The sequence below is a fragment of the Streptomyces sp. NPDC008086 genome, from assembly GCF_042957325.1.
Taxonomy (GTDB): Bacteria; Actinomycetota; Actinomycetes; order Streptomycetales; family Streptomycetaceae; genus Streptomyces.
Map to the genome: position 1 here is coordinate 55,881 of NZ_JBIBIA010000005.1, position 112,947 is coordinate 168,827.

Genomic DNA, 112,947 nt, shown 5'->3' on the forward strand with positions numbered 1-112,947 from the left:
TCCGGCCGCCAGCCGCCGTACTTCTTCCCCAGCGCGCAGACATCGCCCTGCCCCGGGTTCCCTGTGCTCCCCGGGTTGCCCTGGACGCCCTTGCGGACGGACTCCGACACGTCCGGGATCTCGACGTGCGGCCGTTCGGGGCGGTCGGGCCCCGGGCGATGGGGCTCCCGGTGCTCGGGACGGGGGTGCGGATGGGGGTGCGAGCGTGTGGCCGGCGGTGTGTGGGCCGGCGCGGTCGGGGACAGGGGCCGTGCGGCGGACCTCGTCGGGGCCGGACGGGGGGACGTCTCGATGAGCGTCAGGGCCTCGCGGGCCGGCGCCTGCACGACCTCGGGATCCATGGATCCGCTCGGTCGCGGCGCCGGAGGCTGGGACGGTACCGCCGGCCCACCGGACGGCGGCGGGTACTCGACCGTCGTACAGCCCGCGAGGGCCGATACGGCCATGGTGACCAGGAGCGTTGCGGTGGTCGTCGTTCGATGCACGCGCGCAACTCTGCTGGTTCCGAAGGCCGTTGGGGCAGAGGAGAAGGTGACGTTGCTCCGTACGGGTGATCTCTGACCCCGTACGGACGGTGTGCCCCTGCCGCCGCTGACGTCAGTCGCCGGTGGCGCCGTCGACGCGTTCGCGGATCAGGTCGGCGTGGCCGTTGTGACGGGCGTACTCCTCGATCATGTGGGTGAGGAGCCAGCGCAGGTTGAACTGCTCGCCGCTGCGTCGGTGCCGGCCCTTGGAGAGGTCGTCCAGACCGAAGTCGGCCGCGTTGCGTCGGGCGATGTCGATCTCGGCCTGCCAGGTGGCGTACGCCTCCTCCCAGGTGTCCGCCTCGGTGAGGTGGAACTCGCCGTCCGGGTCCTCCTCGGAGAAGTAGATCGGTCCCGGGTCCATGTCCATGAGTACCTGGCGGAACCAGCCGCGCTCCACCTCCGCCATATGCCGTACCAACCCCATCAGTGTCAGCTTCGACGGTGCCACGGAGGCGGTCCTGAGCTGGGCGTCGGTCAGGCCTTCGCACTTCAGGGCGAGGGTCTGCCGGTGGTAGTCCAGCCAGCCCTCCAGCATCGTGCGCTCGTCGGCGGTGGTGGAGGGCTCATGGCGTTCGACAGTCATGGACCGCATCCTCGCGCACCGTGGGCCGGTTCACCAGGGGTTTTACGGTCGGCCGGTGCCGGGCGCGGCCTGGCCGAGCATCCCGTCGAGCAGTTCGCGCAGGCCCGCCCGTACCGCCGCCAGGCTCGGCACCTCCGAGTTGAACGACCCGGCGACACAGCTGAACATCAGCCCGTCCGCCCAGGCGACCAGGGACAGCACATGCCGGGACGGGTCCGTGGAGCCCGCCGCCGTCAGCAGGGCGGTGAGCTGGTCGCGGAAGCGGGCGCCCGTCGCGTCGAAGTAGGCGCGCAGCTCGGGGCGGCGCGTGGCCTCCAGGGCCAGCTCGTAGCGGGCGAGCGTCAGCTCGCGGTTGCGGGTCAGGGCGCGGTGCGTCGCCAGGGCCAGTCCGTCGGCCAGGGAGCCGGGACCGCCCCGCGGATCGGGCATCTCCTCCAGCGCCAGCACCCGCGCCTCACGCTCCGCGAGCCGGCGCACCGCAAGCTCCAGCAGCGCCTGCCGGGTGCGCGCCACATTGGACGTCGACCCCTGCGCCAGCCCGGCCGCCTCGTCGACCGCCCGGTGCGTGAGCCCCCGCATCCCGCGTTCGGCGAGCAGTGCGAGCGCGGTGTCGGCGACGAGGTCGGCGCGCGAGGCCGCGCTCGGGATGCGTACGGACATGGGGATCAACCTACCCGGGGCACTACGTCTGTAGTACGGTCGAGGCAGCGGGTAACTACATCTGTAGTCCCGGGAGCCGTCAGGGCGCGAGTCGCAAGGAGGAGCCATGGCACAGTCGAGGCGGGCCGTCGTGATCGGCGGCGGCATCGGAGGCCTGACCGCGGCCGCCGCACTGCACCGGAGCGGCTGGGACGTCACCGTCCTGGAGCGGGCCCCGTCCCTGGAGCCGGTCGGCGCGGCCATCTCCCTCGCGCCCAACTCCCTGCGCGCGCTGGACGTCATAGGGCTCGGCGACGAGATCCGCGACCTGGCCGCCTGGCAGGGCGACGGAGGACTGCGCACCCCCTCCGGACGCTGGCTCACCCGCATGGACGCCGCCGCCGTGGCCGCCCGCTTCGGCGGCCCGCTCGTCCTCCTCCACCGGGCCACCCTTGTCAACAGCCTCGCCGCACTGCTCCCGACCGGGGCGGTCCGCACCGGGGTCGCCGCCACCGTCGCCGACCCGGGAGACGCCGACCGCCCGGCGCGCGTCAGCACACCGGACGGCGAGCTGGCGGCCGACCTCGTGGTGGCCGCCGACGGCATCCGGTCCGCCGTACGCCGGGTGCTCTTCCCGGACCACCCCGGCGCCGTCTACTCCGGGTTCACCACCTGGCGGGTCGTGATCCCGGTGCCCGGCGCGCGGTTCGCCTCGCACGAGACCTGGGGGCCGGGCCGCATCTGGGGCTCCCACCCGCTCAAGGACGGCCGCGTCTACGCCTACGCCGCGGCGATCACGCCCGCCGCGCGGCACGCACCCGACGACGAGAAGGCCGAACTGCTGCGCCGCTACGGCGACTGGCACGACCCGATCCCCGCGATCCTCGCCGCCGCCCGCCCCGAGGACGTACTGCGCCACGACGTCCACCACATCGCCGAGCCGCTGCCCGCCCACCACCGCGGCCGGGTCGCCCTGGTCGGAGACGCCGCGCACGCCATGCCGCCCACGCTGGGTCAGGGCGGCAACCAGGCCATCGAGGACGCGGTGGTCCTCGCCCACCACTGCGACGACCTCGCCGCCTACACGGCGGCCCGCCTGCCGCGCACGACCGCCGTCGGCCGCCAGGCCGTCCAGGTCGCCCGCCTCAACCTGATGACCAACCGCGCCGGGATCGCCGTACGGAACACGACGCTCGCCGCCCTGTCCAAGCTCGCGCCCGCGCTGTTCCTACGCGGCTTCGAGGGCATCGCCGACTGGGGGCCGCCGCAGCGGCCGTATGCTTCCAGGCAGACCCCGGCAGGCAACCACCAGAGGAGATCACCCCGTGAAGGTCGGCTGCATCGGACTCGGTGACATCGCGCAGAAGGCCTACCTTCCGGTGCTCGGCGTCCAGCCCGGGGTCGAACTGCATCTGCAGACCCGTACGCCCGCCACGCTCGCCCGGGTCGCCGACACCCTCCACCTGCCGGCCGAACAGCGGCACACCGACCTCGACTCGCTCCTCGCCCAGGGCCTCGACGCCGCCTTCGTGCACGCCCCCACCGTCGCCCACCCGGAGATCGTGACCCGGCTGCTGGAGGCGGGCGTGCCGACGTACGTCGACAAGCCGCTCGCCTACCAACTCGCCGAGTCCGAGCGGCTGGTGGCGCTCGCCGAGCGGCGGAACGTGAGCCTCGCCGTCGGCTTCAACCGGCGCTACGCGCCCGGATACGCGCAGTGCGCGGACCATCCGCGCGAGCTGATCCTCATGCAGAAGAACCGGATCGGGCTGCCGGAAGAGCCGCGCTCGATGATCCTGGACGACTTCATCCATGTCGTCGACACGCTGCGCTTCCTCGTGCCCGGGCCGGTCGTCGACGTGACCGTGCGCGCCCGGGTCGAGGGCGGGCTGCTGCACCATGTCGTGCTCCAGCTCGCCGGGGACGGCTTCACCGCCCTCGGCGTGATGAACCGGCTCAGCGGCTCGGCCGAGGAGATCCTGGAGGTGTCCGGGCAGGACACCAAGCGCCAGGTCCTCAATCTCGCCGAGGTCATCGACCACAAGGGCCAGCCGACCGCCCGTCGGCGCGGGGACTGGGTGCCGGTGGCCCGGCAGCGCGGTATCGAGCAGGTGGTGCTGGCCTTCCTCGACGCCGTGCGCGCGGGCAAGGTGCTCGGCGCCCGGGACGCGCTGGCGACGCACGAGTTGTGCGAGCGGGTCGTCCGGGCGGTCGAGGACCTGGCTGCCTGAGCCAAGGCCCCGGTCCGGGGTCAGTGACCGGGGCGGGCCGGCGAGCCGTGGGTGGTGTGAGCGGGGTGTTCGCGCGGTTCCGGAGCGGGCTGCCGCCTCAGCCGTAGGCGCTGTGTCCGTACGCCCTCGGACGCGCCCCAGACGGCCATGATCAGCAGTGCCGCGTACACCGGCCACTCGCCGAAGCGGACGTACGGCGTGACACCGTCGGCCAACGGCACCTCGAAGACCGCGCTTGTGCTCGCGTCCGTGCCGAGCCAGGAACCGACGCGCTGCCCGCTCGGGCCGTACACGGCGGAGACGCCGGTCAGGGTCGCGTGCACCATCGGCCGGCCGGTCTCGGCGGCGCGCAGTGCGGCGAGCGAGGCGTGCTGCTCGGGGGCCCAGCTCTGCTGGAACGTGGACGTCGCCGACTGGGCGATCAGGATCTGGGCGCCGTGGTCGACGAGGTTGCGGCTCATGTCGGAGAACGCGGACTCGAAGCAGACCATCGGGCCGATCCGCAGCCCGTGCCCGGCGTTCATCACGACCTGTTCCGTGCCGCGCCTGCGGTCCTCGGCCGCCGCCTTGCCCACGGAGGTGGCCCAGCCCAGCAGTGAGCGCGCCGGTATGTACTCCCCGAACGGGACCAGCCGCATCTTGTCGTAGCGGGCGCCGGTGGGACCGTCCGGGCCGACGAGGATCGAGCTCTTGTAGATGCCGGGCTTGTCGGAGCGGCGCGCGTCCACGTTGACCAGGATGTTCGCCCCCGTCTCCCGGGACAGCGCCGCGAGGCGCCGGGCGAAGTCGGGCCGGTCGTCGAGGTCGTAGCCGACGCTGCTCTCACCCCAGACGATCAGGTCGGCGCCCTGGCCGGCCAGCTCGCGGGTGAGCTGCGCCTCCCGGTCGAATCGCCGCTCGGGCGCGCTCGCGCCCCCCACGACGCCCGGCTGCACCACGGCTATCCGGACCCGGTCCGTGACATCCGGGCGCGGGGACCACACCCAGGCGGCCGAGGCGACCACGGCGGTGGCCACGAGGCCGGCCACCGCGGCGACCCGGCACCGGCGCACCGCCACCAGCACGGCGACGGCCACATTGACGGCCACCACCAGGAAGCTGATCAGCCACACCCCGCCCACCGAGGCGAGCCGCAGCGCGGGCTCCACCTCCCACTGGCTGGAACCCAGTACGCCCCACGGCCCGCCCAGCCCCTGCCAGGAGCGGACGAGCTCGATCAGCAGCCAGCCGGACGGCAGCACCACGAGGGCCGCCGCCACGCGCCCCGGGGACGGCCGCGCGGGCAGGAAGCGGCGCACCAGCCAGCCCCAGGGCGCCCACAGGGCACCGAGCAGCGCGGCGATGACGAACGTGAACACATGGAGGTTCGGCAGCAGCCAGTGGTGCATCGCCAGCATGAAGCCGAACCCGCCCCACCAGCCGTCGTACAGCGCCCGCTTCCCGGTCGGCGCGGAGCGCAGCAGGGCCATCCAGGGGACCAGGGCGACGTACGCGAACCACCACCACGACGGCTCGGGGAAGGCGAGCACGGGCAGCGCCCCGGCCGAGGCGGCGGCGACCGAGCGGCGCCACGGGGAGGTGAGCCACTGACTGATCGTCTTCATGCAACACCTCCTACCCCGTGGTGCTTCCAGTGTGCTCACAGGCACTGACAACGGGACAGCGGGGGCGGGGGTCCGGCCGCCGCTCAGTCGATCATCGCCGGGGTGGTCCGTTCGGGCAGCCGGCGCCATTTCTCCTGGACGACCACCTCGCGCAGTCGCCATCCGGTGTCCGTGCGCAGCAAGGCGAAGGCGTAGCGGCCGCCGCACACGAAGTCGGGGGCGGAGGAGCCTTCGGAGGAGTCCTCGCCGTTCTGGGCGAACCGCATCGGGTTGATGTAGTCGGCCTGGACCCGGGCCGTGTCGCCGGTGTCCTGCTCCAGGACCCCGAAGCGCACCCTGCGGTTGACGATGAGGTGCTGCCGCATCGAGAACAGCCCCATGCTCTCGGCCAGCCAGTCGGCGACGCTGCCGGCGTCCCCCTCGATGCCGCCGGCCGAGCGGTAGTCCGCGCGTCCGTCGGGGGCGAACAGGCTCCGGTACGACTCCCAGTCGCCGTCGTCCACGGCCACCGCGTAGTCGGTGATCAGTCCGTCGACCGCCAGCCGGTCCCTCAGGGTGGCGAGCTCCACACGCTGCGTCATCGGCTCAGTGTTGGGCATGTGGTGCACGGAGCCAAGAGGGCGTGCGCTGATATTCGACGCGTTCGTTGTCAGTGGCCCCTCCTACGCTGTCGACCATGAGCAGATGGATGGGGAACAGGCAGGTCCTGGCAGAACAGGCCGCCCAGTACCGGCTGCTCGCCGAACGCGGCGATCTGCCGCAGCTGTCACGCGCCGTGCTGCGGGCGGCCTGCCACAACGGCTCCATGACCGGCGTGGGTTCGGAGAACATGGAGCTGCTGCGGGCCCTGCCCGACCGGGACCGGCTGGAGCTCGCCGGTATATGGGCGCGTTGGTACGCCGATGCGGAAGACGTCTGGTCGGCCGAGGAGTTCAGGCGAGACCAGGGATACTTCCGCACCGAACTGCTCATGGTGGCCTCCGGAGTCGCCCGTGGCCTCGACGGGGACCTGTTGGCGGGCGAACGGCAGGAGCAGCTCGCCGGATTGCGGGACCAGTACCTCGTCTGGTCGACCCACCGGATCTGGGAACTGGCCGACGCGGAACTCGCCGCCGGTCGTACCCCCGACCCGACCGTCCTGGCCGCCTTCCGGCGCACCGCCGCGGCCGCGAACCTGCCGGGCCACCGCCGCACACAGGCGGCGGCGAACGCCGCGGAACCCGGCATGCGGGACGTGCTCGCCCGGTTCCCCGGCCCGGTGCTCAACCCCGGTGAACCCTGGGCCGACGCGGCCCTCAAGGAAGCCGCGGCCGAAGGAGAGCCGTGGCTGCGACTGCTGGAGCATCCGGCCCCGGCGACGGCGGACGCACCGTCGGCGAAGTGGAGACGGACCGGGTCGGAGCTGCTGGACGCCGTCGGCCCGGCAGAGGTGCGACGAGCGGTGCTCAGGTGGTTCGAGCTCGTCCCCCTGGACCGGACCCTGCCGCTGGTCGGCCATCCGCACGTCCACTACGACGTGAACGTCTGTCTCGACCCCTTCAACTCCCATGTCCTGCGCGGACTCGCCTGGACGCTAGCGCTCCTGCCGCCTCGACCGGACACCACCGACGCCCTCGTCGCCCTCGTCGAGACCGCCCTGGACCAGCGGTCCGGGGACGCTCCCCGCTCACCCCAGGTGGCCGAGGCGGGCATCGCCGCGCTGGCTCTGATCGGCGACCGGGCGGCACGGGCGGAGCTGGAGACCCTGAGCCGCTGGGTCACGCACCAGGGCACGTCGCGGCGCCTGGACAAGGCGCTCGCGTCGCTCTGACCGGACCTGACTACAGCGACTGTCGCTCGACCCCGGCACGCAGTCGTTCAAAGGCGGTAGGCGTGGGGCGGCGGTTCAGGAAGTCCTTGATGCGGCGGGCGCATTCCTGAGGTGTGGTGTCGGTGGTGTCGCAGTCCACGTCGTAGACGCCGTGGGCGTGCACCTGTGCCAACTGGGCGGCGGCGAGACCGGCAGGCCGGTCGCCCCGGCCGCGCTCCCGGCGCTCCAGTTCCTCCGGGGCGCAGTGCACCTTGACCAGGACGACGTCCTGCGGAACGAAGAGTGAGAGACAGTCCCTGAGCCGCCACTCGGCGCTCAACACATGGTCGACGACGACGTTGTTGCCGGCCGCGGCCATCCCGGCGACCGCTCGGTGGAAGCCCTGCCAGGTGCGGTGGAGGACGGTCGGCAGCTGGTCCGGCGGGACCGGGGTGCGGGAGCGCATCGCGTGGAAGGCGTCGACGGGCAGATGGAAGTACGGCTCGTCGAGGATCCGCAGCAGCTCGGTGGCGATGCTCGACTTGCCCGAACTGGACGTGCCGTTCAGGAAGATGACGAGGCCGCGGCGAGCGGGGACGTGATCCAGATGCTCCATGGAGTGGATCTTAGGCGCAGGGCCCGCGGGCCTGACTCAGGCCGCCTCGATGACCTCACCGCGGATGGCGGCCGCCCACTCGACCACCAACAGCTCGTACTCCGCGCGCTCCTGAGCGGACAGCGAGCCGCCCGCGCGCAGCCACAGTGCGCGTATCTCCTCGTTCACCTCGGCAGCAGACCGCACGGAACCAGGGCCTAAGGAATGGGGGGACATGCGGACAAGCCTAGGGGCAAGGACTGACAGTCCGCTACCGGACGGCTACGCACAACGTATGTGATTGGTCACGGACTTGGGGCGGACCCGCCTGTACTGACCTGCGGGTCAGGAAGCGGGGCTCGGCCGGAGGTGCCCCGGAGGTGCGTCAGCTCGCCGACTCCGCCGCGTGCGGGCTCAGGACACCCGCTGCCACCAGCGCGATGATGACGATCCCGAGCGCGATGCGGTACCAGACGAACGGCATGAAGCTCTTCGTGGAGATGAACTTCATGAACCATGCGATGACCGCGTAACCGGACGCGAAGGCGATCACTGTCGCGAAGATCGTCGGACCCCACGACACGTGGTCGCTCTCCATCGCGTCCTTCAGTTCGAAGAGCCCGGAGGCGAGGACGGCCGGGATCGCGAGGAGGAAGGAGTAGCGCGCCGCGGCCTCGCGGTTGTAGCCCATGAACAGGCCGCCGCTGATGGTCGCGCCGGAGCGGGAGACGCCGGGGATGAGGGCCGCGGACTGGCACAGACCGAAGATCAGGCCGTCCTTCACGTTCAGGTCCTCGAGCCCCTTGCGCTGCTTGGGCGCGCGGTGCCGGCCACCCGACTCGTCACGGGCCGCCATCCGGTCGGCGATGCCGATGACGATGCCGACGACGATCAGCATGGTCGCCGTGATCCGCAGATCGCGGAACGGACCCTCGATCTGGTCCTTCAGCGTCAGGCCGAGCACACCGATCGGGATCGAGCCGACGATCACCAGCCAGCCCATCTGGGCGTCGTGGTCGCGCCGCATCTCCTTGTTCGTCAGCGACTTCAGCCACGCCGCGATGATCCGCCCGATGTCCTTGCGGAAGTAGATCAGCACGGCGGTCTCCGTGCCGATCTGCGTGATCGCCGTGAAGGCCGCGCCCGGGTCCTCCCATCCCGAGAACGCCGCGGTCAGCCGCAGATGCGCGCTGGAGGACACGGGGAGGAACTCGGTCAGCCCCTGGACGAGTCCGAGGATGAGGGATTCAAACCAAGACATGAAGTTACGGAGTCCAAGTGCTGATGGTGACAAGGGATGACGGCGACGGAGGACACCGCGTCGGCGGCACAGTGATCGCGCGTGTCGAGGGGCAGCGTAGCGCCCTCCGATGACGGCTCCGGCACAGGGGGCTCGGCAGCCGATCGCCGCCTCCGGTCGGACCGGTGTTGACCTGCGGTGGGGACGCCGCTTACGTTGCTGCGGACCGAAAGCGCTTGCTATCGCGTCGCGCATGAACTCGTCGTTGGCGCTCCGGAGGAGTCACACGTCCATGGCCGCATCCGAGATCGCCCCGCTCACCGGCCGCCCCGTCAGGGTCGCCGTGATCGGTACCGGCGCCATCGCACGCGACTCCCACCTGCCCGCGCTCGCCAGGCTCGCCGAGGAGGGCGAGACGGAACTCGTCGCCGCCGTCGACATCGACGCGGCCTCGGCCGGGTCCTTCTGCGTCGAGGCGGGCCCGGCCACGGCCGGAACCGAGGCACCCCACCCCTACACCGACCTGGACCGGATGCTCCGGGAGCAGCGGCCCGACCTGGTCGTCATCTGCACCCCGCCGACGCTGCACCGCGACCAGACCGTCGCCGCGCTGCGGGCCGGCGCCTGGGTGTGGTGCGAGAAGCCGCCGGTGCCGAGCCTCGCGGACTTCGACGCCGTGGAGGCGGAGGAGGGCAAGGACGGCGGCCCGTACGCCTCGATCGTCTTCCAGCACCGCTTCGGCTCGGGTTCCCGGCACGTTCGCCGCCTGCTCGCCGAGCGGGCCATGGGCCGGCCGCTCGTCGCGCACTGCCAGACCACCTGGTACCGGGACACCGCCTACTACGCCGTGCCCTGGCGCGGCCGCTGGGCGACCGAGGGCGGCGGCCCCGCGATGGGGCACGGGATCCACCAGATGGATCTGCTGCTCGACCTGCTCGGACCGTGGAGCGAGGTGCGTGCCATGGCCGGTCGGCTGGTGCACGACGTCGAGACCGAGGACGTGTCGACGGCCCTCGTCCGCTTCGCGAGCGGTGCGATGGCGACCGTCGTGAACAGCGTGCTGAGCCCCGACGAGGTCAGCCGCATCCGGATCGACTGCGAGCGCGCGACCGTGGAACTGACCCATCTGTACGGGCACCGCAACGACAACTGGCGCATCACGCCGGCCCGGGACGTCCCGGACGCCGAAGCCGAGGCCTGGCAGGACTTCGGCGCGGACCTGCCCAGTTCGCATCTGGAGCAGCTGCGGGAACTGGTCACGAGCATGCGCGCGGGGGAGCGGCCGCGCAGCAGCGGAGCGGACGGGCGTACGAGCCTGGAGCTGATCGCCGCGCTGTACAAGTCGGCGTTCACGGACGCCACGGTCAGGGCGGGGGAGATCGGCCCCGGTGATCCGTTCTACGCGGCGATGCACGGCGGCGCGCCCGGCTGGGCGCCTGTCATGGCCGAGCGGGCGGCGCCGGGCAAGGTAGCCGTCGTATGACCGGGCTGCGTATCGTCCACGCGCACGGCGACCGTGTCACGGTGACCGAGTCGGCCACCGGCGTGGAGCTCCTCTCCTACGTCTACCGGGCGGAGGCCGCCTGGGAGGCCCCGAAGCCGTACGTCCATCCGCTGCGGACACTCGCCGGTGACGTCGTCACCGACTACCGGCCCAACGACCACCGCTGGCACAAGGGGCTGTCGCTGACGGCCTCGCACCTGTCGGGGGCCAATCTGTGGGGCGGCAACAGCTACGTCCACGGGCAGGGGTATCTGGAGCTTCCCGAGCGCGTCGGGTCGATGCGGCACGTCGCGTTCGACGAGGTCTCCTCGGACGGTGACCGGGTCGTCATCGCCGAGCGGCTGACCTGGCATCCGCACGACGGGGACCTGTGGGCCGAGGAGCGGCGCACGGTCGAGGTGCACGACGTCGAGCCGGAGTCCGGCTCATGGGCGCTGACCTGGACGAGCGCCGTGACGAACCGGCGCGCCGAGCCGCTGCGGTTCGGCAGCCCCACCACCGCGGGGCGCGGCATGGCCGGATACACGGGCCTGTTCTGGCGCGGCCCACGTGCCTTCCAGGGCGGCCGGATCATCGCGCCGGACGCCGAGGGCCCGGGCCTGATGGGCGAACAGGCGCCCTGGCTCGCCTACTCCGGTGAGCACGACGGCACCGACGGCCACGCGACCCTCGTCTTCGCGCACGCCCCCGAGAACGACCACGCCGGTGACGAGGGTGCACACCCCGCCCACTGGTTCGTACGCAACGAGCCCTTCGCGGGCGTCGCCCCGTCCTGGGCGTTCCACGACGAGCTGGAACTGGCGCCCGGCGACACGCTCACCCGCCGCTACCGGGTCGTCGTGGCCGACGGTGCGTGGGAGCGGGAAGAGATCGGCAAGTACCTGGACGCCCATCCCTGGCTCTGATCGCGGACGACGGACGTCGCGGCCGATCTCACGCGGCCGACGGCCCCGTCACCGTCCATCCGGGCGCCTGCGGGTGGGCCGACAGGTCCTCGTGGCGCACCGGGTCGCCGCAGGCCCGGCAGGTGACGACCGGGACCAGTTCGTTGCGGCAGATGTGCTCGATCACCATGGGGCGGTCGTCGTCCGTGCGGAGGTGGCGGTCGCCCCACGCCATGAGGGTCATCAGGACCGGCTCCAGTTCCAGCCCCGCCTGCGTCGGCCGGTACTCGAACCGCTGCGGGCGCTCGCTGTAGGCGCGCTTGGTGAGGATGCCGGCGTCGACTAGGCGGCGCAGCCGGGTGGCCAGGATGTCGCGCGGGGCGCCGATGTTGCGCACGAGCTGGTCGAAGCGGCCGTTGCCGAGGCACACCTCGCGCAGAACGAGCAGCGAGTACTTCTCGCCGACGAGCGCCAGGGCGTCGGCGATGGAACAGGGGCGCGGGTCTTTGGTGGCGGCCATGCCGCTCAGTCTAGAGGGCGGGTTCGACTTTCCAACCGTATGGGTTTGTTTTTCCAACCCTCGGGGTTATGGTGAGTTCGGATTTCCTACTCACTGGTAATCGGGAGGCCGCACCATGCGTGACGCAGTCATCGTCGAAGCCGTACGCACTCCCATCGGGAAGGGCAAGCCGAACGGCTCCCTGGCGCACGTCCACCCCGTCGAGCTCCTCGCCCACACCCTGCGCACCCTCGTCGAACGCTCCGGGGTCGACCCGGCACTGATCGACGACGTCATCGGCGGCACCGTCGACCAGGTCGGCGAGCAGGCCATGAACACCACCCGCTACGCCGCCCTGTCCGCGGGCTTCCCCGAGAGCGTCCCGGCGACCACCGTGGACCGCCAGTGCGGCTCCTCCCAGCAGGCCGTGCACTTCGCCGCCCAGGGCGTCATCTCGGGCGCGTACGACCTGGTCGTCGCCTGCGGCGTCGAGTCGATGAGCCGGGTGCCGATGTGGTCGAACGTGCCGCCCGGCAAGGACCCCTTCGGCCCCGGTGTCGCCGAGCGCTATCCGGAGGGGCTCGTCCCGCAGGGAATCAGCGCCGAGCTCATCGCCGCCAAGTGGTCGATCACGCGCGAGCAGATGGACGAGTTCGCCGTCTCCTCGCACCGGAAGGCGGCGGCCGCCTGGGAGCAGGGCCTGTTCGACGCCGAGGTGGCGCCCCTGGACGGCGTCTCCCGCGACGAGTGCGTCCGGCCGGGCAGCACCACCGAGATCCTCGCCGGGCTCAGGCCCGCCTACCACGACCCGGTTTTCGCCGAACGCTTCCCGCAGATCGAGTGGAACGTCACCGCGGGCAACGCCAGCCCCGTCAACGACGGCGCCTCCGCCGTCCTCGTCACCTCCAGTGAGACCGCCGCCCGCCTCGGCCTGCGCCCCCTCGCCCGGCTGCACAGCTTCGCCGTGACCGGCTCCGACCCGATCCTCATGCTCACCGGTGTGATCCCGGCGACGGAGAAGGTGCTGCGCCGGGCGGGCCTGTCCCTCGGCGAGATTGACCTCTTCGAGGTCAACGAGGCCTTCTCCAGCGTGGTCCTGGCCTGGCGACAGGAGACCGGAGCCGACCTCGCCAAGGTCAACGTGCACGGCGGCGCGATAGCGATCGGCCACCCGCTCGGCGCCAGCGGTACCCGCCTGACCACGACCCTGGTGCACGCGATGCGCGAGCGCGGCGCCCGCTACGCACTGCAGACCATGTGCGAGGCGGGCGGCCTCGCCAACGCGATGATCCTGGAGACGGTGTAGCCGGACCGGCGGCCGCGTGGGCGGCGGAACGGTTCAGCGGCCGCGCAGATGGTGCCGCTTCCGCCACGCCACCACCACGCCCGCCAGCGCCGGTACGGCGATGCAGGCCAGCGCGATCAGGAAGGCCGGCGACGTCGGCGCGGAGGCACGGGCGCCGGCGACGACGTACGCGGCGGTGTTCGGGATCGACCCGAGCGCTGTCGCCAGCAGGAACGGGAAGTAGCCCATCCGGGAGACGGCGGCGGCGTAGTTCGCGGCCCAGAACGGCACACCGGGGAACAGCCGCACCGCCAGCATCGAGCGGAAACCGTGCCTGCTGAACTGGCCGTCCGCCGCCTTCAGCCACCGGCCGCGCAGCAGCGGACGCAGCGCCTCCTGGCCCAGCAGCCGGCCCAGCGCGAACGCGATCCCGGCACCCAGCACCGTGCCGGCGAGGGCCGCGCCGATGCCCCACTCGGATCCGAAGAGGGCGCCCGCCGCGAGGTTCAGCAGCGGCCGCGGCACGAAGGCCACCGTGACCAGGCCGTACGCCACCGCGAACAGCACCACCGCGGCCGAGCCCTCGACGTGGGGCGGCCAGCCGTTCGCCAGGAACTTCTGCGGCTCGAAGAGCAGCACGGACGACGCGGCCGCCGCCAGCAGGATGACGAGCAGGGACAGCCGCGCCCACGGCGACAGCAGCGTTCTCGTGCAGCGCGCGGCGAAACCCGCGGGCACGGGAACAGGGACGGGTACGGGGACTGCGAGCTCCGTGGCGGCGGCCCGGGGAGGGGCCGTGGCGGTGCCCCCAGAGCGGGTGGTGGCATCGTCGAGCATTCGGCGACAGTAACCGAGGAAGATGTGTGATCGCCGTATGGTTCGTCTCATGAGCGTCACAGGTGCGGGAACATCAGAAGTTCCGCGCAGTGTTCTGGCCGACACGGTCCTGGAGCGGCTCACCGCCACATACTCCGCCGCCGCGGACCCGGAACGGGCCGCCGCCGCGCAGGCGTACATGAAGGACGTCGCCCCCTTCCTCGGCATCCCCACACCCGAGCGCCGCGCCCTCTCCCGCGCCGTCCTCCAGGGCACCCCGCGCCCCGACGAGACCGACTGCGCCGCCGTCGCCCTGCGCTGCTGGCGGCTGCCCGAGCGCGAGTACCACTACTTCGCCGTCGACTATCTGCGCCGGCACGTCGGGCGCTGCTCGTCCGGCTTCCTCCCGGTGACCCGGCAGCTGATCACCACCGTCTCCTGGTGGGACACCGTCGACCTGCTCGCCGCCCATGTCGTCGGCGGACTCGTCACCGCCGACCCGGAGCTCACCGCGGACATGGACGCCTGGATCGTCGACGACGACCTGTGGGTCGCCCGCACCGCCCTGCTCCACCAGCTGCGTTACAAGGAACACACCGACTCCGGGCGCCTCTTCGCCTACTGCCTGCGCCAGTCCGGGCACACCGACTTCTTCATCCGCAAGGCCATCGGCTGGGCGCTGCGCGAGTACGCCAAGACCGACCCGGACGCCGTACGGGACTTCCTGGCGCGGGAGCGGGGACGGTTCGCGCCGCTGTCGGTGCGGGAGGCGCTGCGGAACGTCGGCGCCTGAAGTCCCGTACCGCGAAAAACCATTCGACGTCGGGCAAGGAGTCGACGATGATCGACGTCATGTTCCGGCACGCCTTCCTCCTCGCAGCATCCGCAGTCGCGGATGCGCCGAAGGCTGCCGTTCTCGTCTTCCTGACCGCTGTCGACGGCGCCCGAAGCTGACCCTCCCCGGACACTCCGGCGGACCCCCGAGGGGGAGGGTCGGCAGGTCCTCGGGGTCCCCATCTCCCGCGCGGAGATCCTCTACCCAGAGACTTCGAGGTACAGCCATGTCCAAGACGGCATACGTGCGCACCAAACCACATCTGAACATCGGCACCATGGGTCATGTCGACCACGGCAAGACCACGTTGACCGCCGCCATCACCAAGGTCCTCGCCGAGCGCGGCTCCGGCACCTTCGTGCCGTTCGACCGGATCGACCGGGCGCCGGAGGAGGCCGCGCGCGGCATCACCATCAACATCGCGCACGTCGAGTACGAGACCGACACCCGGCACTACGCGCATGTCGACATGCCCGGCCACGCCGACTACGTCAAGAACATGGTCACCGGGGCCGCGCAGCTCGACGGGGCGATCCTCGTCGTCTCCGCGCTCGACGGGATCATGCCGCAGACCGCCGAACACGTGCTGCTCGCCCGGCAGGTGGGCGTCGACCACATCGTCGTCGCCCTCAACAAGGCCGACGCGGGCGACGAGGAGCTCATCGACCTCGTCGAGCTGGAGGTCCGCGACCTGCTCACCGAGCACGGCTACGGCGGCGACGCCGCGCCCGTCGTACGGGTGTCGGGGCTGAAGGCACTGGAGGGCGACCCGAAGTGGACGGCGTCGATCGAGGCGCTGCTGGACGCGGTCGACACCTACGTGCCGATGCCGGAGCGGTATGTGGACGCGCCGTTCCTGCTGCCCGTCGAGAACGTGCTCACCATCACCGGCCGGGGGACCGTCGTCACCGGGGCCGTGGAGCGCGGCACCGTGAAGGTGGGCGACCGGGTCGAGGTGCTCGGGGCCGGGCTGGAGAGCGTGGTCACCGGCCTGGAGACGTTCGGCAAGCCGATGGACGAGGCGCAGGCCGGGGACAACGTGGCGTTGCTGCTGCGCGGGGTTCCGCGGGACGCCGTCCGGCGGGGACACGTCGTGGTCGCGCCGGGCAGCGTGGTGCCCGGCCGTCGGTTCTCGGCGCAGGTGTATGTGCTCTCGGCTCGTGAAGGCGGGCGCACGACGCCGGTCGGCACGGGGTATCGGCCGCAGTTCTACATCCGTACGGCGGATGTGGTCGGGGACATCGACCTCGGTGAGGCGGGGGTCGCGCGGCCCGGGGAGACGGTCACCATGACTGTCGAGCTGGGGCGTGAGGTGCCTTTGGAGCCGGGGCTCGGGTTCGCCATCCGTGAGGGTGGCAGGACCGTCGGCGCGGGGACCGTGACCGCCGTCGTGTGAGGGTGGTGCGGTTCGTGGGGGACTGCGGGGCCGGTTGTGGCTGGTCGCGCAGTCCCCCGCGTCCCTTTGGGGCGCGCCTCCGCGAGGGCGGGTCACGAATTCCACCGGCACAATGGGACGGTGAGTGAGCCCATACCCGTCACCCGGTCCGTCGACTACGGCACCGCCAAGCTGATGCCCGATGTCGATCGGAAGCGAGCCTGGCTGCTCACGGTCGACGGGGCGCCTCAGTCGTACGTCGACCTCGACGAACCGGAGCACCTGGAGTTCGAGTACGCGCGCCGTCTCGGGCATGTCCTGGACACCGTCGCGGAGCCGGGGCGGGCGCTGGACGTGCTGCATCTCGGAGGTGGGGCGCTCACGCTGCCCCGCTATCTGGCGGCCACCCGGCCCGGCTCGCGGCAGGACGTCGTCGAGGCCGACCGGGGGCTGCTGGAGCTGGTCGTGGAGCATCTGCCGGTTCCCGGCGGGGCCGGCATCCGGCTGCACGCCGGGGACGCGCGCGCCTGGCTGGAGTCGGCCCCGGACGACTCGGCCGACGTGCTCGTCGCCGACGTCTTCGGCGGTTCCCGGGTGCCCGCGCATCTGACGTCGGTGGGGTACGCCCGACAGGCCGAGCGGGTGCTGCGGCGCAGCGGCGTCTACCTGGCGAACCTCGCCGACGCCGCGCCCTTCGCCTTCCTGCGCTCCCAACTCGCCACCTACGCCACGCTGTTCGCGGAACTGGCACTGATCGCCGAACCGGGCGTACTGCGCGGCCGCCGCTTCGGCAACGCCGTCCTCGTCGCCGCCCACCACCCCCTCGACACAGCCTCCCTGTCCCGCCTCACCGCCTCCGACGCCTTCCCGGCCCGCGTCGAACAGGGTCTCGCCCTGCAGCAGTTCATCGGCAACGCGCGGCCGGTCCGGGACGAGGACGCCGTGCCTTCACCGGAGCCTCCCGACGGGGCGTTCAGCATCGGTTGAGCCGGGTCGGGTTCCGGTGGCAGCCGGTTCGGTGAGGTGAGGTGGCGTAGCTCCCGTGTGCGGTGTGCCGTCAGCCGACCCCGCCGACGGCACTCTCGGCTTCGGTCGCGTGTCGGGTACCGGCCGCCACCGGTTTCGTACGGCGCCGTAGGTTCCGCACGTCCGGTACGCACAGGACCGCCGCCGTGACGATGACGACGACGGCGGCGCAGCCCCAGAGGGCGGGGGTGCGACCGAAGGCCGTCTCGGCGGGGCCGGCCAGGGCCGTTGCGAGGGGGACCAGGGCGACGGAGCCGAACCAGTCGTACGCGGCCACCCGGGAGAGTTTCTCCTCCGGTATCTCCTGGTGGAGCGCGGTCATCCAGGAGACGCCGAAGACCTCCAGGGTCACGCCGGTCAGGAACATGACCGTGCACAGGACGGTGACCGGTACCGGTACGGCCAGGGCGGCGGAGGGAAGGGCCAGAGGGAAGACGCACAGGGTGCCGGCCAGGAGGAGGCGGCGTGGCTTCCAGCGGGTCATGAGCAGCGCGCCGGCGACGGTACCCGCTCCGAAGAAGCCCAGGGCCAGGCCCCAGGGGCCCGCGCCGCCCAGGTGGTCCCGGGCGACGAGAGGGCCGTAGACCGCGTCGGCCGCCGCGACGACCGCGTTGGCGATCGAGAACTGGACGACCACGCCCCACAGCCACGGCCGTCCCGCGAACTCCCGCCAGCCGTCCCGCAGATCGGCGAGCATGCCGCCGCCCGGCGCGCGCGCCGGAATGTGGCTCACGTCGAGGAACGCCCGCAGCGAACCGGCGACCGCGAAAGCCGCCGCGTCCGCCGCCAGCACCCAGCCGGGCCCGATCGCGGCCACCATGGCACCGCCCAGCGCGGCGCCGCCGACCGCCGCTCCCTGCATCGCCATCCGGAACACGGCGAAGGCCCGGCTCGCCTGCTCCCCCTGGACCGACGACAGCAGCATCCCCTCCGCCGCCGGACTGAAGAACGCCTGCCCGGCTCCGCCGAGGGCCGTCAGCAGCATCATCTGCCACAGCCGGGCCTCCCCGGTCAGGACGAGCACGGCGAAGGCGGCCTGCGAGACGCAGTTGAGGGCGTTGGCCGCGACCATCACCCGGTGCCGTGGGAGGCGGTCCGCGACGGCGCCGCCGATCAGCAGGAAGAGCACCAGGGGCAGCGTGCGGGACGCGGCCACGAGCCCCACGTCACCGCCGTCACCGCCCGCCTCCAGCACCGCGAACGCCGCGGCGATCAGCGCGCCGTGACTGCCGAGGTTCGTGACGAACGCCGAGGCGGTCAGGAGGCTGTAGTTGCGGCCCGCCCAGGAGGGGCGGCGGGAAGGACGCAGGAGGTCGGAGGCGGCAGTCACCGGCCGACTATCGCCGCCCGGCTCTCGATTTGCCAAGTCAATTGCAGGTCACCGGGTCGATGACGCCTTCCGGACGAGGTGATACGACGCTCGTCACACGGCCCTGTTCCTCACTCCTACTCGTGGGTAACATGACCGCCATGAGCGCAGACCAGATGTCCATAGGCGAGATGCTCGCCGCCACCGTGCCGATGGCCCGGACCCTCAACCTCCAGTTCCTGGAGACCACGCCGGACAAGGCCGTGGTGGCCCTGCCGGACCAGAGCGAGTACCACAACCACGTGGGCGGGCCGCACGCCGGCGCGATGTTCACGCTCGGCGAGTCCGCCAGCGGCGCGATCGTGCTGGCCGCGTTCGGCGACCAGCTCTCGCGCGCCGTGCCGCTCGCCGTCAGCGCCGAGATCTCCTACAAGAAGCTCGCCATGGGCGCCGTCACGGCCACCGCCACGCTGGGCCGCCCGGCCGCCGAGGTCGTCGCCCAGCTGGACGCGGGGGAGCGGCCCGAGTTCCCGGTGGCCATCGAGATCCAGCGCGGGGACGGGGCCGTCACCGGTGAGATGACCGTCGTCTGGACGCTGCGGCCGAACGGCTGACCCGGCGTAAGGCGGAAGGCGGTACGGCAGGGGGTCGTACGGCAGAAGGTCGTGCGGCAGGAGGTCGTACGGAGGTGTGCAGGGGCCCATGCAGGGGCCCCTGCACCTTTTGCTCCCCTGCACCTTTTGCTCCCCTGCACCTTTTGCTCCCCTGTACGTTTTGCTTCCCTGTACCTTTTGCTCCTCTGTGCGTTTGCTCGCCTGTGTCGTCTCGCGCCGCGACCGTGCTCAGGCGGCGAGCCGCCGCTCCCGGCCCTCCCCGCCGTTCTCCAGCTCTGCCACGAACTCCCGCAGCCAGGCCACGAACTCCGGCCCCAGGTCCGCCCGGTCGCACGCCAGCCGCACCACGGTGCGCAGGTAGTCCGCCTTGTCCCCGGTGTCGTACCGCAGGCCCTCGAACACGACCCCGTGGACGGTTCCGCCCGCCGCGAGTTCCTGAAGGGCGTCGGTCAGCTGGATCTCGCCGCCGCGCCCGGGCGGGGTGCGCTCCAGGATGCCGAAGACGGCCGGGTCGAGGACATAGCGGCCGATGACCGCGTAGTGGCTCGGCGCGTCCTCGGGCGACGGCTTCTCCACGAGGCCGGTGACGCGCACGACGCCGTCCTCGCCCGAGTCCTCTACGGCCGCGCAGCCGTAGAGGTGGATCTGCTCCGGTGGGACCTCCATCAGGGCGACCACGCTGCCCTCGTGGCGGTCGCGGACCTCCAGCATCCGGCTGAGCAGGGTCTCGCGAGGATCGATGAGGTCGTCGCCCAGGAGGACGGCGAACGGCTGGTCGCCGACGTGATGGCGGGCGCACAGCACCGCGTGGCCGAGACCGAGCGGGTCGCCCTGGCGGATGTGGTGGATGTCGGCGAGCCGGGCCGGGTCCCGCACCGCGTCCAGCCGCACGGAGTCACCCTTGGCCGCCAGCGCCTGCTCCAGCTCGAAGGCCTGGTCGAAGTGGTCCTCGATGGCCCGCTTGTGCCGGCCGGTGATCATCAGGACGTCGTCGAGACCGGCCGCCGCGGCCTCCTCCACGACGTACTGGATGGCCGGCTTGTCGACGACCGGCAGCATCTCCTTGGGCGTGGCCTTCGTCGCGGGCAGGAACCGGGTGCCGAGCCCCGCGGCGGGGACGACCGCCTTGCGGACCGTGCGGGCCGTGCGGGCCGGTTCGGGGGCGGAGTCCGACGGGGGCGTGGTGTGGGGGACGATCATGCGGCTCATGGTGGAGCACCGGGATGAGAGGACGCCGAGAGAAACCTCGGAGCCTGCTGTGCGACATGCGGAGTTGAAGATTCCGTGGACCAACCGTCTTTGCCCGCACACAACTTGGCGCTCGGCTCGACGGCTCTTTCGAATGCCGGTGCGGATACCGCCGGTAACTTTTCTGAATTCCTCGCTTTTTGAACGTCGGTCACTCGCACTTCTTGTTTCCTGTGCGTCGCTTGTGCGAAAGTGAGCGGCCCGATAGCCGGTCCCCATTCGACGCGGCCTAGGTATGCACCAATCAAGCACCCTGCTTTCCGGAGGACGGGCATTGCCCCTGCCGTCCTCCGGCCGGGAAGGAAATGGTTCAGTGCAATCCCCTTACCCCCCACGACCGCCGTACCCGCCACGGCCCGGGGTGAGCCCCGGAGAGTCCGACCGCGATCTCGTCGCGAGCCTGGGCAAAGCCGACGCGAACGCCCGTGCCGTCGCCCTGCTGATGGCCCGCCACTGGCGTGCCACCTCCGACTATGCGGCCATCTGTCTGGTCTCCACGGAGAGCTCGGCCGCCATGGTGGCCGCCGCGGCGTTCCACCGCGTGCTCGGCCGACCGGCCGCTGGCGCGCTGCGCCCCCAACTCCTCGCCGCCGTACGGGACCTGGTGAAGGAGTGGGCGGCCGACGAAGGTATTTCCGCCCTGCTGCCGGAACTCGGCAAACCGACCGGAGGGCGCGGGCTGCGGGCCGCGCGGCCCGTCACGCCCGAAAGGCGGCAAATCGCCGAGCGCGCATTCCGGGCGCTGCCAGGAGCCTCGCAATGCCTCCTGTGGCACACCGAGGCCGAAGCCGAACCGATAACCATACCCGCTGGTCTGCTGGGGGTGGATGCGGCCACCGCGTCGGCGGCGCTGGAAGGTGTGCGCGAGCAATTTCGCACGGGTTGCGTCCGCGCCCACCGCGAACTCGCGCCCACCCGGGAATGCCGCTACTACAACCGCCTCCTCGACGTCCCCATTCGACGGGGCGGCGCCCTGCTCCCCGATGTCCAGCAGCATCTGACGTCATGCCGCTACTGCCGTCACGCCGCCGAGCAGCTCAGCCATTTCGAGGGCGGCCTGGAAGTGCTGCTCGCCGAAACCGTGCTCGGCTGGGGCGCCCGGCGCTATCTCGACTCCCGGCCCGGCCGGGGCGGCTCGGGCTCGACGGCGTGCGACCGTCCGCGACGCGGCGGACGGCACCGCCCCGAGCGGCTCGACCTGCCGCGCGGACGCGCCAGGGCCGTCGCGATCGGGGTCGGCGTGACCGTCGCCCTGCTCGTCACCGTCCTCACCGCCAAGGGCTGGACCGAGGAGAACGGCGTCCCCGGCCCGCACGCCACCTGGGGCGCGCCCAGCGGCAGGACCGTCCACCCGGGCACCGTGTTCCCGCCCTCCTCCGGCGGATCACCCTCGGCCGCCTCGGCCGAGGAACCCGTCGAGATCGCCCAGGGCAGACTCCGCAACCTCGACCGCGGCCTGTGCCTCGACCTCCGTGACGGCGAGATCCGCGCGGGCGCCCGGGCCGAGCTGGCGCAGTGCTCGTCCACCGCGTCCCAGCAGTGGTCGTACCGGGACAACGGCCTGCTGCGCAGCGCCGCCGACCCGACTCTCTGCCTTCACTCCGACGCCGACGAACGCACCGTCGTCCTGGCGAACTGCCTCGCGCACGCCGGTGAGGTGCGCTACGACCTCACCGTCCACGGCGAACTCCTCCCGCGCGGGTCGGAGAGCCTCGCGGTCGCGTCCGGCAAGGACGCGAGCGTGGTGCTCGACGAGCGCGATGGATCCGAGGCGCAGCGCTGGATGCTCGACGGCGGGCTCGCGGACATACCCGAGGTGAGCCCTGAGAAGAAGCTCCAGGAGGAGGCGCCGCGGGGGGAGAAGCCGCACGAGGACAAGGGCGACGTGCCCGTTGCACCCGAGCGCGGCACACCGGACGACGACCCCGAACCCTCGCAGGTCGACCCGGCCGTGCCACAGGAGGACCCGCAACCGCAGTACGAGACGCGGTACGTCCAGGACGACCCCGGCTCTGACTCCGGCGCAGGCTCCGGCTCCGATGTCGGCTCAGGCGCCGAAGCCGAGCCGGCCACCCCCGCCGATGCCGTGGTGGTGGCCCTCCCGGCGGAGGTGCCGGTCACCGCGTCCAAGAGCGTCGCGGGCACCGCCGAGACGATGCTCGACGCCGCCCTCCGTTAGCCAGGCGGGGCGCCCGGTCGGAACACCTGCCGCGGCGCCCCCTGACTCCTGCCCTCTGCCCCCTCGCCTCTGACTCCTGCCCTCTGCCCTCTGCCCTCTGCCCCCTGGCCTCTGACTCCTGACCCCCTCACCCCTTCAACTCCTTCCACCCCTTCGACCTCCGACGGCATTCAGCCGTTTCCGTTCACATCATTGACACGAGTCACCGGCGTCCATAGTTTTCCCGCCGCGCCACTGGTGTCCCATGCTCACGAACGCGGAGGTGGACCCGTGAAACGTCGTACGTCCGTCGCACTGCTGGCCCTGGCGGCCGCGCTCCTCATTCCCGACGTCCCCGCGCAGGCGGCCGACGACCCGGTCGTCCGCACCACCGCGGGCTGGGTACGAGGTGAGACCACCGCCGAGGGACGCCAGTTCCTCGGCATCCCCTACGCCGAGCCACCCGTCGGCAGGCTCCGCTGGCAGGAGCCGCGCCCCGTCCGGCCCTGGCAAGGAGTCCGCGAGGCAGAGGACTTCGGCAACAAGTGTGTGCAGGGGGCGAGTTGGGACCCCGGCTATGAGCGGCCCAGCCACACCGAGGACTGTCTCGACCTCAACGTGTACGCCCCCGAGGGCGCCGCCCGGCGTGCGGTCCTGGTCTGGCTGCACGGCGGAGGGCTCACCGCCGGTGCCGGGCAGGACATCGTCCCCGACACGTTCGCGAGGCGGACCGGGACCGTTGTCGTGACCGTCAACTACCGCCTCGGCGCGATGGGCTTCCTCGCCACGGCCGGGCTGGACGGAGAGGCACGTGACGGAGTCTCCGGAAACTTCGGCATGCTCGACCAGCAGGCCGCCCTGCGCTGGGTGCGGGCCAACATCGGCCGCTTCGGCGGTGACCCGGGCCGCGTGACCATCGCGGGCGAGTCCGCGGGCGGCCGCTCGGTCTGCACCCAGCTGGCCTCGCCGACGGCGAAGGGACTGCTGCGGGCCGGGATCATCCAGAGCGGGGCGTACGGCGACTGCGGTGCCCGTCCGCACGAGACGGCCGTGTCCCAGGGCGCCGCCTTCGCGGAGAAGCTCGGCTGCGCCGACCTGGCCTGTCTGCGCGCCAAGCCGGCCGCCGAGATCCTGGCCGCGCAGGACGGCTTCGACTGGGCGCCCGTCGCCGGTGGCGTCTTCCTTCCCCGGCAGCCGAAGGACGCGTTCGAGCGCGGGGCAGCGGCCGGGGTGCCGGTCATGAACGGGGCCAACCAGGACGAGGGCCGAATGTTCGCCTTCGCGCGGTTCGACCTGAACGGCACACCGCTCACCGCCGACCAGTACCCCACGGTCATGCGGACCGACTTCGGCGACGAGGCGCTCGCACGCTATCCCCTCCCGTCCTACCCGTCCCCGACCATCGCATACGCCACCGCCCAGGGCGACCAGCTCTTCGCCTGCCCGGCCCTCCGCCTCGACGGCACGCTCGCCGGACGCGGCAAGGTCTACGCGTACGAGTTCGCCGACCGCACCTCCCCGCCCTTCGCCTCCCTGCGCGAGCTGGGCACGGACTTCGACTTCGGCGCGACCCACGTCAACGAGCTCCAGTACCTCTTCAAGCACTTCGGCCTGGAGTCACCCCTGAACGCCGAGCAGCGGACGCTGGCCCGGCAGATGGTCCAGTACTGGGGCTCCTTCGTCCGGGACGGGGTGCCACGCGCCGCCGGACAGCCGGCGATGCCCGCCCGGCCGGGGACGGTGCTGACCCTGCGCACCGCGTCCGCCGACGGAAATGTGCTGAGCGCCACCGCACATCGCGAGCACCGGTGCAACCTGTGGGACGCCGAGACCGTCACACAGAACGGGTAGGCTTCCCCGGCGCGCGCTCGATGTCGAGCGTGCGCCGGGAACACAGGGTGCAGGACAGCGAGAGGAAGCGGCGTTGCACGTCCAGGAATGGCTCGAAACGGTGCCCCCGCTCGCCATCTATCTGCTGGTCGGCGTGGTCATCGGGCTGGAAAGCCTGGGCATCCCGCTGCCTGGCGAGATCATCCTGGTCTCCTCGGCGCTGCTCGCCTCACAGCACGGTGACATCAACCCCTTCGTGCTCGGCGCCTGCGCCAGCGCGGGAGCGATCATCGGCGACTCGATCGGCTACGCCATCGGCCGCAAGGGTGGTCGCCCCCTGCTGGCCTGGCTGGGCAAGAAGTTCCCCAAGCACTTCAGCGAAGGGCATGTCGCCACCGCCGAGCGGTCCTTCCAGAAGTGGGGCATGTGGGCCGTCTTCTTCGGCCGCTTCGTCGCCCTCCTGCGCATCTTCGCCGGCCCCCTCGCGGGCGTCCTGCGGATGCCGTACTGGAAGTTCCTGATCGCCAACGTCTTCGGCGGCATCCTCTGGGCGGGTGGCACGACGGCGGTCATCTACTACGTCGGTGTCGTCGCCGAGTCCTGGCTGAAGCGCTTCTCGTGGCTGGGCCTGGTCGCAGCGGTCCTGATCGGCCTGACCTCGATGCTGATCATCAAGCGCAAGGCGAAGAAGGCCCAGACGGCACATCCGGAGCCGGAACCGGTAGTGGTCGGCGACTAGGGCGCCCTGTTTCTGAGGGGCGCGGGGAACTGCGCGATCAACCCCCACTCACCCGCAGACCGTGCACCACCCTCAGGCCCCGTGCTCTTCCCGGTGAGCCTTCGCCAACTCCGCGTACAAGGTGCCGTTGAGCGTCACCCCCTGCCGCTCTTCCTCACTCAACGCCCGCTTCACCTTCGCCGGCACCCCCGCCACCAGCGATCCCGGCGGCACCTGCATCCCCTGGGGCACCAAGGCCTGCGCGGCAACCAAGGACCCCGCCCCGATCACTGCACCGTTCAGTACGGTCGCCCCCATCCCGATGAGACAGTCGTCCCCGACGGTCGCCCCATGCACCACCGCGTTGTGCCCCACCGACACCCGCTCCCCGATGCTCACCGGAAACCCGGGGTCCGCATGCAGCGTGCAATTGTCCTGGATGTTCGACTGCGCCCCGACCGAGATCCGCTCGACGTCCCCCCGCACCACCGCCCCGTACCAGACACTCGCCCCCGCCTGCAGCGTCACGTCCCCGATCACCACGGACGTGGGCGCCACGAAAGCCTCTCCGTCGATCTTCGGCTCCCTCCCGCCGATGCCCTTGATCAGAGGCTTGTGCGTCATCACCGTCTCCTGTCGTCCGAGGTACACCGGAACGCTACCGGCACCCGGTAGGGCGAAGATCACAGCCCCTCGACCTCATGAGGACGCCGCACGCTCAGTACGGTGACCCCGTGCCCAAGCGCAAGAACACGTTCTCATCCTGGCGACGCCGACTGGCGCAGCGCGCCGTCCACGCGGGCTGGGCCTGGGTGCAGCGCACGGGTTCGGTGACGGCCGACAGCCCCGGCCGCTTCCGTTTCGGCTCGATCGGCGAAGCCACCCGGCTGGCCTTCCCGCTCGGCACGGTGTTCGGCGAACCCTGGATCCATCTCGGCTCGCACTGCATCGTCGGCGAGCAGGTGACGCTGACGGCCGGACTGATGCCCGACCTCGACCTCGGCCCGGAGCCGATCCTGCGCATAGGGGACGGGGTCGTGCTGGGACGCGGCAGCCATGTCATCGCGGACACGACGGTCACCATCGGCAGCGACTGCTACTTCGGGCCGTACGTCTATGTGACGTCCACGAACCACTCGTACGACGACCCGCACGAGCCCATCGGCAGGCAGTGGCCGCGGATGGAACCGGTCGAGATCGGCCCGGGGTGCTGGATCGGCACCGGGGCCGTGATCCTGCCGGGCGCGCGGATCGGGCGGAACGTCGTGGTGGCGGCCGGCGCGGTGGTCCGGGGCACGGTGCCCGACCACGCGGTCGTGGCGGGGGCGCCCGCCCGGGTCGTACGGCGCTGGACGGCCGACGAGGGCTGGCAGCCGCCGCTCAGGACGCCCGCGCCGGTGCCGATACCCGACGGGATCACCCCGGGCCAGCTCCAGGCGCTGGCCGAGTTGGACGAGGAGACGGTGGCGAAGCTCGCGGAGCTGGACGAGAAGGCGGCCGCCGACCTCGCCGAACTGGACGTGGAGTCCTGAGTCAGCCGGTCGCCAGCAGCAGCGTGCCCACCAGCGCGAGCCCCGCGCCCGCCGCCTGCACCGCCTGCAGCCGTTCCCGCAGGAAGCCCCGCGCGGCCAGGGCGGTCACCACCGGGTAGAGCGACGCGAGTACGGCCGCCACGGTGACCGGGCCGTGCTGGGCGGCGACCACATAGCTGCCGTTCGCCGCGACGTCCGCCAGCCCGACGAAGGCGAGCGCGGGCAGCGAGCGCCAGGGGAAGGTGCCGTCCGGGAGGGCGGTGCCACCGCGCCGCACCGAGGCGTACAGCGCGAGACCGCCGGCCAGCACGTTGACCACGCGCTGCACGAACAGTGCCAGGAACAGGCCGGTGAGGGTGGACGACGCCTCCGCGATCAGCGCGAAGACCGTGCCGAAGCCGAAGGCCGCGACCAGGGTCAGCAGGATGGCCTGCCGCTGCACGGGCGCGCCCCGCAGCTGTGGCCCGCCCGCGAGGACGACACCCAGCACGGCGACGGCGATCCCCGCGACCTGCACCAGTCCGGGCCGCTCGCCCAGGAAGAGGCCCACGCCGACCGGGACGGCGACGCCCACGGTGCCCAGCGGGGAGACCACGCCCATGGGGCCCAGCGCGAGCGCCTTGTAGAAGCAGAGCAGGGCGACCGGGCCGACGGCGCCGGCCGCGACCGCGAACCACAGCTGCGGGCCGGCCTCGCTCCAGCCGCCCGTGGCCACCACGATCGCGCCCAGCACGGTCGCCGCGATGGCCTGCGAGACGACGACCACCGTGAGCGCCGGGGTGCGTCGGGTCAGCAGTCCGCCGCCGAAGTCGGCCAGCCCCCACAGCAGGCTGGTGGCCAGGGCGAAGAGTGCTGTCACGGGGTGCCTCGCAGTACAGTTCGGTGCACGATGGGGTTCACCTCACAGTAGTGCAGTCAGGTAAACTCTGTCATCCACAATATTGGACTCCGCAAGGACGGAATGTGTCGGACCTCGACCTGCTGACCCAGTCCCTGGCGCGCAACGTCAAGCGCTGGCGCACCGAGCGCGGCTTCACCCTGGACGCACTCGCCGCGCGTGCCGGGGTCAGCCGCGGCATGCTCATCCAGATCGAACAGGCCCGCACCAACCCGAGCCTCGGCACCGTCGTCAAGATCGGCGACGCGCTCGGCGTCAGCATCACGACCCTCCTCGACTACGAGCAGGGCCCCAAGGTGCGCGTCGTCCCGCCCGAGCAGGTGGTCCGGCTGTGGCACAGCGAGGCGGGCGGCTACAGCAGGCTCCTCGCCGGCACCGAGGCGCCCGGCCCGCTGGAGATGTGGGGCTGGAGGCTGATGCCGGGCGAGAACAGCGGCTCCGACCCGCACCCCGTCGGCACCGTCGAGATCGCCCACGTGACGGCCGGTGAACTGACCCTGACCGTCGAGGGCGTGGAGTACCGCGTCCCGGCCGGCTCCAGCGTCACCTTCGAGGCCAACGCCCCGCACACCTACGCCAACCAGGGCGACGTCCCGATGGAGATGACCCTGACGGTGTCGGTGCCGCTCGTGCACTGAGACGCCCGGGTGGCGGCCCCGGCCGCCCTGTTAGCGTGCGCCCATGGACGCACCCATCGGACGCTTCGACGACGCCACCCCCGCCCCGGACCGCCTCGACGAACTCACCCGCCCGGTCGCCGAGGCCGTACGCGGCTGGCGCGGCAGCGTCCCCGCCGAGCAGATCGTCTACGTCGAGACCGACCCTCGGTGGGCCGACACCGCGGTCTTCGTCGAGCACTACGGACAGGAACTGCTCGAACGGTCCGCGAACTGCGTGGTCGTCGCCGGCCGGCGCGGCGGCGAGACCACCCTGGCCGCATGCGTCGTGCTCTCCACCACCCGGGTCGACGTGAACGGCGTCGTACGTCGCCAACTCGGCGCCCGCAAGGCGTCGTTCGCCTCGACGGACACCGCGACCGGCGAGACCGGCATGGAGTACGGCGGCATCACCCCGATCGGCCTGCCCGACGGCTGGCCGGTGCTGGTGGACTCGGCTGTCGTCGACCTGCCGTACGTGCTGGTCGGCAGCGGACGCCGGCGCGGCAAGCTGCTGGTGCCGGGTAAGGCGTTCGCGGAGCTGCCCGGGGCCGTCGTGCTGGAGGGGCTCGGCGTCGCCTGAGCGCTCGGGTTCAGGCCGCGGAGTGGTGGGCGAGGGCGAGATGCGGATCCGCCTCGCCCGGTGCCGGTGCCGGATCGGCGTGCACCAGGGCCGCGGTGAGCCGGGGGACCGCGTGCAGCAGGGCGTGTTCGGCGTCGACGGCGATGGCGTGCGCCTGCCGTACCGTGGCCTCCCCGTCCACCACGACCGCCACCTCGGCGCGCAGCCGGTGCCCGATCCACCGCATCCGCAGCTCGCCCACCTCACGCACCCCCGCGACTTCCCGGAGCGCCCGCTCGGCCCGGTCCACGAGCGCCGGGTCCACGGCGTCCATCACCCGCCGGAACACCTCGCGCGCCGCGTCCCGCAGCACCAGCGCGATGGCCGCCGTGATCGCCAACCCCACGACCGGGTCCGCCAGTTGCCACCCGAGCGCCGCCCCGCCGGCGCTCACCAGCACGGCCAGGGACGTGAACCCGTCCGTACGGGCGTGCAGGCCGTCCGCGACGAGTGCGGCCGAGCCGATCGCACGGCCGACCCTGATCCGGTACCGGGCCACCCACTCGTTGCCCGCGAACCCGACCAGCGCCGCCACCGCCACGGCCGGGATCTGCTGCACGGGACGCGGGTCCAGGAGCCGGTCGACGGCCGTCCAGGCCGCGAAGGCCGCGGACGCGGCGATCGTCAGCACGATGACGATGCCGGCCAGGTCCTCGGCCCGTCCGTAGCCATAGGTGAAGCGCCGCGTCGCCGCGCGCCTGCCCAGTACGAAGGCGATCCCCAGCGGTACGGCGGTCAGCGCGTCCGCGGTGTTGTGCACCGTGTCGCCGAGCAGCGCCACCGACCCGGAGACGACGACCACGAGCGCCTGCGCGAGCGCCGTGATTCCGAGCACGGCCAGGGAGACCCACAGGGCGCGCATGCCACGGGCCGAGGACTCCAGGGCGGAGTCGAGCTTGTCGGCGGTTTCGTGGGAGTGGGGTTTGAGGAGATGGGAGAGGCGGTGGCGCAGGCCGGCGGGGGAGTGGGGGTGCGGATGCCCGTGCGGACGGACATCGGGGTGGGGGTGGTCGTGGGCGTGACGGTGGCCGTGCCCGTGGTGGTGCGCGTGCTCGTGCCGGTCGCTCACGGTGGTCCCCTTCCGGTGCGCGGGAGTGGACGCGTGCCGCCCACGACGCCATTATGTGCGTATGAGCGCACGCATGCACCTATCACCTGCGAACGATGGGCACCCGCGCACCCCGGGCGAGGAGCAGTTCGCGCTCGCCGCCGAGGTTCTCGCCCTGCTCGGCGACCGCACCCGGCTCACGCTGCTGCACGCTCTCACGGCCGGGGAGGCCGACGTCACGACGCTCACGGAGGCATGCGGTGCGGCCCGCCCCGCCGTCAGCCAGCATCTGGCACGACTGCGTCTCGCGGGCCTGGTGACCACCCGGAAGGAAGGCCGCAGGGTGGTCTACTCCCTGCGCGACGGCCATCTGCGCCGCCTCGTCGACGAGGCGCTCAACGTCGCCGACCACCGGCTCAGCGACCGGCCCCTGCACGACTGACGCGGTCAGTACTCGGCGTTCTTGCCCAGGTACTGCTCCGCGAACGCCAGCGCGGCCGTCGGCGAGCCGAAGACACGGCGGAGGCGGGCGAGGGTGGTGCCCGCGCGGTACGGGTCGCCCGAGGACGTGCCGTGGTAGACCTCGGAGAGCCAGTGGGAGAACTCCTGGTAGTCCCACACCCGGCGCAGACAGGCCGCCGAGTAGCCGGCCAACCCGGTGTCGTCCCCCTTCGTGAGCTGGGCGACCAGTCCGTCGCCGAGCTGGAAGGCGTCGTGCAGGGCGAGGTTCATGCCCTTGGCGGCGATGGGGGCGGTGAGGTGGGCGGCGTCACCGGCCAGGAAGAGACGGCCGAACACCACGGGCTCGACGACGTAGTTGTGCATGTCGAGGACGCGCTTCTCGATCAGCCGGCCCTCCGTCAGCGGTGGCGCGCCGTTCGCCCCGAGCCGCTGCTGCAGCTCCGCCCAGACCCTGCCCTCGGACCAGTTCTCCGGGTCGTCGCCGGGCGGGCACTCCAGGTAGTAGCGGGTCACGTCGGCGCTGCGCGGCATGTGTCCGGCGAACCCGTTCGGATGCATGCCGAACAGCACGCAGTCGGCGGACGGCGGCGCCTCGGCGAGCAGCGCCAGCCAGCCGATGCCGTAGTCACTGCGGGAGATGTGGGCACGGTCGGCGGGCAGCGCGGTCCGGGTCACCCCGCGCGCCCCGTCGCAGCCGGCGACGAAGTCGCAGTGCACGACCTCCCGTCGGCCCGTCTCCGGGCAGGTGTACGACACAGCGGGACGCTCGGTGTCGAGGTCCTGCAGCTCCACGTCGCGCACGCCGAAACGTATGGTCCCGCCGCGCACGTCCGCGTACTCCCGCACCAGGTCCGTCACCAGCAACTGCTGCGGGTAGACCCAGTGATGCACGCCCGTGAGCCGTGTGTACTCGAACCGGTAGCGCTCACCGGCGAACCGGAACTCGCACTCCGTGTGCCGCTGCGCCCGCTCCAGCAAGGTGTCCGCCAGGCCCCGCCGCTGAAGCCCGCGTACGGCCCACTCCTCCAGCACCCCGGCCCGCGGCCGCTGCTCGATGAACTGCCGGGTCCCGGTCTCCAGGACCAGACAGTCGACGGAGGCCGCCCGCAGGATGTTGCCGACGGTGAGCCCGGCCGGGCCGGCGCCCACGACGACGACCGGAAAGCGTTGCGAGGGGCCGGAGTTGGGGTGGGGGGAGGTGGGGGTGGGGTTCACCCGAGCATTATGGGGTGGCCGGTGCGGGGAGGGGAGGGCTCCGGCTCGGGGCCGCCCTAGCCGAGACGCGGTATCTCGATCGCCGGGCAGCGGTCCATGACCATCTCCAGGCCCGCCGCGCGGGCACGGTCGTACGCCGCCTCGTCGATGACGCCCAGCTGGAACCAGACCGCCTTGGCGCCCTTGGCGACCGCCTCGTCGACGACCGGGCCCGCGAGGTCGCTGTTCACGAAGACGTCGACCACGTCCACGTCGAAGGGGATGTCCGCCAGGGAGGCGTAGCCCTGCTCGCCGTGGACCGTCTCCGCCTTCGGGTGGACCGGCACGACGCGCTTGCCGTAGCGCTGGAGGACCTGGGCGACTCCGTACGCCGCCCGCCGCTGGTTCGACGACAGGCCCACGACGGCCCAGGTGTCGCCCAGTTCGGTGAGGATCCTGCGGACCGCTGCCTCGTCGCCGTACATCCTCGGCCTCCCCGTGCTCGCCCGGGCCCGCTGCCGTCCAGCCGCCCTCACCCCCCCACAACGGCCGACGACCCCCGAGGATTCCCGCACGGAGTCCCGCCGGGCGCGGAAGATCCGCGGACTCCCGGCAGTCCCGGCTCCCGCCACGCTGACCGGAATGCGGGCCGGATGGCTGCGGAAGACCGCGTGTCCGCCTACGCTCGCTCCGTGCTGCGCATCATCGACGCCCGAACCGGCGAACCCGTCGACGCCGCGCCCGCCCGCCGGGGCCTGACCCGCGTCGAGGCCCATACCGAGGGCTTCGACGTCACCGCCCTGCGGGTGCTGCTCGTCGCCGACCTCCTGGTCCGCGCGCTCGAGCTCGGCGGTACGCCGGTCTGGGCGCTCCTCGACGAGGAGCGGCAGCGGGCGGAGCTCAGGGCCGGTGCCGCCGCGCTCGGCATCCGGCCCTTCGAGGAGGGCCGGGACGCCGCGGCGGGGCTCGGCGAGGCACAGGTCCTCCACGTCGTGCGCGAGGGCGGCGCGGAACCCGACGGCGTCCGGGTCGCCGTGGCGCCCGTCCACTCGGAGGCGCCCCCGGAGGAGGCCGACCCCGCCGCCCTGCGCCTCGCACTGCTCGCCGGACGCAGGCGCGTGCCCGTACGGCTCGACGTGACCGCGCTCGCCGAAGCCCACGACACCCTCGCCCGCTGGCGCCGGGCCGTCGCCCGCTGGGCGCAGCAGCCGTCACGGCCCATCCCCGACGAGGTGCGGACGGAACTCCGTACCGCCTGGGAGGACGACCTCGACGTGCCCGGGGTCCTCGGCGTGCTGCGCTGGGTGGAGAGCGCGCCGGAGCTGCCGGACGGCGCCCGCTTCGAGACATACGCCTACACCGACCGGCTGCTCGGCCTCGACCTCGCCCGCGACCTGGGAAACCCGGCATGACCGCGCGCCTGGGAGCGGGCCCGCTGCGCCGCCTGGTCGTCCTGCGGCACGCCAAGTCCGCCTGGCCGGACGGCGTCGCCGACCACCAGCGCCCGCTCGCCCCGCGCGGCCACCGGGACGCCCCGGTCGCGGGCCGGCTCCTCGCCGAGAACGACTGCCTGCCGGACCTCGCCCTGTGCTCGACCGCCGTACGCGCGCGTGAGACCTGGGAACTGGCCGCCGCCCAGTGGGGCACACCGCCGCCCGTACGCCTTGAGCCCCGCCTGTACGCGGCCGACGTGCCCGAGCTGCTGGCGGTCGTGCACGAGATGCCCGCCGCCGTCCGGACGCTGCTCCTGGTCGGGCACAACCCCGGCCTGGAGGACCTCGTGCTCGAACTCGCCGGGGACGGCCTCGACGACGCCCTGGACGAGGTCCGTACGAAGTTCCCGACCTCGGCGATCGCCGTACTGGCCTGGCACGGCACCTCCTGGCAGGCCCTCGCCCCCGGCACGGCGCTGCTGACGGGCGTGATGGTGGCCCGGGGCCGGAAGAAGTGAGCGGACCGGCGTCAACGGCGCGTCGGCATAGGCTGGCCCGATGCAGGACGAGTACCGCACCGTCGCCCACGCCGGCGTGCACGAGACCGAGGTCAACCGCTCACGCTTCCTCTGCGCGCTCGCCCCGGCGGCCACCGAACAGGAGGCCCAGGACTTCGTCGCCGCGGTCCGCAAGGAGCACGCGGACGCCACCCACAACTGCTGGGCCTACGTCATCGGCGCCGACGCCGCCGTCCAGAAAGCCAGCGACGACGGCGAACCGGGCGGCACGGCAGGCGTCCCCATGCTCCAGATGCTGCTGCGCCGCGACATGCGTTACGTCGTCGCCGTCGTCACCCGCTACTACGGCGGGGTCAAGCTGGGCGCGGGCGGGCTCATCCGGGCCTACGGCGGCGCGGTCGGCGAGGCACTGGACACCCTCGGCACCCTCACCCGCCGCCGCTTCCGCCTGGCCACGGTGACCGTCGACCACCAGCGCGCCGGCAAGGTGGAGAACGACCTGCGCTCCACCGGACGCGAGGTGCGCGACGTGCGGTACGGCGAGGCGGTCACCATCGAGATCGGCCTGCCGGACGCCGACGTGGAGCCGTTCCGCGCGTGGCTCGCGGACGTGACGGCCGGGTCGGCGGGGTTCGAGCTCGGGGGAGAGGCGTACGGGGACGCGTGACGGTCACGCCGTTCCAAGGTCGCCGCCACCATCGGGCCGACTGACTGACACTTCCTCAACTTCTGTCACTTCAGGCAGGTTTGACGTGTGAGTACTCCTCACGGCTCACCGGACTCGGATATCGTGACAAGGTGCTGGTAAGCCTGACTGTGGTGGGGGCGGCCCGCCAGTCGTTCACCAAGACGTTGGCCGTGACGGGTGCGGATGCCGAGGCGGTGGTGGCCTCCGCATGGCCGCCGGCGGCACCGCCGGGCCTCATGGCCAGTGTGGAAGCGGATCCCCGTCACCCGGGGCTCGTCAGGGTGACCCAGGAGGGACTCTGGCTCGGCAGCCCCGTCGCGCGGGACGAGGCCTTCGGGTATCTGCTGGCCCGGTTACGGTCGCTCGCCGACGCCGCCCAGCGGCTCGGCGGAGTCCTGCACGCGCCCGGCGTCTCGCTCGGCCCCTCCTCGCCGCCCGCCGCGGGCGATACGCACACCCTTTACGTCACCGACGCGGCGGAGCAGGAGGTGCTGGTCAATCTCCTGCGCCGGTACAGTCCCGCGCTCATCGCGCTCTGCGGCCGTGGCACGGTCGGGCCGCAGCCGGACCGGGTGGGGTCCCGCTGGCTCACCGACTCCCGTGAGCACCTCACCACGCGCTACCTCGCCTCGGCCGACCCCCGGCACCTGGAACACGTACGAGCCGACATCCGGCGCCGCGACGGAATCGCCGACCTGACACGGATGGACGTCGCCCCCGTGCCGGAGACCGACGACAGGCCCGCCGGGGTCCTCGTCCGGTGCATCGACGCACAGCTGTCGGTGACCGACCTGCGCGCCCAGGCGCTGCTGCTGGCGGCCCTCGCCCTGTACGCACGTCGCAAGGTGCGCGCGGGCAACCGCGAGGGCAACATCCCGCAGGCGGTCCTGGAGAAGAACCGGGCCCGTGCCGTCACCCAGGGCCTGCGCGCCCGGTTCCTGCCGGAGGGCGACCGCGCCGCCAGAGCGGCGGACACCGTCCCGGCCCGGGAGAGCGTCCGGCGGCTCCTGGACGAACTCCTGCTTCCGCTCGGCCGGTTGGAGGCGGTCCCCGAGGAACTCGTCCCGCTGCTCGTGCCCGTCGAGGGGCCCGACACCGGCCTTCCGCCGACCCGCAGCCAGGACGTCCTGACCGCCGCCGCCCGCCGTGGCCCGAACGAACTCGCCGCGCAGGCCGAGCTGTTGCTCTTCGACGCCCGCCCGGGAGGCCTGCTGCTGGAGTCCCTCCGGCGGGACGCTCCGGGCCGGGTCGAACTGCTGCTCGGCTCCTGGGCCCGCCGTCTGGCGCGGGCCGAGGACACCAGGCGTTCCGGCTCCGGTGGCGGCCGCCGCAAGGGTGGCGACACGCGGGGAGACAAACGCGGTGACAAGCGCGGAGAGAAGGCGGCCCGCGGCGGATCCGACCGCGCCGGGGCCTCCGGCAACCACGGCAGGCGCTCGGGCAGGCCGGACCGAACCGGGCAGGACCAGCGGGGAAACCCCCGTCGCAACCGGGGCGACCAGGACCGCGGACGCGACCGCAGGGGCGGCCAGCGCACCCGCGGCGGCTCCGGAGACGCCGGCACCACCGCCCGCGACAGCCGGCGCGGACGTGAACCAGGCGGCCCGGCCGGACCGGAACCCGGCACGCCCCGCGGCGGAATGAGTGATACGTGACCACAGCACCGACCACCGTTCCCGACAGCCAGGTGGACGTCGTACTCGACCTGCGTCACTGGCCCGCCCCCACGGACGGTCAGGAGGCCCTCGTCGGGCTCTGGCAGCAGCTGGAGCCCGCGCTGCACGCCAAGCCGCTCGCGGCCGGCAGCGTGCACGTGTGGGAGTCCGAGAGCGGACGTATCACGGTGGAGATCGTGCGCGTCGACGCCCACCTGGAACGGGCGAGCGCGGACACGCACTTCGCCATCGCGGCCGTACGACAGCGCTCGGCCCTGGTCTACCGGTGCGCCGAGTGCGAGCGCGGCAACCGCTCCGGGTACGGCTCGTTCCGCTGCCGCGGCTGCGCCGACGCGGGCCGCCCCGACCGGATCTGCGTCGACCACGCGGTGGTCCTCGACGGGGCGCTGCTGCCGTCCTGCGCCGACCACCGGCCCTCGTGCCGCGGCTGCGCCCGCACCGCGGTGTTCTGGTGCTCCGGCCGTGACTGCCGGACCACGGTGGCCTGGTGCGAAGAGCACCGCCGGCGGCACCCGCAGGACCCCGACACCGACTACTGCCCGGACTGCTACCGCCACGCCTTCCCCGTGTGCGAGCGACCCGGATGCCAGGCGGTGGGCACCGCGCGGTGCGACTGGCTCGACCCCGCCGGACACGCCTGCGGCCGCTCGGCCTGCACCCGGCACGCCCGCCGCTGGCAGGTCTTCGGGTACGAACGCGTAGGCATCGGCCTGTGCCAGGAGCACGACCGGGTGCGCTCCCTGACCGCCGACGAGATCCTCTGGCAGATCTGCGGAACCGCCGGCCGCCGCCGCGGGCAGCGCATGCCGTCCCTCGCCGCCTTCGGGCACAACCTGCGCACCGTCCAGCACGTCGAACTCGCCGTCGACTACCGCTCGATCCGAGCCCGCCTCGCCATGCTGCAGACCCGGCTGCGCGCCATGGCGCCGTCGCCCGCACTGCGCGCCGTGGAGCGGGCCGCACCCGACTGGGACCGCCAGCTGGAGGAGCTGATGGGCACCGCCCGGCAGGGCGAGGTGCTCGTCGAACGGCTCCGTGCGCTCGTACGGGAACACGACCACCGCTTCGGAGCCGAGATCGCGGCCGGGCTGACCCTCGCCGAGTACAAACCCCCACGTCCGCCGGAGTTCGGCGGCGGCCTGTGGGTCCGGGTGCCCGAGCATCTGATCGGAAAGTTCATCGGACCGCAGGGTTCCCGTATCAAGGACTACACCGCGCGCCTCGGCCTCAAGGTCGACCTGCACGGCCGCAGGAGGACGTCACGATGAGTGTGCCGATGCCCGGCGCCGACCGCCACCGGCTCCACCTCGTACCCGCCGAGGGGCCGCTGACCGGACAGCGGATCGGCGTCCCCGCGGGGAACCTGTCCGCGCACCCCGGGCACGACGGCCTGCCCGCCCTGCTCACGCTGAACGCCACCGTCGACCCGGTCTCCGCCGCCGTACGGCTCGTTCCGCTCGCCGCGGTGCCCGACGGTGTTGTCGCGGTCAACGAGGACCTGGCCGCGAGGCTCGGATTCGAGGAGGGCTCCGAGGTCCGGGACTGGCGGCTGGACGCCGTACCCGTGGAGCCGGTGAAGTCGCTGACGCTGGAATCCTCCCTGGAGGCGCCGTTCGACGTCCTGGCCCGCGAGATCGGCGAAGCGGGACTGCCGGGAACCCTGTTGTGGATCCCGCCGCAGGAGGACGCCGAACTCTGGGTCGACGTCCCGGGCTCCGCCTCCTTCCGGGTGCGGGGCCTGGAGGCGGGCGGCCGGCGCGGCGTCCTCGTCGAGATCGGCGAGCGCACCGACGTGGAACTGTTCGTCTCCAGCGCCCGCAACGGCGTCGACATCGTCATCCTCGCCGACTGCTCCGGCTCGATGAGCGTCCCCGACATCCCGGAGTACAGCGAGGGCAGCGCCTACGGCGGGTACTCGGCCCGTGGCCGCCCTCGTATGGACGTGCTGCGCAGCGCCCTGAACGACCTGTTGGAGATGCGGCTGCGGATCAGCGGGCGTGTCTCGCGGCTGGCGATGCTGAAGTTCACCCACGTCACCGAGCACGTCTTCCCCCGCGACGGCGGCATGGCCGAACTCGACGCCGGCTCCACCGGGCCCGCCGTGGAGGAGTTCCGCAACGCCGTGGCGGTCCTGCGCCCCGAGGACGCCGGCACGGACATCGGCAACGCCCTCCACGAGGCGGCCAACCTGCTGTACCTGCACGGGAAGCCCGGCAACGAGCGGCTCATCGTGCTGGTCAGCGACGGCGCCCACTGGTCGCGGCGCGGCAACGACGGGGTCGGCGAGGTGGTGTACGCCGACCGGGAGCCCGTGAGCCTCATGGAGTACCTCCACGTCAACACCAAGGTGCGGCTGCACGCGGTGGGCGTCAGCACCATGGCGATGTACCGGCGCTGGATCGCCGCGGGGAACCGGGGCGGAGAGGTCTTCGAGCCCAACCACGAACTGCTGCAACAGCTCGTCAGGGTCGGCGGCGGCGACGACGCGGCGATCGGCGGGTTCGACGTGCTGGCCCGCTACTTCTCCGGACTCGGCGCGGGCATGACCCGCCGCGTCTCCCTCGGCCGGAGCCGGCGCCCCCGCCCGGACGGCACCCTGCCGCCGCGCCTGGACCAGGCGCTGCGCCTCCTCGCCGAGCAGCACCGCGCGAACGCGTCGGCCGGGTCCGCCCACCAGGCCACGCACGACGCACGAACCCTCGGGCAGCGGCTGCTGGAGTCCACCGGCGTCGCCATCGGCGAGTCCCGACGCGCCCTGGGCAGGCCCCTGTTCCGCGACGAGCCGGTGCGGATGGCGGTGAACAGGGCCGTCGTCACCCTGCAGACCCGACCGCACCCCACCTTCGAGCGAGACCTGGCCTCCGCGTTCAGCCCCGCTCGCCTCGCCGCCGTCCCCGCCGAACTCGCCGATCCCCTGGACACCCTCGGCATGCTGCTGGAACAGCTGCGCGCGGCACGGCAGAACGGGGCCTGGGACACCGGGCGCCGGATCGCGTGGGTCGACGAGCTGGCCACGGCGATGGACGCACTGGTGGCGGCGCTGAAGTCCCTGCCGGACGCGCAGCGCCCGCCGGCCGACTCCGCGGGCGCCGCCGGGCCCGGCCGGGACGAACACGCCCGGGAGCCGTCGCCGGGTCCCCAGGGCGCGCGCCCGGCCCCCGTCCCGCAGCGGGACGGCCACGACAGCGCCGGGACAGGCTCCCAGGCACCCGCTGCGGCCACCCCCGGGGCCCCCACGCCGGCCGCCCGGGAAGCCGACCAGCCGACCCCGACCACCATGCCCCTGTTCCGCTACCGGGGTGAGGAGTGAACCGGGTACCCCGCTGGGCACCGGACTGGCAGTGCGGGCCTCCCGAGAAGCCCGAGGAGTACACCCTCGTCAGCCATCTGCACACCGGAGGTGAGGGCGAGGTCTGGCGTGCCTCCCGCAGGCTCCGGGACGGCGGCGAGAGCCACTGCGCGCTGAAGATCCTCACGTCCGAGGAGGGGGACGTCACGCCGGAGCAGCGCGCCGCCTGGCGGGAGCGCTGGGCCGACAGCGTGCACCGACGGTTCGGCCTCGACATCCCCGGCCTGGCCACCCCCTACCAGTACTTCGTCGGCCCGGTGCCGCGGCCGGCGCGGCAGCCCCCCTCGGGTGCACAGATCCTCTACCTCGTCTCGCCGTGGTACGACGGTACGCCCGCCGACCTGTGGGCCGAGTCCTCGACGGCCGACGCGGTGGCCCGGGCCGAGGTGCTGCGCGCGCTGTGCGTGATCGTGGACCGGCTCCACGACCTCGGCCATGTGCACCAGGACATCTCCGGCGGCAACGTCCTGGTCACCGCCGACGGTCAGGTCCAGCTGATCGACATCACCTTCCTCGCCCCGCTGGAGCGGGAACTGACGCTGATCCCGTACACACCGGGCTACGCCCCCGAGGGCCAGGAAGAGGGAGAGGGCGAGCAACGCGACGGACGCCCGGACCCCGCCCGGGACCGGTTCTCCGTCGGCGCCGTGGCCCGTGCCCTGCTGCTGCCCGACCTGGGCCCGCTGGGCGACTACGACGCGGCGCGGATGACGCACCGTCAGCTCGTGTCGTACGGCTACTCGGTTCAGGTCGCCGACTGCCTGGTGCGCGCTCTCGACCCGGAACCCGCCCGGCGCCCCGCCCCGTTGACGGACTGGGCCGAGGAGCTGCGGGACCTGCTGATCGCAGACCGGGACGCCCCGCACACCTGCGTCGACGTCCTGCCGGCGGGGATCGGTCATCCCCTGGTGGTGACCGGCGGACCCTCCGGACTGCGCTGGTACGGCCTACCGGGGCGGCCATCGCATCGCCCGTCGTCCGCCGTGGGCACTCCCCGCGGAGTACGGGACGTGGCCTGCCTCTCCGGCCCGCACGGCGGTTGCGGTGTCGCCGCGGTCGACGCGCGCGGCGCGCTCTGGCTCGGCACCGCCGACCGGTGGCGTGAGCTGGCCGGGGACGTGCGGAGCATCGTCGCTCTGAACACCCACGGCATGCCCGCGCTGCTCTGGGCGGGGCACGGCTCCGGCGTTCACCTGTACCGATGGCTTCCAGGCGACGAGGCCGACCCCCGGCCGGCACCGAGCCGGCTGTCGGCGTCGACCGGCGCACCGGCCGAGGTGCTGGCCGCCTCCCGTGACCGCGACGGCCGCCCCTGTGTCCTGGTCGGACTCCCGGACCTGGTGGAACTGTGGGCCTGGCCCGAATCGTCGGGCGGACCGCCCCACCGCCGCCCCGTCAGCGACGCTCCGGCCACCCGCGCCGCCCTCGCCCTCAACGTGTGGGGTGAGCTGGAGGCCGCCCTGCTGCGACCGGACGGCAACCGGGAAATCTGGTGCGACCACTTCGCCGACGGCTGGCTGTGCATGGAGGAGTCACGGCCCACCGGAGCCGCCACGACCGACGTCGCCCTGCTCGGGGACCGCCGCCTGAACGCCCGCGCCGACGCCGCCCCCGACGGGCTCACCGTGTCCGTGACCACGCCCGACGACTCCAGCACCTGGCACATCACGGACCCCGCCCACCAGGTCCGCCTCACCCGGACCGGAGACGGCCGTCTGCTCGCCGTCTACCTCGCCGAGGACGGGCCCCGGTCCGTGTGGGAGGAGTGGACCGGAACGCAGGGGCCCGTGCAAAGGCTCCAGATCGTCGGCGCGGACTGAGCGGGGGTCGCCCTCGGCGCCCACGATGGAGTTCGCATCGCCGTCGAACTCTGTGGATATCTATGGAAATACAGGGATATTCGGTGGCGGATGTCGAGGACGGTCCGAAGCCCGTGATGGTCCAGGTGCCGAGAGGCGTTAGCGTGGTCGGTGCGGAAGGCGAGGACCGTGCCGGTTCGGTGCCGGGTCCAGGTGAGGTAGGGGGAAGCGTGCGGGGCGGAGCGGTGTCTTGAGAATTCTGCACACGTCCGACTGGCATCTGGGCCGGGCCTTCCACCGGGTGAACATGCTCGGCGCCCAGACCGGGTTCATCGGTCACCTGGTCACCACCGTGCGGGAGCGCGGCGTGGACGCCGTGGTCGTGTCGGGGGACGTGTACGACCGGGCGGTGCCGCCGCTCGCCGCCGTCGAGCTGTTCGACGACGCGCTGCACCGGCTAGCCGACCTCGGGGTGCCGACGGTGATGATCTCCGGGAACCACGACTCGGCGCGCCGGCTCGGCGTCGGGGCCGGGCTGATCGGCCGTGCGGGCATCCATCTGCGGACCGAGGCAGCGGCGTGCGGTACGCCGATCGTGCTGCGGGACGACTTCGGCGACGTGGCCTTCTACGGGCTGCCGTATCTGGAACCCGCCCTGGTGAAGGACGAGTTCGGGGTCGACAAGGCCGGGCACGAGGCCGTGCTCGCCGCGGCCATGGAGCGGGTGCGGGCCGACCTCGCCGCACGCCCGCGTGGCACGCGGGCGGTCGTTCTCGCGCACGCCTTCGTCACCGGAGGCGAGGCCAGCGAAAGCGAGCGCGACATCACCGTCGGCGGCGTGGCCGCGGTGCCCGCCGGGGTCTTCGACGGCGTCGACTACGCGGCGCTGGGCCATCTGCACGGCTGCCAGACCATCACCGAGCGCGTCCGCTACTCCGGCTCGCCGCTGCCGTACTCGTTCTCGGAGGCCGACCACCGCAAGACCATGTGGCTCGTCGACCTGGACGCCGACGGCGCCGTCACCGCCGAGCGCGTCGACTGCCCGGTGCCGCGCGCGCTGGCCCGGATCCGCGGGACGCTGGAGGAGCTGCTCGCCGACCCCGGGCTCGCCCGGCACGAGGAGGCGTGGGTGGAGGCCACGCTCACGGACACGGTGCGACCGGCCGACCCGATGGCCCGTCTCGCCGAGCGCTTCCCGCACACGCTGAGCCTCGTCTTCGACCCCGAGCGGGCGCCCGACGACCCCGACGTGTCCTATGCGCGGCGGCTCGCCGGCCGAAGCGACCAGGAGATCGCGGAGGACTTCGTGGCGCATGTGCGCGGCGCCGGACCCGACGAGGACGAACAGGGCGTCCTGCGGGACGCGTTCGACGCGGTGCGGGCCGACGAGACCGTCCGGGAGGTGGCGCGGTGAGGCTGCACCGTCTCGACATGACGGCCTTCGGGCCCTTCGGCGGCTCGCAGAGCGTCGACTTCGACACGCTGTCCCTGGCCGGCCTCTTCCTGCTGCACGGACCGACCGGCGCCGGAAAGACCTCCGTCCTGGACGCGGTCTGCTACGCGCTCTACGGCTCGGTGCCGGGCGCCCGCCAGAGCGGCCAGGGCACGACCCTGCGCAGCGACCACGCCGCGGCCGGCACCCGCACCGAGGTCCGCCTCGAACTCACCGTCGCCGGACGCCGGTTGGAGATCACCCGGCAGCCGCCCTGGGAGCGCCCGAAGAAGCGCGGCACCGGCACGACGCTCGACAAGGCCCAGAGCTGGCTGCGCGAGTACGACCCGCGGGCCGGGGCGTGGAAGGACCTCAGCCGCTCGCACCAGGAGATCGGCGAGGAGATCACCCAGCTGCTCGGCATGAGCCGGGAGCAGTTCTGCCAGGTCGTGCTGCTGCCCCAGGGCGACTTCGCCCGCTTCCTGCGCGCCGACGCCGAGGCCCGTGGCCGGCTGCTGGGCCGCCTCTTCGACACCCACCGCTTCGCCGACGTCGAAAAGCGCCTCGCCGAGCGCCGGCGCGCCGCCGAGGCCCAGGTGCGGGACGGCGACGCCGCGCTGCTCGCCGACGCGCACCGGATGCAGCAGGCGGCGGGCGACGCCATGGCACTGCCCGACCTCGCACCGGGCGAGCCGGGCCTGGCGGACGCCGTCCTCGGCGCCGCGGCGGTCGCCCGCAGCACCGCCCGCGAGCAGCTCACCATCGCCCACTGCCGCCTCCTCGCCGCCGAATCCGCCCAGGCCGCCGCCGACCGTGCCCTGGGCGACGTACGCGAAGTCGCCAGACTCCAGCGGCGGTTCGCCGACGCGCGGGAGCGGGCCCGGCTGCTCGAGGAGCGGGCCGACGGCTACCGGCAGGCGCAGGTCAGGATGGAGCGGGCCCGCAAGGCCGAGGCCGTGGCACCCGCGCTGGAGCTGCGCGAGGCAGCCGAGTCGGAGCACCAAAGGGCGTCCGCCGCCGAGACACGGGCCCGTGCGCTGCTGCCGGAGACCTTCGCCGAAGCCGGCGCCGCCGGACTCGCCGCCGCCGCGCGCCGGGCCGCCGAGGAACTGGGCGGGCTGGAGTCCGCCCGCCGCGCCGAGCAGCGGCTGGCCGACCTCGTCGGCGAGCGCGACGAGCTGGATCGGCAGGAGCGGGCCGACGAGGGCCTGCTCCAGGACGCCGAGGACTGGCTCGCCGGGTGGGAGGAGAACCGCGCCGCGATCCAGACCCGTATCGACACCGCCCAGCAGGCCGCGACCCGCGCCGAGCAGCTCGCCGTACAGCGCGACCCCGCCCGGCAGCGGCTCGGCGCCGCACGGCTGCGCGACCAGCTGGCCGACGACACGGACACCGCCGCCGACCAGGCCCGACTCGCCCACCAGCGGGTCCTGGAGGCCAAGGCGCACTGGCTCGACGTCAAGGAGCGGCGGCTGAACGGCATCGCCGCCGAACTGGCCGCCCAGCTGGAGGCCGGCGCGCCCTGCGCGGTCTGCGGCGCCACCGACCACCCCGCACCCGCCCGCAAGGACGCCGGACACGTGGACCGGGAGGCGGAGGAGCACGCGCTGACCGCCTACCAGCAGGCGGAGGAGCGGCACACCGAGAAGGAACGGCAACTGGGCGTCGTACGCGAGGCGCTGGCCGCCGCGACAGCCGAGGCCGCAGACACCCCGACCGATCAACTCGCCGCGCACTGCGAGGAGTTGGAGCGCCTCTACGCGCAGGCCCGCCGGGACGCGTCCGCTCTGCACCCGGCTCACGAGGAGCTGCGCCGGGCCGAGGCCGAGTACGAGCGGCGGACCGTCGACCGGCAGCAGGCGGCGGTCAGGGTGGCCGCCCGGGTGGGGCACCGTGAGCGGCTGGACCGCGAACGGGCCGCTCTGGAGGCGGAGTTGACCCAGGCCCGGGGCGCCGCGGACAGCGTGGCCGCGCGCGCCGCCCAACTGGAGCGGCAGGCCCAGCTGCTCACCGACGCCGCCGACACGGCGCGCGCCGCCGAGGACGCCGCCCAGCGGCTCAAGGACGCCGACGCCCGCCTCGCCGACGCCGCCTTCCGCGCCGGGTTCGACACCCCGCAGGCCGCGGCCGCCGCACTCCTCGACGACGCCGCGCACCGCGAACTCAGGCGGCGGCTGGACGCCTGGCAGTCGGAGGAGGCCGCCGTACGGGCCGTCCTCGCCGAAGCCGACACCGCGGCCGCCGCCGAGCAGCCGCCCGCCGACGTCCAGACCGCCGAGCGGGCCGCTTCCGCGGCGGTCCAGCGGACCCGCGACGCCGCCTCCGCACGCGACGCCGCCGCCCGGCGCCGCACCGAACTCGACCGGCTGTCCGCGCACGCCACCGCCGCCGTACGCCAACTCGCCCCGCTGCGCGAGGAGTACGACCGTGTCGCCCGCCTCGCCGCCCTCACCGCGGGCACCTCGGCGGACAACGAACGCAAGATGCGCCTCGAGTCGTACGTGCTGGCGGCCCGCCTGGAACAGGTCGCCGCCGCCGCGACCGTACGCCTCCAGCGCATGTCGTCCGGCCGCTACACCCTCGTCCACTCCGACGACCGGGCCGGCCGGGGCCGCAGCGGCCTCGGACTGCACGTAGTCGACGCCTGGACCGGCCGCGAGCGCGACACGGCGACCCTCTCCGGCGGCGAGACCTTCTTCGCCTCCCTCGCCCTCGCCCTCGGCCTCGCGGACGTCGTCACCGACGAGGCCGGCGGGGTCCGCCTCGACACCCTCTTCATCGACGAGGGCTTCGGCAGCTTGGACGACCAGACCCTCGACGAGGTGCTCGACGTACTCGACTCGCTGCGTGAGCGCGACCGCAGTGTCGGCATCGTCAGCCATGTCGCCGATCTGCGGCGGCGGATCCATGCGCAGCTGGAGGTCGTCAAGGGGCGGTCGGGGTCGGTGCTGCGGCAGCGGGGGCACTGACCGAGGGGGCGGCTGACGGCGCGTGATCCTTCGTGTGCCGCTCTCAGCTCGCGATCTCGGGGCCCAGACACCCACTGAGAGCCGTCATGTCGTGCGTTCGACGAGTGATCACTGAGTGGGGCGAGAGGGCTCGGCACCTTCCGCAGACGGACCGGGAAGGGACTCAAGGGAAGGGACTCAAAGGGGCGTTCGCATGCGTCACTGGAGTACCTCGGTGCTTCGGCGGGCCGCGATCACGGTGCGGAGCGGGGCCGCGATGAGCAGTGCGACAGCGACCAGGAAGCCGCTCGACCACAGCGGCCCGAGGTTCCCGGCCGGGGTGCTGAGGGTGGTTGCGGCGATGAGGGGGCCGACAGCGGCGCCAACGTTGAGTGCCATGGTCGCGTATGAGCCGGCCATGGTCGGGGCTCCCGCGGCCTCGTAAAGGACCCGCGTGATCAGGGTACTGCCCAGTGCGAACGACAGGGCACCCTGGACGAACACTAGGGCGAGCAGGGTGACCGGCTGGTCGGCCAGCACGGCCATGGCCGACCAGCCCACGAGCAGCAGCGGGCCGCCGACCGCGATGACCGGGCCGGAGTGCTGGTCGGACAGCCGACCGGCGACCGTGACCCCGGCGAAGGAACCGATACCGAAGAGCACCAGGGCCACAGAGATCCACAGTTCACCGAGCCCGGCGGTGCCGGTCACGACGGGGGCGAGGAAAGTGAAGCCGGCGAAGGTGGCCGCGTTCACCAGCGCGCCGAGCAGCATCACCAGGAGCAGACTCCGCCGCGCCAGCTGGGCGAGTTCCGCTCGCAGGGCCGGCCCGCCAGGGGTCTGTTCCTTCGCCCGTCCTGCTGGAATCCCCTTCAGGATGCCGAGAGCCGCGGGCAGGCAGAGAGCGGCGACAGCCCAGAATGTGGCCCGCCAGCCGAGCAGCGTGCCGAGCACCGAGCCACCGGGGACACCGGCAATCGTGGCGGTCGTCGTGCCCGACAGAAGCACGGCCAGCGCACGTCCCTTCTTCTCGGGCGAGACCAGAGTGGTGGCAGCCGCCAACGCGATGGCGAGGAACCCTGCGTTCGCGAGCGCGGCGACGACCCGGGTGGCGAACAGGACCGGGAAGCTGGTGGTGACGGCGCCCACGGCGTGGGCCGCCGCGAAGGCGAGGATGAACCCGAGCAGGCTGGAGCGCCTGGACCAGTTGCGGGCGAGTGCGGCCGCAAGGGGGGCACCGACGATCATGCCGATGGCGAAGGCTGAGGTGAGCACCCCTGCCGTCCCGACGGTGACGTTGAGATCGGAGGCGATGTCCGGCAAGAGGCCGGCGAGCATGAACTCCGAGGTTCCCATGGCGAAGACGGCCACGGCAAGCAGATACAGCGGAAGAGGCATCGAGTGGCTCCGGAGCGAGGAGAAGCACGACAAGGTCATCTCGTCACCGCGGCCAGCCCTCAAGGGCACCCTCGTCGCACCGCAGAACGCGGCATGACGGCAGGCCTAGGAGCTCAGTGGTTCAGGGGGCTGACGGCGTGACCGAAAGCCCCCACCGTGTCTGACTCAGGACTCGACATGGCCCGCACGCTACCCGACCACTGTCCGTCGGGGCACCTTGGTTTCACCAGCGTCGGCCTGTGTCACCAACGTCATGTCCCGCAACAGACGGATGACATTGGCCCACGCTCAGCGTGGGCAACCTGGGCGTCGAAGTGCCGTCACCGGTGGTTCTGTCGAGGTGCTTGCGCTGCTTCGTGCACCTGGCCCATGGGGGGCTGTGCTGGCCGCACCGCTCTCTACCGCTCCCCCCAGTCCTTCAATTCAAGGCGCCCAGGGAGGAGAAGCCGTCGACAACATTGGCTGACATCACCTCCAGTACGGCGGGGCGGCAAGGGGAACAGAAAAGAGAGGGTCGGGGACTGACGTATGCAGAGGGAGGGCATCACTCCGGCCCGCTCGCCGCATGCCGCCCGACTCCCACCCCTCGCGCCGGCTTAAGGAGCTGCCGTGGACCGCCCTGTGCCCCTAGTTCTCGACCCGACCGGTCGCGCCCGCCAGGCCGAGGAGACCGCTCTGCACTCCGCCGGGCCCGCCGCCCTCGTGGACATCCTCGGCGTCACGGCCTGGTCGGTCAGCGACCCGGCCGTCCTCAAGGGCCTGTTGAACGATCCGCGGGTGTCCAAGGACGCCGGTCGGCACTGGCCTGCGTACATCAGCGGTGAGGTCACGGAGAAGTGGCCGCTGGCTCTGTGGGTCGGGGTGGACAACATGTTCACCGCCTACGGCGACGACCACCGGCGGCTGCGGCGCCTGGTCAGCAAGGCGTTCAGCGGCCGACGTACGACTGAGATGGCGCCGCGCATCGAACAGCTCACCACGCACCTCATCGACCGGATGGCCCGGAAACCGCCCGGCGAGGTCGTCGATCTGCGGGAGGTGCTGGCCTTCCCGCTGCCCATCCAGGTCATCGGCGACCTCATGGGCCTGCCCGAGGACGCCTGGCCCAGGTTCCGCGTCCTCGTCGACGGCGTCTTCGACACCACGCTGGACAGGCAGGAGGCCGCGGACAACACCATGGCCCTGTACGCCATCCTCACCGAGCTGGTCGCGGCGAAGCGGAACGCGCCCGGCGCGGACCTGACGTCGGCGCTCATCCATGCCCGTGACGACGAGGGCGACGGCTCCGTCCTCGACGAGAAGGAACTCCTGGACACACTGCTCCTCGTCATCAGCGCCGGCTATGAGACGACCGTCAACCTGCTCGACCAGGCCGCGACCGCCCTGCTCTCCGACCCCGCCCAGCTCGCCTACGTCCGTGCCGGGCAGGCGTCGTGGGACGACGTGATCGAGGAGACCCTGCGCTACGCCGCACCCATCAGCCACCTGCCCCTGCGGTACGCCGTCGAGGACATCCGTCTGCCGCACGGGATCGAGATCCGCCGAGGCGAGGCCATCCTCGCCTCGTACGGGGCCGCCGGCCGCCATCCGGATCTGCACGGCGCGACCGCGGGAGAGTTCGACGTCATGCGGCCCGACAAGCAGCACCTGACCTTCGGGCACGGCGCGCACTTCTGCCTCGGGGCACCCCTGGCGCGCGCCGAAGCCCGGGCCGCCCTCCCCACGCTGTTCAACCGCTTCCCGGACATGGCCCTGGCGGTACGCCCCGAGGAGCTCGAACCGGTGGCGAGCCTCCTCGTCAACGGCCACCGCACAGTGCCCGTCCGACTGCGGCCCGAGCCGTAGGCCCAGTCGGCCCCTGGCCTGCGCCGAGCGCGACTCAGTGGTCGTAGTCGATGGCCTTCGTTGGGGAGCCCTCGAACCAGGCCTGCCGCAGTGGGCGCTTGAAGCGTCCGGAGCATAGATTGTCGGAGGAACTACCGGCCAACTCGGGGAGCCCCCATGCCACTTGAACCCTCGCTCATCAACAGCAACGTGCCGCATTCGGCCCGTATCTGGAACTACTGGCTGGGTGGCAAGGACTGCTATGAGATCGACCGGCACGTCGGTGATCAGATAGTCGCCGCCAACCCCCACATCCTCGACATCGCCCGGGCTCAGCGGGCGTTTCTGGTCCGCGCCGTGGAATACCTGGTCAGCGAGGCCGGTATCCGTCAGTTCCTGGACATCGGCACGGGGCTGCCCACCGCCGGCAACACCCACGAGATCGCTCAGCGGGCGGCCCCCGAGTCGCGCATCGTCTACGTCGACCACGACCCGGTCGTGCTGGTCCATGCCGAAGCGCTGCTGACCAGCACGCCCAGTGGCAGAACGGCCTACATCGACGCCGACCTGCGCGATCCCGACGGCATCCTGGAAGGTGCGGCCAAGACGCTGGATCTCACCCAGCCCACGGCGCTGATGCTGCTGGGCATCGCCGCGCACATCACCGACGACGCCGTGTACGACATCGTGCGCCGCCTGGTCGACGCCCTGCCACCGGGCAGCTACCTCGTGTTCTGTGACAGCACCGAGGTCGTTCACCCCGATCAGCAGCGCGCGATGATCAAGCAGTGGAACGAAGCGAGCGACAACCCGCGCGTCAACCGCAGCCCTGAGGAACTCACGCGGTTCTTCGACGGCCTGGAGCTGCTGGACCCAGGATTGGTCTCGGTCTCACGCTGGCGCCCCGAGTCGGCCGCCTCCGAACCGCCGGCACAGGTCGACAGCTTCGGCGGCGTGGCGCGTAAGTCGTAGCCCTCAGGCCCGATCCGGGCGTTGGGGTGGCGCGAGGGCACCGTCAACTCACTGACCGAGCGGGCGTCTCGGCAGCGGTGACGAGTAGACCACGCTCGTCGTCACCGAGCCCAGCGTGCCGATCTTCCCGGACACCTCCTCCAGGTGCCGCATCGAGCGGGCCGCGACCTTGATGACGAAGCAGTCGTCGCCCGTGACGTGGTGGGCCTCCAGGATCTCGGGCGTCGCGGATACCAGGTCGTGGAAGGGCTTGTAGTTGCCGTTCGGATACCGAAGGCGTACGAAGGCCAGGATCGGCAGCCCCAGCCGCTCTGGGTCGACCACGGCGGCGTACCCCTGGATGACGCCGGCCTCCTCCAGGCGGCGCACCCGCTCGGTGACCGCGCTCGCGGACATGGAGACGGCTCGGGCGAGCTCGGCGAAGCTGGCCCGGCCCTCCCGTTGGAGGACGTCGAGGATGCGCCAGTCGGTGGCGTCCGGGGAAAACGTGGTCATGGGGGAGAAGTAGCAGGGGAATCCCCGGCGGATCAAGAGGGGTGCCGGGGATTGCGCCTTCTGGAAGTGGATCACCGGCCATAGGTTGTGGGCATGACGAACGCTGCCCCCGCCCCCGCCACTGCCCCGGCCCCCACCCTCTCCAATGCCACCGCCAACCCCGTCCTGCGTGTCCCTCCCGCCGCCCCCGCCGAGGCTGCCGCCTACTTCCGCGCGAGCCTCGTCTTCCACGCCGACGTCTCCGATGTCGCCGCCGCGCTCGCGGCCGACGGCGACCCCGGTTTCGTCGTCCTGGACTCCCGTTCCACCGAGTCCTGGGACCAGGGCCACATCCCGGGCGCGATCCACCTCCCCACCGCCCTGATCCCCGAGCAGGCCGAGCAACTCCTCGACAGGTCCGTGCCCGTCGTGACGTACTGCTGGGGCCCCGGCTGCAACGGAGCGACCCGTGCCGCCCTCGCCCTCGCCGAACTCGGCTACCAGGTCAAGGAGATGCTCGGCGGCTTCGAGTACTGGGCCCGCGAGGGCTTCGCGTACGAGACCTGGGAGGGCCGTGAGCGGCGTGCAGCCGACCCGCTGACGGCGCCGGTGGACGCGGAGAACTGCGGCTGCTGATCCACGAGTTGGGCACGGTGACCGGTGAGCCCGCTGTGCGTGTAGGTTCTGCTGCCATGGTGCGATACGCGGAACCGGGCGCGGTGGAGTGGGTGGAGTCGGGCGGCGGCCCCCTGATCGCGATACCAGAGACGGTGCTGCCGTTCTGGGCGGGCGCCGACGGCGACGAGACGGCCTCGGACTACGACCGGGCCTGCGAGGTCGACGGGTCCGTCGGCCTGCTGCCCGTGGGCGACAGCGCGGCCCTGGTGCTGGGCGACGAGCCCGCCTCCACCGCCTATCTGCCCGACCACGGCGTCTTCGTACGCTGGTGCGCGGCCGACTCCGAGGCGGAACTGCTGGCCCGGGTCCCGGCCGCCCTCGCCGGCGCCGTCTGGGAACACGAGGTGCGCTGGAAGGTCCCGGGCACGGTGGTCCTCTTCGACTCCGCCTGGCCGGGACCCGAGACCGAGCGGACCGAGCATCTGCGGGTGGCCCTGGAGCCGGGGGCGTACGCCGTGCGCGCCGCGCAGGTGCAGCCCGGACCGGAGACATGGCTGGGGCTGGTCCAGCTGGAGCGGCTGCCGCACTCCGAGTAGGCGGAGTTGCGCCCCGGCAATCAGGCGCCGCGCCTCGGGCAAGCAGATGCCGCGCCTCGGGCAAGCAGATGCCGCGCGGATCGGTCCCCGGCCGGGCCGCCGCGGACAACGTGGCGCGGGGCTCCGAACACTCAGGCGTCGCGCCTCGGCCAACCAGATGCCGCGTGGATCGGTGCCCGGCGGGCCACTCCGGACAATCGGGCGCCGGACTCCGACAATCAGGCGCCGCGCCCCGACAATCAGGCGCCGCACCTCGGCCAAGCAGATACCGCACCTCGAATAACCAGGTGCGCCGGACCCTCCCGTTCCCCATGATGGTCTGTCATGCCCCGCTTCCCCCACCCCGCCCCCGAAGACCTGCGCCGCGACCTCCTGCCCCTGCGCGGCCGCACCGCTCTGGTCACGGGGGCCAGCAGACGTGCCGGCATCGGACACGCCGTGGCCCGGCGGCTCGCCGCGTACGGGGCGAGCGTCTATCTGCACCACCATGTGCCGCACGACGCCGCCATGCCGTGGGGAGCCGACCGGCCCGAGGAGGTCGTCGCCTCCGTCCGCGAGGCGCTCGGTGATCCCGATGGCCGGGTCCTCGCCGGACCGGGCGACCTGTCCGACCCGGCCGCGCCCGCCGAACTGATCGCCACGGCCGCCGGGGCGTTGGGCGGACGGCTCGACATCCTGATCGCCAACCACGCCGTCAGCGGCTCCGACGGCACCCTCGACGAGATCGACGCCACGATGCTCGACACGCACTGGGCCGTGGACACACGTGCCGTACTGCTCCTCGTCCAGGCGCACGCCCGACTCAGGCCGGCCGGCCCCGGCGGACGCGTCGTGATGATGACCTCCGGCCAGGACATCGCGGGCGGCATGCCCGGCGAGATCGCCTACGCCCTCCAGAAGGGCGCCCTCGCCTCGATCACCCGCTCCCTGTCGACCACGCTCGCCGGACAGGGGATCACGGTGAACACCGTCAACCCCGGGCCCGTCGACACGGACTACCTGACCGGCGAGGCGTACGAGGCGGTGGCGGCCGCCTTCCCCGCGGGCCGGTGGGGCATGCCGGACGACCCGGCCCGCCTCATCGCCTGGCTGGCCACGGACGAGGCGGGCTGGATCACCGGTCAGGTCATCAACTCCGAGGGCGGCTTCCGGCGCTGATCAGAGCGCGGACAGCTCGTCGACCAGGTCGTCCAGGCCCAGCGAGCCCTGGGACAGGGCCGCCATGTGCCACGCCTTGAGGTCGAAGGCGTCACCGTGCCGCTCGCGGGCCTTCTCCCGGCCCAGCAGCCACGCCCGCTCGCCGAGCTTGTAGCCGATGGCCTGGCCCGGAATCGTCAGATACCGGGTCAGCTCGCTCTCCACGAAGTCCGCCGGACGGCTGCTGTGCGAACCGAAGAACTCCTGCGCCAGCTCCGGAGTCCAGCGCTCACCCGGGTGGAACGGCGAGTCGGCCGGGATCTCCAGCTCCAGGTGCATGCCGATGTCGACGATGACACGCGCCGCCCGCATCATCTGCGCGTCGAGGTAGCCGAGCCGGTGCTCCGGGTCCGTGAGGAAGCCGAGTTCGTCCATCAGCCGCTCCGCGTACAGCGCCCAGCCCTCGGCGTTGGCGCTGACCATGCCGATCGTGGCCTGGTAGCGGGAGAGGTTCCGGGCGACATGCGTCCACTGCGCGAGCTGGAGGTGGTGGCCCGGTACGCCCTCGTGGTACCAGGTCGAGACGAGGTCGTAGACCGGGAAACGGGTCAGCCCCATCGTCGGCAGCCAGGTGCGGCCCGGACGCGAGAAGTCCTCGGTCGGGGGCGTGTAGTACGGGGCCGCCGCACCGCCGGGCGGGGCGATGCGCGACTCCACCTTCCGTACCCGCTCGGCGAGTTCGAAGTGCGTGCCGTCCAGCTTCTCGATCGCCTCGTCCATCAGGCCCTGCAGCCAGTCACGGACCTCGTCGACGCCCTCGATGTGCTTGCCGTGCTCGTCGAGGTGCGCCAGCGCCACCCACGGCGTCGCGGCGCCCGGAAGGATCCGCTCAGCCTCCTTCCTCATCTCGCCGAGCAGACGGTGGTACTCGGCCCAGCCGTACGCGTACGCCTCGTCGAGGTCGAGGTCCGTGCCGTTGAAGTAGCGCGCCCAGCGGGCGTACCGCTCACGGCCCGCCGTGTTCGGCGCGCCCTCGATCGCCGGTACGTAGACGTCGCGCATCCAGTCCCGCAGTTCCACCACCGCGGCCGTCGCACCGCGGGCCGCCTCGTCCAGCTCCGCGCGCAGTGCCTGCGGTCCGGCCGATACGAAGTCCTCGAACCAGCCGCGGCCCTCGCCCGTGTCGGACCACTCGGTGAGCTGCTCGACGAACGTGGCGGTCGGCCGCGGAGCCGCGTACAGCTTGCGCTCCAGACCCAGTGCGAGGGACTCGCGGTACCCCGCGTACGCGGCCGGCACCGCGCGGAGCCGTTCGGCGATGGCGGCCCACTCCTCGTCGGTCCCGTTCGGTGTGACGGTGAAGACCTCACGGACCGAGTGGGCGGGCGTCGCCATGTTGCCGACCGAGCGCAGACCCTCGTCGGCGTCGTGCACGGCGAGTTCCGCGGTGAGCCGCTCGCGCAGCAGGCGCCCGCACCGGCGCTCGCTGTCACTGTCCGCGCCGGGCGTGCGCTCTGCCTCGTCGAGCCGTGCGAGGGTGGCCCGCTGGAGCTCCGCGACCGCCATCTGGCCCGCGGGCGAGAGGTCGGGGAGCCGGCTCGAACTCTCCTTCACACCGAGATACGTACCGGTGATCGGATCGAGGGCGATGAGCTCGTCGACGTAGGCGTCGGCGACCTCACGGGGCAGCGGGCTGTGAGTATCAGACATACGGGCCATCCTCGTACGGCGACCGCCGCCGCGTCAGCCCGGTTCCGCCGGTGCCCGCCCGCGTCAGCCGGATTTCGCTGAGGGCTTGTTCTCCGGCGCGCCGGGTGGCAGCAGCGGCCCGCAGTCCCACTGCTGGAAGATCAACCGCGTCTCCACCCGCGCCACTTCGCGCTGGGAGGTGAACTCGTCGAGCACCAGCCGCTGGAGATCCGCCATGTCCGCGACCGCGACATGCACGAGATAGTCGTCGGGGCCGGTCAGATGGAACACGGTCAGCGACTCCGGCAGCGCCCGGATCCGCTCCACGAACGGCCCCACCAACTCCCGCCGATGCGGTCTGACCTGCACGGACAGCAGTGCCTGGAGCCCGCGGCCCAGCTTGGCCGGGTCCAGTCTGAGCTGATGGCCGAGAATCACCCCCGATCGGCGCAGCCGGGTCACCCGGTCCAGACACGTCGACGGCGCCACCCCGACCTGCACGGCGAGGTCGCGATACGTGGTCCGGGCGTCGTTCTGCAGGAGCCGCAGCAGATGCAGATCGACCGGATCCAGTACGACAGATTCGGCCATGTGCCGAACGTAACACGGGGCCCTCTCCGTCAGCCCCGCCCGTTGTTCAGTCTTCCGCTCCATGGACCCAGCGAGCAGGGAGGCATACGCCGGTATGCACGGGTACGACGACGTACGCACCGCATCGAGAGCACTCGCCACCGAGGCCGTCCACGCCGGCCGCGACGACCTCGCCCGGCAGGGACTGCACGCCCCGCCGATCGACCTGTCCACCACCTACCCCTCCTACGACAGCCGCGGTGAGGCCGCCCGCATCGACGCCTTCGCGGCCACCGGCGCCGAGCCGGACGGCCCGCCCGTCTACGGCCGCCTCGGCAACCCGACCGTCGCCCGCTTCGAGACCGCCCTCGCCCGCCTGGAGGGCACCGAGGCGGCGGTCGCCTTCGCCAGCGGGATGGCGGCACTGACCGCGGTCCTGCTCGTACGGGCCTCGATGGGCCTGCGCCATGTCGTCGCCGTACGCCCGCTGTACGGCTGCAGCGACCATCTGCTCACCGCCGGACTGCTGGGCTCGGAGGTGACCTGGACCGACCCGGCCGGTATCGCGGAAGCGCTGCGTCCGGACACCGGCCTGGTGATGGTCGAGTCCCCGGCCAACCCCACCCTCGCCGAGGTCGACCTGCGTGCCGTGGCCCACGCCTGCGGATCGGTGCCGCTGCTCGCCGACAACACCTTCGCCACGCCCGTGCTCCAGCGCCCCGCCGAACAGGGCGCACGGCTGGTGCTGCACAGCGCCACCAAGTACCTCGGCGGACACGGGGACGTGATGGCGGGCGTGGTGGCCTGCGACGAGGAGTTCGCCGGACAGCTCCGGCAGATACGGTTCGCCACGGGCGGCGTCCTGCACCCGCTGGCCGGCTACCTCCTGCTGCGCGGCCTCTCCACCCTCCCCGTACGCGTCCGGGCCGCCTCCGGAACCGCCGCCGAACTCGCCCGCCGCCTCACCGCCGACCCGCGCGTCACCCGCGTTCACTACCCGCGCATCGGCGGCGCCATGATCGCGTTCGAGGTCGACGGCGACCCGCACGAGGTCATTGCCGGCGTCCGCCTGATCACCCCGGCCGTGAGCCTCGGCAGCGTCGACACCCTCATCCAGCACCCGGCGTCCATCAGCCACCGCATCGTCGACGCGGACGACCGCCGCGGCGCCGGCGTCAGCGACCGCTTGCTGCGGCTGTCGGTGGGCCTGGAGGACGTGGAGGACCTGTGGGCGGATCTGGATGAGGCGCTGGGAGCGCGGACGCGCCCCGGAAGGGGCGCGGGGAACCGCGCGACCAGCCACAACGCACCCGCGGCCGCCGCCCGGGCTTAACCCCTACGGTGCTCATGCGATGAGGCCCCGCCCGGCTCACCCGCACCGGACACGCGCCCCACGACCCCCAGGGCCCCCTCCGGCGCAACCGGCGGAGCCACCCGCGCGGTGATGACCAGGGTCCCCTCCTCGACCTGATAGTCGAGGGGGAGCCCCAACCCCCGCATCGCCGCGACCATCCCGGTGTTGGACGACTGCGTCACGGCGTACACGCTCTCGCATCCCGCCTCCACCGCCATCCCCACCAGCCTGCGCAACAACTCGGCGCCGATGCCCCGCCGTTGCCACGCGTCCTCGACGAGCAGCGCGACCTCCGTCTCGTCCCCGTCCCACAGCAGATGACCGAGCCCCACGATGCGCCCCGACGCCGTCTGCACCGCGATCGTCCGCCCGAACCTCGGACTGAGCAGATGGTTCAGATAGCGCTCGGCGTCCCCGACCGGCCCGTGGTACCGCATCCCGAGCGTCCGCGTGGAGCACCGTCCGTGCATCTCCTTCGCCGCCCGGAGGTCACCGGTGTCCACCCGGCGCACGGTGATGTCGTTGCCCTCGGGCAGCGTCAGGACGTCCTCGCTGCTCGGCACGCGTGGCCCGAGCCGGGCGTCGAGCTCCACCAGCGCCCGCGCCCGCGCGAACTCGGTCGGCGTGAACGGCAAATAAGGCCGCTCCACGGTGATCACTCCACCTTCCGGCGCCCGCAGCCGCATCACGGTCTCCTCGAGCGCCCCCTCCACCGGCACCGTCTTCGGCCCCCGGCCGCCCCCGGCCGGCACCGCGGGCAGTGAACGGATGGTGCACCGCCCCAGCAACTGCCGCAACGCCAGCGGGAGTTCCGCCGCGTCCAGGGCGGTACGGGTGGCGAGGCCCAGCACCCGGGTCGGCGCGTCCACCAGGTCATGGGCGTCGGCCCGCTCGATCCAGGTCCCGGTACCGCCGGCCACCGCCACCGCCTCCGTGATCTCGGCCGCCGCGAGCCCACCCGGCGTACGGATAAGGAACTCGTCCACCGTGCCCTCCGCCAACGGATGGGTCTGGAGGCTGAGGATGTCCACCCGCAGCCCGGCGAGCGCCGTGCACAGTGCCGCGAGCGACCCCGGCGCGTCCTTCACCGTCGTCCGCATCCGCCACAGCGCGTTCTCCTCGGCCACCGGCGCGGACGTCTCCCGCGCCTGCTCCGACGGCCCGGCCTGCTCCACCGAGGGCGGCCGGGCGCCGGTATCGCTCGTCGGCGGTGCGTGACCGTGGCGTCGTGACCACCAGGAGTGGAACCCCGCCGCCGCGGCCAGCGCCGTCGCCGGGACCAGCAGCAGCGCCGGTCCGTCGGGCCCGTTCCCGATCAGGCGCGTCACCCCGTCGACCGCGGCCACGGCCGTGAGGAGGGCGGCCAGGTGGATGGCGTTGCGTCGCCAGTGGTGCACGGGGCGTCCGTGCTTCGCCCGCGTCACATCAGATATGTCTCGACTCATGCAGCCACTGTGAAGGAAGGGTGTTGCGTGATCACGAACGCATTGTGACCGGGCGGTAAAGAAGGCTTATGCCGGTTTTGTCGTCTATTCAATTATGTTGCGCGGCGAGCGGAGGCAGACGCAGCGCGAGTGGAGAGGCCGGAGGGGCTGGAGGGGCCGGAGAGGCCGGGGTGCGGCAGGTGGTCGACGGATGCCGGTGGTCGACCGACGCCGGTGGTCGGGCGGGGCCGGTGGCGGGTCCCGTCAGGCGGCCACCCCCTGCGCCAGTGTGCCGCGCAGGCGCCGGGCCTGGGTCACCAGCCGGGACGAGCCACGACGGTCCGCCGTCCGCGCCAGGTGCGGTATCTCCTCGCGGGCTCCCGTGCGTTCCGCGCACTCCGCGGCGACGGCCAGGAGATCCGCGAGCCCCCGCGCCGGTGCGGCCGAACCTTCGCTCGCGAGGTCCGCGAGCAGGGCGGGCAGGGTGTGCCGGAGCATCCCCCATATGGTGGCGTTCGCCCCCGTGGCCACCGCTGTCCGCATCGACTCCACGAGGCGCGACGGCTTCACGGCCCCGAGTCGCGCCAACTGTCCCAGGTCCGCGCCGATCCGCGCCGTGTCGAGCTGACCACGCGCCGCCAGCACCAGCAGGGCGTCCACAGCGGCGAGCCGGTCCTCCGGATGCCGGGCACCGAGCCCGTACGCCACGGCCAGATGGACCGCCTCACCGGCCTCGCCGCCCGACTCGGCCAGCAGGGGCAGAACCGCCGCGTCCCCTCGGCTGTCGTTGACGGCGACCGAGGAGAAGTCGCGCAGCATCCTGACCGCCACGACCTCACGCTGCTCGGGGAGCAGGGCCAGCCAGTGCTGCCGCATACCGTCGCTCCAGTGGTAGCAGTGCCAGCGATCCCGGTAGACGCTCGCGGGCCGCCCCAACGGCCGGAAGCCGGACGGGAAGTCTCCCTGCAGCTCCGGCACTTCCGCCGATTCGACGAGTATCCGGTCCTGAGCCGTCCGCCGCCGGAACGCCGGCACGGCGGGAGCTCCGGACACCAGCCACGCGGAGAGCCGCGTCCCCTCCGGGGTGCCGAGCTCCGCCGCCCGCCGAGCTGCCGCCTCGGCCACCGCACGGTCGCCGCGCCGGACCCGCAGCAGCGCCTGCGCGAAGTCGGCGTCCGACACCCGAGCGCCGAGGTACCGGTACTCGTCCAGCCGTGCCACCAGCTCGTCCGGCTCCAGCAGGCCCGTGCCCCAGGTGGGCGTGGACAGCAGGAACGGCAGCGGCTCGGTGCGGATGCGGTACGCGACCTCCCAGATACGGGTCTCGAAGGCACGGGCGAGCGGGCTGTGGCCGCAGTCGGTGGTGACGGTCCAACGCCGGCGGGCCTTGTCGAGTGTGGTGGTCAGCAGGTTCCCTCGCAGTGTCGCGAGCAGGAGCTCAAGGCCGTGCGCCGCGTTGAACAGACCGTGGTTCCCGGTGAAGTGGTCGTCGGCGCCGAACCCGTGTCGAGGATCCCGCTGGTTCCACCAGCGCCCCGCGACGACCGGTTCCAGGGCCTCCATCAGCATGTCCCGGTCGCGGTACGCATGCCGCACGAGTCCGTCCAGGGCCCGCTCGAAGGTCGCCACGTCCCCTTCGGTGGCGAGCAACGCCCCTATCTCTTCGGCGAGTTCCGTGGCCGAATCGGGTGCGGGTGCGAGACGAACCGGCTGCGGTGCGGGTGGCAGGACCTCCTCGTACGTCACCGGCTCCGCCGCGACGGGGGACGCGCCGAGGCTCTGGGCGGCCCGCGCCCGCAGGGTGGGAATCAACTGGCCTGCCGCCGTGGCGAGTTCCTCCCGTACCTCGGCGGTGCCGGCCTTGCGGACATGCCGTTCCACCAGCTTCAGTGCCCGCTCCTGCACGTCCGAGTCCTCGTGACCGAAGGCCTGGGCCACCGCGGGCAGCAACTCGTCGGCTGTGGAGGCGTCCCGGGCGATCACCTTGCCCAACAGGACCAGCTGGGCCCGCACCAGCTTCTTCTCGGTGCGGAAGAGGACGGCGCCCGACAGCTCGGCCAGTTGACGTGCGGTCAGTTCACCATCCAGGGCCAGCGACGCCAGCACCGACTGGGCGTGTGCCGCCACGACGGACGCGGCCTCGGAGGCCAGGGCCAGCCAGTCGGCCAGGTGCTCCCGCTCCTCCTCGCGGGTGAGGGCGAAGGACTTGAGCATGCGCAGGAACACCCGGTGGTCGGCGGCCGGGCCGCCCCGCAGCAGCCGTGCCAGGCACGCGTCGACCGTCGCCCTCCGGTCCAGGACGCCTTCGACGGTGAGCCGCGCGAGCGCCTCCGTCCAGCTGTCCGGACCTTCGGTTGCCGTCCAGGCCAGCCGGCCGCCGATGTCGTTCGTCTGGAAGAGCGCCGCCGCGAGCCGCCCGAGGTGCGGGTCCTTGCGCAACCGGTCCAGGACCGTGTCGCCGTGCTGCCAGACGTGGCCGATGTGCTCCACCCACCCGTGGACATAGGCCTCCGTCGTCGGCACCGGGCAGCCGGAGAGCCTCACCAGGCCCGCCATCAACTCGTACGGCACCCGGGAGCTGACCGGACGCTCGGCCAGTCGGTGCACCACGTCGCCGAGCCAGCCGGGAGCCCGGTCGCCCAGGAGGTCGATCAGCACGCCCGGGGACGCGGGCCACCAGCGCATGTCGGAGGCCGCCAGCCAGCTCGCCACACCGGCCGCGCCGGTCTGGCACGCAGCCCCCGCCGCATGCAGGGTGGGATAGGCGCGGCGGGCCTGCGCCGTCCACTGGTCCGCCCTCAGTTCCTTGCGCAGTGCCTTCAACTCGGGGAAGCACGCCCGCCGTTCGGCGTCCGTCATCCCGTCCAGCAGGCTCACCGCCTCGGCCGTCCGCCCGGCCCGTACCTCGTCCACCAGTGAACTCATCGCGCACCCCCGTCGACTCGTGCCATGTCCAGCTCCGCCGCGGCGATGCCGCGCCGCACCATCCGTACCGCCAGGGCGTGCTTGCACGGGCCGCGCCCGCCCCGGTACTTCGCCCACCACAGGCAACTGCAACTGAGCACGCCCGCATGGTCGCGCACCCGGTGCACATGTCCGTCCTCCGCCGTCACCGTCCCGACGGCGCCGTCCAGCGTCACCGCGCCCGCCGCCACCAGCGCCCGGGCCGCACGCAGCCGCGGGTTGTGCCGCTCCACGCGTTCGGCGTCGTACGGCAGCTCCCGGTGGAAGTACGCCGCCTCCGCCGTGTCGTATCCGACCCGCCCCGACGTGCCCAGACGGACCAGGGCCGCCCGCACGCGCTCGGGTGTGAGGCCCGAGGCGGCCGCCAGGTCGGCCACGTCGACACGGGGCTCCCACGCGAGGAGCACCGCGATCAGCTCCGCGTCCCCGGCGGCCTCGTCGGTCGTGAGCGCGTCGAGGACGCCGCCCTCGCCGGAGAAGCCACGCGAGGCGTCGGGCGACAGGGTCAGCGTCAGCCGCATGCCCGGCAGGACCACCTCCCACGCACTGGCCGTGGCCGCCCCGCCGCCGGTGACCGCGGGGCCGTACACCCGCAGGGCCGTGGCATGCCGCAGCACCCGCTGCAGCGCGACCAGCCGCTCCGGGCCGGGCAGACACACCGCACCGGGCACCGCACGCGTGGTCGGCCGCAGCCCGCCGCTCCCCGACGGCACCACCCATCGTGCACCCACCGAGGCGCCCCGCGCCCCACCGCGCGGCAGCGCCCGCAGGAAACGCACGGCCTCGGCGGCCGGCAGCTCGGCCCGCAGATCGAAGCCCGCCGCTATGACCTGCGCCTCCGCGAAGCCCCGCAGCCAGCGGTCCGGGAGCGGCACCTTCTTCTCCACCACCGGACCGTCCAGCGTGGTCACCGCCAGCTCCTCCGGACCCACGCGCAGATGCAGCGGATCGTCCGCGCCCATCCTGGACAGGGCCTCGCGCAGCGGGTTGTTGACGTCGACGTTCGTCGTGCCGTGCCCCACCTCGCCGCCGTCCAGGCCCGACTCCAGCACGTCCAGGCGGGCGTACACCCCGCAGCAGCCGGAGAAGGACTCGAAGCGCAGCCGATCGCCGTTGCCGGTCACGACCGGGTCGAGGGAGGCGCCCAGCTGCCGCTGGTAGTACCGGGCGGCCGCGACGTCGGCGACCGCGAGCAACCCGGCGGAGGCCACCTGAGGAGACGTCAGGAAGCCCGCGAAGAACCGCGGATGGTCCTCGGCGCCCGAGGGCGTCGCACCCCGGGAGGTCTCGAGCCCCAGGCGCTGTCCGTCCGCCGCGGACTCCAGCACGGAGGGTCGGCAATAGGCCACGGCCTGCAAAGATCGCGTCATGGAAAAACCGTAGAGGCGACCACTGACAATCGGCTCTGACCTGCGAGAACATCGGCGAGAAAGCCAACTCTCAGGCCGAGTTCGCCCGGGCGGGCCCTCCGTCGGGGCAGGCGGACACGACCGTGCCGCGCACCGGGGGATGACACCGGTGCGCGGCACGAGGTCCAGGCTACGGGAGTTACTGACCGACCCGGCCCGGCTGCAGTACCTGGGTGAACAGCACGGTGCCGTCGGACTCGCGCAGCCGGACCGTCAGCTCGCCGCTGTCGCCGTCGATGTCGACCTCGCCGAAGAACTGGTAACCGCCGGCCGGCGAGACGTTCGCGGTCGTCGGCGCCTTGATGAACACCCGGTCCGGACCGAAGGTGTTGTCCAGCGTGTTCGCCGGGAATGCACCCGCGTTGAGCGGGCCGGAGACGAACTCCCAGAACGGCTCGAAGTCGGTGAAGGCCGCCCGGGACGGCTGGTAGTGCTGGGCCGAGGTGTAGTGCACGTCGGCGGTCAGCCACACCGTGCCGGTGATCCCGCGGTGCTTGATGAACCGCAGCAGTTCCGCGATCTGCAGTTCCCGGCCCAGCGGCGCCCCCGGGTCGCCCTGCGCGACGGCCTCGACGTTCGGCTTGCCGTCGCCGGTGTCCGGCACCACCAGGCCGATCGGCATGTCCGAGGCGATCACCTTCCACACCGCCCGGGAGCGGGTCAGCTCGCGCTTGAGCCACCGCAACTGCTCGGCGCCGAGGATGCCCTGCGCGTCCGTGGCCTGGTCGTCCGTGGAGTTGGCGTTGCGGTAGGTGCGCATGTCCAGCACGAACACGTCCAGCAGCGGGCCGTGGTTGACCACGCGGTAGACCCGGCCGTCGGGGCGGCGCAGCGTCGAGATGGGGAAGTACTCCGAGAATGCCTGCCGCGCGCGGGAGGCCAGTACGTCGACGTTCTTCTCGGTGTAGCGGGCGTCGGCCAGGATCTCGCCGGGGTACCAGTTGTTGGTCACCTCGTGGTCGTCCCACTGGATGATGGACGGGACCTGGGCGTTGAACCGCTTGAGGTTGTCGTCGAGCAGGTTGTACCGGAAGTTGCCGCGGAACTCCGCCAGGGTCTCGGCGACCTTGGACTTCTCCTCGGTGGTGATGTTCCGCCAGGTGCTGCCGTCGGGCAGCGCGACCGAGGCCGAGATCGGGCCGTCGGCGTAGATGTTGTCACCGCTGCACAGGAAGAAGTCCGGGTCCAGCGCGGCCATCGCGTCGTAGATCCGGTAGCCGCCGAAGTCCGGGTTGATGCCCCAGCCCTGACCGGCGAGGTCGCCCGACCACACGAACCGGACCCCGTCGCGCCGACGCGCCGAGGCCGTACGGAAGGTGCCGGTGACCGGTTGGCCGGTGCGGCGCGGGTCGTCCGGGTCGGCGAGGAGCACGCGGTAGTGGATCTGCTCGCCGGACGGCAGGCCGCGCAGCCGGGTCGTGCCGGTGAAGTCCGTGTCCGCGCCGAGCAGCGGGCCGTGCCATCTGCGCGGCTTGCGGAACGACTCGGTCGCGGACGTCTCCACGATCATCCGGGCCGGACGGTCGGACCGCACCCACACCAGCCCCGAGTCGCAGGTCACGTCGCCCGTCTGGACGCCCCATCCCGCCCTGGGCCGCCCCGACAGGGCGAACGCCGGTGCCGAGCCGAGCGCCGTGGGCAGGGTGAGCGCCGCCGAAGCGGCGAGCGAACCGCGCAGAACGCTGCGACGGCCCGGGAACGAACGGTGTGACATGGAGGCCTCCAGGGGCGGGATCCGGCCAGTGTGCAGTGCCACAACTACTGGTGCGCCGCAGCGCCCACGCAAACCACAAGTGAACAACTGACCGCATCCGCAAGGGAACCGGCACGCCAGAGGCGAGTCGTACCCAGCGCCGAGCGTTGCTCAGCTCCGACCCGTGGCGGTCGCCTCGGCCATGAGGCGTACGCCCGCCCGGATCCGTGTCGGCGGCAGATGCGCGTACCCCAGCACCAGCCGCACCCCCTGCCGCCCCGTCCGCACACCCTCCCGCCCGTCCTCTCCGGCACGCGCGTGTGCGTGGTCCGCGTGCGCGTAGTCCGTCAGCGGACGCACCGCCACACCGGCCTGGGCCACGCGCGCGAGGAACCGCTCCTGCGGCCCGTACCGTTCCGGCAGCGCCGCGATGACGTGCAGCCCCGCGGCGATCCCGGTCACCTCCGCGCCCGGAAAGTGCTCCTCCAGCGCGGAGACGAGGGCGTCGCGACGCTCCCGGTACGCGCGCTGGCACCGGCGCAGCTGGCGGTCGTAGTCGCCACGCTCCACGAACCGGGCGAACAGCGCCTGGTCGAGGGTCGGGTGCCCGAGGTCCATGGTCCGCTTCCGCTCGACGACGTCCTCGGCCAGCGCCTCCGGTACGAGCAGCCAGCCGAGCCGCAGCCCTGGGGCGAGCGACTTGCTGACCGACCCCGCGTAGGCGACGCGCTCCGGGTCGAGGCCCTGGAGGGCGCCGACGGGGGCGCGGTCGTACCGGAAGTCGCCGTCGTAGTCGTCCTCCAGGACGAATCCGTCCACGGACCGCGCCCAGTCGAGCAGCTCGGTACGGCGGCGGGCGGAGTAGGCGATCCCGGTGGGGAACTGGTGGGCCGGCGTCGTGACGACGGACCGTACGCCCGACTCCCGCAGCGGACCCATGACGAACCCCTCGTCGTCCAGCGGCAACGGCACCGTGGCGACGCCCGCGGCCGCGTAGAGGGCGTCGTGCTGCGGGCTTCCGGGGTTCTCCACGCCGACTTCGCGCAGCCCGCGCGCGTGCAGGACGAAACCGAGCAGCGTCGTCGCCTGCGCCACGCCGGAGACGACCACCAGGCGCTCCGGATCCGCGACCACGCCCCGGCGGCGTGCCAGCAGCTCGGCCAGGGCCGTACGGAGCCGGGGCAGCCCGCGCGGGTCGGGATAGCCGAGCTCGTGGTGCGGCAGCTCGGCCAGCACCCCACGCTGCGCGGCCGCCCACGCGGCGCGCGGAAACATCGACAGATCCGGCGTACCGGGGACGAAGTCGGCCCCGGCAACGGTGGCCCGCGGCGCGAGGTCACGCGCGCGTGGCCGGGCCGACCGTACGGCACCGCCCACCCAGGTTCCGGCACCCCGGCCACTGCGCAGATAGCCCTCCGCCGTCAGCTGCTCGTACGCCTCGGTGACCAACCCGCGGGACACGCCGAGGTCGGCCGCGAGGTCCCGGCTCGACGGCAGCCGGGTGTCCGGCGCCAGCCGCCCCGACCGCACCGCCTCACGCAGCGCCGCCTGCAACGAACGCCCACGCGTGCGTGCGGGCGCCGAAGCGGCCGGCAGAAGCAACTCCCAGGCGGCGGAGCCCACCTGCTGCTCGGGGCCGTCGGCCGGATTGGTCTCCGATGACGTCATGAAAGTGGACCTTAATGCGGACCGCGTGGGTTCCTAGCGTCGCTCCCATGAACCCCACCACCACGCGCGGAGCCCTCCTCGCCGCGCTCGCCTGCGTCCTCGTCGGAGCGTCCTTCACCGCCAACAGCCTCCTCGGCGACTACCCGTACGCTGGCGGTCAGTTCCTGCGCTACGGCCTCGCCTGCCTCCTGCTCGTCCCGCTCGTCGGGCGGGGCGCCGCGACCCGGCTGCGCGCGCTCGCCGCGCGTCAGTGGGCCCGCCTCGTCGTCCTCGCCGCGGTCGGCATGGTCGGCTTCAACCTGGCCGTCATCGCCGCCGAGCGCACCGCCGAACCGGCGGTCCCCGGCGTCTTCGTCGGCTGCGCGCCCGTGGTGGTGGCCGTGGTCGTGCCCCTGCTGGACGGGCGGCGGCGACCGCAGCGGACGGTCCTGTACGGGGCGTCGCTCGTCGCCGTCGGCGCGTTCACGGTGCAGGGGTGGGGTCGCACGGACGGCGCCGGAATCGCCTTCTCGGTGTGCGCGCTGATCGGTGAGGTCGGCTTCGCGGTCCTGGCCGTGCCCGTACTGCGCCCTCTGGGCCCGCGGCTGCTGTCCGCCGCGGTGTGCGCGATCGCCGCCGTGGAGTCGGCGGCCGCCGGGCTGCTCCTCGACGGCACGGCGTGGCTGCGCCGGCCCGACACCACCGAGGCCCTGGCCCTCCTGTGGCAGGCCGTGATCGTGACCGTCGTCGGCTTCGTGTGCTGGTACATCGGCATGCAGCGGATCGGCGCCGAGCGCGCCACCCTCTTCTCCGGGCTCATCCCGGTGGCCGCGGCCTGCACCGCCCCGCTCGTCGGAGCCGGCTCCTACGGCGCCGTCCAGGCCCTCGGCAGTGCCCTCGTCGGCGCCGGAGTCGCCCTGGGCTCCGGCGCGTTGACACGCGCCCCGCGCGGGCGCGCCCAGGCCGGGCGCACCTCACGCGCGCGTATCCCGCGCCAGTCAGCGGCTGCCGTCGAGGATGACGCGCGCGACCAGGGCCGGGTCGTCGTTCATGGGGCAGTGGCCGCAGCCGGGCAGCCGGACGAGGCGCGCCCGGGGGATGATCTGCTTGGCGCGCACACCCTGGCGGCGCACGAGCAGCCGGTCCCGGCTGCCCCAGGCCACGGTGACCGGGATCCCGGGGATGTCGTCGGTGAACCGGACGGAACGACCGGCGCCGAGGGTCTGGTCGAAGCCCGTGGCGCCCGCCAGGGCCAGCGTCTCGGCGACCACGGCGTCGGGTGACCGGCGGCCAGGGCGGGCGTAGATCGTGCTGGTCAGGACGGTCCGGCCGGCCGCCGACCGGGAGAGCCGCTCCACCAGCGGCAGCGGCAGCCGCCGCGAGATCTGCCGCATCGCGAGCAGCACCCCGAACGCGTAGCGCCGCTCGGCCTCGGACCAGAAGCCGGCCGGAGAGAGGGCGGTCACGGACCGCGCGAGCTTCTCGCGGCCGAGTTCCAGTGCGATCAGACCGCCCAGCGAGTTGCCCGCCACATGCGGCCGTTCCAGATCCATGGCCTCGCAGAAGGCGCCGAACACGGCCGTCGTCGTGGCCAGGTCGTAGCTGAGGCCCTCGGGCAGGCCGGGGGACGTCCCGAAGCCGGGCAGGTCCACCGAGATCACGTCGCGCTCGGCCGCGAGGATGTCCACTACCGGGTCCCAGACCTGCCGGTGGTGACCGATCCCGTGCAGCAGGAGCAGCGGTTCGCCGCTCCCCACGCGCGCGTAGTCGACGCTCACGCTCTGCGGACCGTGCGGAGAGGCGACCTGGAAGGAGACGGTGGCGGACATGGGGTGCTCCTCGTCTGGGACACGGACGGAGTTCGAGACACGCGGCGGACGGTCGTAGACAGCTTGTCAGCAATTGCTACCGACGGGTAGACCTCTACGGCCGGTGATCCTCGGGAAAGCCGGACTCCCAACCGGTCCCGCGTATCCCGGGGTTGGGCGACAGGCGCCCGTGGTGCCGATTTCGCCTGGACACGGCCGTACGCGTCGGATGGGATGGAACGGTGACCACCGACACCGAGACCGACGTCTTCGAAGAGCACCGCCCCGTCCTCCTGGGAGTCGCCTACCGCATGCTCGGCCGCGTGGCCGACGCGGAGGACGTGGTGCAGGAGGCCTGGCTGCGCTGGTCCCACGCCGACCGGTCCGAGGTGCGCGAACCACGCGCCTACCTGGTGCGCGTCACCACCCGGCTCGCCATCGACCGGCTGCGCCAGGTCAAGGCGCGGGGCGAGACCTATGTCGGCCCCTGGCTGCCGGAGCCGTATGTCACCGACTTCGGGGACACCGTCCCGGACACCGCCGAGCGGGCCGTCCTCGCCGACTCCGTCTCCCTCGCCGTCCTCGTCGTCCTGGAGTCGCTTTCGCCGCTGGAGCGGGCGGTGTTCGTCCTCAGGGAGGCCTTCGGCTACCCGTACGCCGAGATCGCCGCCATGCTCGACCGCGGCGAGCCGGCCGTGCGCCAGCTCGCCGGACGGGCCCGCAAGCACGTCGACGAACGGCGGCCGCGGTACGAGGTCGATCCCGTGCAGCGGCGCGATCTCACCGAACGGTTCCTGGCCGCGGCCGCGGAGGGCGACCTGGAGGGCCTCATGTCCCTGCTCGCCCCGGACGTCCGCCTCGTCGGCGACAGCGGCGGCAAGGCCAAGGCGCCGGTGCGGGTCCTGGAGACCGCCGACAAGGTCGGCCGCTTCCTGATCGGCGCCGCGCGGAAGGGCGCCGCCGACGTGTCCTTCCGGTTCCTGGAGGTCAACGGCGGCCCCGCGGTGCTGGTGCGCTCCGGCGACAAGCCCGACAGCGTCTTCCAGCTGGACGTCCTGGACGGCCGGATCCAGGCGGTCTACATCATCCGCAACCCCGACAAGCTGACGTCGCTGGCGACCGCGTAGCCCCCGCCGCCGCGTCCTGGGCGCGGCGGCCCGGGCCCGTCCCGTGAACGTTCCCGGCCATTGGTATTGACCAAGGGTGAGGGCCGCCCTATGGTCGCTGATAAGTACAACAACCTTTAATAAACAAGGGCGCTAAAACGCCGCTGGGCCACGGCGATTGCGGAGGACAGGGTGGGGACCACGCAGCTCGAATCGGTGCCGGAACCGAAGTACTGGCACCTGAGGACCGTGCTCAGTGAAGCACTGGACTCCGAATTCACCGTGGGCGAGATTCTGCCCAACGAACGCGACCTGGCCGCCCGCTTCGGCGTCGCCAGGGCCACGCTCCGCCAGGCGCTGGAACAGCTCGAACTGGAGGGCAGGCTCCAGCGCCGCCGCGGCGTCGGTACGACCGTCGCGCCGCCGCGCGTGGGCGTCTCCGTCGGCAGCGAGCAGCACACCTGGCCGGGAGCGCCGGACGACGTCTGGCAGCCCGTGGACTGCACGCCGGCGGTCCCTCCCGGGTCCGTGGCCGACGCCCTGGACAGCGGCCGGGACGAGTCCGTGCACATCGTGCGCCGCTCCCGCGTGACGCACGGCCAGCCCGTCGCCGCCGAGTTGCTCTACATCCCGCAGTCGTCGGTGCCCGACCTCTCCGCCATCGACGCCCCGTCCGCAGCGGCACGCGCGCGTGCCGTGCTGCGCGAGCTGCAGCGCCTGGAACTGGAGGGCCAGGAGAGCGCCGTCGAGCTGGGCTCGGCCCGCGCGGACGACGCCAAGGAGCTGGACCGCCTGCCCGGGGCCCCCGTCCTCGTCGTCACCACCCGCTACCTCGCCGAGGGCCGCACCGCCGCGCTCTCCGTCGCCACCTACCGCGCGGACACCTGCCGGCTGACCTTCGGCGACTCCGGCCGCGTGGAGATCCACCAGGACCCGGAACGCCAGGCGTCCTGACCGCAGTACCCGCACATGCCGCGCGCCCCGGAGCCACTTCGGGGCGCGTCGCGTTCAACGGCACGGACGGCGCGTCGTCAGCGCCGCCCGGTCACCGTGCCCTCCACCGCGAACAGCTGCTCCTCCACATGGTCCAGGGCGAGCCGCAGCGCTCCCGTCGCCACGGCAGCCTCGCCGAGGAGGGACAGGGCGACCTTCGGCGGGCGCAGGCAGTAGCGCGCCAGTTCGCGGCGCAGCGGCTCCAGCACGCCGTCCAGACCGGCGGCCCAGCCTCCGACGACGACCAACTCGGGGTCGAGGGCGAGGACCAGGGCGGCCACGTCGTGGACGAGGCGCTGGATGAAGCGCTCGACGGCCGCGAGGGCACGCTGGTCGCCCTTGCGGGCCTGGGCGAAGACCTCGGCGACGGCACGCTCGTCGAGGGGGCGCAGCGGCTCGTCCGTGGTGGACAGCAGGGTCTCCGGCGTCACCTCGCGGCCCAGCAGATGCAGCGCGCCGATCTCACCGGCCGCGCCGCCGAACCCCCGGTGCAGCTGACCGCCGATCAGCGAACCGGCTCCGGGACTCAGCCCGGCCAGCACGAACACGACGTCGTCGGACTCGGTCGCGGAGCCCTTCCAGTGCTCGGCGACCGCCGCCGCGTTGGCGTCGTTCTCCACCAGGACCGGGCACTTGAAGGAACGGCTCAGCCGCTCGCCCAGCCTGAGCCCCGTCCACTCGGGCAGCGCGGCGCCCAGCCGCACGGTCCCGTCGGCCTCGACGATGCCCGGCGTCGCGACGCCGACGGCTCGCAGCGAACCCCGTGCCACACCGGCCCGGCGCAGCAGTTCGGCGACCGCCGTACGCACCCGCTCCAGCCGCTCGTCGGCCGGAGCCGTCTCGTCGACCTCCTTGTCGACGGCGCCCAGCACCCGGCCGTCCAGGTCGGCGAGGAGCGCGGCGACCCGGTGCGCGCCGACGTCCACGCCCAGCAGATGGCCGGCCTCGGCCCGGAACCGGAACCGCCGCGCGGGCCGGCCCTGCCGCCGCACGACACTCTCGTCGGCCGCCTTCTCGACGACGTACCCCGCCTCGATGAGCCCTTCGACGACGCCCTCGACGGTCGGCCGGGACAGTCCGGTCACCCGGGTGATCTCCGTCAGTGTGGCGGCGTCCGTGGCACGCAGCGCGTGCAGCACCACCGCGGAGTTGATCCTTCGCAGCAGCGAGGGATCCCCGCCGGTCAGCTGCCCCAACGTCCGTCCTCCCAGCTCGTGCGCATGTTGGGCGGATGGTACTCGCCGCGGCGCACCCCGGCGAGAGCAGGGCACCCCGACGACCTACCGGTCGGTCTGACCGACGCCGCCTTCCCCGGCGCTCCCCCCAGTGCTCACCCCGGCGCCACGAACCCCGACTCGTACGCCGTGATCACCGCCTGCGTGCGGTCCCGCGCCCCCAGCTTCGCCAGAACCGCGCTCACATGGGACTTCACCGTCTCGGTCCCGACCACCAGCCGGGCGGCGATCTCCGCGTTCGAAAGACCGCGCGTCATCAGCCGCAGCACCTCGGCCTCCCGGTCGGTCAGCCGGGCCCGCTCCAGGACCGCCCGCGCCGCCCGGTTCCCGCCGTCGTCGCCGTACCGCGCGGCGAGCTGCCGCACCGACGCCGGGAACAACAGCGATTCGCCCTCGGCGACCAGCCGCACGGCGTGCACGATCTCGGCCGGCCTGGCCCGCTTCAGCAGGAAGCCGTCGGCCCCGGCCCGCAGGGCCTCGTACACGTACTCGTCGTTCTCGAAGGTCGTGATGACGACGATCTTCGGCGGCGCGTCGACCGTCCGCAGCACCGCGCGCGTGGCCTCGATCCCGTCCAGCAGCGGCATCCGTACGTCCATGGCGACCACGTCGGGCCGCAGCCGCCGCACCAGCGGAATCACCGCCGCCCCGTCGGCCGCCTCCCCGACCACCTCGATGTCGGGCTGCGCCTCCAACACGGCCCGCAGACCCGCGCGTACGAGAGGTTCGTCGTCGACGAGGAGAACGGTGACCGGCATCCGGCCAGCCTAGATCAACTCAACGGCAGCTCAACATGTACCTGCCAGTCACCTCGGTCGGGGCCGGTTCGCGCATGTCCGCCCAGCAGTGCGGCGCGCTCGCGGATGCCGCGCAGGCCGCTGCCTCTGCCGGGCCCGGGTATGACGTCGGTGAGCGGATTGCGGACCTCCAGGGTGAGCGTGCCGTCCGCGACGGCGACACGGACGCGCGCCGGGGCGGCGTCCGCGTGCCGCAGCACGTTGGTCAGCGACTCCTGCAGGATGCGATAGCCCTCCCGGGAGACCGGCCCGGGCACGGTGTCCAACGGCCCGGTCATGTCGGCGTCGACCCTGGTGCCGGAGGCCCGCGCGGATTCCAGCAGGCGGTCGGCGTCCGTGAGTGTCGGTCGGCCGCTGACCGGCCGCTCGGACTCGCGCAGTACGCCGAGGACCCGCTCCAGGTCCTCCAGGGCGGCCCGCCCGGTCTCCTCGATGGCGTCCAGGGCGCGGTCGGTGAAGGCGGGGTCGCCGGCTGCCCGGGCGGCACCCGCCTGGACGACGGCCAAGGTCAGGGCGTGGCCGATGGAGTCGTGGAGCTCACGGGCGATACGGGTGCGTTCCAGCAGTTGCTCGGTGCGCTCCTCCAGGGCGGCGAGGCGCTCGACCGGGGAAGGGCCGAGGAGCCGCAGGGCGAGTGCGGTGATGACCTGGCCCGCGAGGAGTACGAACACTCCGAGTGCCAGTAACCACACCGGCACGAGCAGGGCGTGCCACCAGTGGTGCCCGTCGAGGAGGAACGGCCCGCCCGCCTCGACGTCACGGCCGAACGGCGCCGCCACCAGGTCCGCCGTGGCGAAGACCAGTTGGGCGCTGACCGTCATCGTCACGTAGCCCAGCAGCAGCCTCGACTCCAGCCACACGACGAGCCGTCCACGGTCGCGCCACGAGGCGGACGGCGCGACGACGATGTCGGTGTTCCCGCTGTCGTGCCGGTGACCGGTCAGCAACAGCCTGGCCTGCAACCCCTCCACGGTGCGCATAGCCGGGACCAGCGCGGCCGGGGCGAGCACCGCGGCCGCGATCAGCCAGATCCACCACACCTCCCGCACGAACAGCAGCAGGCTCGGCGCCACGACGGCGATGAACAGATGCAGCCATCGTGTGTACGTCACCGCCCGGCCGAACGGGCGCAGCATGCGGACCATTTGGTCATCGTGCCAGCCGCCACTGACAACCGGCCTCCCCCGCACGGGGGAGACGATCTCCACCGGTGGGGGAGGGCCGGAGCCGACCCCGACCGCCAGGCTGCTGCCATGACCAGCATCGAAGTCCAAGCCCTCACCAAGGAGTACGGCACCCGGCGAGCCGTGGACGACCTCACCTTCACCGTCCTCCCCGGCCGTGTCACCGGCTTCCTCGGCCCCAACGGGGCCGGGAAGTCCACCACCATGCGGCTCGTGCTCGGCCTCGACCGGCCGACGTCCGGAACCGCCACGATCGGCGGCCGTGCCTACGCGACCATGAACGAACCCCTGCGCCACGTCGGTGCGTTGCTGGACGCCCAGGCCGCGCACGGCTCCCGCACCGCCCGCGACCACCTGCGCGTCCTCGCCGTGAGCAACCGCCTCGCCGCCCGCCGGGTCGACCAGGTGCTGGAGGAGACCGGGCTCGCCTCGGTCGCGCGCCGCAGGGTGAAGACGTACTCCCTGGGCATGCGTCAGCGGCTCGGCATCGCCGCGGCCCTCCTCGGCGACCCCGACGTGGTCATGCTCGACGAACCCTCCAACGGCCTCGACCCCGAGGGCATCATCTGGATCCGCGACCTGCTGCGCCGGCTCGCGGGGGAGGGTCGCACGGTCCTGGTCTCCAGCCACCTCATGAACGAGACCGCGTCCTTCGCCGACCACCTGGTGGTCCTCGGCCGGGGACGCCTGCTGGCCGACACCCCGATGCGCGAGTTCATCCACGCACGCGTGGAGCCCCGCGTCCGCGTCCGCACCACGGACGCCACCGCGCTCAGGGCGGCCCTCGACCGACACGGGCACGACGCCGTCGAGCACGAGGACGGGCACTGGACCGTGCGCCACGCACGCGTGGACGACATCGGCCGTATCGCCTCGCAGGCCGGTGTCCCTCTCCTCGAACTCGCGGCGGAGGAGGCCACGTTGGAGCAGGCCTACCTCGACCTGACCGCGACCGAGGCCGAGTTCACCGCACAGCCCCAGGAGGCCTGAACCATGGGATTCGCACCCGCGCTCCACTCGGAGTGGCTCAAGATCCGTACGCTCCGCTCGCTGCCGGGAGCGCTGCTCGCACTGGTGGCCGCCACCACGGCGTTCTCCGCCCTGGCGGGCTCCGACGGCAGTTCCGATCCCGGGTTCGACCCGCTGTTCACCGCGCTGTCCGGTGTGCTGCCCGGCCAGATCGCGGCCATCTCGTTCGGCGCGATGGCCGTGTCGGCGGAGTACCACGGGGGTGCGCTCCGGCTGACGCTCGCCGCGGTGCCGCGGCGCGGACGGTGGTTCGCCGCCAAGGTGACGGCCATCGCCGTCCCGGCGCTGCTCGTCGGGCTCCTCACCGCGTGCACGGCGCACGCCGTGGCACGCGCGGGGCTGGGGCCGGCGGCGGACGGGGTCACGACGGGCGAGCAGGTGCGTGGCGTCCTGGGCTGCGGGATCTACCTCATGCTCATGGCCCTGTTCGCGGCGGGCCTGACCGCCGTGCTCCGCGGCGCAGTGGCCACGCTCTCCCTCCTGATCCCGTTCATCCTCGTGGTGTCCTTCGTCATCGGGGACGCGGCGGGCACCGTGGCCGACTTCCTGCCCGACAAGGCCGGGCAGATCGCCCTGCACCAGACGTACGACGGCACCCTCGGACCGTGGTCCGGCCTGGCGGCGACCGCGCTGTGGACGACGGCCGCGCTGCTCGCGGGGGCGTGGAGCGTGCGGCGGCGGGACGCCTGACGGCACGCCAATTGTCAGTGGGGCCGGGTTTACTGGAACGCATGAACATCGCACGGCACATCGCCCTCATCGACGAGTTGTGCTTCCGCCCGTTCGCGGCGGGGCACACCTCGTCGAACGGCGACGAGAGCGGCCCCGGCTACCACGTCGTGGTGTTAGAGAGAGGTCACGGCGACTGCGGGGCCCGTGCGGAGACCGTGGAGCAGTACGAGAAGTACCGCGACGCCCTGGAGGAGCGGCTCGCGGACCGCTGGTCAGAGACGGCCCCCTACAACCTCCAGACGGTCTCGCTGCGCACCGGGCAGGAGGAGATACCCGAGCCCTGGGCCTCGCTCAGCGCCCGCGCCCGCGTGGCCTGCCTCTGGGAAGCGGAGGGGACGGGCCGTTGGGTCGCGGTCTGCGTCGCCGACCTGGACGAGGCCGACGACGTGAAGCTGCTCGGCGTGGCCACGGAGATCGCTCCGCCGTGACCAGGGGCCAGGCGTCGCCGTGATCCGTCAGCCCTCGCCACGGCCTCCTGTCCTCGCCGTGATCCGTCAGACCCCGCCACGACCCCCTGCCCTCGCCGTGATCCGTCGGAACTCGCCACGCCCCGCCGACCTCGCCGTGATCCGTCACGCCTCGGCCGCAGCCCGCAACCGCCCGAACTCCTCCGCCATCGTCGCCGCCGTCCAGTGCGCGTTGAGCCCGCTCGGATTCGGCAGCACCCACACGCGCGTGTCCCCGATCGTCCGCTCCTGCGGACCCACCCGGGCCTTGCGGTCGTCGAAGGCCGCCCGATAGGCGGTGACCCCGACGACGGCCAGCCAACGCGGCCGCAGCCGAGCCACCTTGGTCGCCAGCAGCCGCCCGCCCTCGCGGTACTCCTCGGCGCTCAGCTCGTCGGCCCGTGCGGTCGCCCGCGCCACGACGTTCGTGATGCCGAGACCGTAGGACAGCAACTCACCCTGCTCCGAGGGCTTCAAGAGCCTCGGCGTGAACCCCGACAGATGCAGCACTGGCCAGAAGCGGTTGCCGGGGCGGGCGAAGTGGTGGCCGGTCACGGCCGTCATCAGACTGGGGTTGATGCCGCAGAACAGCACATGGAGACCGTCCGCGACGACGTCCGGTACCAGACGGTCGCGAGCGGCCTCCAACTGCTCGGCGGTGAAGCGCGCCATGCCGTACGACGCGCTAGAGGATGGCCCCGGGCGTGTAACCGGCGGCCTCCGGGCGCTGCTTCACGATCTCCTCGACCCGGCCGACCACGACGCCGACCTGGTCGGCGGCGGCACCCGTGAAGGAGAGCTTGTCGGCCATGAGCGCGTCCAGCTGGGCGCGGTCCAGCGGGATGCGCTCGTCGGCGGCCAGCTTGTCCAGCAGCTCGTTGCGCTCGGCGCCCTGCTCGCGCATCGCCAGCGCGGAGGCGACGGCGTTCTCCTTGATCGCCTCGTGCGCGACCTCACGGCCGACGCCCGCGCGCACCGCGCCCATCAGCACCTTGGTGGTGGCGAGGAACGGCAGGTAGCGGTCCAGCTCACGGGCCACGACCGCCGGGAACGCGCCGAACTCGTCCAGCACCGTCAGGAACGTCTCCAGCAGACCGTCCAGCGCGAAGAACGCGTCGGGCAGCGCGACCCGGCGCACCACCGAGCAGGACACGTCGCCCTCGTTCCACTGGTCGCCCGCCAGCTCACCGGTCATCGAGGCGTAGCCGCGCAGGATGACCATGAGGCCGTTGACGCGCTCGCAGGAGCGGGTGTTCATCTTGTGCGGCATCGCGGAGGAGCCGACCTGGCCCGGCTTGAAGCCCTCCGTCACCAGCTCGTGCCCGGCCATCAGCCGGATCGTCTTGGCCAGCGAGGACGGCGCGGCGGCCAGCTGCACCAGCGCGGTGACGACCTCGTAGTCGAGGGAGCGCGGGTAGACCTGGCCGACGGAGGTGAACGCCTGCGAGAAGCCCAGGTGACCGGCGATCCGGTCCTCCAGGTCCGCCAGCTTCGAGGCGTCCCCGCCGAGCAGGTCGAGCATGTCCTGCGCGGTGCCGACCGGGCCCTTGATGCCGCGCAGCGGGTAGCGGCCGAGGAGCTCCTCGACGCGGCCGTAGGCGACGAGCAGCTCGTCGGCGCCCGTCGCGAACCGCTTACCGAGCGTGGTGGCCTGCGCGGCGACGTTGTGCGAGCGGCCGGCCATGACCAGCTCGCCGTACTCGGCTGCCAGCTTGCCGAGGCGCGCCAGCACGGCCACCGTACGGTCGCGGATCAGCTCCAGCGAGAGCCGGATCTGGAGCTGCTCGACGTTCTCCGTGAGGTCGCGGGACGTCATGCCCTTGTGCACGTGCTCGTGCCCGGCGAGGTCGTTGAACTCCTCGATCCGGGCCTTCACGTCGTGCCGCGTGACCTTCTCGCGCTCGGCGATCGAGGCCAGGTCGACGGTGTCCAGGACACGCTCGTAGTCGGCGAGCGCCTCGTCCGGCACCTCGATGCCGAGGTCCTTCTGGGCCCGCAGCACGGCGAGCCAGAGCTGCCGCTCCAGCTTCACCTTCTGCTCGGGGGACCAGAGCGTGGCGAGCTCGGTGGAGGCGTAGCGTCCGGCGAGGACGTTGGGGATGCGGGGCTTGGCGGGCGCAGAAGTCACGTGTACGGAGTTTACCCGGCGCCCGGCCGGCCCCGGTCGGCCGTCCGGCGCTGAGCGCCCCAGGTCAGAGCCGCTCCACGTGCCGTCCGTCCACCGGACCACGAGACCGCCGCGGGACCGGCGCCGGGTATTGACGGGAATTGGTCCCGTGGGCGCCGATGTCGGCGGGCGATCGGGTGAATTCCCTGGCAGTCGTCGCGTCCTCGCTTCCTGGGGCCTCCCTCTCTCGTTCATAGTCTGCACGTCGTGGCGATTGTGAACGTGCGGCATCACGGCTTCTGCGACGACCGTCGGCTTCCCCATTCCGCCCGAGAGAGAGAAAACGAGAATGCGACAGGCCCTCACCAGGGGATTGATTGTGGCCGCCGCCACGACGAGCGCCCTTTCTCTGTACGGCACATGCGCGTCCTCGGCCCCACGCGTGCAGGGGACCGTGGTGAACTCCGCCTCCGCACTGTCGGGCCGTACGGATCCATGGGGCTCGGAGGGGCTGGACGAGCTGGACGACAGGCTCGCCAACATGCACGACAAATTCGGCAGGATGCACGAGCGAATCGGCGAGATGCAGGACAAATTCGGTGCGCTGAACGAAGAGTTCAGCCACATGGGGGCGTCCGAGCCGAGTTCTGAGAACAGCACCCCCGGATATGGGAACTCCGGCTACGGAGCCGACCGGCCGAGCAGCCAGGGCTATGGCACCGACAAGCCGACCGGCCACGGCTACGGCGCGGAAAAGCCGACCCAGCAGGGTTACGGCGCCGAAAAGCCGAGCGACAGTGGTTACGGCACCGAAAAGCCGAAGGACCACGGTTACGGCGACGAGAAGTCGAGCGGATACGGCCGCGACGACGAGAAGTCGAGCGGCTACGGGAAGGGCTACGGCTACGGCGACGAGCCGAAGGACCAGGGCTACGGCGAGGAGAAGTCGGGCGGGTACGGCTACGGCGAGGAGAAGTCGGGCGGGTACGGCTACGGCGAGGAGGAGCCCCACGGCTACGGCGCCGAGGAGTCGCAGGAGGACGGCTACGGGTACGGCTATGGCGAGGACTCGCCCGGCGAGCCCACCCCGCCGCCCCACGAGCACAAGCCGACCCCTCCGTCCAAGACGCCCCCGGGGAAGGAACACCCGCACATGCCGGAGACCGGCGTCGAGGTGGGCAACGTCGTCGGAGGCATCGCCGCCAGCGGTGCGCTGCTGGTCGCGGGGACCGTCCTGTACCGGCGCAGTCGCGCCGCGTCCCGTCGGTCGTAAGAAGGCTCAGGGTGCCGGGCGGACAGCCCGGCACCCTCGTGCTGTCCAAACCCGCGGGCCGCCCGGGTCTACGCCGCCGGACCCTCATAGGGCAGCAGCTCCGGCCGCTTGGCCGGCAGTCCGTCGCCGGAGGACCGGCCCGTCAGCCGCCGCCCGATCCACGGCACCAGGTGCTGCCGGGCGAACCGGGCGTCCGCGACCCGCCGCGCGACCCACCCGGGCGGTGGCGTGGCCGGTATCGGTGTACGCCACCCGGTGTCCTCGGGGTCGTAGCCGAGCCTCTGCCACACCGCCTCCGCGACCCGGCGGTGCCCCTCGGCCGTCAGATGCAGCCGGTCCACGTCCCACAGCCGGGGGTCGCCGAGCGACGGCGCCCCGTACAGATCGACGACGATCGCGCCGTGCCGCTCCGCCAGCTCGTCGACGCAGACGAACAGCTCCTCCATACGCGGCCGGAACCGCTCGAGGACCGGCCCCTGCCGCCCCGGGCTGCGCATCAGCACCAGCTGGCGGCACGACGGGGCGAGCTTCTCCACCGCCTCCTCCAGGAGGCCGCGCACCCGTCCCATGTCGCACTTGGGCCGCAGTGTGTCGTTGAGCCCGCCGACCAGAGTGATCACGTCGGCACCCATCGCGGCCGCCACGTCGACCTGCTCCTCGATGATCTGCCCGATCAGCTTCCCCCGCACCGCGAGGTTGGCATACCGGAATCCGGGTGTCCGGGCGGCCATCCGTCCGGCGAGGAGGTCGGCCCAGCCCCGGTAGGTACCGTCCGGGAGCAGGTCCGACATGCCCTCGGTGAAGGAGTCGCCGACCGCGACCAGGCTGCTGTATGTGGGGTTCGTCTGCATGGCGACACACATGGTAGCCCGAGGACCATACCCATCGGTCGGTCGGCCCGGCCGGATCCTCAGGCGCGCTGCCCGAACAGTTCCCGCAGCACGTCCTCCATGGTCACCAGCCCCGCCAGCCGGCCGTCGCCGCCCAAGGCGGCCGCCAGGTGGGTACGGCTGCCGCGCATGGCCGTCAGGACGTCGTCGAGCGGGGTGCTCTCCCGGACGCGAGCGATGGGGCGCATGTCCCGCACCTGGAAGGGCACGTCCCGCGCGGGGGCGTCGAGCGCGTCCTTCACATGCAGGTAGCCGACGATCCGGCGGCCCTCGTCCACGACCGGGAAGCGGGAGAAGCCCGACTCGGCCGACAGCGCCTCCAGCTCCTCCGGAGTGACGCCCACGCGCGCGTAGACGACGCGTTCCAGCGGCAGGACCACGTCGCGCACCGGTCGGCGGCCCAGTTCCAGGGCGTCGTGCAGCCGCTCGCGTGCGCGCTCGTCGATGAGACCGGCCTCGCCGGAGTCCCGGACCAGCCGGGCCAGCTCGGCGTCCGAGAAGGTCGCCGTGACCTCGTTCTTGACCTCGACGCGCAGGAGCTTCAGCAGCGTGTTGGCGAAGGCGTTGATCGTGAAGATGACCGGCCGCAGCGCCCGGGACAGCGCGACCAGCGGCGGGCCGAGCACCAGCGCGCTGCGCACCGGCTCGGCCAGCGCGATGTTCTTCGGCACCATCTCGCCGAGCAGCATGTGCAGATAGGTGGCCAGCGTCAGCGCGATCACGAAGGAGACCACGTGCCCGGCGCCCTCTGGCACGCCCACCGCGTGGAACACCGGCTCCAGCAGATGCTCGATCGCGGGCTCCGCGACGACACCGAGGACCAGCGTGCACAGGGTGATGCCGAGCTGGGCGGCCGCCATCAGCGCGGACACGTGCCGCAGACCCCACAGCACGCTCTTGGCGCGCCGGTCACCCCGGTCGGCGTACGGCTCGATCTGTGAGCGCCGCACCGAGATCAGTGCGAACTCGGCGCCGACGAAGAAGGCGTTGACGACCAGCGTCAGAAGGCCGATGAACAGCTGTACGGCGGTCATCGCCCGCCCTCCTTCTTCTCGTTCCGCTCGTACCTCTCGCCCTGTTCGTGGCTGTCGCTCTCCGGCGCGTCGTCGAACGGCGCGTGCAGCAGCACCCGGGCCGCCCGGCGACCCGCGGCGTCCACCACGTCGAGCCGCCAGCCGGCCACCTCGACGCGGTCACCTACAGCGGGGATACGGCCCAGCTCCGTCGCGACCAGACCGGCCAGCGTCCCGTACGGCCCCTCAGGCACCCTCAGGCCGACCCGCGCGAGCTGGTCCATCCGTGCCGATCCGTCAGCCGAGTACAGCTCCCGGCCCTCCGCGTCACTGCCCGCGTGGGCGAGGTCGGGCGTCTCGTGCGGGTCGTGCTCGTCCCGCACCTCGCCGACGACCTCCTCGACGATGTCCTCCAGCGTGGCCACGCCCGCCGTGCCGCCGTACTCGTCGATCACCACGGCCATGGTGCGCTTGCCGGACAGCCGGTCGAGGAGCCGGTCGACGGTGAGCGTCTCGGGGACGAGCAGCGGCTCGCGCATCAGCTCGGCGACGCAGACGCGGGGTCGGCGTTCGGCGGGCACCGCCAGGATGTCCTTGATGTGCGCGGTGCCCACGACCGAGTCGAGGCTGCCGCGGTAGACGGGGAACCGGGACAGCCCGGTCGCCCGCGTCACGTTCGCCACGTCCTCGCAGGTCGCCTGTGTCTCCAGGGCGATCACCTGGACGCGCGGGGTCATGACGTTCTCCGCGGTCAGGTCGGCCAGGTTCAGGGTGCGGACGAAGAGCTCGGCGGTGTCCGCCTCCAGGGCGCCCTCGCGGGCCGAGTGCCGGGCGAGGGCGGCCAGCTCCTGGGGGCCGCGCGCGGCGGCCAGCTCCTCGGTGGGTTCCACCCCGAAGCGGCGCACTATGCGGTTCGCCGTGTTGTTGAGGTGAGTGATGAAGGGGCGGAAGACCGCGCTGAACCAGCGCTGCGCGTTGCCGACCGTCTTCGCCACGGCCAGGGGTGAGGAGATCGCCCAGTTCTTCGGCACCAGCTCGCCGACCACCATCAGGACGATCGTCGACAGTGCCGTACCGATCACGAGCGCGATCGAGCCGGAGGCCGACTCGGAGACGCCGAGCGACTCCAGCGGGCCCGCGATCAGCTTGGCGATGGACGGTTCGGAGAGCATGCCGACGACCAGGTTGGTCACCGTGATGCCGAGCTGGGCGCCGGAGAGCTGGAAGGTCAGGTTCCGTACGGCCTTCAGTGCGCCGGAAGCGCCGCGCTCGCCGCGCTCGACGGCCCGTTCCAGCTCGCTGCGCTCGACCGTGGTCAGCGAGAACTCGGCCGCGACGAAGGCACCGCAGGCGAGCGACAGCAGGATCGCCACCAGCAGGAGGATCACTTCGGTCATCGGGTCACCTCCGTCCCATGGTCGGTCAGGGCGGGGAGGATCGCGCGATGTCGGGTACTGGGAGGCTCGTCCATGGGCGGACGCTCACACCTTTCACGGGAGGACCGAAGTGGTCCACCAATAGTAAAGGATGGGCAAAGCGCCTCGTCCTGGCCGTCGTGCCCGGCTCAGCCGGTCAGGTGCTTCACCCATCGGCGCCACTTGTCCTCGGGCGCGTACCCGGCAGCGCGCCAGGCATGGTGCGCGGTCTCGTTGCGCTGGAGGACCATCGCGTCGCCACGGCGCCCGCCGAGCCGTACGAACCTGTCCTCGGCCGCGGAGAGCAGTGCCGAGCCGATACCCCGCCGCCGGCGCTCCGGATGGACGGCGAGCCGGTACAGATGGCAGCGCCAGCCGTCGAAGCCCGCGATCACCGTGCCGACCAGTTCCCCGTCCAGCTCCGCCAGGATCAGCGCCTCGGCGTCGCGGGCGACCAGCCGCTCCACGCCCTCCCGGTCGTCGCTGATGCTCGTGCCCTCGGCGGCCGTCTTCCAGAAGGCCAGCACGGTGTCGAGGTCGTCGGCCGCAGCGGCCCGTATCCGCAGATCAGTCATGCCGTGATCACATCACGGAGCCACCGGAGCGGACCCGGAATTCCAGCATCCGGACGGCTACTCGCCGCGCAGTCGCGCCAGCACCGGTGCGAACGCCTCCATGCTCGGCTCGAGGACGGTCAGATAGGTGAACCCGAACCGCTCGCGCTGCGCCAGCACTTGCGCGGTCATCTCCTCCACGGTGCCGATCAGACCGATGGGCAGCTCCAGGACCTGGTCCGGGGTGAGGTAGGGGATCCGTTCCATCAGGGGCTGTACGGCGGCCTCGCGGTCGTCGGTGTCGATCACGAACTGGATCAGCAGGTTCAGCTCCGTCGGCTCCGCGTTCTCGCGGCCCGCCGCCGCAGCCAGCTCGCGGTACAGCGCGACCCGCTCGTGCAACTCGTCGGCGAGCATGACCTCCAGCTTGCCCGTCGAGCTGCCCCGCACCGAACGCGCGCCGGTGAAGGCCGCGATGTCGGCGTGCTCGGCGGTCAGGCGCAGCACACGGTCGCCGTTGCCGCCGACGAGCAGCGGCACCCTGGGTTTCTGTACCGGCTCGCTGGTGCTCCTCGGAGGCGAGCAGCCGGTACACCTCCTCGATCGTGCGCAGCAGATGGTCCACCCGCTCGCCCGGGGACAGCCACGGCAGCCCCGCCGTGTCGTGCTCGGCCTTCACATAGCCGGTGCCCAGGCCCAGTTCCAGTCGCCCGCCTGTGAGGGCGTCGGTGGTCGCGACCTCGCGGGCGAGCAACGCCGGGTTCCAGAAACCGGCGTTCAGCACGAACGTGCCCAGCCGTGGCCGCCGTGTCGCCTCGGCCGCCGCGACCAGGGCCGGGAACGGCGCGGGCATGCCGAGATGGTCGGGGACCAGGATCACGTCGTAGCCGAGTTCCTCGGCCCGCCGGCACTTGGCCCGCCACTCGTCGGCGGGGGCGGAGGTCATCAGGTTGACGCCGAAGCGGAACGGACGCGGGCTTTCCGGTTGCGACACGAACTCTCCTCACCTTCAAGGGACTTGAGTGCCTGCCGCGATTCCATCACTCGTGCGCGATGGCCGCCAGTACATTCATGCGCGAGGCACGCAACGCGGGCAGCAACGCCGCCACGACGCCCACCACGGCCGAGCCGATCACCACCGCCACGATCGTGCCCCAGGGGATCGCCAGCGCCGTCATGCCCTGCAACGCCAGCACCTGCTGCGTGCACACGCCCCACACCAGCCCCAGCGCGAGCCCCAGCACCGCGCCGAACACGGCGATCACCACCGACTCCAGCCGGATCATCCGGCGCAACTGCCGCCGGGCCAGCCCGATGGCCCTCAGCAGCCCGATCTCCCGGGTGCGCTCGACCACCGACAGGGCGAGGGTGTTGACCACGCCGAGCACCGCGATGATGATCGCGAGGCCGAGCAGGGCGTAGACGAGGTAGAGCAGCACGGCGATCTGGTTGTGGACCAGCTCCTTGTAGTCGGCGATGTCCCGGACCTGCACCTGCGGATACGGGTCGAGCGTCTGCTCCAGGCCGGCCCGCAGGTCGTCGGCGCTCGTGCCGGAGGCGGCGTTGACGTACACGGCCGCGTCCTGCCCGCCCGGCGCGTACTTCTCCAGCGTGCCCAGGCCGAAGTAGATCCCGCCCTGGCTGCCGAACCCGTCGGCGGACTCCTGGTCGGTGAGGGCGCCCACCGTCAGCTCGGCCCGCCGGCCGCCCTGGAACTCGACGGGGACGGTACTGCCGACACGTACGCCGTGGTCCTCGGCGAAGTCCTTGTCCATGGCGAGGCGCCCGTCCGCGAGCGCGGCCGCGCTGTCGCCCCGCGCGTACGTGATGTGGGCGACCTCGTCGAGCTCGGGCTCGTAGGCCGCCGCGGTCGTCTTCACCCGGTCGCCGTCCGGGAGGCGCACGGCGATCGTCGCGAACTGCGAGCGTACGACGAGGCCCACGCCCTCGGTGTCGCGGATCCGGTCGGTGATCTCCCGGGGGAAGGGCACGAAGTTGCTGTTCTGCACGACGAAGTCGGCGCCCAGGGTCTTGTCGATCTGCTGGTCGAACGACTTGGTCATCGAGGCGCTGGCCACCGACATCCCGCCGACCAGCGCCAGGCCCACCATCAGCGCGGCGGCGGTGGCACCGGTACGGCGCGGATTGCGCAGGGCGTTGCGCTGGCTCATCCGGCCGACCGAGCCGAACAGCGCGGGGAAGGCCCCGCCGAGGACGCGGATCACGGGCCGTACGAGCAGGGGTCCGGCGATCACGGTCGCGATCAGGGTCAGGACGACGCCGAGGCCCAGCAGGGACGCCGACGTCGACGTCTTCTGCGACACGGCACAGCCCGCCAGCGCCGCCGCACCCGCCGCCCCGACCACCGAGCCGACGACCGCGCGCAGCCTCAGCGGCCGTCCGATGTCGGCGATCTCGGCGTCCGACAGGGCCGCCATCGGCGAGACACCCGCCGCACGCCGGGCCGGCAGGTAGGCCGCGACGAAGGTGACGCCCAGGCCGACGACGTACGCGGTCACCGGCGTGCCCCAGCCGATGACCATCTCGGTCGCCCTGATGTTCATGCCCATCAGGCCCATCAGTCTGATGAGTCCGACGGCCAGCCCGATCCCGGCCGCGAGGCCCAGCGTCGAGCCGACCAGGCCGAGCAGCAGTGCCTCGGTCAGGACCGAGCGCCGCACCTGGCGCCGGTCGGCGCCGAGGGCCCGCAACAGGCCCAGCTCGCGGGTGCGCTGGGCGATCAGCATCGAGAAGGTGTTGACGATCAGGAAGACGCCCACGAGGACGGCGACACCGGCGAAGCCGAGCATCACGTACTTGATGATGTCGAGGAATCCGCCGAGCTGTTCGACGTCCGACTCGGCCTGTTCGTCGGCCGTACGCAACTCGTACGTGCCGGTGTCGGCGCCGGCGTCCGCGCCGAGCGCGTCGGCCACGCGCCGCTTGAGGTCCGCGTCGCTGACGCCGTCGGCGGCGTCGAGCGAGACGGAGGTGGCCGCCCTCGGGTCGCCCAGCAGCTTCGTCCCCGCCACCTCGGTGTCGAAGAAGACCAGCGCGGCACCGGGGTTGGTGGTGGTGAAGGTGACGATGCCGACGACCTCGACCGGGAAGGAGCCCTCCTGCCCGATGACCGTGAGCCGGTCGCCGATGCCCACGTCCTTGCTGTCGGCGGTGTCCGCGTCGATCAGCACCTGCCCGTCGCCCTTCGGGGCGTGCCCGGCGGTGAGCTCCACGGGGCTGCGCTCGGTCGGGTTCCAGGCGGTGCCGATCGTCGGGGCGCCCGTGGTCGGGCCCACCGACTCGCGGTCCTCGTCGGCGACGGTGAGGCCCTCCACGTCGACCTCGGCGCGTGCCGCGGCGACCCCGTTGACCTGGGCCAGACGCTCGGCGAGCGAGGCCGGCAGGGTCAGCGTCCGCCCCGAGGGCAGGGTCTCGTCGAGAGTATCCTTCGGTGTGACGGTGACGTCGGCCGCGGTCGAGGCGAAGAGCCGGTCGAAGGTGCGGCTGACGGTGTCCGAGAAGATCAGGCTGCCCGCGACGAACGCCACGGACAGGATCACCGCCAGCGCGGAGAGCAGCAGCCGTCCCTTGTGGGCGAGGAAGCTCCTGAGCGTCGCCTTGAGCACGGGGTCAGCGCTCCTCGGATGCCGTGGGTCCGCCGTCGTCGGACCGGCCGCGGATCCCCTCCTGACCGTGGAGGCCCTCTTGGCCGCGGATCCCGTCGAAGCGCTTCATACGCTCCAGTACGGCCTCCGCGGTCGGCCGCTCCATCTCGTCCACGATCCGCCCGTCACCCAGGAAGAGCACCAGATCGGAGTGGGCGGCGGCGCCCGGGTCATGGGTGACCATGACAACGGTCTGCCCCAGCTGGTCGACGGCCTCGCGCAGGAACCCGAGCACCTCGAGGCCGGCCCGGGAGTCCAGGTTGCCGGTGGGTTCGTCGGCGAAGATCAGCTCCGGGCGGGAGGCGAGCGCGCGGGCGCAGGCGACGCGCTGCTGCTGGCCGCCGGACAGCTGGGACGGCCGGTGCCCGAGACGGTCCCGCAGCCCGAGCGTGTCGATGACCTGGTCCAGCCACTTCTCGTCGGGCTTCCTGCCCGCGATGTCCATGGGCAGCGTGATGTTTTCGGCCGCGTTCAGGGTCGGGATGAGGTTGAACGACTGGAACATGAACCCGATCCGGTCCCGCCGCAGCCGGGTCAGCTCACGCTCCTTCAGCCCGGTGATCTCGGTCCCGCCGAGCCACACCTGCCCCGCAGAGACGTTGTCGAGCCCCGCCAGACAGTGCATCAACGTGGACTTCCCGGACCCCGACGGTCCCATGACCGCCGTGAAGCGGCCACGCGCGATGTCCACGTCCACGGAGTCGAGGGCGAGCACCGTCGTCTCGCCCGAGCCGTACGCCTTGGTCAGGCCGCGGGCGCGGGCCGCGGTCCCGTCGGCCGACGTGGGGCCCTGGGCGTACCGGGCAGCTGCTGTGGACAAGACCGCCTCCTCGAGGGAAGGAACGACTCACCGTCACCGCCGAGCGTAATGTGATCCACGGCACACCCGGTATCCATCCAAGGTCCCGGTCGGTCTCCGCCCCAGGTCGGGCCCCTGATATCGATGTAAGGGGCACGCTCCGTCTCCGGAGTGACTCCTTGCCGCTGCTAGCGTTCGAGCGCTAGCTTTGAGGTATGGCGAAGACCCAGCTGAACGTGAGAGTGGACGAGGGCACCGCCCGCGCGGCACGCGAACGCGCCCTGGCCCGCGGCATGAGCGTCAACCGCTACATCGAGGAGCTGGTCAGAAAGGACACCGGAGAGGTCGGGCACACTTTCGTCGACGCCGCCGCCGACTTCATGAAGCAGTACGAGTCCGTCTTCGCCGAGGAGTTCGGCGCGGAGCACGAAGGTCGTCGCTGATCCTTGAGCAATCTGAACATCGACCTCGCCTGGCTGCTCATGCTCGCCGAGAAGAGGACCCCGGGGGACCCCCAGGTCACCGACTGGGGAGCCCTGGTCGCCGCCGTCGCCCGCCACCGTGCGGAGATATTCGACACCCCCGTCTACGACAGCCCGCAGGCCCGCGCCGCGGCCCTGCTCCAACTCCTCATCCACGTCCCGGCCCTGGAGCGCTCCAACGCGCTGTTCGCCTCTGCCGTGGCCTACGCCTACCTGGTCGCCAGCGGCCTCAAGGTCGTCACCTCGCCCGAGCAGGTGCGCGATCTGGCACGCCTGGTCAAGAGCGGCGAGGCCTCGGTCGAGGACATCGCGCGCGAACTGCGGCAGTGGAGTCTGTGACGCGGGTCCGGGACGCGCGGCCGTGACGCGGAGGCTGTGAGACGGGTTCCGCGAGGCGGGGCCGTGGTCAGCCGGACCGCTCCTCCGTCGGCCGCCACGCCGTGCCCAGCACGCAGTACGACGACGGGAGCACCGGCCCGTTCTCCGGCATCATCACCTGCCGGCACGGGCCGAGTTCGAACCCCGCCCCGCGCAGCGCCGCCACCGGATCACGCGAGACATGACAGCCACCGCTCACCAGTGGCCACACCGTCCGGTCCAGCGCGCGCTGGGTGAGGAGCATCGCGCGCCCGCCGCCCCGGCCGTGCTCGAAGAACCGCACCACACCGCCCGGCCGCAGCACCCGCCGTACCTCACCGAGCGCCCGCGGCACGTCCCGCACGCTGCACAGCACCAGCGAGAGCACCACCGCGTCGAAGGCCTCGCTCTTGACCGGCAGCGCCTCGGCCGCGCCCGGTACGACATCCACCGGGACCTCGGCGCGCAGGGCGGACTCCACCGCCAACTGCCGCAGCAGACGCTCCGGTTCGATGGCGACGACCTCCGACACCGCTCTCGGGTAGTGGGTGAAGTTCAGGCCGTTGCCCGCGCCGATCTCGATCACCCGGCCCGACAGCCCGGCCAGCAGCCGGTCGCGGATGTCGCCCATGCCCATCCGCGTCTCGGCGTTGACACTCATCCGGGCGTAGAAACGGGCGAACAGCGGGTGGTGCACGGCACCCCGTGACACCTTGCCGGAGCCGGCGGACCGTACGGCCATGGGGACCTCCCGGGTGGGACGGGGCTCACCCTGATTGTCCCCCGTACGGGGCCGACGCACCCCCCGCCGCCGCGGTGGCCGTCCTTTCCGGCCGGGCCGGAGATCAGCCGATGAAGTTCCGGACCTGCTCGTACACGCCCTGGTCGTTGTTCATGTCGGTGTGCGAGACACAGCCGACCTCGACGTTCGTGGCGCCGCTCAGGATCGCGGTGGTGTCCGGAGTGAGCGCGTCGTCGCAGTTCGACCAGTAGCTGGCGTACGACACGCCGCCCGGGGTCTCGTCCCCGGAGTTCAGGGCGGACAGGAACGAACTGCCGGTGTTCATCTCCGCGCAGGACGTGTACAGCCACGCGCACCACGAGGCGGTGGTCGTGCCGTGGTTCACGCCGGCCGTCGAGACGAAGTCGTCCACGTACGACGTCCCGCCGAGGTTCTTCAGGTAGTAGCGGGAGCTGAGCGCGCCCATGGAGTGGACGACCAGGTCGACCTTGGCGGCGCCGGTCCGGGCGAGCACGTTCTTGATCTCGGTTGAGAGCTGCTGGGCGGTGGTCGCGTTCGACTTGGCCCAGTCGTACGACACGGCGTCCAGTTCGGCGGATGTGTAGCCGTCCGCCTTGAAGTAGCCGATCCAGTCGTCCCAGCTGCTCGCCGAGCTGCTCAGGCCGTGCACGAAGACGACGGGGTCGTGGGTGGCGGCGTGCGCGGGTGTGGGGGAGAGGGTGAGTGACAGAAGGAGCGATGAGGCCAGGGCCGTGAGGGCCGTGGCCATGCGACGCGTGCGGCGCTGCATGATGCCTCCTGAAACGTGTGGGGTTGTCAGGAGTGTCGAGCCGGGTCTACGCGCGCCGCATCGGCGAAATCGCCGGTCTTTACGGTTCAATTAACTCGCCAGTAACGTCATTTGCGTGGTGACTCCGGTGAACCCCCCGCCTCTTGACCGCACTTCGCCACCGCCGATCACGCAGGCATGGCGACAACTGGCCGCGACGCTCCCCGAAGGCGTCCGCGTCCGGCTGCTGCGTGCGGTGTACGGCGATCCGCGCGCCGCCGTCGAGTCGGTCCCGCTGCTGACCGACCGCCAGACGACGGGCCTCGACCCGCTCCCGACGGAACCCGCCGAACTGGCCCCGGTGCTGCTGCGTGAACGCCGGGCGGAGATCCGGGCGTTGCCGGACGACACGCGGCTGTTGCTGCTGCTCGCCGCGGCCGATCAGTACCCGGTCGCCACGGACGCCTTCCTGCGCGCCGTCACCGCCGCCCGACTCGACACCCGCTGCCTGGAGGCCGCCGAGGCGGCCGGGGTCGCGCACGCCGGTGCGGGCGGGGTCGTGTTCCGGGACGCGTGGACGCGGGTCGCGGCCTACGAGAGCGGCTCCCCGGCCGACCGCCGCGACGTCCACCGCCTGCTGGCCCGCGTGCTGGGCGGCGCGGGCGGGACACCGTGGCGTTCCTGGCACCGGGGCGCGGGGGCGCTCGGGCCCAGCGCCCGGCTCGCGGCGGAGCTCGGCGCCGCCGCGCACAAGGCGGCCACCGGGGGGCGGCTCCTCCTGGCCCGCGCCCTCGCCGAGCGTGCCGCCGCACTGTGCCCCGACCCGCCCGGGCAGACCCGTCTGATCGCCCTGGCCGCCGCGTACGCCTGGCAGTCGGGCGACGGCGACCGGGCCCGCCGACTGGCCGCCGCCGGCGCGGACGACGCCCTGACGGGCGTGCTCGCCCTCCGGGCGGGGAACGCGCCGGAGGCGTTCGACGCGTTGCTGACGGGGGTGGCGCGGGTGGGGACGGGCACGCCGGGCGGGGGCTCGCGGCCGACGGGTGCCGCTGCCGACGACGTGCGCCGTGCCCCGTCGGCGGAAGCCGCCTCCGACACGGGCTCCAGACCGACGACCAAAGCTCGCCCCGCAGCGCTGGACGCCTCAACTCCCCTCATCCCCACCGACGTTGCCCGCCCCCTCGCCGCCCCCGCCGACGCCGATCATCTCCTCGCCCGCGCCACCGAAGCCGCCATCTACACCGGAGACGTACGCCGCCTGCGTGAGGCCGCGCGGGTCGCCGACCGCCTCGGCGTCGTTCCGCCCGGCACGCTCGGCGGGCTCGTGGCCGCGTTCGACGGGCGGTACGGCGACGCCCGCGACCTGCTGAGGGCGGCGGTCGGACAGTGCGGTCCCGGCGGTGATCCGACCGTCCTGATCCACGCCGGGATCGCCGCGCTGCTCCTCGGCGACCACACCCGCGCGACCACGGCGACCGTGCGCGCCGCTGCCTCCGCGAGGGCGCGGGGCACGCCGGTGGCCGTGGCGCAGGCGATGGAGTTCCGGGCGTACGCCGACTTCTGGACGGGCCGGCCACGGGCCGGCGAGGCCGCTGCCGTGGACGGGCTCTGGCAGGCCCACGCCACCGGTCAGGACAACGGGGCCTGTCATCTCCAGGCAGCCCTCGCGATGTTCGCGGCGCTGACCGGAGAGGCGGACCTGTGCCGCGAACGAGCCGCCACGGCACGGTCGTACGGCCTCGCCCACGGCCTCGGACTGCCCGCCGCGCTCGCCCAGTGGGCGCTCGCCTTCCTCGACCTGAGCAGTGGCCGCTTCGCCGCCGCCGCGGCCCGGCTGCGCGCCCTGGCCGGGTTCGGCCCCGGACACGGCCACCGGGCCGTCCGTCATCTCGCCACCCCGCACTACGTCGAGGCCGCCGTCCGCACCGGTGACACCCGGGTCGCCCGGGTCGCGCACGCCGACTACGACCGCTGGGCGAGCACCGTGCGCAGCCCGGACGACCTCGCCCTCAGCGCCCGCTGCCGCGCCCTGCTCGCCCCCGGCGCGGACGCCGTGGACCACTACCGCACCGCCCTCGGCCTGCACTCCCACGGCACCCGTGACTTCGAACGCGCCCGCACGGAGCTGCTGTTCGGCAGCGCCCTGCGCCGACTGCGCCGCCGCACGGAGGCACGCGACCGGCTGCACAGCGCCCTGGAGGCGTTCGACTCCTTCGGAGCCCCGCACTGCGCGGCCCAGGCCCGCACCGAACTGCGCGCCCTCGGCGCACCCGCCGCCCCCGCCCCCGACACCGCGGACCACCCCTCGACCCGCCTCACGGCCCAGCAACTGCTGATCGCCCGGATGGCCGCCGAGGGCGCCACCAACCGCGAGATCGCCGCCCGCCTCGCCCTCAGCCCCCGCACCATCGACCACCACCTGCGAGGCGTCTTCACCCGCCTCGGGATCCGTTCCCGCATCGAACTGGTGCGGATCGTCGCCGACGCTGGGGAAGGGGAGCCGCTCTAGCGCGAACCCGGTGTCCGACCCGTCGTCGGACAGGGCCTCAGGGCGCCTCCCGCACCCGGGAACCACCCGCGTCAACCGCCGGGTGCTGGCACGCACAGCCCATCGCCGCCGCGGGGTCCGCCCCGCCGGGCGGACGACGGGAATTGTCAGACAGGCCCCCTAGGGCGCTTCCCGCACCCGGAAGCCATCCGCGTCCCACGTCCCGAACAGCCGGGGTGCCAGCCAGCCAGGCGCCCCGGCACGGAAGTCGGCCGGGGCCAGTGCCCCCGCGCCCGCCGGGACCGCGCCCAGCAGCGGTGCCGCCGCCACGTCCGGGAGGTCCGCGACGTTGCAGCGGGACGCCAGATCCGGTGCCTCGGGCCAGCTGCCGATCACGACGCCGAGCAGGTCCAGGTGCCGACGGCGCAGTTCGCGGGCGGACAGCTCCGTGGTGTTCAGGGTGCCCAGGCCGGCCGACGCCACCACCAGGACCGGTGCCGCCATCAGCTCGGCCGCGTCGGCGAGCGTGCTGCCCGCGTCGTCGAAGCGGACCAGCAGCCCGCCGGCCCCTTCCACCAGCACCAGGTCGTGCTCGGTGGCCAGCTTGGCGGCGGCCTCGGCGATCTCGTGCGGACGCACCGGTGGGAGACCGGCCCGGCGCGCGGCCGTCGCCGGGGCCAACGGCTCGGGATAGCGGGCGACTTCCGCCGTGGTCACGGCGCCGGCCAGCCGCGCGACCTCCGCCGCGTCCCCGCGCTCGTCCGGCGCGACCCCCGTCTGCGCGGCCTTCAGCACCGCCACCGAACGGCCCGCGGCCACCGCGGCCGCCGCGACCGCGGCGGTCGTGACCGTCTTGCCGACCTCCGTGCCCGTGCCCGTGATCACCAGTACCGGCATGTCAGCCCTCCCGAGCGGCCGCGCACACCGCGCGGGCGATCCGTGCGACGTCCGCGTCGCCCGTGACGTACGGCGGCATCGTGTAGACGAGGTCGCGGAACGGCCGCAGCCATACGCCCTCACGCACGGAGGCCGCTGTCGCCGCCCGCATGTCCACCGCGTGGTCGAGTTGGACGACCCCGATGGCGCCGAGGACACGGACATCCTTCACACCCGGAATGTCCGCCGCGGGGGCCAGCCCTTCCCGCAGGCCCGTCTCGATCCGCTTCACCTCGGCCACCCAGTCCTGCCCGAGCAGCAGCTCGATCGAGGCGCAGGCCACCGCGGCCGCCAGCGGATTGCCCATGAAGGTCGGGCCGTGCGCCAGCACCGGCACCTCGCCCCGCGAGATCCCGTCGGCCACCCGTGAGGTGCACAGCGTGGCCGCCAGCGTCAGGTATCCGCCGGTCAGCGCCTTGCCCACGCACATCACATCCGGCGTCACCCCCGCGTGCTCCGCCGCGAACAGCGCGCCCGTACGTCCGAACCCGGTCGCGATCTCGTCGAGGACGAGCAGGACGTCGTGGGTGTCGCAGGCCTCGCGCAGCACCCGCAGATACGCGGGGGAGTGGAACCGCATGCCGCCCGCGCCCTGCACGACCGGCTCGACGATCACCGCGGCCAGGTCGTCGGCGTGCCGCTCGATCAGCGACCGCAGCCGCTCGGCGTACGACTCGTCGTACTCCACCGGCGGCGGGTCCGCGAACACCTGGCGCTGGAGCACGCCGGTCCACAGCTCGTGCATCCCGCCCTCGGGATCGCACACCGACATCGGCTGCCAGGTGTCGCCGTGGTAGCCGCCGCGCCAGGTCAGCAGCCGCTGCTTGCCCGGGCGGCCCAGGGAACGCCAGTACTGCAGGCACATCTTGATGGCGACCTCGACCGACACCGACCCGGAGTCGGCGAGGAAGACGTGCTCCAGACCATCGGGCGACATGTCGACAAGGAGCTTCGCCAGCAGTACGGCGGGCTCGTGCGTGAGCCCGCCGAACATCACGTGGCTCATCCGCGCCAGCTGTTCGTGCGCGGCCTCGTTGAGCACCGGGTGGTTGTAGCCGTGGATCGCCGACCACCAGGACGACATGCCGTCGACCAGCTCGCCCGAGCCGTCCGCCATCCTCAGTCGCACCCCGCTCGCCGACTCCACGACGAGCGGTTCGGCGCGGCCGGGCATGGGTCCGTACGGATGCCACACGTGCCGCCGGTCGAGTTCCAGCAGCTCGGGAACGGTCAGCTCGGGCACGGTGCGCGCGTCAGGCATTGGGCGCGAGGTCCGTGCCGGCGCCCCGGCGGCGTACGGCGACCAGGTCGGTACGCGGCTCGGTGACGGCCGGTGCCGCAGCCGCCGTACCGCACACCCCGCCCCCCTCGTGACTTCCGCACCCGACGCCATCGTGCCCACCGCACCCGGCGCCTTCCTCGGACCCGCAGCCCGCGCTCGCGTGCGAGCCGCAGCCGCCGCCCCCGGCCGTCGCCCGGTGCTCCGGCAGCGTCACCTGGTCGGCGCCCTCCACCTCGAACCCGGCGTCCGCGATCATCTCCAGGTCGGCCTTGCCGGCCTGCCCCTCGGTGGTCAGGTAGTCGCCGAGGAAGATCGAGTTGGCCAGGTGCAGGGCGAGGGGCTGCATCGTGCGCAGATGGACCTCGCGGCCACCCGCGATGCGCACCTCGACGTCGGGGCAGACGAACCGGACCATCGCCAGGATGCGCAGGCAGCGCTGCGGGGTGAGGTTCCACTCCTTGGCCAGCGGGGTGCCCTCGACCGGGATCAGGAAGTTGACCGGCACCGAGTCCGGGTCCAGCTCGCGCAGCGAGTAGACGACGTCGACCAGGTCCTCGTCGCTCTCGCCCATGCCCGCGATCAGGCCGGAGCAGGCGGACAGACCGGCCGCGTGCGCCTTGTTCACGGTGTCGACACGGTCGGCGTAGGTGTGCGTGCTCGTGATCTCGCCGTAGGTGGCCTCGGAGGTGTTGAGGTTGTGGTTGTAGGCGTCCGCGCCGGCCTCGCGCAGCCGCTCCGCCTGGCCGTCGGAGAGCAGACCGAGGCACGCGCACACCTCGACGCCCTCGTTCTCGTCCTTGATCGCCTTGATGGTCTTCGAGACGCGGTCCACGTCACGGTCGGTCGGGCCGCGCCCGGACGCCACGAGGCAGACCCGCTTGGCGCCACCCGCCAAACCGGCGGCCGCGGCCTGGGAGGCCTCCTCGGGCTTGAGCCAGGTGTACTTCAGGATGCCGGTGGTCGAGCCGAGGCGCTGGGAACAGTAGGAGCAGTCCTCGGGGCACAGCCCGGACTTCAGGTTGACGAGATAGTTGAGTTTCACCCGTCGGCCGAACCAGTGCCGGCGCACCTTCCCGGCCGCGGCCACCACATCGAGCAGGTCGTCGTCGGAAGTGGCGAGGACGGCCAAGGCTTCCTCGCGGGTCGGCAGCTCGCGCCGAAGCCCCTTGTCCACCAGCGTGTTCAGCAGGTCCATGGGAGCTGATCCTTACGCACGGAGGGCCTCCGAGCCAAGGAGACTTCGGACAACCCTGTCACTTCGATGTGTGGGTATTGCCACACCGTGGGCCGTCGACCCTGCGACTAGTGTCTGTGCACTGCCTACAAAAGCCCGGAGGAGCCATGGCGTTCGGCTGGATCGACGAGCAGGCGGAGCTGCGCCGCCGCGCCGGACTCGTACGGACCCTGCGCCCGCGCCCCGCCGAGTCGCCGCTCCTCGATCTCGCGAGCAACGACTACCTTGGTCTGGCCCGCCATCCCGAGGTCACCGAGAGCGCGGCGCGGGCCGCGCGGACGTGGGGCGGCGGCGCGACCGGGTCCCGGCTCGTCACGGGCACGACTCAGCTGCACGCCGAGCTGGAGCGCGAGCTGGCCGACTTCTGCGGCTTCGAGGCGGCCCTGGTCTTCTCGTCCGGCTACGCGGCCAACCTCGCCGCGGTCACCGCGCTGGCGCCGCACGGCTCGCTGATCGTCTCGGACGCGGGCAACCACGCCTCGCTGATCGACGGCTGCCGGCTGGCGCGCGGCACGACACAGGTCGTGGGGCACTGCGACCCGGACGCCGTGCGCAAGGCACTCCAGACGCATGACGGCCCCGCCGTCGTGGTGTCCGACACCGTCTTCTCGGTCGACGGCGACGCCGCCCCGCTGGCCCGGTTCGCCGAGGCGTGCCGGGAGCACGGCGCCGGGCTGGTCGTGGACGACGCCCACGGGCTCGGCGTGCTGGGCGACGGCGGCCGCGGCGCCCCGCACGCCACGGGACTCGCGGGCGCCGACGACGTCGTCGTCACGGTCACGCTGTCCAAGTCGTTCGGCAGCCAGGGCGGCGCCGTGCTCGGCCCCGCCCGGGTCATCGACCACCTGGTCAACGCGGCCCGGACGTTCATCTTCGACACGGGCCTCGCCCCCGCTGCGGCGGGCGCGGCCCTGGCGGCACTGAGGTTGCTGCGCCGCGAGCCGGAGCGCGCGGCGCGGGCCCGCACGGTGGCGGGCCAACTGCACACCCGCCTGACGGCCGCGGGTCTGGAAGCCGTACGTCCGGACGCCGCGGTCGTCTCCGTGCGCGCGCCGTCCCCCGAAGAGGCCGTGCTCTGGGCGGCCGACTGCCGTGCGGCGGGCCTCGCCGTGGGCTGCTTCCGTCCTCCCTCCGTTCCCGACGGCATCTCACGGCTGAGGCTGACCGCCCGCGCGGACCTCTCCGAGGGGCAGATCGAACGCGCTGTGCGAGTGATCGGCGAGACACGACCATGAGTCGGCGTGACAGGGCCCTGCCGTCGCTCAGTCGGAACTGATCAAAGTGGGATCGATCAAAAGGAGATCGATCTGAATCGGTCGGAGTTGATCGGTTCGGTCAGGACTGGAACGCGGTCGTGAAGCCCGTCCAGCTCTCGGGGGAGAAGAGCAGCGCGGGCCCGGCCGGGTCCTTGGAGTCGCGCACGGCGAGCAGCCCGGTCCACGGGCCGGAGTGCTGCCGCGCCGTCTCGACGCAGTTGTTCGCTCCGGTGCTGTAGCTGCTGCGCAGCCAGCGCGCACCGGGCAGATCGGTACTTGAAGTCACGTTCCGAGGCAGTGCGGTCATGGTGCCTCCTTACGCGCCGCCAGCCAGCGCGGCGATGTAATCCAACGATTCCTCGGGCGAAAGGGCGTGGATCCGAAGGGTGTTGAAGGCCTCCGTGTAGGCCTGGAGGTCTTCTTTCCGTTCGAGATAGAGGCTACTCGTCAAGTGGTCGAGAACAACCACATCCAGATCAGAAGTGCGCGAAAATGAGAAGATAACGAAAGGCCCGGTGATGCCGACATGCTCACCGGCCGCGAACGGCAGCACCTGCAACCGGACTTGGGGCAACCGCGCCGCCTCCACCAGCCGCCTCAACTGCCGCGCCATGACCTGCGGTCCGCCGATCTCCCGGCGCAGCACCGCCTCGTCGAGCACCGCGCTCAGCTCCAGCGGCGGATCCGCGCGCAGCACGTCCTGCCTGGCCAGACGGACCGCGACCAGCGCCTCCAGACGGTCGTCGGCGTCCTCGTCGAGCCCACCCACCGCGGCCCGGGTCACCGCCCGCGCGTACTCCGGTGTCTGCAACAGCCCGGGCACCACGGACGTCTCCAGCGTGCGCATCGCGCTCGCCTGGGACTCCAGACTGATGAAGTCGCGGTACGTCGGCGGCAGTACTCCGCGGTACGCGTGCCACCAGTGATGACGTCCGCCACCCTCGTCGGAGCCCGCCAGCACCAGCAGCAACTCCCTCAGCCTGGCGTCCTGTACGCCATAGGCGTCGAGCAGTAACCGCACATCGGCCGGTTTCACCCCGCTGGCGCCGGTCTCGATCCGGCTCACCTTGGACTGGTGCCAGCCCACCGACCGGGCCGCCTCACCACTGGTGAGCCCCGCCCCGGTGCGCAACGCACGCAGTTCCGCGCCCAGTTTCCGGCGGCGCACCGCGGGACCGTGCTGCATGGGCAACTCCTTACTCCAACCGAGCCGCCCAAATACGCTCTGCCGTCGCAGAGTTCACCGCTTCGAGCGACAGATATATGCATATCTTGGTGGATCGCCACTCCTGACGGGCGCGGTAATGGCACTCTGGCGACGAAGCACCAGTCCGGGACCGTACTCGAACCCTCCGCTCCGTGTCGGACTGCGGTCCCGTGGGAAAGGGACGACGTCGCCATGGCAGATCATCTGGAAGCATCCGTCACTCTGCCGAGCGATCCCGCCTCGGTCTCCGCGGCCCGGGCCTACGTGGTCACCACTCTCGCCGAGTGGGGACTGCCACCGGACACGGAGGTGGCCGACACCATCCGTCTGATCGTCTCCGAGCTCACCACCAACGCCGTACAGCACACCCTCGGCCAGTCACCCACCTTCACGGTGGACCTCGCCCTCGACCGTGACGAACACCTGCGCATCGGCGTCACCGACAGCCATCCGCGCTTCCCCAAGCGGCTGCCGGCCGCCGTCCAGCAGGACAACGGCCGCGGCATGGTCATCATCCGCTGGCTGACCGCGGAGTGCGGCGGCAAGCTCAGAGTGCGACCGACGCGGGAGGGCGGGAAGACGGTCTCCATCGAACTGCCGTGGGCTGTGCCGGTGCCTGCGGCGCCTGAGTCGTAGCGCCCGCCCCGGCTGGATGCCGCGAACGGCCGTCTGGCGTCTTGCGGTCCGACGTGGCTGGTCACGCAGTTCCCCGCGCCCCTCAGGGTTGGGGCTGTTGGGCTCGGTTGAAAGTGGCCCTCAGCATCGCTCGGAAAGCGTCCGCCGCGGGTGACGTCGCTTCCCCGCGATACGCGACCGAGATCGTACGACGCAACCCTCCGCCCTCCAGCGCCCGCACCCCGACCGGAGTGACCGATGTCCGCGCCACCATCTCCGGTACCACCGCCACCCCGAGCCCCGCGCTGGCCAGGGCGCACACCAGGAGGTACCCCGGCGTCGGGACCAGCACCGACGGTGTGGCCCCGGCTCTGGTCAGGGCCACCTCCACACCTCGCCGGGCGGGGGCGTCGGGCGCCATGCTGATCAGTGGCTGGCCGGCGAGGTCGGCCAGCGGTAGCCGTGCGGCGCCACTGGTGAGGACGTGGCCCGGAGCGGACACCAGGACAAGCTCCTCGACGAGGATCGGCTCGACGCCGACCGAGGCGGGCAGCGGGATCGGCTCCCCCGGCTCGTAGGCGTGGGTCAGCGCCAGGTCGACCTCGCCGGCCGCCACCGCCGCGACACCGGCCGAGGGCTCGTAGTCGGCGACCGTCAGCTCGACGTCCGGATGGGCGCGGCGAAACGCGCTGAGAGCCGGTGGCAGCAGGTGGATGCCGGCGGTCTGGAAGGTGCCGAGCCGGAGCGTGCCGCCGGTCAGGCCGGTCAGCCCGGCCAGTTCATGTCGCGCCCGCTCCAGCTCGTCGAGCACCCGCCGCGCCCGGACCACCAGCAGCTCGCCCGCACCCGTCAGGCGGGCCCCGCGGTGATGCCGTACCAGAAGGGCGGTGCCCGCCTCGCGCTCCAGCTTGGCCAGCTGCTGCGACAGCGCGGGTGTGGTGTAGCCGAGCCGCTCGGCGGCCCGGGTGATCGAACCCGCTTCGGCGACCGCCACCAGGGCGGCGAGACGGGTCGGGTCGTACACGGCAGCCCCTGGGGTTAAGTGATGCTTTAGGCCTTCCCAGGATATTCGAAATACCTGTTGAAGGCCCCCGCCAGGCACGCTGGGCGCATGGACGCTCAGCTCATCGCCTTCACCGGGATCTCCGCCGGCCTGGTCGCCATGCCCGGGGCCGACTTCACCGTCGTCGTACGCAACGCCCTCGTCTCCCGTCGGGCCGGCATCGCCTGCGCGCTCGGGATCGGGGCCGGGCTGCTGGTCCATGTGACGCTGGCGGTGGTGGGCGTCGCCGCGGTGCTGGCCGCCATGCCGGCGCTGTTCCGCGCGCTCCAGGTGGTCGGCGGCGTCTATGTGCTGTATCTCGGCGTCCAGACGCTGCGGCAACGGCGCGCCGACGTCATGGAGGAGCGCGAGGACTCCACCGGGCGGCCCCTGCGCCAGGGCTTCGTGACCAACGCCCTGAACCCGAAGGCGTCCCTGACCTTCCTCAGCGTGCTGCCCCAGTTCGTGCCCGCGGGCGCCCCGGCACTGCCCCGGACCCTGCTGCTCGCGCTCATCGTGCTCGCGATCGCCCTGGTCTGGTTCCAGGTGGTCGCCCTGCTCGTGGACCGGCTCGGCAGATGGCTGCGCCGCCCGCGCGCCGCCCGGGCCGTCACGACCGTCACCGGCGCCGCGCTGACGGCCTTCGGCGGGGCCCTGCTGGCCGGGCCGCTGCTGGCCCTGTGAGGCGGCCCTGAGGGCGGTGACGGCGTATCAGGTCGCCGTCACCGCCCCCGGGCAGGTCACTTGACCCGGCCGTACCAGACGCTCCTGGTCCAGATCTTCTGCAGCCTCACCACGTCCCCGCTCTTCGGGGAGTGCCAGATCTTCCCCTTCCCGGCGTAGATGCCGACGTGGTAGACGTACGACCCCGAGTGGAAGAACACCAGGTCTCCGGCCTTGCGGTTCTGGGCGGAGATGTGGCGGGTCTTGTTGTACTGCTGGGCCGCCGTGCGGGGCAGCTTCTTGCCCGCCTTCTTGAACGAGTACAGCGTCAGCCCGGAGCAGTCGAAACGGTTCGGCCCGGTGGCGCCCCACTTGTACGGGGAGCCCTTCTTGGAGGCCGCGACCTGGAGTGCCTTCGTCGCCGGCGTGGCCGCTTCGGCCTCGGGGGCGAAGCCGGGTGCCACTATCGAGCCGCCCACTGCGGCGATGGTGAGAGCCGAGGCCGTTCCGGCCCGGGCCATGAGCGACGGGACACGATTGAGCGCAGTCATGCGCAACCCTTCGTCAGCCGCCTGTGAAGGATGACCTGTCGGATTCGGGCTGGCGAAGTTGCCCGGCCGCGTTGCCGCGGCTTCACCCCAAGGGTTGCTCGGATCGAACGAACGTCCGCTCCGGCGACCCGTCTTGCTCGGGTCCTCCACTCCTGCCGATCCACTCCTGTCGACCGGTCATCCGGGCGGCGGCAGGACTCGGCGTCCGCCCGGACCGCCCCGCCGCTGTGGCGGGGGCTTGTCGTCAGACAGGGATCTTGGCGCACGGTTGAACGAAAATCCCAACGGAACCGGGGATTTGTGGTGTTACTCACCACTCACCCGTTCGGGTGGACACCCCCGTGTTCGAGGCGGTGTCCAAGTGCCCAACGAGCCCCGGACCAGGGACGGAACAGTGGATTCGGTCTCGTGCTCATGCCCGCTGTGCAACCTTGACGGGCGCGTAACTGGAGGGATGGCTAAGCCGGAAGGGGGTACGTCGTTTGGTGCGTTTCAGCTCCGTTCCGGACGCCTCGGCCGTGGGTCGAGACGTCCGGAACCGATCTGTACACGTCGTCAACTGTCGGAGCGCGGCGGCACCGTGACACGAGCCGTGCGGCGCTCTCCGTCCAGCACGCGCAACGCACGCGCCAGCGTGGGAGCGTGCAGCTCCGTCTCGCCCCGCCGGTGCATCAGCGCCAGCGCGTCCCGGAGCTCGGCCGCCCTGCTCACGAGCGCCTGGGCGGCGCGCAGTCCGCTGTAGGTGTCGCCGTGCCGGCCCGGGTTGATCCGGCCGAGCAGGTCCACGACGTCGAGGTAACGGTCGATCAACTCGCCCTCCGCGCGGGTCAGCGCGGGCAGCGGCGGCAGCTCGGGTGGCAGCACCGGCCGATCACCGCCCCGTGGGCGGCGCGAGGGTGGCCTTGCGACTGGGGATGATCGCGTCCACCAGCCCGTACTCCAGTGCCTCCTGGGCGTTCAGGATCTTGTCCCGCTCGATGTCCTCGCCCACCTGCTCGCGGCTGCGTCCGGTGTGCAGGGCGAGCATCTCCTCCAGACGGGTCCGAACGCGCGTCAGTTCGTCGGCCTGGATGGCCAGATCGCTGGCCTGGCCCTCGACCGGCTCGGGCAGCCCCGGCTGATGGATCACCACCCGGGCGCCCGGCAGCGCGAATCGCCTGCCCGGTGTGCCGGCGGACAGGAGCACCGCGGCGGCCGAGCCGGCCTGACCCAGGCAGATCGTCTCCACGTCGCAGGTGACATACCGCATGGTGTCGTAGATCGCCGTCATGGCGCTGAAGGATCCGCCCGGCGAATTGATGTACAGCGAGATGCCCCGGTCGGGGTCCCGGTGCTCCAGGTACATGAACTGGGCCATCACGTCGTTCGCCGAGATGTCGTCGACCTGTGTGCCGAGGAAGACGATCCGCTCCTCCAGCAGCTTCGAGTAGGGGTCCTGCGTCCTGGTGCCGGTGCTGGTGCGCTCCGTGAACTCGGGCAGCACATGGCGGGCGGTCGGTCGGGTCATGGCTCACGCTCCCTTGGCGAGGTGCCTGTAAAAAATGTACAGGACGTACATGACGTAATGTGGGGAGCATGTCCTACGAGATTCCGGTGACGCAAGCCAGGGCTGAGCTCGCCGATCTGATCAATCGCGTGGTGTACGGCGGTGAACGCGTCGTCGTGACGCGGCACGGAAAGCCCCTCGTCGCCCTTGTCTCCGCCGCTGACCTGGAGCGACTCGAGAAGCTCGGGGAGCCGGCGGACCTCGCCGAGGAGCCCGTCGTCAGCGCGGTCTCCAGCGTCCGCGAGGTCGCTTCCGCTCCCCGCGAACGGCAGCGCTTCGGCATCGCCGCCGAGCACCGGAGGTCGACCCCCTCGTAGCGCCCGCGGTTCGGGCCCCTGAAGCAGAGAACCGTGCACCCCCGTCCGCTACAGCGGGGGTGCACGGTCGCTTCGGTGTGCCGGTCCGTCAGCCGACGGTGGCCGGCTCCCGCTCGGCCGTGGGTTCGGTGAGCGTCGTACGCGCCTTCCTCAGGGCGTGGCCCAGCATCACGGCCCCCAGGCCGAGCGCGGCCCACCAGGCGAGCGTCAGGGCGGGGCCGGTCGCCGCGGCGCCGTCGAAGAAGGACACCGAGCGCAGCAGGGTCGTGCCCGCGCCCGGCGGCAGCCACTGGCCGACCGCGCCGACCGGCGCGGGCAGCATCTGCGGCGCCGAGGCGGCTCCGGAGAAGGGGTTGCCGACCAGCATCACGACCGCGGCCATGATCCCGACGCCGGCAGGCCCGACGAGGGCGGCGAGACCGGCGACGGCCGCGCTCACGGCCAGTGTGGTCAGCGCGAACACGCCCGCCTCCGCCCACCAGTCACCGCCGAGCACGCCCAGCCAGCTGTGCGCGAGCGCGGTCGCGATCACGCCGATCAGGGCGGCGGCACCGACCAGCGCGCTCACGGCCCGGACGCCCCGCAGCCCGAGCAGGGTCACCGCCGCGCCGGCCGCCATACCGGCCAGAGCCAGCGGCAGGACGCTCGCGGTGAGGGCGGCGCCGCGCGGGTCCGACGCTGGCGCGGGAACGACGTCGACCGTGCTGACCTCCGTGCCCTCGGCGGCGGCCTGCTGTGCCACGGCCTGCTGGAGCAGCTGGGCGACGGCCGGGCTCGCGGCCGACGCGGTCAGCAGCTTCGGGCCCTGCGGGGTGACGACGACCGCGCCGTATACGGTCCGGTCCTCGACGGCCTCCCGGGCGGCGGCCTCGTCGGCGTAGCGGTGGATCTCGAACGCGCCCTGGTGCCCGGCGAGTTGCCGCTCCACCTGGGCCGTGGCGGCGGTCGGCCCGGCCACGGCGAGCGGCAGGTCGCGGGGAGCGGTGCGGGCGGCCGGCCAGGCGAAGGCCCACAGGGCGAGCGCGGCGAGGACGGGGACCAGGACGACGACGGCGACCAGGTGCCGATGCGAGGCGGCGGGCCTGGGCGGCGTAGCGGAGGGGGTGGACATGAGGGCTCCCGGGTCGGATCTGAAACCGGTCCGATTTAAAAAGAAGGATCGTTCGTTTTTCTAGTGGGTCCACCGTGCTCCCGGCGGTCGGCGCTTGTCAAGAAGGAATGTTCGTTTTACGTTTCGGTCATGGCACGCGTATCCCAGGAGCACCTCGACGCCCGCCGCCGCCAGATCCTCGACGGCGCCGCCCGGCTCTTCGCCCGCAACGGCTTTCACGCCACGTCCATGCAGGACGTGCTCAAGGAGGTCGACCTCTCGGCCGGAGCGGTCTACCGCTACTTCAGCGGTAAGGACGAGCTGATCGCCGCGATCGTCAAAGAGGTGCTCGGTGAGATCCGCGCCGGCTTCGCCGACGTCACCCGGCAGAGCCCGCCGCCCCCGCCGGACCAGGCGGTCGGCCTGGTCATGGGCCGGACGCTGCGCGTCTGGTCGTCCCTGAACGCCGAGGGGGAGCCGCTCTTCCCGCGGCTGATCGTGCAGGTGTGGTCGGAGACCGTGCGCAACGAGGAACTCGCGGCCGTGCTGACCGACGTGTACACCGAGCTGCGCGAGAGCTGGGTGCGGGCCGTCGAGACCTACCAGGACGCCGGGATGATGCGGTCGGACATCCCCGCCGACCATGTCGCGCGCACCATGATCGCCACGGTCCAGGGATTCGTCGCCCAGCAGGCCCTGTTCGGGGCGGCGCCGGTGGAGGTCCTCCAGGACGGGCTGCGGGCCCTGATGAGCATGCCGGCCGACGCCTGAGAGGTCACAGCTCGGTTAACGTGCCCGAAACGCGGTCCAACTAGCCTGCCCATCCACGCCACCAGGCAGTTTGCCCCGTGGCCGCGGCAACCCGGGCCCCGCACGGTCCGGAGCGAGGACTGTGAGGTGGGACGTGCAACTGACCCCGCACGAGCAAGAGAGGCTGCTCATCCATGTGGCGGCCGACGTGGCCGAGAAGCGCCGGGCCCGCGGCCTGAAGCTGAACCACCCGGAGGCGGTCGCCCTCATCACGTCGCACATCCTCGAGGGCGCCCGGGACGGCCGGACCGTCGCCGAGCTCATGTCCTCCGGACGCAAGCTGCTCACCAGGGACGACGTCATGGAGGGCATCCCCGAGATGATCCACGACGTCCAGGTCGAGGCGACCTTCCCGGACGGCACCAAGCTCGTCACCGTCCACGACCCGATCGTCTGACGGGGGCCTCGATGATTCCCGGAGAGATCCTCTTCGCCGACGGCCCGATCGCCTACAACGAGGGCCGTGACGTCACCCGCCTCACCGTCCTCAACGCCGCCGACCGGCCCGTCCAGGTCGGCTCCCACTACCACTTCGCCGAGGCCAACCCCGGCCTGGAGTTCGACCGCACGGCCGCCCGCGGCAAGCGGCTCAACGTCGCCGCCGGCACCGCCGTGCGCTTCGAGCCCGGGATCCCCGTCGACGTCGAACTCGTCCCGCTGACCGGCGCCCGTGTGGTGCCCGGACTGCGCGGCGAGACCGGAGGTGCCCTCGATGCCTGAGATCTCCCGCGCCGCGTACGCCGACCTGTTCGGGCCGACGACCGGTGACCGTATCCGGCTCGCCGACACCGATCTGCTGGTCGAGATCGAGGAGGATCGTTCCGGCGGTCCCGGACTCGCCGGGGACGAGGCCGTGTTCGGCGGCGGCAAGGTCATCCGCGAGTCCATGGGCCAGTCCCGGGCCACGCGCGCCGAAGGCACCCCCGACACGGTGATCACCGGCGTCGTGATCATCGACCACTGGGGCATCGTCAAGGCCGACGTCGGCATCCGCGACGGCCGGATCACCGGCATCGGCAAGGCCGGCAACCCCGACACCATGGACGGCGTCCACCCCGACCTCGTCATCGGCCCCGAGACCGAGATCATCGCCGGCAACGGGCGGATCCTGACGGCCGGCGCCATAGACGCGCACGTCCACTTCATCTGCCCGCAGATCGCCGACGAGGCACTGTCCTCCGGCATCACCACCCTCGTCGGCGGCGGCACCGGACCCGCCGAGGGCTCCAAGGCCACCACCGTCACCCCCGGCCCGTGGCACCTGGCCCGGATGCTGGAGGCGATGGAGCAGTACCCGCTCAACATCGGCTTCCTCGGCAAGGGCAACACCGTCTCCCACGAGGCGATGCTCTCGCAGATCCGAGGGGGCGCGCTCGGGCTGAAGCTGCACGAGGACTGGGGCTCCACGCCCGCCGTCATCGACGCCTCGCTGACCGTCGCCGACCAGACCGGCATCCAGGTCGCCATCCACACGGACACCCTGAACGAGGCGGGCTTCGTCGGCGACACGCTGGCGGCCATCGCCGGACGCGGCATCCACGCGTACCACACCGAGGGCGCCGGCGGCGGGCACGCGCCCGACATCATGACCGTCGTCTCCGAGGCGCACGTGCTGCCCAGCTCGACCAACCCGACACGGCCGTTCACCGTCAACACCGCCGAGGAACACCTCGACATGCTGATGGTGTGCCACCACCTGAACGCCGCCGTGCCCGAGGACCTCGCCTTCGCCGAGTCGCGGATCCGGCCGTCGACGATCGGCGCCGAGGACGTCCTGCACGACCTGGGCGCCATCTCGATCATCTCGTCGGACGCGCAGGCCATGGGCCGGGTGGGCGAGGTCGTCATGCGGACCTGGCAGACCGCGCACGTGATGAAGCGTCGACGGGGTGCGCTGCCCGGCGACGGGCGGGCCGACAACCTGCGGGTGCGGCGGTACGTGGCCAAGTACACGATCAACCCGGCGCTCGCGCAGGGACTGGCCCGCGAGATCGGCTCCGTGGAGACCGGCAAGCTCGCCGACCTGGTGCTGTGGGAGCCGGCGTTCTTCGGTGTCAAGCCTCACCTCGTCATCAAGGGCGGGCAGATCGCGTACGCGCAGATGGGCGACGCCAACGCCTCGATCCCGACGCCGCAGCCGATTCTGCCGCGGCCGATGTACGGGGCGATCGGGCGGGCGCCCGCCGCCAACTCGTTCAACTTCGTGGCGCCGCTCGCCATCGAGGACGGGCTCCCCGAGCGGCTCCAGCTCGGCAAGCGGTTCGTGGCCATCGAGTCGACGCGTGGGGTCACTAAGGCCGACATGCGGCAGAACGACGCGCGGCCCGAGGTGAGGGTCGATCCCGACAGCTTCGCCGTGCACGTCGACGGGGAACTGGTGGAGGCCACGCCTGCCGCCGAACTGCCCATGGCGCAGCGGTACTTCCTGTTCTGAGGGGCGTTGAGATGAGTTCGGTGGCTGGGTTCTGATGTCGCGGACAGCACTTCTGGTTCTCGCCGACGGCCGCTTTCCCGCCGGGGGGCACGCGCACTCCGGCGGGGCGGAGGAGGCCGTCAGGGCGGGGCGGATCACGGGGGCCGCGAGCCTGGAGGAGTTCTGCCGGGGGCGGTTGCACACGGCGGGGCTGGTCGCGGCCTCGATCGCCGCGGCGGCCGCGGTCGGGGTGGACGCGGTGGCGCTGGACGCGGCGGCCGATGCCCGGACGCCGTCGCCCGCGTTGCGGGTGGCCGCGCGGAAGCTGGGGCGGCAGTTGACGCGAGCCGCTCGGGCGACGTGGCCGTCCGGTGAGCTGGACGATCTCGCCCGGCGGTTTCCGAAGGGGGCGCATCAGCCGGTGGTGCTGGGGATCGCCGCGCGGGCGGCGGGGTTGGGGGCGGTCGAGGCGGCTTACTGCGCGGCTTACGAGAGTGTGAGTGGGCCGGCGAGTGCGACGGTGCGGTTGCTGTCTCTTGATCCGTTCGACGCCACGGGGGTGTTGGCGCGGCTGGCGCCGGCGGTGGACCTGGTCGTGGACCGGGCGGTGGAGGCGGGGCGGCGGGTCGTCGGGGGCGGGGTCGACGAGTTGCCCGCGGCTTCCGCTCCGCTGTTGGAGGTCGGGGCGGAGGTGCATGCCGCTTGGGCCGTGCGGTTGTTCGCCTCGTAGGGGTTCGCCACCCGCCGCCCCTACCCGTCCCCTCCCTGAAGGGGCTTCGCCCCTTCGCCCCCCGCTGAGGGCTGCGCCCCCGGACCCCGCTGTCGGCCCTTCGGGCCTCGTCCGCAAACGCCGGACGGGCTGGGGGCCTCCAGCCACCGACAGACTCAAAGACCATTGGAGCCGCTTCCATGCATCTCGACCACGCTCACACCCACGACGGTCCCTCCGCCGTCAGCGCCGACGCGCACCGTCCCGACGGAACGCGCCGGGCGCTGCGCATCGGCCTGGGCGGGCCCGTCGGGTCCGGTAAGACGGCCACCGTCGCCGCGCTGTGCCGGACACTGCGCGACGAGCTCTCCCTCGCCGTCGTCACGAACGACATCTACACGCGGGAGGATGCCGAGTTCCTGCTGCGGGAGGCCGTGCTGCCGCCCGAGCGGATCACGGCCGTGGAGACGGGGGCCTGTCCGCACACGGCGATCCGGGACGACATCTCCGCGAACCTCGAGGCCGTCGAGGACCTGGAGGACGCGATCGGCCCCCTCGACCTCATCCTCGTCGAGTCCGGCGGGGACAACCTCACCGCCACCTTCTCCAAGGGGCTCGTGGACGCGCAGATCTTCGTGATCGACGTCGCCGGTGGGGACGACATCCCCCGCAAGGGGGGACCTGGCGTCACCACCGCCGATCTGCTCGTCGTCAACAAGACCGACCTCGCGCCCTACGTCGGTTCCGACCTGGCCCGGATGGCGGCCGACGCCAAGGCGCAGCGGGCCGAGCTGCCGGTCGTCTTCCAGTCGCTGCGGAGCGAGCCCGGCGTGCAGGACGTCGCCGACTGGGTGCGGGCGCGACTCGCGGCGTGGACGGCGTGAGCGTGACCGGTGGGGTCCGGGCCGTCGCGCGGATCGTCGCCCGGGAGGACGGGCGGGGTGGTACGTCGCTGCCCGTGCTGGACAGCGACGGGCCGCTCGCGCTGAGACGGACGCGGGCGAGCGGCGCCGAGGCGCGCGTCGTGGTCGTCGGCGCGATGAGCGGGCCCCTCGGCGGTGACCACTTCACGGTGGAGGCCGACGTGGAGCCCGGTGCCCGACTGCGCGTCGGGTCGGCGGCGGCCACGATCGCCCTGCCGGGCCAGAGCAAGGGTGAGGCGCGGTACGACGTACGGCTGTCGGTGGCCGACGGGGCCGAACTGCACTGGCTGCCCGAGCAGTTGATCTCCGCCCGGGGCAGTGACCTGTACGTCACGACCCACGCCGACGTGGGCGCGGGCGGCCGGCTCGTGCTGCGAGAGGAGCAGGTGCTCGGGCGGGTCGGTGAGGAGCCGGGTCGGCTCACCAGCCGGCTCCGGGTGCGGGTGGCCGATCGTGTCGTCCTGGACCAGGAGCTGGCCTGCGGTCCCGGAGCGCCGGGCGGCTGGGACGGGCCCGCGGGGCTCGGTGGACACGGCGCCGTGGGTCAACTCCTCGTCGTACGGCCTGAGTTCGAAGGAACTCCGGTGGCGGCCCGGGTGCTGGGGGACCACGCCGCCGTGATGCCCCTCGCCGGGCCCGCCGCACTGGTGACCGCGGTCGCGCCGGACGCCCTGCGGCTGCGCCGGCTGCTCGACGAGGCGCTGGCGTCCCTCGACCCCGTCAACTGATCGGCAGCCGCGGGAACTTGCGTTCCTTCTCCACCTTGGCCGCGGCCTCCTCGGCCTTGGCGACGGCCGCGTACTGGTCGACGTACTCCTGCTCGGACAGGGACAGGATGGCGTACATGATCTCGTCGGTGACGGCGCGCAGGATCGCCTTCTCGTTCTCCATGCCGGCGTAGCGGGAGAAGTCGAGGGGCTTGCCGAAGCGGATGGTGACCGGGTGGAGGTTGGGGATGACCTTGCCCGGCGGTTGCGCCTCGAAGGTGCCGATCATCGCGCAGGGGATGACCGGAACCCCGGCCTTGAGGGCCATCACCGCGACGCCGACCTTGCCCTTGTAGAGGCGGCCGTCGTGCGAGCGGGTGCCCTCCGGGTAGATGCCGAGGAGCTCGTCCTTGCTCAGCACGCCGAGGCCCTCACGGATCGCGGCCTGGCCCGCCTCCTTGCCTGTGCGGTCGACGGGGATCTGGCCGGCGCTGCGGAAGAAGGCGGCGGTCAGGCGGCCCTTGAGGCCGGGGCCGGTGAAGTACTCCTTCTTCGCCAGGAAGGTGATGCGCCGCTTGAGCATCGCCGGCATCAGGAAGTGGTCCGAGAACGACAGGTGGTTGCCGGCGACGATGGCCGCGCCCGTCGCCGGTACGTGCTCCAGGCCTTCTATTCGGGGCCGGAAGACCAGTCTCAGCAGAGGTCCCAACAACACGTATTTCAGTACGTAGTAGAACAAGGGGGTCGCTCCTCACTCCGGCGGGTTCAGCTCCAGCCGCCGTGTTCTGGCAGGTCAACCAGCGTGCCGTGGGGCTGCCAGTGTAGGCGCAGGCGGGACAGGCCGGAACTGGGTCGGGTCGGACGTGTGCCGCCCGTGCGGTTTCCTGACTGGGGGTCAGGAGTGCTGTGGGCGGGATGGTTCGCGGGTGGGGAGGGGCCGCCGGACCAGCCTGGTGTCCGGGGTTGGTGCGCGGCAACCCGGTGGTGCGGTTTGGCGTGATCGTGATCGCCCGGTGGCAGGGCGGCCGCCCTTGCGGGGAATCCTCGTCTCTGCTCGTTCGCCATGGCCCCGTCACAGCCGCACGATGATCAGGGCCGTGTCGTCCGTCGCGCCGCCCGGAGGCAGCAGCTCCAGCAGGACGGCGTCGGCGAGGGGCTCGGGATCGGACGTGCGATGGCGGACCAGGGAGTCGGCCAGGCGGCTCAGCCCCGTGTCGATGTCCTCGCGGCGGCGTTCGATCAGGCCGTCGGTGTAGAGCGCGAGCGTGGCACCGTGGGTGTACGTGGTGACGGCCTGCGGTCTCGGGATCGGGTCGGGGCGCGCGTCCAGCGGGGTGTCGGTGGCCTGGTCGAGGAACTCCACGCCCCCGTCGGGGTGGACGAGGACGGGCGGCGGGTGGCCCGCGCTGCTGTAGGCGATCGTGCGGGCGTCGAAGTCGATGAACGTCGTGACCACGGTGGCCGACTCGGCGCCGTCGACGACATGGGCGTACCGCCCCAGCACGTCCAGCGCCTGCGCCGGGCCGTCGGCGACGCGGGAGGTGGCGCTGAGCGCGCTGCGCAGCTGGCCCATCACGCCGGCCGCCTCCAGGCCGTGCCCGACCACGTCGCCCACGGACACGCCGATGCGGTTGCCGCCCACCAGGTCGATCAGGTCGTACCAGTCGCCGCACACGTTCAGCGCGCCGACCGCGGGCCGATAGCGCACGGCGGCCCGGTGGTTGTGCACCTGCCTGCGGGCGGGCAGCATCGCCTCCTGGAGGGCGAGGGCCACCTCGCGCTCCCGGGCGTGCGCCTGCCGCAGCCGGTCGTTGAGCTCCTGGAGCTCGCGGGCACGGGTGTACAGCTCGGCCTCCAGGACCCGCGCCCGGCTGTCACCACCCGCGCCGCCCCGCAGGCGGATGAGCTCGGTGACCTCCTCGACCCGGTGCAGGACGAACGTGACCCGTCCGCCGGGGCCGAGGACCGGCGCGTTGATCGGGCTCCAGTAGCGCTCCTCCCAGTGGCCCGGGCGCTCGGGATCCTCCACGTCGTAGCGCTGGAGCGCCATCGTGTCGCGCTCGCCGGTGGCCACCACGCGCAGCATGGACGCCCGGAGGTCGCGCATTCCGGTGGCGGCGGGGTCGTTGGGGTTGTCGGGGAAGACGTCGAAGATGTACCGGCCCACCAGCTCGGCGCGGCTGCGGCCGGACAGGCGCTGGAAGTCCTCGTTCGCGTCGACGTAGACCAGCTCCGGGGTCAGCAGCGCCACCATCCCGGGCAGGCCCTGGAACACCGCCTCGTAGTCGATCGCCTTCTCGTCCATGGCTCCCGCTCCCGCCTCACCACCGGGATCCGACCAGTTTCCCACGCTGTACGATGTATGTACCGATCTACTACATCTGCTCCGATCCGGCAGGTCAGGGCGTCGGATCCGTCAGTGACTGCTCGGCCCAGATGATCTTCCCCTCCGGGACGAAACGCGTGCCCCAGCGCTGGGTGACCTGGGAGACAAGCAGCAGCCCGCGCCCGCCCTCGTCGGTCGTGCGCGGATGCCGCAGATGCGGGGCGGTGGCGCCGCCGTCGAAGACCTCGCAGACCAGCGCGCGCTCCCTGATCAGCCGCAGCCGGATGGGGCCGGTGGCGTACCGGATCGCGTTGGTGACCAGCTCGCTGACGACCAGTTCCGTCGTGAAGGCCAGCTCCTCGAGACCCCACTCCGTCAGCATCCGGGCCGCCGTCTTGCGGGCGTCGGCGACCGCGGCCGGGTCGGACGGCAGGTCCCAGTCGGCGACCTGCTCGGTGCCCAGCAGCCGGGTGCGCGCCATCAGCAGGGCCACGTCGTCGTGCGGGCGGGCCGGGGTCAGGGCGTCGACCACCGTCCGGCAGTGCAGGTCGAGCGAGGCCGCGTGCCGCTCCAGGGCCCGCCGCAGCCGGTCCCGGTCGGCGTCCACCGCCCAGTCGTCCCCGTGCGCCAGCAGACCGTCGGTGTGCAGCGCGAGCGTGCTGCCCGCCGCCAGGGCCAGCTCGACCGACTCGTACGGGGGGCCGCCCACGCCGAGCGACGCGCCCTGCGGCAGATCCACGAAGGTGACGTCACCGTCGGGCAGCACGACGGCCGGCGCGGGATGGCCCGCCGCCGCCATGGTGCACTGCCCGTCGACCGGGTCGTAGACGACGTACACGCACCCCGAGCCCACGGACTGGGCGACGGCAGCCTCCGCGTCCGTCTGCACGCCCTCCTCCCGGGCCGAGCGCGCCACCAGGTCGTCCAGATGGGCCAGCACCTCCTCGGGTGGCAGGTCCAGCAGCGCGAGAGTGCGTACGGCCGTCCGCAGCCGCCCCATCGCCGCCGCGGCGTCGATGCCGTGCCCGGGCACCTCGCCCACCACCAGGGCGACCCGGGCGCCGGACAGCGGGATGACGTCGTACCAGTCGCCGCCGAGGCCGGTCAGCTCGTCGGCGGGCCGGTAGCAGGCGGACACCTCCAGCGCGTCCTGCTCGGGCAGCCGGTGCGGCAGCAGGCTGCGCTGGAGCACCAGGGCGGCGTCGCGTTCGCGGGTGTATCGCCGGGCGTTGTCGACACAGACCGCGGCCCGGGAGACGAGGTCCTCGGCGAGGTTCAGGTCGCCCTCCTCGAACGGCTCCTGGCGGTGGCGCCGGAAGAACGTGGTGAGACCGAGGGTGACGCCCCGCGCGCGGATCGGCACGATCATCACGCTGTGCAGGCCCAGTTCGAGGAAGATCGCGGTCCGCCCGCCGCGCGCGTGCTCGGCCCACGCCTCGCCCAGCGGGTCCAGTCGCTCCTCGCGCCAGGACCGTGCCGTCCTGAGACAGCGGATCGGCGGCGACCCCGCCGGATACGTGACCACCTCGCCGATGTCGACGACGGCCTCCGGCACGCTCCGGGTGACCGAACGCTGCCCCGCGCGGCGCAGCGGCACCGAAGCCGTCTCGCCCAGCGGCCCGGCGGCCGGCTCCCCGCCCCGCAGCACCGACTCCAGCAGATCCACGGTGACCAGGTCGGCGAGTCCCGGTACGGCCACGTCGGCCAGCTCCTGGGCGGTGCGCGTGATGTCGAGCGTACGGCCGATGCGCTCACCGGCCCGGTCGAGCAGGGCCAGCCGCTGCCGGGCGCGATGGCGGTCGGTGATGTCCTCCACCGTGTAGTACACGCCGGTGGGATGGCCGTCGCCGTCGTCGATCCGGGTGAACGACATCATGTGGGCGGTCTCGCGCAGCGGGGCGGAGCGCGCTTGGCCCACGTGCTCGTAGCCGACGATCGGTTCGCCCGTCGCCAGCACCTGCCGCATCTGCGCCTCGATGGACTCGGCGTCCAGACCCGGTTGGACGTCCGCGAGCCGCAGCCCGAGCCGGTTGGTCGGTGGGCCGCCGCCGTACTGGGCGAGGGCCGCGTTCGACCACACGTAGCGCAGGTCCGTGTCGACGA

Annotated in this window: 105 protein-coding genes, 2 pseudogenes and 1 riboswitch (2 of these 108 running past the window's edge); of the genes and pseudogenes, 53 read left to right on the plus strand and 54 right to left on the minus strand. The window is 72.4% G+C overall.

Translation table 11 applies throughout. From position 1 onward, the window contains the following. The 3 genes from ACFZBP_RS18150 to ACFZBP_RS18160 all read right to left on the minus strand — a co-directional run. Positions 1-485, minus strand: partial view of a hypothetical protein gene (locus ACFZBP_RS18150; protein WP_383453547.1) — the 5' portion only. The gene continues 43 nt to the left of window position 1, outside the view; 485 of the gene's 528 nt are visible here — the first part of the coding sequence; its start codon is at positions 483-485; its stop codon lies off the left edge, out of view. Positions 486-597: 112 nt separating this feature from the next. Then, positions 598-1,110, minus strand: a complete 513-nt coding sequence (locus ACFZBP_RS18155; protein ID WP_383453549.1) for a DinB family protein — start codon at positions 1,108-1,110, stop codon at positions 598-600. Between the two features lie 42 nt (positions 1,111-1,152). Continuing rightward, on the minus strand, positions 1,153-1,770 hold the full coding sequence (locus tag ACFZBP_RS18160; protein WP_383453551.1) for a TetR/AcrR family transcriptional regulator: 618 nt from the start codon (positions 1,768-1,770) through the stop codon (positions 1,153-1,155). A 106-nt stretch (positions 1,771-1,876) separates the two neighbouring features. Here ACFZBP_RS18160 and ACFZBP_RS18165 point away from each other — a divergent pair, with 106 nt between their 5' ends. Together ACFZBP_RS18165 and ACFZBP_RS18170 are read left to right on the plus strand one after the other, a co-directional pair. Then, complete coding sequence (locus tag ACFZBP_RS18165; RefSeq protein WP_391414212.1) at positions 1,877-3,103, plus strand: FAD-dependent monooxygenase; 1,227 nt, start codon at positions 1,877-1,879, stop codon at positions 3,101-3,103. Next, positions 3,075-3,980 (plus strand): Gfo/Idh/MocA family protein, encoded by a 906-nt coding sequence (locus tag ACFZBP_RS18170; RefSeq protein WP_383453556.1) that lies wholly within the window; start codon positions 3,075-3,077, stop codon positions 3,978-3,980. Before ACFZBP_RS18165 ends, ACFZBP_RS18170 begins: the two co-directional genes overlap by 29 nt. A gap of 20 nt (positions 3,981-4,000) precedes the next feature. Here the strand turns inward: ACFZBP_RS18170 and lnt are convergent, their stop codons facing one another. Beyond that, positions 4,001-5,584 carry an apolipoprotein N-acyltransferase gene (gene lnt, locus ACFZBP_RS18175; RefSeq protein WP_383453558.1) on the minus strand — a complete coding sequence of 528 codons (1,584 nt, stop codon included), beginning with the start codon at positions 5,582-5,584 and terminating at the stop codon, positions 4,001-4,003. A gap of 83 nt (positions 5,585-5,667) precedes the next feature. After that, positions 5,668-6,165 (minus strand): nuclear transport factor 2 family protein, encoded by a 498-nt coding sequence (locus tag ACFZBP_RS18180; protein ID WP_391414215.1) that lies wholly within the window; start codon positions 6,163-6,165, stop codon positions 5,668-5,670. A 95-nt stretch (positions 6,166-6,260) separates the two neighbouring features. Here ACFZBP_RS18180 and ACFZBP_RS18185 point away from each other — a divergent pair, with 95 nt between their 5' ends. Continuing rightward, the gene (locus ACFZBP_RS18185; RefSeq protein ID WP_391414217.1) at positions 6,261-7,394 is read left to right on the plus strand and encodes a hypothetical protein; all 1,134 of its coding nucleotides are present in this window, start codon (positions 6,261-6,263) and stop codon (positions 7,392-7,394) included. A gap of 10 nt (positions 7,395-7,404) precedes the next feature. Here the strand turns inward: ACFZBP_RS18185 and ACFZBP_RS18190 are convergent, their stop codons facing one another. The 3 genes from ACFZBP_RS18190 to ACFZBP_RS18200 all read right to left on the minus strand — a co-directional run bounded on the left by ACFZBP_RS18190 (position 7,405) and on the right by ACFZBP_RS18200 (position 9,229). Then, the gene (locus ACFZBP_RS18190; protein WP_391414219.1) at positions 7,405-7,989 is read right to left on the minus strand and encodes an AAA family ATPase; all 585 of its coding nucleotides are present in this window, start codon (positions 7,987-7,989) and stop codon (positions 7,405-7,407) included. Positions 7,990-8,025: 36 nt separating this feature from the next. Next, positions 8,026-8,205 (minus strand): hypothetical protein, encoded by a 180-nt coding sequence (locus ACFZBP_RS18195; protein ID WP_078504336.1) that lies wholly within the window; start codon positions 8,203-8,205, stop codon positions 8,026-8,028. 148 nt (positions 8,206-8,353) lie between these two features. Then, on the minus strand, positions 8,354-9,229 hold the full coding sequence (locus tag ACFZBP_RS18200; RefSeq protein ID WP_383453566.1) for an undecaprenyl-diphosphate phosphatase: 876 nt from the start codon (positions 9,227-9,229) through the stop codon (positions 8,354-8,356). A 271-nt stretch (positions 9,230-9,500) separates the two neighbouring features. Between ACFZBP_RS18200 and ACFZBP_RS18205 the strand changes: the two genes are divergently transcribed. Both ACFZBP_RS18205 and ACFZBP_RS18210 read left to right on the plus strand, forming a co-directional pair. After that, positions 9,501-10,691: a Gfo/Idh/MocA family oxidoreductase gene (locus ACFZBP_RS18205; protein ID WP_391414225.1), complete on the plus strand. Its 1,191-nt coding sequence runs from the start codon at positions 9,501-9,503 to the stop codon at positions 10,689-10,691. Then, the gene (locus ACFZBP_RS18210; RefSeq protein ID WP_383453570.1) at positions 10,688-11,617 is read left to right on the plus strand and encodes a PmoA family protein; all 930 of its coding nucleotides are present in this window, start codon (positions 10,688-10,690) and stop codon (positions 11,615-11,617) included. Before ACFZBP_RS18205 ends, ACFZBP_RS18210 begins: the two co-directional genes overlap by 4 nt. A 28-nt stretch (positions 11,618-11,645) precedes the next feature. Here ACFZBP_RS18210 and ACFZBP_RS18215 read toward each other — a convergent pair whose 3' ends face one another. After that, a complete protein-coding gene (locus ACFZBP_RS18215; protein WP_383453572.1) occupies positions 11,646-12,116 on the minus strand; it encodes a winged helix-turn-helix transcriptional regulator in 471 nt (156 codons plus the stop codon). A gap of 115 nt (positions 12,117-12,231) precedes the next feature. On the opposite strand from ACFZBP_RS18215, the gene ACFZBP_RS18220 reads away from it, so the two are divergent. After that, positions 12,232-13,401, plus strand: a complete 1,170-nt coding sequence (locus ACFZBP_RS18220; protein ID WP_391414227.1) for an acetyl-CoA C-acyltransferase — start codon at positions 12,232-12,234, stop codon at positions 13,399-13,401. Positions 13,402-13,434: 33 nt separating this feature from the next. On the opposite strand, the gene ACFZBP_RS18225 is transcribed toward ACFZBP_RS18220, so the two are convergent. After that, positions 13,435-14,217: a TVP38/TMEM64 family protein gene (locus ACFZBP_RS18225; RefSeq protein ID WP_383453576.1), complete on the minus strand. Its 783-nt coding sequence runs from the start codon at positions 14,215-14,217 to the stop codon at positions 13,435-13,437. 49 nt (positions 14,218-14,266) lie between these two features. Here ACFZBP_RS18225 and ACFZBP_RS18230 point away from each other — a divergent pair, with 49 nt between their 5' ends. The 3 genes from ACFZBP_RS18230 to ACFZBP_RS18240 all read left to right on the plus strand — a co-directional run bounded on the left by ACFZBP_RS18230 (position 14,267) and on the right by ACFZBP_RS18240 (position 17,393). Next, positions 14,267-14,989, plus strand: coding sequence for a DNA alkylation repair protein (locus ACFZBP_RS18230; protein WP_383453578.1), 723 nt, complete (start codon positions 14,267-14,269; stop codon positions 14,987-14,989). Positions 14,990-15,257: 268 nt separating this feature from the next. Beyond that, positions 15,258-16,427 carry an elongation factor Tu gene (gene tuf, locus ACFZBP_RS18235; protein WP_383453580.1) on the plus strand — a complete coding sequence of 390 codons (1,170 nt, stop codon included), beginning with the start codon at positions 15,258-15,260 and terminating at the stop codon, positions 16,425-16,427. A gap of 120 nt (positions 16,428-16,547) precedes the next feature. Next, positions 16,548-17,393, plus strand: a complete 846-nt coding sequence (locus ACFZBP_RS18240; protein WP_383453582.1) for a spermidine synthase — start codon at positions 16,548-16,550, stop codon at positions 17,391-17,393. A 70-nt stretch (positions 17,394-17,463) separates the two neighbouring features. Here ACFZBP_RS18240 and ACFZBP_RS18245 read toward each other — a convergent pair whose 3' ends face one another. Beyond that, a complete protein-coding gene (locus ACFZBP_RS18245; protein WP_391414231.1) occupies positions 17,464-18,762 on the minus strand; it encodes an MFS transporter in 1,299 nt (432 codons plus the stop codon). A gap of 155 nt (positions 18,763-18,917) precedes the next feature. Here ACFZBP_RS18245 and ACFZBP_RS18250 point away from each other — a divergent pair, with 155 nt between their 5' ends. Continuing rightward, positions 18,918-19,355: a DUF4442 domain-containing protein gene (locus ACFZBP_RS18250; RefSeq protein WP_383453934.1), complete on the plus strand. Its 438-nt coding sequence runs from the start codon at positions 18,918-18,920 to the stop codon at positions 19,353-19,355. 228 nt (positions 19,356-19,583) lie between these two features. Here ACFZBP_RS18250 and galU read toward each other — a convergent pair whose 3' ends face one another. After that, positions 19,584-20,555: a UTP--glucose-1-phosphate uridylyltransferase GalU gene (gene galU, locus ACFZBP_RS18255; RefSeq protein ID WP_391414233.1), complete on the minus strand. Its 972-nt coding sequence runs from the start codon at positions 20,553-20,555 to the stop codon at positions 19,584-19,586. Between the two features lie 562 nt (positions 20,556-21,117). Between galU and ACFZBP_RS18260 the strand changes: the two genes are divergently transcribed. From ACFZBP_RS18260 to ACFZBP_RS18270, 3 genes are all read left to right on the plus strand, one after another. Further along, positions 21,118-22,782 (plus strand): ricin-type beta-trefoil lectin domain protein, encoded by a 1,665-nt coding sequence (locus tag ACFZBP_RS18260; protein ID WP_391415091.1) that lies wholly within the window; start codon positions 21,118-21,120, stop codon positions 22,780-22,782. A gap of 270 nt (positions 22,783-23,052) precedes the next feature. Continuing rightward, complete coding sequence (locus ACFZBP_RS18265; RefSeq protein WP_391414235.1) at positions 23,053-24,612, plus strand: carboxylesterase family protein; 1,560 nt, start codon at positions 23,053-23,055, stop codon at positions 24,610-24,612. A gap of 73 nt (positions 24,613-24,685) precedes the next feature. After that, positions 24,686-25,330 carry a DedA family protein gene (locus ACFZBP_RS18270; protein WP_383453590.1) on the plus strand — a complete coding sequence of 215 codons (645 nt, stop codon included), beginning with the start codon at positions 24,686-24,688 and terminating at the stop codon, positions 25,328-25,330. A 72-nt stretch (positions 25,331-25,402) separates the two neighbouring features. On the opposite strand, the gene ACFZBP_RS18275 is transcribed toward ACFZBP_RS18270, so the two are convergent. Further along, on the minus strand, positions 25,403-25,933 hold the full coding sequence (locus tag ACFZBP_RS18275; RefSeq protein ID WP_383453593.1) for a gamma carbonic anhydrase family protein: 531 nt from the start codon (positions 25,931-25,933) through the stop codon (positions 25,403-25,405). 110 nt (positions 25,934-26,043) lie between these two features. Between ACFZBP_RS18275 and ACFZBP_RS18280 the strand changes: the two genes are divergently transcribed. After that, a complete protein-coding gene (locus ACFZBP_RS18280) occupies positions 26,044-26,841 on the plus strand; it encodes a DapH/DapD/GlmU-related protein (RefSeq protein ID WP_391414237.1) in 798 nt (265 codons plus the stop codon). Position 26,842: 1 nt separating this feature from the next. Here ACFZBP_RS18280 and ACFZBP_RS18285 read toward each other — a convergent pair whose 3' ends face one another. Then, positions 26,843-27,700: an EamA family transporter gene (locus ACFZBP_RS18285; protein ID WP_391414239.1), complete on the minus strand. Its 858-nt coding sequence runs from the start codon at positions 27,698-27,700 to the stop codon at positions 26,843-26,845. 104 nt (positions 27,701-27,804) lie between these two features. On the opposite strand from ACFZBP_RS18285, the gene ACFZBP_RS18290 reads away from it, so the two are divergent. Next, the gene (locus ACFZBP_RS18290; protein WP_391414241.1) at positions 27,805-28,377 is read left to right on the plus strand and encodes a cupin domain-containing protein; all 573 of its coding nucleotides are present in this window, start codon (positions 27,805-27,807) and stop codon (positions 28,375-28,377) included. A 43-nt stretch (positions 28,378-28,420) separates the two neighbouring features. Then, entirely contained in the window at positions 28,421-28,978 is a 558-nt protein-coding gene (locus ACFZBP_RS18295; protein WP_383453602.1) for a YbaK/EbsC family protein, read from the plus strand. Between the two features lie 10 nt (positions 28,979-28,988). Here the strand turns inward: ACFZBP_RS18295 and ACFZBP_RS18300 are convergent, their stop codons facing one another. Further along, positions 28,989-30,086, minus strand: a complete 1,098-nt coding sequence (locus tag ACFZBP_RS18300) for a cation diffusion facilitator family transporter (RefSeq protein WP_391414242.1) — start codon at positions 30,084-30,086, stop codon at positions 28,989-28,991. 61 nt (positions 30,087-30,147) lie between these two features. On the opposite strand from ACFZBP_RS18300, the gene ACFZBP_RS18305 reads away from it, so the two are divergent. Further along, entirely contained in the window at positions 30,148-30,507 is a 360-nt protein-coding gene (locus ACFZBP_RS18305) for an ArsR/SmtB family transcription factor (protein ID WP_383453606.1), read from the plus strand. Between the two features lie 5 nt (positions 30,508-30,512). Here the strand turns inward: ACFZBP_RS18305 and ACFZBP_RS18310 are convergent, their stop codons facing one another. Both ACFZBP_RS18310 and ACFZBP_RS18315 read right to left on the minus strand, forming a co-directional pair. Beyond that, a complete protein-coding gene (locus ACFZBP_RS18310) occupies positions 30,513-31,742 on the minus strand; it encodes a 4-hydroxybenzoate 3-monooxygenase (RefSeq protein WP_391414243.1) in 1,230 nt (409 codons plus the stop codon). A gap of 56 nt (positions 31,743-31,798) precedes the next feature. Then, positions 31,799-32,206, minus strand: coding sequence for a CoA-binding protein (locus ACFZBP_RS18315; RefSeq protein WP_383453612.1), 408 nt, complete (start codon positions 32,204-32,206; stop codon positions 31,799-31,801). Between the two features lie 168 nt (positions 32,207-32,374). On the opposite strand from ACFZBP_RS18315, the gene ACFZBP_RS18320 reads away from it, so the two are divergent. The 9 genes from ACFZBP_RS18320 (at position 32,375) to ACFZBP_RS18360 (ending at position 45,585) form a co-directional block, all read left to right on the plus strand. Beyond that, complete coding sequence (locus ACFZBP_RS18320) at positions 32,375-33,133, plus strand: hypothetical protein (RefSeq protein ID WP_383453614.1); 759 nt, start codon at positions 32,375-32,377, stop codon at positions 33,131-33,133. Next, on the plus strand, positions 33,130-33,672 hold the full coding sequence (locus ACFZBP_RS18325; RefSeq protein WP_383453616.1) for a SixA phosphatase family protein: 543 nt from the start codon (positions 33,130-33,132) through the stop codon (positions 33,670-33,672). Before ACFZBP_RS18320 ends, ACFZBP_RS18325 begins: the two co-directional genes overlap by 4 nt. A 40-nt stretch (positions 33,673-33,712) precedes the next feature. Continuing rightward, entirely contained in the window at positions 33,713-34,339 is a 627-nt protein-coding gene (locus tag ACFZBP_RS18330; RefSeq protein ID WP_383453618.1) for a YigZ family protein, read from the plus strand. A gap of 131 nt (positions 34,340-34,470) precedes the next feature. Further along, positions 34,471-36,015 (plus strand): hypothetical protein, encoded by a 1,545-nt coding sequence (locus tag ACFZBP_RS18335; protein WP_391414247.1) that lies wholly within the window; start codon positions 34,471-34,473, stop codon positions 36,013-36,015. Then, a complete protein-coding gene (locus tag ACFZBP_RS18340; RefSeq protein ID WP_391414249.1) occupies positions 36,012-37,304 on the plus strand; it encodes a KH domain-containing protein in 1,293 nt (430 codons plus the stop codon). Before ACFZBP_RS18335 ends, ACFZBP_RS18340 begins: the two co-directional genes overlap by 4 nt. Next, positions 37,301-39,346 (plus strand): VWA domain-containing protein, encoded by a 2,046-nt coding sequence (locus ACFZBP_RS18345; protein WP_391414250.1) that lies wholly within the window; start codon positions 37,301-37,303, stop codon positions 39,344-39,346. The genes ACFZBP_RS18340 and ACFZBP_RS18345 overlap by 4 nt, the downstream gene beginning before the upstream one ends. Then, positions 39,343-41,205 (plus strand): hypothetical protein, encoded by a 1,863-nt coding sequence (locus ACFZBP_RS18350; protein WP_391414252.1) that lies wholly within the window; start codon positions 39,343-39,345, stop codon positions 41,203-41,205. Before ACFZBP_RS18345 ends, ACFZBP_RS18350 begins: the two co-directional genes overlap by 4 nt. 229 nt (positions 41,206-41,434) lie before the next feature. Beyond that, complete coding sequence (locus tag ACFZBP_RS18355) at positions 41,435-42,598, plus strand: exonuclease SbcCD subunit D C-terminal domain-containing protein (RefSeq protein WP_391414254.1); 1,164 nt, start codon at positions 41,435-41,437, stop codon at positions 42,596-42,598. Next, positions 42,595-45,585, plus strand: a complete 2,991-nt coding sequence (locus ACFZBP_RS18360) for an AAA family ATPase (protein ID WP_391414256.1) — start codon at positions 42,595-42,597, stop codon at positions 45,583-45,585. Before ACFZBP_RS18355 ends, ACFZBP_RS18360 begins: the two co-directional genes overlap by 4 nt. 198 nt (positions 45,586-45,783) lie before the next feature. On the opposite strand, the gene ACFZBP_RS18365 is transcribed toward ACFZBP_RS18360, so the two are convergent. Beyond that, positions 45,784-46,962, minus strand: coding sequence for a Cmx/CmrA family chloramphenicol efflux MFS transporter (locus ACFZBP_RS18365; RefSeq protein ID WP_391414258.1), 1,179 nt, complete (start codon positions 46,960-46,962; stop codon positions 45,784-45,786). Between the two features lie 609 nt (positions 46,963-47,571). On the opposite strand from ACFZBP_RS18365, the gene ACFZBP_RS18370 reads away from it, so the two are divergent. Beyond that, positions 47,572-48,807 carry a cytochrome P450 gene (locus ACFZBP_RS18370; RefSeq protein WP_391414260.1) on the plus strand — a complete coding sequence of 412 codons (1,236 nt, stop codon included), beginning with the start codon at positions 47,572-47,574 and terminating at the stop codon, positions 48,805-48,807. Between the two features lie 156 nt (positions 48,808-48,963). After that, a complete protein-coding gene (locus ACFZBP_RS18375) occupies positions 48,964-49,758 on the plus strand; it encodes an SAM-dependent methyltransferase (protein ID WP_391414262.1) in 795 nt (264 codons plus the stop codon). A gap of 48 nt (positions 49,759-49,806) precedes the next feature. On the opposite strand, the gene ACFZBP_RS18380 is transcribed toward ACFZBP_RS18375, so the two are convergent. Beyond that, a complete protein-coding gene (locus ACFZBP_RS18380) occupies positions 49,807-50,253 on the minus strand; it encodes an Lrp/AsnC family transcriptional regulator (protein WP_383453638.1) in 447 nt (148 codons plus the stop codon). 93 nt (positions 50,254-50,346) lie between these two features. Between ACFZBP_RS18380 and ACFZBP_RS18385 the strand changes: the two genes are divergently transcribed. The 3 genes from ACFZBP_RS18385 (at position 50,347) to ACFZBP_RS18395 (ending at position 52,604) form a co-directional block, all read left to right on the plus strand. Next, positions 50,347-50,868 carry a rhodanese-like domain-containing protein gene (locus tag ACFZBP_RS18385; RefSeq protein ID WP_391414264.1) on the plus strand — a complete coding sequence of 174 codons (522 nt, stop codon included), beginning with the start codon at positions 50,347-50,349 and terminating at the stop codon, positions 50,866-50,868. Positions 50,869-50,924: 56 nt separating this feature from the next. Beyond that, positions 50,925-51,446, plus strand: coding sequence for an Imm21 family immunity protein (locus ACFZBP_RS18390; RefSeq protein ID WP_391414267.1), 522 nt, complete (start codon positions 50,925-50,927; stop codon positions 51,444-51,446). Positions 51,447-51,770: 324 nt separating this feature from the next. Beyond that, a complete protein-coding gene (locus tag ACFZBP_RS18395; RefSeq protein WP_391414269.1) occupies positions 51,771-52,604 on the plus strand; it encodes an SDR family oxidoreductase in 834 nt (277 codons plus the stop codon). On the opposite strand, the gene ACFZBP_RS18400 is transcribed toward ACFZBP_RS18395, so the two are convergent. Together ACFZBP_RS18400 and ACFZBP_RS18405 are read right to left on the minus strand one after the other, a co-directional pair. Then, positions 52,605-54,293 carry a DUF885 family protein gene (locus ACFZBP_RS18400; RefSeq protein ID WP_391414271.1) on the minus strand — a complete coding sequence of 563 codons (1,689 nt, stop codon included), beginning with the start codon at positions 54,291-54,293 and terminating at the stop codon, positions 52,605-52,607. It abuts the gene before it with no gap. Between the two features lie 63 nt (positions 54,294-54,356). Further along, positions 54,357-54,863, minus strand: a complete 507-nt coding sequence (locus ACFZBP_RS18405; RefSeq protein ID WP_234762563.1) for an Lrp/AsnC family transcriptional regulator — start codon at positions 54,861-54,863, stop codon at positions 54,357-54,359. Positions 54,864-54,924: 61 nt separating this feature from the next. On the opposite strand from ACFZBP_RS18405, the gene ACFZBP_RS18410 reads away from it, so the two are divergent. Then, positions 54,925-56,175 carry a PLP-dependent transferase gene (locus tag ACFZBP_RS18410; protein ID WP_391414273.1) on the plus strand — a complete coding sequence of 417 codons (1,251 nt, stop codon included), beginning with the start codon at positions 54,925-54,927 and terminating at the stop codon, positions 56,173-56,175. Here ACFZBP_RS18410 and ACFZBP_RS18415 read toward each other — a convergent pair. The 5 genes from ACFZBP_RS18415 to ACFZBP_RS18435 all read right to left on the minus strand — a co-directional run bounded on the left by ACFZBP_RS18415 (position 56,172) and on the right by ACFZBP_RS18435 (position 65,354). Then, positions 56,172-57,641, minus strand: a complete 1,470-nt coding sequence (locus tag ACFZBP_RS18415) for a GNAT family N-acetyltransferase (RefSeq protein WP_391414275.1) — start codon at positions 57,639-57,641, stop codon at positions 56,172-56,174. The two genes, ACFZBP_RS18410 and ACFZBP_RS18415, sit on opposite strands and share 4 nt — an antisense overlap. Before the next feature lie 243 nt (positions 57,642-57,884). Next, positions 57,885-60,545 (minus strand): DUF6493 family protein, encoded by a 2,661-nt coding sequence (locus tag ACFZBP_RS18420; protein ID WP_391414277.1) that lies wholly within the window; start codon positions 60,543-60,545, stop codon positions 57,885-57,887. Then, positions 60,542-61,954 (minus strand): SWIM zinc finger family protein, encoded by a 1,413-nt coding sequence (locus ACFZBP_RS18425; protein WP_391414279.1) that lies wholly within the window; start codon positions 61,952-61,954, stop codon positions 60,542-60,544. Before ACFZBP_RS18425 ends, ACFZBP_RS18420 begins: the two co-directional genes overlap by 4 nt. Positions 61,955-62,132: 178 nt before the next feature. Next, positions 62,133-63,707: an alkaline phosphatase D family protein gene (locus ACFZBP_RS18430; protein WP_391414281.1), complete on the minus strand. Its 1,575-nt coding sequence runs from the start codon at positions 63,705-63,707 to the stop codon at positions 62,133-62,135. A 150-nt stretch (positions 63,708-63,857) separates the two neighbouring features. Beyond that, on the minus strand, positions 63,858-65,354 hold the full coding sequence (locus tag ACFZBP_RS18435; RefSeq protein ID WP_391414283.1) for an aminotransferase class I/II-fold pyridoxal phosphate-dependent enzyme: 1,497 nt from the start codon (positions 65,352-65,354) through the stop codon (positions 63,858-63,860). Positions 65,355-65,401: 47 nt separating this feature from the next. Between ACFZBP_RS18435 and ACFZBP_RS18440 the strand changes: the two are divergent. After that, positions 65,402-66,193 (plus strand): annotated as a pseudogene (locus ACFZBP_RS18440) (EamA family transporter); the annotation flags it as partial. Positions 66,194-66,331: 138 nt separating this feature from the next. On the opposite strand, the gene ACFZBP_RS18445 reads toward ACFZBP_RS18440, so the two are convergent. After that, on the minus strand, positions 66,332-67,162 hold the full coding sequence (locus ACFZBP_RS18445; RefSeq protein WP_391414285.1) for an alpha/beta fold hydrolase: 831 nt from the start codon (positions 67,160-67,162) through the stop codon (positions 66,332-66,334). A 221-nt stretch (positions 67,163-67,383) separates the two neighbouring features. On the opposite strand from ACFZBP_RS18445, the gene ACFZBP_RS18450 reads away from it, so the two are divergent. Further along, a complete protein-coding gene (locus ACFZBP_RS18450; RefSeq protein ID WP_391414287.1) occupies positions 67,384-68,268 on the plus strand; it encodes an RNA polymerase sigma-70 factor in 885 nt (294 codons plus the stop codon). A 171-nt stretch (positions 68,269-68,439) separates the two neighbouring features. After that, complete coding sequence (locus ACFZBP_RS18455) at positions 68,440-69,201, plus strand: GntR family transcriptional regulator (RefSeq protein WP_391414289.1); 762 nt, start codon at positions 68,440-68,442, stop codon at positions 69,199-69,201. A 77-nt stretch (positions 69,202-69,278) separates the two neighbouring features. Here the strand turns inward: ACFZBP_RS18455 and ACFZBP_RS18460 are convergent, their stop codons facing one another. The 3 genes from ACFZBP_RS18460 to ACFZBP_RS18470 all read right to left on the minus strand — a co-directional run bounded on the left by ACFZBP_RS18460 (position 69,279) and on the right by ACFZBP_RS18470 (position 72,417). Beyond that, the gene (locus ACFZBP_RS18460; RefSeq protein ID WP_391414291.1) at positions 69,279-70,436 is read right to left on the minus strand and encodes an ROK family protein; all 1,158 of its coding nucleotides are present in this window, start codon (positions 70,434-70,436) and stop codon (positions 69,279-69,281) included. A 134-nt stretch (positions 70,437-70,570) separates the two neighbouring features. Next, positions 70,571-71,233 (minus strand): response regulator, encoded by a 663-nt coding sequence (locus tag ACFZBP_RS18465; protein ID WP_391414293.1) that lies wholly within the window; start codon positions 71,231-71,233, stop codon positions 70,571-70,573. Positions 71,234-71,247: 14 nt separating this feature from the next. Beyond that, the gene (locus tag ACFZBP_RS18470) at positions 71,248-72,417 is read right to left on the minus strand and encodes a sensor histidine kinase (RefSeq protein WP_383453670.1); all 1,170 of its coding nucleotides are present in this window, start codon (positions 72,415-72,417) and stop codon (positions 71,248-71,250) included. A gap of 108 nt (positions 72,418-72,525) precedes the next feature. On the opposite strand from ACFZBP_RS18470, the gene ACFZBP_RS18475 reads away from it, so the two are divergent. From ACFZBP_RS18475 to ACFZBP_RS18485, 3 genes are read left to right on the plus strand one after another with little or no spacing between them, the layout of a single operon-like run. Continuing rightward, a complete protein-coding gene (locus tag ACFZBP_RS18475; protein WP_391414295.1) occupies positions 72,526-73,446 on the plus strand; it encodes an ATP-binding cassette domain-containing protein in 921 nt (306 codons plus the stop codon). Between the two features lie 3 nt (positions 73,447-73,449). Next, positions 73,450-74,175 (plus strand): ABC transporter permease, encoded by a 726-nt coding sequence (locus ACFZBP_RS18480; protein WP_391414297.1) that lies wholly within the window; start codon positions 73,450-73,452, stop codon positions 74,173-74,175. 41 nt (positions 74,176-74,216) lie between these two features. After that, entirely contained in the window at positions 74,217-74,645 is a 429-nt protein-coding gene (locus ACFZBP_RS18485) for a hypothetical protein (RefSeq protein ID WP_391414299.1), read from the plus strand. A 144-nt stretch (positions 74,646-74,789) separates the two neighbouring features. Here the strand turns inward: ACFZBP_RS18485 and mug are convergent, their stop codons facing one another. Continuing rightward, a complete protein-coding gene (gene mug, locus ACFZBP_RS18490; RefSeq protein WP_391414301.1) occupies positions 74,790-75,335 on the minus strand; it encodes a G/U mismatch-specific DNA glycosylase in 546 nt (181 codons plus the stop codon). A gap of 13 nt (positions 75,336-75,348) precedes the next feature. Then, positions 75,349-76,791: an adenylosuccinate lyase gene (gene purB / locus ACFZBP_RS18495; protein WP_383453681.1), complete on the minus strand. Its 1,443-nt coding sequence runs from the start codon at positions 76,789-76,791 to the stop codon at positions 75,349-75,351. 436 nt (positions 76,792-77,227) lie between these two features. On the opposite strand from purB, the gene ACFZBP_RS18500 reads away from it, so the two are divergent. Next, complete coding sequence (locus ACFZBP_RS18500; protein ID WP_391414303.1) at positions 77,228-78,043, plus strand: hypothetical protein; 816 nt, start codon at positions 77,228-77,230, stop codon at positions 78,041-78,043. 68 nt (positions 78,044-78,111) lie between these two features. Here the strand turns inward: ACFZBP_RS18500 and ACFZBP_RS18505 are convergent, their stop codons facing one another. The 7 genes and pseudogenes from ACFZBP_RS18505 to ACFZBP_RS18535 form a co-directional block, all read right to left on the minus strand. Then, positions 78,112-78,894 carry an SGNH/GDSL hydrolase family protein gene (locus ACFZBP_RS18505; RefSeq protein WP_391414305.1) on the minus strand — a complete coding sequence of 261 codons (783 nt, stop codon included), beginning with the start codon at positions 78,892-78,894 and terminating at the stop codon, positions 78,112-78,114. A gap of 59 nt (positions 78,895-78,953) precedes the next feature. Continuing rightward, positions 78,954-79,967 (minus strand): hemolysin family protein, encoded by a 1,014-nt coding sequence (locus ACFZBP_RS18510; protein ID WP_383453686.1) that lies wholly within the window; start codon positions 79,965-79,967, stop codon positions 78,954-78,956. Beyond that, entirely contained in the window at positions 79,964-81,343 is a 1,380-nt protein-coding gene (locus ACFZBP_RS18515) for a CNNM domain-containing protein (protein ID WP_391414307.1), read from the minus strand. Before ACFZBP_RS18515 ends, ACFZBP_RS18510 begins: the two co-directional genes overlap by 4 nt. Positions 81,344-81,510: 167 nt before the next feature. Next, the gene (locus ACFZBP_RS18520) at positions 81,511-81,936 is read right to left on the minus strand and encodes a GNAT family N-acetyltransferase (protein ID WP_391414309.1); all 426 of its coding nucleotides are present in this window, start codon (positions 81,934-81,936) and stop codon (positions 81,511-81,513) included. A gap of 57 nt (positions 81,937-81,993) precedes the next feature. Further along, a pseudogene (locus ACFZBP_RS18525) lies at positions 81,994-82,861 on the minus strand (LLM class F420-dependent oxidoreductase). Between the two features lie 94 nt (positions 82,862-82,955). Then, positions 82,956-85,541, minus strand: a complete 2,586-nt coding sequence (locus ACFZBP_RS18530; RefSeq protein WP_391414311.1) for an FtsX-like permease family protein — start codon at positions 85,539-85,541, stop codon at positions 82,956-82,958. Positions 85,542-85,545: 4 nt separating this feature from the next. After that, complete coding sequence (locus ACFZBP_RS18535) at positions 85,546-86,400, minus strand: ATP-binding cassette domain-containing protein (protein WP_391414313.1); 855 nt, start codon at positions 86,398-86,400, stop codon at positions 85,546-85,548. A 194-nt stretch (positions 86,401-86,594) separates the two neighbouring features. Between ACFZBP_RS18535 and ACFZBP_RS18540 the strand changes: the two genes are divergently transcribed. Continuing rightward, positions 86,595-86,822, plus strand: coding sequence for a hypothetical protein (locus tag ACFZBP_RS18540; RefSeq protein WP_030053911.1), 228 nt, complete (start codon positions 86,595-86,597; stop codon positions 86,820-86,822). 3 nt (positions 86,823-86,825) lie between these two features. Next, the gene (locus ACFZBP_RS18545; RefSeq protein ID WP_062722877.1) at positions 86,826-87,200 is read left to right on the plus strand and encodes a hypothetical protein; all 375 of its coding nucleotides are present in this window, start codon (positions 86,826-86,828) and stop codon (positions 87,198-87,200) included. Between the two features lie 67 nt (positions 87,201-87,267). Here the strand turns inward: ACFZBP_RS18545 and ACFZBP_RS18550 are convergent, their stop codons facing one another. Together ACFZBP_RS18550 and ACFZBP_RS18555 are read right to left on the minus strand one after the other, a co-directional pair. Continuing rightward, on the minus strand, positions 87,268-87,960 hold the full coding sequence (locus ACFZBP_RS18550) for a class I SAM-dependent methyltransferase (protein WP_383453697.1): 693 nt from the start codon (positions 87,958-87,960) through the stop codon (positions 87,268-87,270). 103 nt (positions 87,961-88,063) lie between these two features. Further along, positions 88,064-88,750 carry an esterase/lipase family protein gene (locus tag ACFZBP_RS18555; protein ID WP_383453699.1) on the minus strand — a complete coding sequence of 229 codons (687 nt, stop codon included), beginning with the start codon at positions 88,748-88,750 and terminating at the stop codon, positions 88,064-88,066. Positions 88,751-88,865: 115 nt separating this feature from the next. Here ACFZBP_RS18555 and ACFZBP_RS18560 point away from each other — a divergent pair, with 115 nt between their 5' ends. After that, complete coding sequence (locus ACFZBP_RS18560; RefSeq protein WP_391414316.1) at positions 88,866-91,238, plus strand: LuxR C-terminal-related transcriptional regulator; 2,373 nt, start codon at positions 88,866-88,868, stop codon at positions 91,236-91,238. A gap of 159 nt (positions 91,239-91,397) precedes the next feature. On the opposite strand, the gene bioD is transcribed toward ACFZBP_RS18560, so the two are convergent. From bioD to bioB, 3 genes are read right to left on the minus strand one after another with little or no spacing between them, the layout of a single operon-like run. Beyond that, positions 91,398-92,114, minus strand: coding sequence for a dethiobiotin synthase (gene bioD, locus ACFZBP_RS18565; RefSeq protein ID WP_391414318.1), 717 nt, complete (start codon positions 92,112-92,114; stop codon positions 91,398-91,400). Position 92,115: 1 nt separating this feature from the next. Next, positions 92,116-93,396 carry an adenosylmethionine--8-amino-7-oxononanoate transaminase gene (locus tag ACFZBP_RS18570; protein WP_391415093.1) on the minus strand — a complete coding sequence of 427 codons (1,281 nt, stop codon included), beginning with the start codon at positions 93,394-93,396 and terminating at the stop codon, positions 92,116-92,118. A gap of 10 nt (positions 93,397-93,406) precedes the next feature. Then, the gene (gene bioB, locus ACFZBP_RS18575) at positions 93,407-94,630 is read right to left on the minus strand and encodes a biotin synthase BioB (RefSeq protein WP_391414320.1); all 1,224 of its coding nucleotides are present in this window, start codon (positions 94,628-94,630) and stop codon (positions 93,407-93,409) included. 146 nt (positions 94,631-94,776) lie between these two features. Here bioB and ACFZBP_RS18580 point away from each other — a divergent pair, with 146 nt between their 5' ends. Beyond that, positions 94,777-95,904 (plus strand): aminotransferase class I/II-fold pyridoxal phosphate-dependent enzyme, encoded by a 1,128-nt coding sequence (locus ACFZBP_RS18580; protein ID WP_391414322.1) that lies wholly within the window; start codon positions 94,777-94,779, stop codon positions 95,902-95,904. A gap of 100 nt (positions 95,905-96,004) precedes the next feature. On the opposite strand, the gene ACFZBP_RS18585 is transcribed toward ACFZBP_RS18580, so the two are convergent. Beyond that, entirely contained in the window at positions 96,005-96,232 is a 228-nt protein-coding gene (locus ACFZBP_RS18585) for a DUF397 domain-containing protein (protein WP_391414324.1), read from the minus strand. A 9-nt stretch (positions 96,233-96,241) separates the two neighbouring features. After that, a complete protein-coding gene (locus ACFZBP_RS18590) occupies positions 96,242-97,111 on the minus strand; it encodes a helix-turn-helix domain-containing protein (protein ID WP_383453713.1) in 870 nt (289 codons plus the stop codon). Between the two features lie 213 nt (positions 97,112-97,324). Here ACFZBP_RS18590 and ACFZBP_RS18595 point away from each other — a divergent pair, with 213 nt between their 5' ends. Beyond that, positions 97,325-97,768: an ATP-binding protein gene (locus ACFZBP_RS18595; protein ID WP_391414326.1), complete on the plus strand. Its 444-nt coding sequence runs from the start codon at positions 97,325-97,327 to the stop codon at positions 97,766-97,768. Positions 97,769-97,850: 82 nt separating this feature from the next. Here the strand turns inward: ACFZBP_RS18595 and ACFZBP_RS18600 are convergent, their stop codons facing one another. Further along, a complete protein-coding gene (locus ACFZBP_RS18600; RefSeq protein ID WP_383453717.1) occupies positions 97,851-98,771 on the minus strand; it encodes a LysR family transcriptional regulator in 921 nt (306 codons plus the stop codon). Between the two features lie 87 nt (positions 98,772-98,858). Here ACFZBP_RS18600 and ACFZBP_RS18605 point away from each other — a divergent pair, with 87 nt between their 5' ends. Then, positions 98,859-99,473, plus strand: coding sequence for a LysE family translocator (locus ACFZBP_RS18605; RefSeq protein ID WP_383453719.1), 615 nt, complete (start codon positions 98,859-98,861; stop codon positions 99,471-99,473). Between the two features lie 56 nt (positions 99,474-99,529). On the opposite strand, the gene ACFZBP_RS18610 is transcribed toward ACFZBP_RS18605, so the two are convergent. From ACFZBP_RS18610 to ACFZBP_RS18620, 3 genes are all read right to left on the minus strand, one after another. Beyond that, positions 99,530-100,003 (minus strand): NlpC/P60 family protein, encoded by a 474-nt coding sequence (locus ACFZBP_RS18610; RefSeq protein ID WP_391414331.1) that lies wholly within the window; start codon positions 100,001-100,003, stop codon positions 99,530-99,532. A gap of 3 nt (positions 100,004-100,006) precedes the next feature. Continuing rightward, positions 100,007-100,217: riboswitch (cyclic di-AMP (ydaO/yuaA leader) on the minus strand. A 341-nt stretch (positions 100,218-100,558) separates the two neighbouring features. After that, positions 100,559-100,867 carry a hypothetical protein gene (locus ACFZBP_RS18615; protein ID WP_391414333.1) on the minus strand — a complete coding sequence of 103 codons (309 nt, stop codon included), beginning with the start codon at positions 100,865-100,867 and terminating at the stop codon, positions 100,559-100,561. A 7-nt stretch (positions 100,868-100,874) separates the two neighbouring features. Then, positions 100,875-101,510, minus strand: coding sequence for an ATP-dependent Clp protease proteolytic subunit (locus ACFZBP_RS18620; RefSeq protein WP_383453725.1), 636 nt, complete (start codon positions 101,508-101,510; stop codon positions 100,875-100,877). Between the two features lie 68 nt (positions 101,511-101,578). Here ACFZBP_RS18620 and ACFZBP_RS18625 point away from each other — a divergent pair, with 68 nt between their 5' ends. After that, entirely contained in the window at positions 101,579-101,866 is a 288-nt protein-coding gene (locus ACFZBP_RS18625) for a type II toxin-antitoxin system Phd/YefM family antitoxin (protein WP_383453727.1), read from the plus strand. Positions 101,867-101,954: 88 nt separating this feature from the next. Here the strand turns inward: ACFZBP_RS18625 and ACFZBP_RS18630 are convergent, their stop codons facing one another. Beyond that, a complete protein-coding gene (locus ACFZBP_RS18630) occupies positions 101,955-102,977 on the minus strand; it encodes an ABC transporter permease (RefSeq protein WP_391414336.1) in 1,023 nt (340 codons plus the stop codon). Positions 102,978-103,106: 129 nt separating this feature from the next. Here ACFZBP_RS18630 and ACFZBP_RS18635 point away from each other — a divergent pair, with 129 nt between their 5' ends. From ACFZBP_RS18635 to ACFZBP_RS18665, 7 genes are all read left to right on the plus strand, one after another. Continuing rightward, on the plus strand, positions 103,107-103,727 hold the full coding sequence (locus ACFZBP_RS18635) for a TetR family transcriptional regulator (protein ID WP_391414338.1): 621 nt from the start codon (positions 103,107-103,109) through the stop codon (positions 103,725-103,727). Between the two features lie 133 nt (positions 103,728-103,860). After that, positions 103,861-104,163 carry an urease subunit gamma gene (locus ACFZBP_RS18640; RefSeq protein WP_010988499.1) on the plus strand — a complete coding sequence of 101 codons (303 nt, stop codon included), beginning with the start codon at positions 103,861-103,863 and terminating at the stop codon, positions 104,161-104,163. 11 nt (positions 104,164-104,174) lie between these two features. After that, positions 104,175-104,486: an urease subunit beta gene (locus tag ACFZBP_RS18645; RefSeq protein ID WP_383453733.1), complete on the plus strand. Its 312-nt coding sequence runs from the start codon at positions 104,175-104,177 to the stop codon at positions 104,484-104,486. Further along, positions 104,479-106,200 (plus strand): urease subunit alpha, encoded by a 1,722-nt coding sequence (locus tag ACFZBP_RS18650; protein WP_391414341.1) that lies wholly within the window; start codon positions 104,479-104,481, stop codon positions 106,198-106,200. The genes ACFZBP_RS18645 and ACFZBP_RS18650 overlap by 8 nt, the downstream gene beginning before the upstream one ends. Positions 106,201-106,234: 34 nt before the next feature. Further along, the gene (locus tag ACFZBP_RS18655; protein ID WP_391414343.1) at positions 106,235-106,909 is read left to right on the plus strand and encodes an urease accessory UreF family protein; all 675 of its coding nucleotides are present in this window, start codon (positions 106,235-106,237) and stop codon (positions 106,907-106,909) included. A gap of 179 nt (positions 106,910-107,088) precedes the next feature. Then, the gene (gene ureG, locus ACFZBP_RS18660; RefSeq protein WP_391414345.1) at positions 107,089-107,772 is read left to right on the plus strand and encodes an urease accessory protein UreG; all 684 of its coding nucleotides are present in this window, start codon (positions 107,089-107,091) and stop codon (positions 107,770-107,772) included. Then, positions 107,760-108,539: an urease accessory protein UreD gene (locus ACFZBP_RS18665; RefSeq protein ID WP_391414347.1), complete on the plus strand. Its 780-nt coding sequence runs from the start codon at positions 107,760-107,762 to the stop codon at positions 108,537-108,539. Before ureG ends, ACFZBP_RS18665 begins: the two co-directional genes overlap by 13 nt. On the opposite strand, the gene ACFZBP_RS18670 is transcribed toward ACFZBP_RS18665, so the two are convergent. The 3 genes from ACFZBP_RS18670 to ACFZBP_RS18680 all read right to left on the minus strand — a co-directional run. Then, a complete protein-coding gene (locus ACFZBP_RS18670; RefSeq protein ID WP_383453743.1) occupies positions 108,532-109,257 on the minus strand; it encodes a lysophospholipid acyltransferase family protein in 726 nt (241 codons plus the stop codon). The two genes, ACFZBP_RS18665 and ACFZBP_RS18670, sit on opposite strands and share 8 nt — an antisense overlap. Positions 109,258-109,590: 333 nt before the next feature. Next, positions 109,591-110,823, minus strand: a complete 1,233-nt coding sequence (locus tag ACFZBP_RS18675) for a SpoIIE family protein phosphatase (protein ID WP_391414349.1) — start codon at positions 110,821-110,823, stop codon at positions 109,591-109,593. Positions 110,824-110,917: 94 nt separating this feature from the next. After that, positions 110,918-112,947, minus strand: partial view of a SpoIIE family protein phosphatase gene (locus tag ACFZBP_RS18680; RefSeq protein WP_391414351.1) — the 3' portion only. Its footprint extends 427 nt past the window's final position; 2,030 of the gene's 2,457 nt are visible here — the last part of the coding sequence; its start codon lies off the right edge, out of view; its stop codon occupies positions 110,918-110,920.

Coding starts and splice junctions, on each gene's coding strand:
- ACFZBP_RS18155 (WP_383453549.1), bottom strand. CDS start 1,110: ATGACTGTCGAACGCCATGAGCCCTCCACCACCGCCGACGAGCGCACG.
- ACFZBP_RS18160 (WP_383453551.1), bottom strand. CDS start 1,770: ATGTCCGTACGCATCCCGAGCGCGGCCTCGCGCGCCGACCTCGTCGCC.
- ACFZBP_RS18165 (WP_391414212.1), top strand. CDS start 1,877: ATGGCACAGTCGAGGCGGGCCGTCGTGATCGGCGGCGGCATCGGAGGC.
- lnt (WP_383453558.1), bottom strand. CDS start 5,584: ATGAAGACGATCAGTCAGTGGCTCACCTCCCCGTGGCGCCGCTCGGTC.
- ACFZBP_RS18180 (WP_391414215.1), bottom strand. CDS start 6,165: ATGACGCAGCGTGTGGAGCTCGCCACCCTGAGGGACCGGCTGGCGGTC.
- ACFZBP_RS18185 (WP_391414217.1), top strand. CDS start 6,261: ATGAGCAGATGGATGGGGAACAGGCAGGTCCTGGCAGAACAGGCCGCC.
- ACFZBP_RS18190 (WP_391414219.1), bottom strand. CDS start 7,989: ATGGAGCATCTGGATCACGTCCCCGCTCGCCGCGGCCTCGTCATCTTC.
- ACFZBP_RS18195 (WP_078504336.1), bottom strand. CDS start 8,205: ATGTCCCCCCATTCCTTAGGCCCTGGTTCCGTGCGGTCTGCTGCCGAG.
- ACFZBP_RS18200 (WP_383453566.1), bottom strand. CDS start 9,229: ATGTCTTGGTTTGAATCCCTCATCCTCGGACTCGTCCAGGGGCTGACC.
- ACFZBP_RS18205 (WP_391414225.1), top strand. CDS start 9,501: ATGGCCGCATCCGAGATCGCCCCGCTCACCGGCCGCCCCGTCAGGGTC.
- ACFZBP_RS18210 (WP_383453570.1), top strand. CDS start 10,688: ATGACCGGGCTGCGTATCGTCCACGCGCACGGCGACCGTGTCACGGTG.
- ACFZBP_RS18215 (WP_383453572.1), bottom strand. CDS start 12,116: ATGGCCGCCACCAAAGACCCGCGCCCCTGTTCCATCGCCGACGCCCTG.
- ACFZBP_RS18220 (WP_391414227.1), top strand. CDS start 12,232: ATGCGTGACGCAGTCATCGTCGAAGCCGTACGCACTCCCATCGGGAAG.
- ACFZBP_RS18225 (WP_383453576.1), bottom strand. CDS start 14,217: ATGCTCGACGATGCCACCACCCGCTCTGGGGGCACCGCCACGGCCCCT.
- ACFZBP_RS18230 (WP_383453578.1), top strand. CDS start 14,267: ATGAGCGTCACAGGTGCGGGAACATCAGAAGTTCCGCGCAGTGTTCTG.
- tuf (WP_383453580.1), top strand. CDS start 15,258: ATGTCCAAGACGGCATACGTGCGCACCAAACCACATCTGAACATCGGC.
- ACFZBP_RS18250 (WP_383453934.1), top strand. CDS start 18,918: ATGTCCATAGGCGAGATGCTCGCCGCCACCGTGCCGATGGCCCGGACC.
- galU (WP_391414233.1), bottom strand. CDS start 20,555: ATGATCGTCCCCCACACCACGCCCCCGTCGGACTCCGCCCCCGAACCG.
- ACFZBP_RS18260 (WP_391415091.1), top strand. CDS start 21,118: ATGGTGGCCGCCGCGGCGTTCCACCGCGTGCTCGGCCGACCGGCCGCT.
- ACFZBP_RS18275 (WP_383453593.1), bottom strand. CDS start 25,933: ATGACGCACAAGCCTCTGATCAAGGGCATCGGCGGGAGGGAGCCGAAG.
- ACFZBP_RS18295 (WP_383453602.1), top strand. CDS start 28,421: ATGGACGCACCCATCGGACGCTTCGACGACGCCACCCCCGCCCCGGAC.
- ACFZBP_RS18305 (WP_383453606.1), top strand. CDS start 30,148: ATGAGCGCACGCATGCACCTATCACCTGCGAACGATGGGCACCCGCGC.
- ACFZBP_RS18315 (WP_383453612.1), bottom strand. CDS start 32,206: ATGTACGGCGACGAGGCAGCGGTCCGCAGGATCCTCACCGAACTGGGC.
- ACFZBP_RS18320 (WP_383453614.1), top strand. CDS start 32,375: ATGGCTGCGGAAGACCGCGTGTCCGCCTACGCTCGCTCCGTGCTGCGC.
- ACFZBP_RS18325 (WP_383453616.1), top strand. CDS start 33,130: ATGACCGCGCGCCTGGGAGCGGGCCCGCTGCGCCGCCTGGTCGTCCTG.
- ACFZBP_RS18330 (WP_383453618.1), top strand. CDS start 33,713: ATGCAGGACGAGTACCGCACCGTCGCCCACGCCGGCGTGCACGAGACC.
- ACFZBP_RS18345 (WP_391414250.1), top strand. CDS start 37,301: ATGAGTGTGCCGATGCCCGGCGCCGACCGCCACCGGCTCCACCTCGTA.
- ACFZBP_RS18365 (WP_391414258.1), bottom strand. CDS start 46,962: ATGCCTCTTCCGCTGTATCTGCTTGCCGTGGCCGTCTTCGCCATGGGA.
- ACFZBP_RS18375 (WP_391414262.1), top strand. CDS start 48,964: ATGCCACTTGAACCCTCGCTCATCAACAGCAACGTGCCGCATTCGGCC.
- ACFZBP_RS18380 (WP_383453638.1), bottom strand. CDS start 50,253: ATGACCACGTTTTCCCCGGACGCCACCGACTGGCGCATCCTCGACGTC.
- ACFZBP_RS18385 (WP_391414264.1), top strand. CDS start 50,347: ATGACGAACGCTGCCCCCGCCCCCGCCACTGCCCCGGCCCCCACCCTC.
- ACFZBP_RS18390 (WP_391414267.1), top strand. CDS start 50,925: ATGGTGCGATACGCGGAACCGGGCGCGGTGGAGTGGGTGGAGTCGGGC.
- ACFZBP_RS18395 (WP_391414269.1), top strand. CDS start 51,771: ATGCCCCGCTTCCCCCACCCCGCCCCCGAAGACCTGCGCCGCGACCTC.
- ACFZBP_RS18400 (WP_391414271.1), bottom strand. CDS start 54,293: ATGTCTGATACTCACAGCCCGCTGCCCCGTGAGGTCGCCGACGCCTAC.
- ACFZBP_RS18405 (WP_234762563.1), bottom strand. CDS start 54,863: ATGGCCGAATCTGTCGTACTGGATCCGGTCGATCTGCATCTGCTGCGG.
- ACFZBP_RS18410 (WP_391414273.1), top strand. CDS start 54,925: ATGGACCCAGCGAGCAGGGAGGCATACGCCGGTATGCACGGGTACGAC.
- ACFZBP_RS18415 (WP_391414275.1), bottom strand. CDS start 57,641: ATGAGTCGAGACATATCTGATGTGACGCGGGCGAAGCACGGACGCCCC.
- ACFZBP_RS18420 (WP_391414277.1), bottom strand. CDS start 60,545: ATGAGTTCACTGGTGGACGAGGTACGGGCCGGGCGGACGGCCGAGGCG.
- ACFZBP_RS18425 (WP_391414279.1), bottom strand. CDS start 61,954: ATGACGCGATCTTTGCAGGCCGTGGCCTATTGCCGACCCTCCGTGCTG.
- ACFZBP_RS18430 (WP_391414281.1), bottom strand. CDS start 63,707: ATGTCACACCGTTCGTTCCCGGGCCGTCGCAGCGTTCTGCGCGGTTCG.
- ACFZBP_RS18435 (WP_391414283.1), bottom strand. CDS start 65,354: ATGACGTCATCGGAGACCAATCCGGCCGACGGCCCCGAGCAGCAGGTG.
- ACFZBP_RS18445 (WP_391414285.1), bottom strand. CDS start 67,162: ATGTCCGCCACCGTCTCCTTCCAGGTCGCCTCTCCGCACGGTCCGCAG.
- ACFZBP_RS18465 (WP_391414293.1), bottom strand. CDS start 71,233: ATGCCGGTCACCGTTCTCCTCGTCGACGACGAACCTCTCGTACGCGCG.
- ACFZBP_RS18470 (WP_383453670.1), bottom strand. CDS start 72,417: ATGGTCCGCATGCTGCGCCCGTTCGGCCGGGCGGTGACGTACACACGA.
- ACFZBP_RS18475 (WP_391414295.1), top strand. CDS start 72,526: ATGACCAGCATCGAAGTCCAAGCCCTCACCAAGGAGTACGGCACCCGG.
- ACFZBP_RS18480 (WP_391414297.1), top strand. CDS start 73,450: ATGGGATTCGCACCCGCGCTCCACTCGGAGTGGCTCAAGATCCGTACG.
- ACFZBP_RS18485 (WP_391414299.1), top strand. CDS start 74,217: ATGAACATCGCACGGCACATCGCCCTCATCGACGAGTTGTGCTTCCGC.
- mug (WP_391414301.1), bottom strand. CDS start 75,335: ATGGCGCGCTTCACCGCCGAGCAGTTGGAGGCCGCTCGCGACCGTCTG.
- ACFZBP_RS18505 (WP_391414305.1), bottom strand. CDS start 78,894: ATGCAGACGAACCCCACATACAGCAGCCTGGTCGCGGTCGGCGACTCC.
- ACFZBP_RS18510 (WP_383453686.1), bottom strand. CDS start 79,967: ATGACCGCCGTACAGCTGTTCATCGGCCTTCTGACGCTGGTCGTCAAC.
- ACFZBP_RS18515 (WP_391414307.1), bottom strand. CDS start 81,343: ATGACCGAAGTGATCCTCCTGCTGGTGGCGATCCTGCTGTCGCTCGCC.
- ACFZBP_RS18520 (WP_391414309.1), bottom strand. CDS start 81,936: ATGACTGATCTGCGGATACGGGCCGCTGCGGCCGACGACCTCGACACC.
- ACFZBP_RS18540 (WP_030053911.1), top strand. CDS start 86,595: ATGGCGAAGACCCAGCTGAACGTGAGAGTGGACGAGGGCACCGCCCGC.
- ACFZBP_RS18550 (WP_383453697.1), bottom strand. CDS start 87,960: ATGGCCGTACGGTCCGCCGGCTCCGGCAAGGTGTCACGGGGTGCCGTG.
- ACFZBP_RS18555 (WP_383453699.1), bottom strand. CDS start 88,750: ATGCAGCGCCGCACGCGTCGCATGGCCACGGCCCTCACGGCCCTGGCC.
- bioD (WP_391414318.1), bottom strand. CDS start 92,114: ATGCCGGTACTGGTGATCACGGGCACGGGCACGGAGGTCGGCAAGACG.
- bioB (WP_391414320.1), bottom strand. CDS start 94,630: ATGGACCTGCTGAACACGCTGGTGGACAAGGGGCTTCGGCGCGAGCTG.
- ACFZBP_RS18580 (WP_391414322.1), top strand. CDS start 94,777: ATGGCGTTCGGCTGGATCGACGAGCAGGCGGAGCTGCGCCGCCGCGCC.
- ACFZBP_RS18585 (WP_391414324.1), bottom strand. CDS start 96,232: ATGACCGCACTGCCTCGGAACGTGACTTCAAGTACCGATCTGCCCGGT.
- ACFZBP_RS18590 (WP_383453713.1), bottom strand. CDS start 97,111: ATGCAGCACGGTCCCGCGGTGCGCCGCCGGAAACTGGGCGCGGAACTG.
- ACFZBP_RS18595 (WP_391414326.1), top strand. CDS start 97,325: ATGGCAGATCATCTGGAAGCATCCGTCACTCTGCCGAGCGATCCCGCC.
- ACFZBP_RS18605 (WP_383453719.1), top strand. CDS start 98,859: ATGGACGCTCAGCTCATCGCCTTCACCGGGATCTCCGCCGGCCTGGTC.
- ACFZBP_RS18610 (WP_391414331.1), bottom strand. CDS start 100,003: ATGACTGCGCTCAATCGTGTCCCGTCGCTCATGGCCCGGGCCGGAACG.
- ACFZBP_RS18620 (WP_383453725.1), bottom strand. CDS start 101,510: ATGACCCGACCGACCGCCCGCCATGTGCTGCCCGAGTTCACGGAGCGC.
- ACFZBP_RS18625 (WP_383453727.1), top strand. CDS start 101,579: ATGTCCTACGAGATTCCGGTGACGCAAGCCAGGGCTGAGCTCGCCGAT.
- ACFZBP_RS18630 (WP_391414336.1), bottom strand. CDS start 102,977: ATGTCCACCCCCTCCGCTACGCCGCCCAGGCCCGCCGCCTCGCATCGG.
- ACFZBP_RS18635 (WP_391414338.1), top strand. CDS start 103,107: ATGGCACGCGTATCCCAGGAGCACCTCGACGCCCGCCGCCGCCAGATC.
- ACFZBP_RS18645 (WP_383453733.1), top strand. CDS start 104,175: ATGATTCCCGGAGAGATCCTCTTCGCCGACGGCCCGATCGCCTACAAC.
- ACFZBP_RS18650 (WP_391414341.1), top strand. CDS start 104,479: ATGCCTGAGATCTCCCGCGCCGCGTACGCCGACCTGTTCGGGCCGACG.
- ACFZBP_RS18655 (WP_391414343.1), top strand. CDS start 106,235: ATGTCGCGGACAGCACTTCTGGTTCTCGCCGACGGCCGCTTTCCCGCC.
- ureG (WP_391414345.1), top strand. CDS start 107,089: ATGCATCTCGACCACGCTCACACCCACGACGGTCCCTCCGCCGTCAGC.
- ACFZBP_RS18675 (WP_391414349.1), bottom strand. CDS start 110,823: ATGGACGAGAAGGCGATCGACTACGAGGCGGTGTTCCAGGGCCTGCCC.